The following is a 113,643-nucleotide window of genomic DNA, read 5'->3' as shown; positions in this document are numbered from 1 at the left end:
GTGCAGGAAATATCGTCTTTAGTAATTTACCTGTAATTTTTGCAGTGGGAGTAGCTATTGGATTAGCAAGATCAGATAAAGGGACAGCTGCTTTAGCTGCTTTGATCGGTTACTTGGTTATGCATTCAAGTATTAATGCGATATTGACTATTAATGGAAAATTAGCTGTGGATAACCTTGCTGCAGTTGGTCAAGGAAGTACATTAGGTATTCAAACACTTGAAACAGGAGTCTTTGGAGGGATCATAGTTGGGATTTTAGCCAGTTATTTACACAATCGCTTTAATAAAATTGAATTGCCAACCTATCTTGGATTCTTTGGTGGTTCACGTTTTGTTCCAATCATCACGTCTTTTTCAGCCATTATTTTAGGAGCTATTATGTATTTTGTATGGCCAGTATTCCAAGGTCTTATTACTAACGTAGGCGATGTAGTTAATGCTACTGGCTACTTAGGAACATTCTTATACGGATTTATCTTACGTATGCTGGGACCAGTTGGATTGCACCACATTTTCTATCTTCCTTTTTGGCAAACGGCTGTTGGAGGAACATTGGAAGTCGGTGGAGAACTTGTTCAAGGAACACAAAATATTTTCTTTGCTCAATTAGCTGATCCAGCAACACAAGAGTTCTTCGGTGGAACAGCACGTTTCATGTCAGGACGTTTCATTACAATGATGTTTGGTTTAGTTGGAGCTGCATTTGCAATCTATAAAACAGCAAAACCGGAAAATAAAAAAGTTGTTGGCGGGTTGATGTTGTCCGCAGCCTTAACATCCTTCTTAACAGGGATTACAGAACCGCTAGAATTTTCATTCTTATTCATAGCACCGGCATTATATGTAGTACATGCTGTTTTTGATGGACTTGCATTTATGTTAGCACATATCTTTGAGATAACAATTGGCCAAACCTTCTCTGGTGGATTTATAGACTTTATTCTATTCGGGGTTTTGCAAGGAAATGAACGCACAAATTGGATAATGGTATTAGTAATAGGAGTAGTCTGGTTCTTCTTGTATTACTTCACATTCATGTTCCTAATTACAAAATTCAACTTCCAAACGCCAGGTAGAACGGATAAAATAGAAGTTGCTGGGAACAAAGCAAAAGTAGAAGGCCGTGCACTAGATGTTGTTAATGGTCTAGGCGGAGCAGACAATTTAGTGGATGTTGACAATTGTGCTACTAGACTACGTGTCACCGTTAAAGACGAGACTTTAGTCAATGAAGAACTATTAAAAGAAACGGGCAGTCAAGGACTAATCAAAAGAGGAAATGGAATCCAAGTTGTTTATGGACCGCAAGTGTCTGTTATTAAAAATGAGATTGAAGAATTGTTAGGAGACGAATAAAAATGAATATGTTGGATAAAATAAAATCAGAATTAGTTGTTTCATGTCAAGCTTTAGACAATGAACCATTACACAGTTCATATATTATGGGAAGAATGGCTGTTGCCGCTGAAGAGGGTGGAGCAAAAGGGATTCGGTCAAATTCTAAAGAAGATATCATTGAAATCAAAAAAAATACAGACTTGCCGGTTATTGGAATCGTTAAAAGAGACTATGAAGATTCAGCAGTCTTTATTACGGCAACGATGAAAGAAATTGATGAGTTGGCTAAGTCTAAATGTGATATGATTGCTCTAGATGCTACTGACCGCATTAGACCAAATGGGGAAACCTTGGAGTCATTTGTTCAAGCGATTCGTTCTAAATATCCTTCCATCTTACTAATGGCTGATGCATCAACTGTAGAAGAAGTAATTGAAGCAGAGAAAATTGGTTTTGACTGTGTTTCTACTACTTTAATGGGATACACAAAAAAATCTGAAGGCCAAAATATTGCAGACAACGATTTTGAACGTTTGAAAATCATTTTAGAGACTGTCAACGTTCCTGTTATTGTTGAAGGTCACATCGATACACCTGAGAAAGCGAAAAGGTGTAAAGAACTTGGAGTGCATTCAATTGTAGTGGGAAGTGCTATTACTCGGCCTCAATTAATCACTGCTGAGTTTGTTGGGAAAATGAAAGAAGTAAATTAACAAGTGAAAATAAAAAGCTAGTAAAGAGTGGTTTTAGGCCACTTTTTACTAGCTTTTTTGTTTTTTTATTTCACTTTAATTCAAATCTATCGCAGTTAAAGTTTTTCTTCTGTTCTCTTTATAAGACTTATTTTCTAATAAAACGTAGCACAATACGTCTAAAATAAAGTGGATTGGCAATTGACTATTGATAAATTGTTCATCTGGAATAGATGTTCTACCAGAAGCGAATAGTACTTGATCGGCAATTTTTGTTAAAGGTGTGTGATTTTGATTGGTAATGACAAAAACAGTCGCGTCCTCTTTTTTTGCTATCGTACAGGCATCAATGACAGCTTGCGTTTGCCCATAATTAGAAATAGCGATCATTAAATCGTATTTTTTTAATAACACGGCATCCATTAACATCATATGCGGATCGGTTACTACGTCAACAATCAATCCCATTCTGACTAAACGATATTTCAATTCCATAGCACTTAATCCAGAATTGCCAACGCCGCAAATTAAAATTTTATTGGAAAGATGAATAGCTTCCACAAAATCATTGATCTGTTTTGTTTCAATTAATTGAGATGCTGAATGAATCAATTGTGTATAGTAGCTAGCAATTTTGACGGGTACTTGCAAAGGGGTAGGATTGCCGCTTAGTTCTTGAGTTACAAATGTTTTAAATTCATTGAAATTCCGATAACTTAATTTCGCACAAAAACGTGAAATAGTAGCATTTGAAGTCTCAGTTAAACGTGAAAGATCTTTAATGTTCCATGATTCAATGTCTTTTTTATGTTCAAGTATAAATGCAGCTACCTGCTTTTCTTTTTTTGATAAGAGGGAATAATTTTGGTTAATTCGATTAGAAAGATCAAGATTGTTTGTCATAAATAAGATAACCTACCTCTATGTACTTTTTTATAAGAATACCATTTATAACCAACGTTTACAAAAACAAATTAATAAACAGAGTAAATCAAAACTCTTTAATGTGATTTTATATTATAGGTTATATGTTGAAATCTTGTGAGCTGATTATTCTTTAATAGAGTATTCAAATGCTATACTAAAGTCGGATTAAGAAAACGAATACAAATAATCTTAGAAGGGAACGGTGTTATTTTGAAAAAGTATGATGCGATTATTATTGGATTTGGCCAAGGTGCTCGTACCTTAGCAACTAAGTTGACAGCGAATGAATGGAAAGTAGCTTTGATTGAAAAAAATGAGATGATGTATGGCGGATCTTGTGTAAATATTGGTTGTATCCCTACCAAAATTTTAGAACACGATGCTCGTGAAGAAAAAGGCTATGCAGAAGCATTAAAACGTAAAAACGACGTTACTAAAAGAAATCGAAACACTGAGTTTACTAGCATGCAGAATAACGAATGGGTCGATTTATATACCGGAATGGGTTCATTCAAATCCAATCATGTGATAACAGTTGATCTAGGCAAAAAATTGGAAGAACTTGAAGCGGAATATATCTTTATTGATACTGGATCAGACAGTTACTATCCACCTATTGAAGGGTTAATAGACACAAAAAATGTCTACAACAGCACTGAACTTCAATCATTGCCCAAAATACCTAAGACATTGGGCATTATTGGAGCAGGAAATATTGGGTTAGAATTTGCTTCGATTTATGCTATGTTTGGATCGAAAGTGACTCTTTTTGAGACAGGTGATCAGTTTATGCCAAAAGAAGAACCCGAGGTAGCACAAACCGTTCAAAAAGTTCTGGAAGATAAAAAAATAACAATCCAGCTGAATGCAAGAATAAATAAAGTTTCAAACGAAAAAGAACTAGTTAAACTTGAAACTGAAGACCATAAGGAATTTTTATTCGATGCAGTTTTGGTCGCTACCGGACGCAAACCCAATACTAAAAACTTGAATTTAGAGAGTACGGGTATTGTGGTGGATGAAACAGGCGGAGTCGAAGTAAACGACTTTTTAGAAACCGCAGTTGAACATGTCTTTGCCTTAGGAGATGTTAGAGGAGGCTATCAATTTACGTATATTACAATTAATGATGCGAAATTAATTGCTGATTATGTATTGGGTAAAAGGAATCGCAGGCGTTCAGAGCGCCAACATGTACCTTATTCGATTTTTATTGAGCCAGCATTTGCTCGCGTGGGTTTAACCGAATCAGAAGCAAAAGAGCAAGGATATCAAGTGATAACGAATACGGCTCTAGTCAGTGGAACGACCCGCTCAGATGTTATTAACGATACAAGAGGTTTGTACAAAGCAGTCGTCAACAAAGAGACAAATGAAATCTTAGGCGTGACTCTTTTTGGGGACCAAGCACATGAATTGGTCAATCAAGTTAAGATGGCAATGGATAATCAAATTCCATATACGTATCTGAGAGACCAAGTTATCACTCATCCTGTTATGTCAGAAATATTTAATACTTTATTTGATTTGTGAGGCTAAAAAGACTTCTCTCCATTTTACTCAGTGGAGAGAAGTCTTTTTACGTATAATAACAACTACGAATTTTTTTTATCATTAGAAGTTGACTGGTAATTGATCGTGTAATTTGGAAAGTTCTAGTTTGCGGATATCTCGCGGTAAAAAGCAGCGGATGTCCTCTTCATTATAACCAACTAACAACCTCTTATCATCCACAAGGATAGGGCGACGCATAATTCCGGGATGTTGCTGAATCAGTTTCAATACTTTTCCTAAAGGCATATCGTCTATATCCACATTTAGTTCTCTAAAAGCTTGTGAGCGTTGTGAGATGAGTTCAATTGTTCCGTTTTCCGTCAGTTGCAAAATTGATTTCAATTCTTGGTCGGTTATTTTTTCAGTAAACACGTTCTTTTCAGTGAATGGAATGTCATGTTCTACTAACCAGGAACGGGCTTTGCGACAAGAAGTACAACTAGCAGATGAATATAACGTAATCATGTGAAACCCTCCTTCTCAAGTTCTATGAATAGTAGTATAATATACCAGTAAACGCAAACGGTTTCAATAAAAATCTTAAAAGAAAAAGCCTTAAAAAGCAATCATTATGCCTTAGTAGGAAAAAAATAACAGACACTTATTTTTTTATCAAAGCAAATGTTAGTCTATGAAAGAGTAAGGTAAAATGTTAAATTTAACTTACGAGGTAAACTAAAAAAAAAGAACAACAACAATTTTATTTGCTGCCTATCATGAAAGAATGGGGGATATAAGATGGAAAAAGAATTAAAAAAAACACCTTTATTCAACTATTATAAAGAAAAAAATGTTAAATTAATGGATTTTGGAGGTTGGGCTTTACCTGTTCAATTTTCAGGTATAGCAGATGAGCATAAGAGTGTCCGTACATATGCTGGATTATTTGATGTTTCCCACATGGGAGAGATTCTTGTAAAAGGAAAAGATGCCGGAGTATTTTTAAATTATTTATTGACGAATGATGTGTCGAAAATAAAAATTGGTCAAGCGCAATACAACGCTATCGTGAATGAACATGGCGGTACAATTGATGACTTGATTATCTTTAAACTAGATGAAGAAGGGTATTTAGTTACACCTAATGCATCAAATAGTGACAAAGTCTTTCAGTGGATGGAGAAACATCTGACCGGAGACGTTGTGTTAGAAAATAGATCAGAAGATATTGGATTGCTAGCTCTCCAAGGCCCAAATGCCGAAAGAATCTTACAAAAACTAGCAAATGATGATTTGAGTAAACTCAAACCGTTTCACTTTTTCCAGCATGTTGAATTAAACGACTTGTCACCTGTCCTAATTTCTCGTACAGGGTACACTGGAGAAGATGGTTTTGAAGTGTATTTGGAAGCCAAAGAAACCGAAAAATTATGGCATTTGCTGCTTGAAGTAGGATTAGAAGAGGGCTTGCAGCCTTGTGGATTAGGTGCTCGCGATACATTGCGTTTAGAAGCGAGTCTTTCATTGTATGGAAATGAACTTTCAGACACTATTTCACCTCTTCAAGGAGGCATTGGATTTGCCGTTAAAACTAAAAAAGAAGCTGATTTTATCGGAAAAGCTGCTTTAACAGCTCAATTGAAAAGTGGAGTAGATAAAAAAATAAAAGGTCTCGAGTTGATTGGAAAAGGAATCGCGCGACATGGATACAAGGTTCTTGATGAAGCTGGTTCTGAAATTGGTGTGATCACTTCAGGAACAAAATCTCCAACACTAGGCAGCAGTATTGCATTAGCCCTTTTGTCAACCAACGGAAACGAAGTAGACACAAAAGTAAAAATTGAAGTACGCAATAAGCTAATAGACGCCGTAATTGTAGAAACGCCATTCTATAAAAGAGAAAAATAACTACCAAAATAATAATGAAGAATGAGGAGTGCTTTATGATGACAGAGGAAAGATTATATAGTAAAGACCATGAATGGATTTTGCCATTAGGAGAAAATACAGTACGTGTAGGAATTACAGCTTACGCTGTAGAACAGCTTGGAGACATCGTATATGTAGAAGTTCCAGAAATAGATGCAGAGGTTTCTGTTGGTAGTGAAATGGGAACTGTTGAATCTATTAAATCAGCTTCAGAAATTTTTTCGCCAGTTACTGGATTGATTATAGCTGTTAATGAAGAATTAGAAGACGGACCTGAATTAGTCAATGATTCTCCATATGAAGAAGGTTGGTTTGCAGAGATTCAATTAGAAAATCCGATTGAATTAAAAGGCTTGTTAAGTGAAACAACTTATCAAGCCTACGTTGCTGAATTGGCAGCTGAAGAGGAGGCATAAGCGATTGAACGAATATAGATACCTTCCGGATACTGTACAAGACCAAAAAGAGATGTTAGATGTTTTAGAAATGACATCAGTTGATGAATTGTTTTCGGATATTCCAACAGAAATTAGATTGACAGAAGATTTACCAATTCCACAAGCTGTTCATGAGTCAGCTTTAAGAAAGAAAATGAGACGATTAGCAGACAAAAATGCTACTGCTCATGATTATACGCTTTTTTTAGGAGCTGGAACTTATGATCATTACATTCCAAGCGTAGTGGATCATGTTATTTCTCGTTCAGAATTTTACACAGCGTACACGCCCTATCAAGCAGAAGCTAGCCAAGGAGAATTGCAGGCTTTGTTTGAGTTCCAAACGATGGTATGTGAATTAACGGGTATGGATGCAGCGAATTCTTCTTTATATGATGGGTTTACTGCACTTGGAGAAGCAGCTACATTAGCTGTTGGAGCAACAAAACGTTCTAAAATTCTTATCTCTAAAGGTGCTCATCCTCAAGGGAGACAAGTTCTTCAAACGGTTGCTAATGGGCATGACTATCAAGTAGCAGAGATTGATCTATTGAATGACAGTACAAATTTAGCCTTATTGGAAGGACAACTAGATAATGAAACTGCAGCTGTTGTCATCCAATACCCCAATTTTTTTGGTTCAGTTGAGGATCTAGCAGCAATTAAAGAACTAGTTACAGCACATAAAGCCTTATTAATCGTGATGGCCAATCCTTTAGCTTTAGCTTTACTAGAATCGCCGGGCAAATTAGGAGCGGACATTGTAGTTGGCGACATGCAGCCGATGGGATTAGCTATGAATTTTGGTGGACCGCATTGTGGTTACTTTGCAGTCAAGAAAAAATATATTCGTAAAATTCCAGGACGTATTATAGGTCAAACAACCGATACAGAAGGCAAACGGGGATTTGTTTTAACTCTCCAAGCAAGAGAACAGCACATTCGCCGTGAGAAAGCGACTTCTTATATGAGTTCCAACCAAGCGTTGAATGCATTAGCGTCAGCTGTTTTTATGTCTGCTTTAGGAAAAGAAGGCATAAAAAAGATGGCAAAGTTGAATATTGAAAAAGCAGATTATATGACGAAACAAATGGAAAATAAAGGCTTCTTATTGAAAAATGAAGCGCCAATTTTCAATGAATTTGTCGTGCAGCTGAATGCTCCAATTAAAGAAATTAATCAACTGCTGCTTAAAAAAGGCTTTATTGGCGGATACGATTTGGAATTTGATTATGGCATGAAGAACGCAATGTTAATCGCGGTTACTGAACAACGAACAAAAGAAGAAATAGATCAATTTATTGAAGCATTGGAGGGAATGGCTAAATGACGGAATACAATGATTTGATTTTTGAAGTAAGTCAATCCGGACGTTCAGCTTTTAGTCTTCCTGAAAGTGATGTTCCCTTAATCGATCTAACGACTAAGTTTCCACAACACTTGATTCGTGAAGAAGCGGCTGAATTGCCAGAAGTATCAGAACCGCAATTGATGCGCCATTACACATCGTTATCGACTAAAAATTTTGGTGTAGATAACGGCTTCTACCCATTAGGCTCGTGCACGATGAAATACAATCCAAAAATCAACGAAGATGTTGCTCGTTATGACGGATTCGCAGCGATTCATCCGTTTCAACCGCTTGAAACGGTCCAAGGAGCTCTTGAATTATTGTATGAATTACAAGAAGATCTACAAGTGATTGCAGGAATGGATGCCATCACCTTACAGCCAGCTGCCGGTGCTCAAGGAGAATGGACTGGATTGATGATGATAAAAGCTTATCACACTAAAAATGGCGATAGAGCTGCTAGAACGAAGATATTGGTTCCTGATTCTGCTCACGGAACTAATCCTGCGAGTGCTCATGCTGCTGGATTTGATGTAGTTGAAATACCGTCTAATCCGAACGGAACAGTGGATCTAGTTGAATTGAAAAAACAAGTTGGGAAGGATACTGCTGGATTAATGTTGACTAATCCAAATACATTAGGTATTTTTGAGAAAGATATTATCGAAATGGCTGAGATTATTCATGAAGCAGGTGGCTTAGTTTATTACGATGGTGCAAACTTGAATGCTATTTTAGGTCAAACAACTCCCGGAATGATGGGTTTTGATATTGTTCATTTAAATTTACACAAATCATTCAGCACGCCACATGGTGGCGGAGGACCAGGATCTGGTCCAGTTGGAGTCAAGGAGTTTTTGATTCCGTATTTACCGATTCCACGGATTGAAAAACAAGAAAATCATTATGTTTTGAATGCAGCTTATCCTGATTCTATCGGCCGTGTAAAAGGATATTATGGAAACTTTGGGGTCAATGTTCGTGCATATACATATATACGAACAATGGGGCCTAAAGGATTACGCCAAGTATCTGAAAGCGCCGTACTGCATGCGAATTACTTACGTAAGCGACTAGAACCGTATTATGATACACCTTATACCCAATACAGCAAACATGAATTTGTTTTATCCGGTTCAAGACAGAAAAAACAAGGTGTTCCAACACTGAACATTGCAAAGAGAATCTTAGATTTTGGTTATTATGCACCAACGGTTTATTTCCCGTTAATCGTTGATGAAGCCTTGATGATTGAACCAACAGAAACGGAAACAAAAGAGACATTAGATGCATTTGCAGATGCTTTAATCCAAATAGCAAATGAAGTAGAAGAGACACCAGATATGGTCTTAAATGCACCATATACGACCTCTGTAAAACGCTTAGATGAAGTGAAAGCTGCTAGACAATTAATCGTTAAATTCACACCATAAATAGTAAAAGAGTAAAGCCCGCTCTCGAAACAGGAGAGTGGGCTTTACTCTTTTTTTAGATCTTCTTTACATCACTTTAGTTGGGTTTAAACGACCTTGTGGATCAAAAACTTGCTTGATTTTACGCATATAGGCTAGGTAATTCGGGTCTGTCATTTTAGCAAGGTACGGTTTTTTTATCAGTCCAATACCATGTTCTGCAGATGGAAGCCCGCCTAGTTCTTTGATTTTTGCATACATTTTAGTCAACACATCATCACGTTTTGATTCCCATTCTTGTTGATCTGTGATTGTTCCACGAGCAACACACGTATGAAGATTGCCATCACCTGCGTGTCCAAAACTAATCATACTCAATCCACTTTCTGCTTCCAATTGTTTGGTGTATTGGTAAAGTGTAGAAAGTTGATTGATTGGAACTGTTTCATCCATCGTTACTTGCTCAGTATAATTTACTACAGCGGTTAACAAAGAATCACGTAAAGCCCAAGCTGTTTTCTCTAGTTCAGGAGTATCTAAAACAACTAATTCTAAAGCGTTATGAGGCTGAATACTTTTTTTAAGCAATTGAACACGGTTGTGGATAACATCCATATTATCGCCGTCTAATGTGATTAAAAGATAAGATTCACCTTTTTGACTAGGGAAGAGTACCCCTTTTTCTTTTTCGCTTAAATGAATCGTTTCTCTTTCAAAAAATTCAAGGGCTGTAGGGTCAACGCCATTTTGCAGAATCGTTAAAACAGCATCCGTTGATTCTTTAAGAGTTGGAAAAGCAACGATTAGAGATAAGCTAGCTTTAGGCAACGGAATAACTTTTAATTTGATTTGAGTTGTAATACCCAAAGTTCCTTCAGAACCAATAAATAAATCTTTCAAGTCATAACCAGAACTATTTTTTATATTAACGCTGCCTAAGGTTAATTCTTCACCTGTTGCTAAGACAACCTCTAATTGGCGAACATAATCTCTTGTTACACCATACTTAACAGCACGCATGCCGCCAGCATTTGTAGCAATATTCCCACCGATAGAAGAATTCTTTGAGCCAGGATCTGGTGGGTAAAAGAATCCTTTACTTTCAACATACTCTTGAATTTCATGAAGCAATACACCAGGCTCAACAGTCAATGTTAAAGTCTCTAAATCTAAGTCAATGATTTGATTCATAAGGTGTAAATCGATAATCAGTTCATTTTGAACGGGAGCAGTTGCACCAGATAATCCAGTACCAGCTCCACGAGCAATAATAGCTAGATTCTCTTGAATAGCAAATTTTACTAACGCAATCACTTCAGCTTTTGTCTTAGGTAAAGCAACACCGTAAACACTTTTTGCATGACCGACATATTCATCAAATAAGTATTTTTCAGGAACATCTTTCCCTTCAAAAATACGAGTTGAATCGGCAATAATCTCTTTTAATGACATGAAAATTCTCCTTCTTGGGTATAAAATAGATGCTTTTTTTGTTTCTTTCGTTCTTAAGTGTAGCACTTACACCTAAGAGAATGCAATTAAATTATACAGCAGAATAGCTTAAAAAGGTTGATAAATCAATGTTTTTAAAATTGGTATAGGTCAATTTTGAACGATTTTAGTGAATGATTTTGAATCATCTGTATCATGCAATTATAAAAGAATGTCTGCTAACGCAGTAAGATGTTGAATCTCGTAAGTTGGGTTCTGAATAAAGCTTTTTGTGCTCTTTGGATTAAACCAACATGTATCAATTCCCACATTAAATCCTCCTTGAATATCTGAAGACAAAGAATCGCCAATAATAAGCGTTTTATCCATCACTTGTTTTGGAATATTTTCAAAAACGTGAGTAAAGAATTCTTTCATAGGTTTCTGGTATCCTATGGTTTCAGAAATATAGACACCTTTAAAATAAGGAGTTAAACCCGCATTTTTCAGACGAATGGATTGTGTTCGTGCAACCCCGTTTGTCACAATGTAAAGATCGTAATGATTTGCTAATTGCTTGATGAGTTGTTCTGCTCCGTCAATTAAGACAGCACTTTGTTCAAGATAATGACGGTATAGGTTGTCTAAATGAACCCCGTCTACCGTTAAGCCAAGCTGTTGAAATAAGATGGAAAATCGTGAATGTAACAGTTGTTCTTTCTCAATTTCGCCTTTTTCAAATGAAGACCATAATTGATGATTCATCTTTTTATAAAAATGATTCAACTCATCGGTTAACACCAAATCATATTTTTCAAATAAAGACCTGAGAGCATAATCCTCAGCTGCTGTAAAATCTAGTAATGTATCATCGATATCAAATAAAAGTGTTTGGTATTGTTTCAAATTGTTGCCTCCTTGGATTAGTTATTCTCTAATTCACCTAAGAAAGTATACCATTTACCTTGTTCAATGGTAAAAAAAACAGCATAATAGAATAAACTAAATTTAAAGGATGGGACAATATGAAAGAAAAGCAGGTTATCTTGAATGGAAATAGTTATGATCTTTTAAAATACCTCGAAAAAAATTTGACTGCTGAAAATTATGAACAATCTACTACTTATGAGTTTGATTTTGATTATGGAAAAGGGTACTTAACCGTTTTTGAGAAATACTTTTACCGAAATGAAAGTGTAGCAACCTTGACTCTCCATATCCATCCTTTAGAAAATGAGCAAGTTGAATTGATAGCAATCATTTCAGGCAGCTCGGTCGGAATACTCAATATTGATTTTGGAGTAAGTAAAGCTATCTTGAAAACGTTGGATCAATTAATAGAAAACTTTAAATAAACGTTTAAAATAAAAAAAGATCTTTTCTTAAAGAAACGGTCTTTTTTTGTTCACCAAATGCTTAGTAAAATATAAGTTAAAAAGAGAACAATCGTTTTCGTTTCAACCTGTATTTGTAGCACACGATTTTTGGTATACTACAACTAGTACTTCAGTCAAGTAGAATAAAAGAAAGGTTTGATGGAATGAGAAAATTTTTCTCATATAGTTTGATAGTGATCCTATTGATTTTTTTTGGCTATGGACTGGGAAATTCGACTATTCTAGAAGGTACAAAAATTGGAAACACTCTTTCTCAAATGGCGGATAAACTAACCAATGAACAGAGTGTAGTTATCGAAGGAAATCCAGTTACTAGTGAACAAGAACAAGCAACGAGCACGAATTCAGTAAATACAAGTACGAATGACCTAACGAAAACGGATGAAATTGATGTTGGAATCGTAGAGAATAGGGTCTTGGAGTTACTAAATGAATTGAGAAAAGAAGTAGGCGTTTCACCAGTAACTTCTAATGATCAATTGAAAAAAGCAGCGAATATACGAGCGATTGAAACGGAAGAATCTTTTTCGCATACGCGTCCTGACGGTAGAGCCACCTTTACGGTTTTAGAAGAAGCGGGCGTTGAGTATACCTATCAGCTAGCAGGAGAAAACTTGGCAATGGGAACCAATTATTTAGATGAAACAGAAATGGCTGAATGGTTGTTCAAAGGATTAAAAGAGAGCCCTGGCCATTATGAGAATATGGTAAATATGGGTTTTAAACAGGTCGGTATTGGTGTCCATTATGATGGAGAAAATCTTTATATTGTACAACTATTCGGAACACCGTTATGACTTTTAACCTAGCGATAGTCTGAAATGATTAGTTGAATCGGCAAAAAGGGATTAGGTCAACCGACTTAATCTTTTTTTGTTTTGACACAACATGTTGTGGTTGAAAAATATAATGAACTGATATATAGTGGTTTAAGAAAGTGGTAAAGGAGAATGAATATGCAACTTTATACAAAGACAGGCGATAAAGGCGATACAGGATTAATTGGTGGAGCAAGGGTAAAGAAAGATTCGAATCGAGTTAACGCTTATGGAACAATTGATGAATTAAACTCTCTAATGGGGTATATCATAAGTCAATTAACTGAAAATGACAGAGTGTTAAAAAGAGAACTCATCGAAATTCAGCACAATCTATTTGATTGCGGAACGGACTTAGCAGATATCCATGGAAAGCTAAAGTGTAAAGTAACAGAAGAAACGGTACAAAATTTAGAAGCAATTATTGATGAATATGCTGATAAAGCTCCTTTAATTGAATCCTTTGTATTGCCAGGAGGTCACCCAATAGCTAGTTTATTACATATGGCTCGAACAGTTGCCAGAAGAACGGAAAGACAGATTGTCACGCTTGGATCTGAAGAAGCGATAAATCAACAGGTAGCTATTTATTTGAACCGATTGTCTGATTATCTATATGCCATCGCGAGAGCAGTTAATTGTACTTATAATGTAAAAGAGATTTTATATGAAAGAGGAGGAAAAGTTTTTCATCCGGAGTTGAAAAAAGAGGATTTAAAATAAAAAAATATAACAAATCATAAAATAGTTGATTGTTGGAGGAATAAATAAAAATGAAAATTTTAAAAGTAGGATTTATAGTACTAACGGCTCTAAGTTTGGCAGCATGTGGAGATAGGTCTGCAAAAGAAACTGCGTCTTCAGAACAAAGCAGTTTAGTTGAAAATCAAACAAAAGAAATGCTAACTGTTGGTAGTTCATTAGAACAAGATGGAAAAGAAGTCGATGGCACAAGTAAAAAAATGGAAGTAGAAGAAGGCACTAGTGTACTAGAAGTTCTAAAAGACCAGTATGAAGTAGTGGAAGAAGGTGGCTTTATTGTCTCTATTGATGGAATGAAACAAGACGAAGAGGCAGGAAAATATTGGATGTATGAGGTGAACGATAAACAGCCAACTGTAGGTGCAGCTGAATACTTAGTAAAAGATGGAGATCAAGTGAAGTGGTTTTTAAATGCTTTACACTAAAATGAATGGAAAAAAATCACTTCAAAGACTCACTTTACTTGCTTTTATGACGGCACTTTGTCAAGTAAGTCGGCAGTTGTTGCAGTTTTTACCAAATGTCCAACCTGTGACAGTTATATTAATTATTTTAACGTTAACGTTAGGAGTAACTGATGCGTTGATTGTAGCCGTATTGTCAATTATTCTATCAAATATAACACTTGGAATGGGAGTCTGGACGATTGCTCAAATCGTTTCGTTTGGTGGGATTGTTTTATTTACTGGATGGATTATTAAACCTTTTTTTAACAATATTCCTTTTGGATTCATGCTTATATACGCTGGTTTCACAGGATATTTATATGGTTTTTTGATTTCTTTAGTGCAAGCTCCGTTTTTTGGCATTCAAAATTTTTGGGTTTATTATGCATCAGGGCTCCCTTTTGACACGTTACATGCAGTCGGAAATGGCGGTTTTTATCTGATATTAGCACCCATTTTGTTTCCTTTACTAAAAAAATTTCTTGGTAGATATTATACTAGCTAAAAAGGGCTCTTCGTCAAATAGTATGGATGCTTCAAAAAATTCTTATGGAATAGAGCGATTTGCTTGTAAGAGCCCTGGTACCGTCTTAAGCCTAAAGTCTTAAGATCTTTCAAGCCTCAAACACAGCCTAATCGCTAAAGCTGAGTCATTCGCATTGAATAATTCACAGGGCTACAAGCCATCCTATTCCTCCAGAATGTTAAGCATGAACTAAATTAATCTATCCACACTAAAAAGTATAAAGCCCTAAAAAGAAGACAGATCATTCATTTTCCAAATGAATGATCTGTCTTCTTTTTAGTTGATAATTAATTTTATAAATAAGATGCTGGGTTAACACGGCTTCCGTTTTTGTACATTTCAAAGTGTAAATGGACACCAGTAGAAGAACCAGTCGTACCCATGGTACCAATTTGTTGACCTTGAGAGACTTGTTGACCTGGAGAAACAAGTAAACTTCCTGCAACCATGTGAGCGTAAAGGGTTTGCATCCCATTGCCATGATCAATCTTCACGTAATAACCCCAACCTGAGTCATATCCGGCAAAGACAACAGTACCACTTTTAGAAGCAACGATTGCTCCACCACCACCAAAGTCAGTTCCACCATGTAGTTTATACACACCCGTGATAGGGTGAATGCGATAACCGTATGCTGAGGTCATATAACCGCCACTAGGACGAATAAAACCTGAATCAGATGAAGGTGAAGGTGTAGGTTTTGGTTTTTGTGTCACAATTGGTTTTTTTGAAGAACTAGAGTTACTTGAAGGACTTGAGTTACTAGGACTAGTAGTAGTGCTTGACGAATTATTCGATTTATTCGTGTTTGTTGATTTCTCAGGAGCTGAGTTGGCCACAGTTGTTTTTTGTTCCGCAACTTTTTGAGCAGCAGCTTCTTGTTCAGCTTTTTCTTGAGTTTCTACAGCAGCTAATCTGGCTTCTTCCTCAGCTGCAGCTTTTGCAGCTGCTACTTCAGCAGCTTTTTGAATAGCTAATTGTCTCGCTTGTTCCTCTTCGATAATGCGTTGACGTTCTTTTTGCATTTCTTCAGATAAAGTACTGGTTTGAGTAGCGATGACTTGTTGTTCATTAACAAATGTATTTTTTTCTTCTTCGGTCATATCATATTGAATAGCAACTTGGACGATTTTATCATCCATTTCAGCTTTTTGAGCGACTAAATTATTTTTTGATAATTCAATAGCGTTTTTTGTATCTTCAACAGCAATTTTTTCAGCTTCAGCTTTTACTTCATTAGTTTCTAAAGATGCTTGATCTATTGCTTGTTCAGTAACAATATCTTTGTTGGCAGTAACCAATTGGTTAACAATACCTATGCGGCCTACTAAATCTGTAAAACTTTCAGCAGTTATAAGAAGGCCTATTAAATTAGAAGCACTAGCATCAGTCTGTACAGAACGAGCTTGGTTTTCAAGCTTATCTGTCCGTTGAGCAATTAATTTTTTTAAAGCTTCGATTTCTTTTTTTAATTGTTCGACTTTTGCTTTAGACTCTTCTAATTTTTGTTCTTGATCATGTAATTTTAAGACTGTTTCGTCAATCTGACTTTGCAGGATAGTAATATCTGATTCTAAATTGCTTTTTTCTGTTTCTAAATTAGTTAAGGCTTCATCTTGTTCAGTGATTTTATTATTAAGCTCAGATGATTGTGATTCAAGTGCATTTTTTTGTTGTTCCATTTCTTCCAATGTATCGGCTTGAGCGATAGTTGGCAGAAAGGGACTAGCAAATAACATCGTAGCCATAATTCCTGTTAATACTCTTTTTTTCAATAGTCTACCTCCATAAGATTCTCATACTTGTTTCATACTTAAAAATTATAGCATAAATAAAGTGCAAATATGATGTTAGTTGTGTGACAAAAAGCTAGAATAGTATTACATAACAATGGTTAAATGAAATAAATAAAAATGACATTTAATGCAACCGTTTTATTTGAAGTGTGATAGTGATAAACTAAAAATAAATAAGTAGTTTTAAAATTAAGGAGGGAAGAATAATGCTTTATCTAGGCATTGATATAGGAGGAACAGAAACAAATTATGGATTAATAGATGACCAAGGTGAATTAGGGGATATTAAAACAATCAAAACACCTATGGAATCGTTAACACAATTTTTAGATATGATGGGCGATATTTATGATGAGTATGCTAATCAAATTGATGGAATGGCTATTAGTATGCCTGGAATTATTCAATCCAAAACTGGTTATGCAGTTCATGGTGGATCGTTAAAGTATATCAAGAAAATGAATATGGTAGAAATGTTGGAGACGAGATGCCAAACGACTATTCATGTTGAAAATGATGGGAAAGCTGCAACACTTGGAGAATTATGGAAAGGAAACTTAAAAGGTATTCAACATGCTATTATGCTTAATCTAGGGACGGGCATTGGCGGCGGAATCGTTGTAAATGGAGAAGTACTGAAAGGTCACCATTATTCAGCAGGAGAATTTTCTTTTATTAAAACGAATAGTGCTAGAACTAAAGATGCTGATTATATGTTTGGATTTCAAAATGGCATTAAGAAATTGTTTCAAAATATAGCCGTTCAATGTGAACTGCCTATAGAGTCTATAAACGGATATAAGATGTATGAATTAATTGAAGCTGGAAATAAAAAAGCGGCGAACTGTTTAAATGAATATTGCTATACACTAGCAATTCAATTATTCAATCTACAAACCATTTTAGATCCAGAAAGGATTATCATCAGTGGAGGCATAAGTGGAAATCCATTACTGATTCAATTAATTAAAGAGAATCTGTCAAAAGTATATGAAGAAGAGTTGGGAGAAGGGCTTTTTATAGTTCCAACTATTATGGGTAGTAAGTTTGGAAATAATGGAAATATTATTGGAGCATTGTATAATTACAAGTTAAATGAAGAATAAAAAAACTAAAGTCTATCAATTGATGTCATTAAAAGTAACATCAATTGATAGGTTTTTTTAGTTTTTTTTGCTAATTCAAGTAAATCACTTGTTTGACTCTTTTTTTAATGTTAGATTTTATAACATATTAAAAAAGGGGGTAACAATATGTTTTCATCTGTGGACACGTTATGGGTAATAGTAGGAACAGTTTTGGTATTTTTTATGCAAGCAGGTTTTGCAATGGTTGAGACAGGGTTTACTAGAGCAAAAAATGCAGGGAATATTATCATGAAAAATTTATTGGACTTTGTATTAGGCTCTTTAATGTACTGGATCATTGGCTTTGGTGTAATGTTTGGTCCAAGTATAGCAGGTTTAATTGGAACACCTGACCTATTTGTACAAGGAAATTATGATACGACAATACCGGGATATGTATTCTTGATGTTTCAAACTGTTTTTGCTGCAACTGCCGCAACAATTGTTTCTGGAGCAATGGCTGAAAGAACGAAATTCAGTGCCTATCTCGTATACACGTTAGTTATTTCTACAGTTGTTTACCCTATTTCAGGACATTGGATTTGGGGTGGAGGATGGTTATCCCAATTAGGATTTGTTGATTTTGCGGGATCAACAGCTGTTCATATGGTAGGAGGAATAACGGCTTTGATTGGTGCGAAAATGGTTGGAGCAAGAATCGGGAAATATGATGAAGCTGGAAAAGCAAAAGCTATTCCAGGACATAGTTTAACTTTAGGGGCTCTAGGCGTATTTATTCTTTGGTTCGCTTGGTTTGGTTTTAATGGAGCATCAACGGTTTCGGCAACTGGAGATGAGTCATTAACGCTGATTGGAACAATTCTTTTGAATACAAATTTATCAGCTGTAACAGCTACTTTAGTTGCTATGATGATAACGTGGATAAAGTATGGTAAACCAGATATTTCCATGACACTTAATGGGTCATTAGCTGGTTTGGTAGGAATTACTGCAGGTTGTGCAACGGTTTCGCCATTTGGTGCAGTAGCTATTGGAGCAATTTCGGCTAGTGCTTTAGTCTATGGAATCGAATTTATTGAAAAGAAAGCTAAAATTGATGATCCAGTTGGAGCATTTGGAGTGCATGGAGTTTCTGGAGCCTTAGGAACTATTTTGGTTGGTTTTTTTGCAACTGATGGAGGTCTGTTTTATGGTGGTGGTTTTAATCTTATAGGTATTCAGTTATTAGGGGTAGGTTCAGTAGCTCTTTGGGTAGTGTCAACGATGATCATTACATTTAAACTTGTCGATAAAACAATTGGATTGCGCGTAACACCAGAAGAAGAGATTGCAGGTATGGATATATCAGAACATGGTTTAGAATCGAGTTATGGAGATTTTGTTACGGTTCCATTTGGGCAAAAACCAGTGTTTCAAGGGTTTAATTTTGAAAAACTAGAAACTAATTTAGCTTTTGTTGGTATAGGGGGCGTCTCTATTGAAGAAAAGGATGCCCATCAAGCTATTGGAGTTCAACCGCAAGCTTTTAAAACAGGTAATATAGATCCAAATAAAACGGACGAAAATGCTAAATTAATGAAAGTAGACATTATAGCGAATGAAGCTAAATTCGACAATTTGAAAAAAGCTTTAAATGATATTGGAATCACAGGAATGACAGTAACGAACGTGCAAGGGTATGGCATTCAAAAAGGACAAACAGCTTATTATAGAGGAGTGGAGATGGAAGCCAACTTATTGCCTAAAATACGATTAGAAATAGTGGTAAGTAAGACACCCATTTCTTTAGTGATTGAAACAGCTAGACAAGCATTGTATACCGGGACGGTTGGCGATGGCAAAATTTTTGTTTATCCTGTTGAAAACGTTATTCGAGTAAGTTCTGGAGTACAAGGATCAAAAGCACTAGAATATGATGAAGAAGAAGCGAAAGTATAGTCTTGAGCAAAAAGAAAAACCATCAAGAAAGTTCCTATCGGACTTTCTTGATGGTTTTTTTGGCTCTATACTTTTTAGTGTTGATAGATGAATTTAGTTCACGCTTAACACTTCTGGAGGAATAGGATTGCTTGTAGCCCTGTAAAGCATTCAATGCGAATTACACCGCTTTAACGCTTTAGCGATTAAGCGATGTTTGAGGCTTGAAAGATCTTAAGACTTTAGGCTTAAGATCTTTCAAGCAAATCCGTCTATTCCGAAAGAATTTTTAGAAGCATCCTCACTATTTGACGAAGAGCCGTTTTTTTATATTATCTTAAACTACGAGGTTTATCTAAAATCTCTTTGTAAATCATCCCTCTGACAAGATCTTTTTGAAATTGATTTTTTTTAGTTCGAGATGGATGAGTAACTTTATTTGTAGAAGTTACTTTTTCAATTGGAACTAAAGTGGTTAAATCATTTTTTTCAAACTGTGTATGATTGGCATTTCTCTTCAACTCTTTTTCGTGAAAAAGAGTTGATTTTGAAGTGGAAGAGGAATGAACGGGTTCTGGTCGTCTTTTGGTATTTTTTTGCAAGTTTGCTGCTCTTCTTTGCGCTGCATCTTGTTGCATACGACTAGATAATTGATTTGAACGGGTCTGCTGATTTCTTTTTTTGGAAGAGTCAACAGGTGTGTTCTTTTGTGATCTTAGTCTGGCAGGGTCGTGAGCGATAAAAGCATCTTTTAAAGAAATAGAGTCTTTGTGAGTTAAATCTGCTCGTTGAGAAATTTGTCTTTGTTTGCCTTTTGAAGGAGCAGATGAATTTCCAATTAAGGACATGAAAATACGAAATATGGTTGTTATGAAAGAAAAGAATGCAGTCCCTATTAGAAATAAAATAACAAGGGTCAATAAACTATTCATTATTCATCACTTTCTCTCTCTGTAGAACCTGTAATAGAGTTTCTCATTTTAGTATCAGCATTAACGTTTTTCATATTGTAATAATCCATTACCCCTAAATTACCAGATCTTAATGCTTCGGCTAATGCTAAAGGTACTTCGGCTTCAGCTTCAACCACGCGAGCGCGCATTTTTTGAACTTCAGCGATCATTTCTTGTTCTTGAGCAATCGCCATTGAACGTCTTTCTTCGGCTTTAGCTTGAGCGATATTTTTATCTGCTTGGGCTTGTTCCATTTGTAAGCTGGCACCAATGTTCCGTCCAACATCAATATCCGCAATATCAATTGAAAGAATTTCAAAAGCTGTACCAGAATCTAATCCTTTTCTTAAAACTGTTTTTGAAATCGAGTCTGGATTTTCTAAAACATCTGTATGTCTAGCGGCACTACCAACGGTTGTTACAATACCTTCGCCAACACGAGCGATGATTGTTTCTTCACCAGCACCACCGACAAGTCGTTCAATATTTGCACGAACCGTTACTTTTGCACGTGCTTTAACTTCAATACCATTCATTGCCATGGCAGCAATTTGAGGTGTTTCAATAACTTTAGGATTAACACTGACTTGTACGGCTTCAAAAACATTTCTTCCTGCTAAGTCGATTGCAGCAGCTTGTTTAAATACTAAATCAATATTTGCACGTTGTGCGGCAATTAAAGCATCGATAACTTGGTTGATATCTCCACCAGCTAAATAATGGGCTTCTAATTCGTTGATATCGATATCTAAACCAGCTTTAGTCGCTTTGATTAGTGGACGGATAATATCTTGTGGAGCTACTCGTCTTAAACGCATTCCTACAAGAGTTCCTATGTTGACTTTGACACCTGAAAAATAGGCTGTGACCCATAATCCAACGGGTACGAAACGGAAAAATAAGCTGATAACGATAATTACGATAATGGCTATAAATAGAAAACCTATCCAATTTGTTGTGGTTTCTGTAGCTGTTGTCATGTTTAATCCACTCTCCTAACACTAATTTTATATCCTTCTACTTTTGTAACTACAACTGAAACATCAGCATCAATGTGCTCACCTGTGCTTACGACATCTAATTCTGTGCCATCAAACTGAACTTTCCCAGATGGTCTAAGAGGCGTAGTTGTTGTTCCCGTTTTTCCTAAATAAACGGATGCATCATTATTACTCGAAAAACCACTTTTTTTGTCCAAATTATTTTTAAGGACGAGTTTTTCTATATGAGCTAAGGAATAACCTCTTCTAATAAGCATGATGACTAAGAATGAAGCGGCTACTACTGCAATGCTTAAATCGCGTAGCGCTAGTCCCAAATCATCGTTAGTTAAATAAACACCGCCAACAATTAAAAGAAAACCAATGATACCTGCTACACCAAAATCTGGTACAAAAACTTCAAAGATTAGTAGACAAATGCCTAAAATGAAAATAACAATAGGGACCCAATTTTCTAAACTGTTTAAATAGAAGTAACCACCAAAGCTTGCTAGTGCTAAAAGTCCACCTAACGTCGATTGAGGCGTTAATGCCGCTATTACTAAACCAATAAAGCCAACAGTTAATAAGAGTATTTCCAATATATTCACCTCCTTTAAGAGACGTTCCGCTAGTCTTTTTTAGTCGTTAAAACTAAGGAGAACTAATCTTAGTTAGTTTCATTTTACCATTAGTAACAGTGTTACGCACTTTTAACAAAGCATTTGCTAGGATTTCTTTCTATTTGAACAGAAAGATTGGCAAACAATTAAACAAAAAAGGTTTTGCTAAGAAAATAGTTTAGACGAATACATTGAACTATTAAATATAAACAATTCAGTATTTATTCTGAAGCCAATTAAAAACTAAATAACTCTAAATTTAGGATCAAAGTAGAGGAAATAAAAATTTCAATTGTGTATTAGTAAGCGATTTCCTCAAATAATGGTATACTACAAACATAAGATTGAATGGAATACTTTAAAAGAATTATAAGATTAGGTCGATTATTAAATCGTTTCGTTGTAAAATGAAAGAAAGATGATAAAACGATGAAAAGTTTCATATTTTAGAATGCTTAGTTGGGAGTGAATCAAGTGACGAATAGATCGGTAAATGATGAAATTAAAGCTAATCTTGAAAAAGAGTTGTATTTGTTTAACACGGGTGAGCATTTTAATAGTTATCTAACTATGGGATGTAAGCGGGAAAATTTTGAAGGGAAAGTTGGTTTTCGTTTTACTGTATGGGCTCCTAATGCAAAAAGTGTTGGTTTAGTAGGAGATTTTTCAGATTGGCATGAAGGCCTCGAAATGGAAAGAATAGCCAGTACAGGCAGTTGGACAGTATTTAGTGAGCAAGCTATCGAAGGGCAATGTTATAAATACCGTATAGAACAATCTGATGGTACGGTAAAATTAAAAATTGATCCCTATGCGCTTGAATTTGAAGTAAGACCTAAAGATGCTTCAGTTGTAAAAGATTTGCCGAAAAAGAAATGGAAAGATGGTCTTTGGACGGCCAGTAAAAAACGCTTTTCTGTTTATGAACGTCCTCTAAATATCTACGAAGTACACCTCAGCTCTTGGAAACATCATGATGACGATAGCTGGTATACCATCCCTGAATTACAAAATGAACTAATTCCTTATGTAAAGAAGATGGGTTATACGCATATTGAATTTATGCCTTTGATGGAACACCCCTTAGATGCATCTTGGGGGTACCAATTGACTGGGTACTATGCATTATCGTCAAAATTTGGCAAGATGGAAGAGTTTCAAGATTTTGTAGAAGCGGCTCATCTGGCAAATATCGGCGTGTTAATGGATTGGGTTCCAGGTCATTTTAATCGCAATGATTACGGTATGGTTTATTTTGATGGGACACCACAATTTGAATATGCTGATAAGAATAAAGCTGAAAATAACCGATGGGGCACAATGAACTTTGACTTAGGCAAAGATCAGGTTCAAAGCTTTTTAATTTCTAACGCTCTTTACTGGATCGAACAATTCCATTTAGATGGACTAAGAGTTGATGCCGTGTCAAGTATGTTGTACTTGGATTATGATATTGGTGAGTGGGTACCTAATGAAGATGGAAGCAATCATAATAGAGCAGGCGTTGAGTTTATAAAAAAATTAAACAAAAAAGTATTTGAACGGCATCCTGAAACACTGATGATTGCTGAAGAAAGTACAGCGTGGTCAAACGTTACAAAGCCTGTTCATATGGGAGGTTTAGGGTTTAATTACAAATGGAATATGGGGTGGATGAACGATACCTTAAAGTTCTTTGAAATGGACCCGGCATTACGGAAACATCATTTTAACTTAATCACCTTTTCTTTCATGTACACATTCAATGAAAATTTTATTTTACCATTTTCTCATGATGAAGTTGTTCACGGAAAAAAATCTTTAATGCATAAAATGCCAGGCGATCGATACAATCAATTTGCTAGCTTACGCACTTTAGAGGCATTTATGATGGTTCATCCAGGTAAAAAATTAAACTTTATGGGAAATGATTTTGGTCAGTTTCTAGAATGGCGAATTCATGAAGGATTAGAATGGCAAAATTTGACCGATGAGATGAATGCCAAACATTTACATTTTATGGAAACTTTAAATGCTATTTATAAAAAAGAACGGGCTTTGTGGGAAATTGATCATCAAGCAGCCGGTATTGAAATTTTAAATGCGGATAACGCGGATGAAACCGTCTTAACTTTTATTCGTAAAGGGAAAAAGCCACGTGATTTTGTAGTTGTGATTTGCAATTTTGTGCCTGTTGAACGTAAAAACTATCGGGTGGGTGTGCCATTTGAAGGCGTTTATGAAGAGTGTTTAAATACTGAAATGAGTGAGTATGGTGGAGTTTGGACAAGAAATCAGGGACCTTTGAGAACGGTAAAAGAAACGACTAATCAAAAAGACCATACGATTGAACTAATTGTACCGGCAATGAGTGTAGTAATCTTACGACCTAAAAGAGTTTTCGGAGTACCAAAAAGCTAAAAGATAAAAAGGAGGGTAGAGGAAGAATGGCAAGATGATTCTTCCGTTAGAACAATGAAAAAAACTGAGACATTAGCTATGATTTTAGCAGGAGGACAAGGAACAAGGCTTGGAAAGTTAACCAAAGATATTGCTAAACCAGCTGTACCTTTTGGTGGAAAGTATCGGATCATTGATTTCGCATTAAGTAATTGTGCTAATTCTGGAATCAAAAATGTTGGTGTAGTTACCCAATACCAGCCGCTTGAATTGAATACTCACGTAGGAAATGGTGAAAGCTGGGGGCTAAATACACATGATGGTGGGGCAACGATTTTACAACCTTATTCAAGTGTAGATGGTGAAAAATGGTTTAAAGGAACGGCTCACGCTATTTATCAAAATATTGATTTCATTGACCGCTATAATCCTGAATATCTACTAGTTCTTTCCGGAGATCATATTTACAAAATGGACTATCAAGATATGATTGAATTTCATAAAGAAAAGGATGCAGCTTTAACAGTAGGTGTTATTCCAGTTCCTATTGAAGAAGCTCCCCGTTTTGGTATCATGAACACCGATCAGACAAATCGAATTATTGAATTTGAAGAAAAACCAGCAGAACCTAAAAGTAACTTAGCCTCAATGGGAATCTACATTTTTGATTGGCCAATGTTGAAAAGATATCTTGTTGACAATCATGCGAAAAATAGAACGATGGAAGATTTTGGGAAAGATGTTATCCCTGCTTATTTAAGAAACAGCGAGAATATTTTTGCTTACGCTTTTAAAGACTATTGGAAAGATGTAGGAACGATTGAAAGTCTTTGGGAAGCGAATATGGAATTTTTAGATCCAAATCATGCATTGAATATAAGAGATACATCCTGGAGGGTTTACACTCAAAATCCTTCTGCGCCGCCACAATTTTTGACGAAATCGTCAAATGTTTCAGATTCAATGATTGCTGATGGGTGTTATATTGCTGGAGAAGTTAAACATTCAATTTTATCTCATAATGTCAAAGTGGGTAAAAATTCAACAATTAAAGACAGTCTGATCATGGCAAATGTAACGATTGGAGAAAATGTAACGATCAATTGTGCCATTATTGGAGAAAATGCAAAAGTTCATGATGGAGCTCAAATTAATGGAGATGAAAAAAATATTACGGTTATTGGATATGCAGAAGAGGTAGGAGGGTTAAAAGATGAAGATTAAAGAACAGCTGTGTGCAGTTTTAAATTTAGATGAATCAGAAAGACAATTGATGCCTTTAACGAAAAAAAGAGCAGTTGCGGCATTGCCGTTTGGATCACGTTACCGATTAATTGATTTTCCGCTTTCTAGTTTATACAGTGCAGAAGTTTCTTCTGTTGCCATATTTGTCCGAGGCAGCGCTAGATCATTAATGGATCACGTTCGAAGTGGTTACCCTTGGGGGATGGACTCTACCGTTGGTGGGGGTTTATTCGTTCACTCAGGAGCAGAAATCAAAGAGGCCTTAGAAAAATTAGAACCAGGCGAAATTAGCAGTTATTACCAAGACCAAATTGATTTTGTGCAACATTCTAAAAAAGGTTATGTAGTGGTTATGGGCAGTAAAATGTTGTGCAACGTAGATGTGAAAGGTGTTTTAAGAAGCCATCTTGAAAATGAAGCAGATATCACCATTGTTTATAAAAATGTTTCAAAAGGATTTTGTTTACCGGATTCGATTGATAATTGTTTATCATTTGCGGCAGAAGGAGATAGTAAAGTAACTGCTCTGACTCCAGCACGTGAACTATCAAAAGATGAAACAAAAATGGCTATTGGAATGGGAATTGCGATTATGAGCAAGGACAAATTTGTTGAATTAACGACTGAGGCAGCGAATAATCGTATAAAAGGCGATATCAATGTCTTAATTAGACACAGTTTGAAAAAAAATAAAGTACATGGTTATGAATATACGGGTTACTTGAAAAATATTGAAAATGTTTCAAGTTATTATGATGCAAATATGGACTTGTTAGATGAGGATAATTACAATGCATTATTTTATCGTAGTCAACCGGTCATTACAAAAGTGAAAAATGGAGCACCAACTTATTATTCTAAAGAAGCGAAAGTTAGTAATTCTCAGTTTGCCAGTGACTGTGTGATTGACGGAACAGTGGAAGATTCACTTATTTTCCGTAAAGTTACCCTTGAAAAAACAGCAATTGTCAGACACTCTTTAATTATGCAAGGCTGTAAAATTGCTGAAGGAGCAGAATTAAATTACGTCATTTTAGATAAGGGTGTAAAGATTGGTCCAGGAGTAAAATTAACCGGAACCAAAGAAAACCCATTAGTTATTGAAAAAGATAGTAAAATGACTGTTGAAAAAGGGAGCTGAAAAGATGAAAGTACTATTTGCGGCGGCGGAATGTGCTCCTTTCTTTAAGACTGGTGGATTAGGAGATGTCGCCGGAGCTTTGCCAAAAGAATTAAAAAAACAAGGTATAGATGTGCGAGTGGTATTGCCCTTGTACAGTACGATGCCTCAAAAATATAAATATCAGCTAGAAGATGTCGTTCAATTTGAAGTGAAAGTTGGCTGGAGAAGCCAATATTGCGGCATTAAAAAGTTGGAAAAGGACAAAGTAGTGTACTACTTTGTTGATAATCTTTACTATTTTGATCGTCCAAGTATTTATGGTTTTGATGATGATGGTGAACGGTTTGCCTTTTTTGCGCAAGCAATCTGTGAAATGCTGGAAAAAATAGCCTTTATTCCGGATGTATTGCATGTAAATGATTGGCATACTGCTATTATTCCAGTCTTACTAAAAGATAAGTACCATTGGATTGAGAACTATCAATCGATAAAAACGATTTTAACGATTCATAATCTCCAGTTCCAAGGGGTATACGATCAACTCGCGTTATCTGATTTATATGGTATTGGATACAATACGTTTCATGAGCATGGTTTGAAGTACTATGACCAGATTAATTGCTTAAAAGGTGGCATATTTTATGCGGACCAGGTCACAACAGTAAGTCCGACTTATGCACAAGAAATTCAGACACCTGAGTTTGGAGAAAATTTAGATGGTGTATTACGGCACAATAATTATAAATTGAGCGGCATTTTAAACGGAATCGATTATGATGTCTTCAATCCTGAAACGGACGATTTGATTCCAGCTCATTTTTCTGCAAAAGAATTAGCTGGAAAAACGGCCAATAAATTGGCATTGCAAGAACGTGTCGGTTTACCAGTAGATAAGAAGGTTGCGTTAATGTCTATGGTCAGTAGATTGACCACTCAAAAAGGCTGTGACTTGTTACGTGATAAAATAGATGAATTGATGCAACGAAATATCCAAGTTCTGATATTAGGTACAGGAGAAAAAGAATATGAAGACAGTTTTAGTTATTTCACTTGGAAATATCCAGAGAAATTTAAAGTCATCATTGATTTTGATGTATCCTTAGCCCAGTTGATTTATGCGGGAAGTGATTTATTTATTATGCCATCAGCATTTGAACCATGTGGATTATCACAATTGAATTCGCTTCGATATGGCACCTTGCCAATTGTTCATGAAACGGGTGGATTAAAAGATACGGTAGAACCTTTCAACCCAGTTACTGGTGAAGGAACTGGATTTAGCTTTTATGATTTTCGTTCAGAAGTGATGGTTGAGACCATTGATCGTGCATTGACTCTTTATTATGATGAACCAAAAGCGTGGTCATCATTGGTAAAACAAGCTATGGCAAAAGATTTTAGTTGGGAAAAGTCTACTAAAGAATATATAGACGTTTACACAGCGCTACTTAAGGCATAATGATGAACTTCAACAGGAGTATAAAAATAGGCAACTATTCTTATTTTAACTGTTGAAGTTTCTTTTTTTAAGAACGCTTGTGGCAAATTAAATGGAATCTATTAGTTGGAATTTTCAAAATGATTTTGAAACAGCCACACCATTTGTTGAACAACAACTATAAAAGAATACGGGGAGAAAACTATGACGTTAACAACGACTGCATTTAAAAAACAATTTAAACAAGTATTCGAAGGATTGTATGCTTCCAATGTGAAGGATTCTTCATCTATTCAACAATACACAGCATTAGGGAACTTCGTAAAAGTCTATTCTTCTGAAAATTGGAATCAAACAAGTCAACGGTATCTTGAAGATAAAGTCAAACAAGTTTTTTACTTTTCGATGGAATTTTTGCCTGGACGTATGCTGAAAAGCAATCTATTGAATCTAGGTATTTTAGATACAGTACGCGATGGAATAGCAGAAATGGGATTAGATTTTGATGCTATTGTAAAATCAGAAGTAGATCCAGCTCTAGGCAATGGTGGACTAGGAAGATTAGCTTCTTGTTTCATGGATTCTATCGCTTCTCTAGGCATCCCAGGCAATGGAAATGGTATTCGTTACCGCTATGGCTTGTTTCAACAAAAATTTGTTGATGGTTACCAAGTAGAATTGCCTGAAAATTGGTTACGTAACGGAAATGTTTGGGAAGTTAGAAAAGAGAATAAAGCTGTTATGATCCGTTTTGGTGGAGAAGTCTATATGAAAGAGGATGGGGAGAATAAGCTACGACCGATTTATTCTAATACTCAAAATATTTTAGCGGTCCCTTACGACACAGGAATGATTGGTTATGAAAATGATGTCGTCAATAAACTACGGTTATGGTCGGCAGAAATACCACCTGAGGAAGAAATAAATTTCAAAACAAGTGCTGAACGAGAAGTCGTGAATCAAATTACAGAAGTACTTTATCCAGATGATTCCAACTATGAAGGACAGCTTCTTCGATTGCGTCAAGAATACTTCTTTACATCTGCTGGGATTCAAAGCATCATTCGCTTTTTCAAAAAACAACAGCTGCCATGGAGTGATTTTCCAAATAAAATAGCGATTCATGTTAATGATACACATCCGGCTTTATGTGTTCCAGAATTGATGCGTATTTTGTTAGACGAAGAAGGTCTGAGTTGGGAAAGAGCCTGGGATATTACGAAGAAATCAATTAGTTACACCAACCATACTGTTATGCAAGAAGCTATGGAAAAATGGCCTGTTCAAATGGTCCAAGAATTGATTCCACGCATCTACCAAATCATTGAAGCCATCAATCAACACCATATTGATAAAAAAATACCTTTATATGGGGAAGAATTGACTTATCGAACTACCATTATTTCAGATGGCAATATCAAAATGGCGAACCTAGCGATTATCGGTAGCCACAGTGTAAATGGTGTTGCACAGTTGCATACAAATATTTTGAAAGAACAAACATTGCGAGATTTTTATGAAATGTATCCATCTAAATTTAATAACAAAACAAACGGTATCACACAACGAAGATGGTTGCATTTAGCCAATGAAAAATTGACACAGTTAATTGATGAGAAAATAGGCAAAGAATGGAAAACCAGCCCAGCAGAACTCAGACAGTTTAAAGCTTACGCGAAAGATGACGAAACGTTAAAGCAGTTAGCAGCTATTAAACTGGCTAACAAAAAACACTTTGCAGCTTATGCAAAAGAAAAATACGACATTGAACTTGACCCTACTGCTTTATTTGATGTACAAATCAAAAGATTACATGCTTATAAACGTCAATTGTTAAATGCCCTTCATATTTTGGATCGTTATTTGAAAATCAAAGAAAATCCAACAGTGGAATTGCAACCAAGAGTCTTTATATTTGGAGCAAAAGCCGCACCAAGTTACATCTATGCTAAACAAATTATAAAATTTATCAACGCGTTAGCTCAATTGGTAAATAATGATCCAGATGTAGGAAATAAAATAAAAATCATTTTTGTTGAAAATTACGGTGTTTCATTGGCAGAATTGATTATCCCAGCTGCCGATATTAGTGAACAAATTTCATTAGCCGGTAAAGAAGCCTCTGGAACAAGTAATATGAAATTGATGCTGAATGGTGCTTTAACTATGGCGACTTTGGACGGTGCAAATATTGAAATCAAGGATCTAGTAGGAGAAGATAATATATTCTTGTTTGGTTTGACAAATGATGAAGTGAATCAAATGAATCGAGAAGGGTATTATTCTTCTAAAAAAGTCTTAGAGAATAACCCGCGTTTAAATCGTGTATTGGAGTGTCTAATAAATGGTACCATTCCGGATATTGAAGAAGAGGGCAGAGTGATTTACGACTCATTAATTCGATACAATGATGAATATTATGTCTTGCAAGATTTTGAAAGCTTTGTTGCAGCGCAAGAAAGAGCAGATGAATTATACCAAAACAAACAGTTGTGGAATCAGAAAGCATTAATCAACATTGCAAGTTCTGGGCCATTTTCAGCCGACTTCACGATTATGCGTTATGCGGATGAAATATGGAATGTTAAAGGACTATCCACAAAAAATAAACCCTTTTTAAAAGGAAATCAGCCAATATAACGACTAAGAAACGTTAACTACAGTAGAACTGAGGAAATTAAATGACGGAAACAATTTATTACAATTCTTGGTTAACAGAACACAAAAAACCATTTGGGGCTGTACGGGTTAATGAAAAAGTAACTTTTACTATTACGTGTGAATGGCCAGTCGTTGAATCAGTGTACTTAATCGTACAAAAAGATTTTGGAGATACGTTTGAAATAGAAATGCATTCCAAAGGAGATTCTCACTACCAAGTAACGATTTCATTAACAGAAGGACAAGGATTGTATTATTATTTTTTTAAACTGACACTTCATAAAGAAAAGCAAACAAAGACACTTTATTACGGAAATAATCAACAATCAAAAGGCGGAGCAGGTCACATCTATGAAGCTGAAAATCAAGTTAAACCGTATCAATTAACCAGCTATCTTTATGATGATGCTTCGCCTAATTGGTACCGTGAGGGAGTTGCTTACCATATTTTTGTTGACCGTTTTTACAATGGCAATGAAGATGGAAAAGTAATGAATCCCAAAAAAAATTCTTTTTTGTATGCTAATCAAGATGATTTGCCAATGTACATTAAGAACGAAAAAGGGGAAGTTGTTCGCTGGGAATTCTATGGTGGGAATTTAAAGGGTATTATCCAAAAATTGCCTTATTTAAAAACACTTGGTATAACCATTTTGTATCTCAGTCCGATATTTGAAGCGCGCAGCAACCATAAATATGATACAGGCGATTTCATGAAAATCGATCCCATGTTTGGCGATGAAAAAATAATGAAAGAACTCATTAAAGAAGCCAGACAAGCGGGTATGCATATTGTTTTAGATGGCGTATTTAACCATTCTGGTGCGGACAGCCGCTATTTTAATTTATTTGGAACGTATAATGAGGTAGGAGCCTATCAGTCTAAGAAAAGCGTCTATTCTGATTGGTACACCTTTAAAAATTTTCCGGAAGATTATGAATCTTGGTGGGGTGTGAAAGATTTACCCAAGTTAAATACGGAAAATCCAGAGGTCCAGTCTTTCATTTATAAAGAAAAAAATAGTGTCATACGCAAGTGGTCAAAGCTAGGTTTAGGTGGATGGCGCCTTGATGTAGCGGATGAATTATCGGATGATGTACTGAAAGGGATACGATCAGCATTACAAGAAACTATCCAAGACACTGTACTTATTGGAGAAGTATGGGAAGATGCTTCGAATAAAATTGCTTATGAAAAAAGGCGACATTATATTGAAGGAGGTATGTTGCATGGAGCGATGAATTATCCTTTTCGAGAGATTATTCTAGGATTGCTCAGAAAATCCATCAAGCCGCAAGAAGCTGCTGAAAAGTGGATGAATTTAAAAGAAAATTATCCATCTGAAGCGTTCAAAAGTAATTTTAATAATATCGGAACACATGATACTGAACGAATTTTAACGGCATTAAACCAGAATGTAGCAAAATTAAAACAAGCACTGCTCTTATTGTTTGTCTTACCTGGAGTTCCGAGTCTTTATTATGGAGATGAAGTAGGTCTTGAAGGAAAAGCAGATCCAGATAATCGCAGAATGTATCCATGGGGAAAAGAAAATAAAGAGATTCAATTCGTTGTAAAGAAAATGATTGCTTTAAGAAAGAATGGAAATAGTCTGAAAGATGGCGATTTTTATGTTTTTTCACAAGATGAATTAGTGGGGATCATCAGATGGATAAGTATGGAAGAATTTGTAGTCGTTCTTTTAAACACATCCAATAAAAAAAATCGCTTAGAAATTTCAGCTATTTTAGAACAGTATGATTTTGATATTGTTTCTTTTTTAAACAAGCATCAAATAAATCATATTCAAGTAGAAGGCAATGGCATTGTTCTGTTAAAAAAAGAACAGAATCAAGAAATGACTATTCTTACAATTTAAAAAATAAAAACGAACCTTCTATTAGTCATCTTGACTAATAGAAGGTTCGTTTTTGTGAATCATACGAGCTGAAACGAGTGTTTTAACGGCTTGATTAAAATACAATATAAGTCATGACATTTGATTCTACAGATGGTATAATGAAATGTTGGGGCGTGTAAAGAAAGAAACTTTCTTTTTTGCTATGCAAGCTTTATAAAGCTTGCAAGCCCATGTCTCCAGATTACTTGTGTTTGAAAAACACATCGAAAAGGAGCAGAAATAATGAATTATTTTAAATTGAAAGAGAAACAAACAAGTATCAAACAAGAGATGTTAGCAGGATTTACGTCCTTTTTTGCATTATCTTATATAATTATCGTAAATCCTTTAATACTAGCTGATGCAGGTATTCCAGCCGAGTTAAGTGTCTTTAGTACAATACTCGTTTCAGCTATTGGAAGTATTGTTATGGGATTATGGGGAAATGCTCCGCTGGTCTTAACACCAGGTATGGGAATCAATGCATTCTTTACGTATACAATTGTTGGAGCAATGGGGCTATCATGGCAGCAAGCATTAGCCGTTATTGTCGTATCTGGATTATTGTTTATTGTTGTCGGATATACTTCAATTAGTAAACTGTTAGCAGATGCTATTCCTGATTCATTAAAGCACGGAATCACAGCTGGTATAGGCTTGTTTTTAGTTGTACTAGGATTAAAAAATGGCGGTATTCTTGTTGATGGAGGAGCAGACTCATTTGCAGTCTTAGGCGATCTATCGGATCCAATTGTATTATTGGCCGTTATTGGAATCTTTTTATCTGGCGTATTGTACTTAAGAAATGTACCTGGAAACTTCTTTATTGGAATTGTTGTGATCACACTTATTTCGCTAGTGACTGGTATTCATAAAGCAGGTGTTTCTTCATTCTCATTGGGAAACATCACAGAGTTCCCAGCACTTTTAGGAGCGCTAGATTTCTCAGCTGTCTTTACTTTACCTTCTTTAATAGCCATTTTCTCTATGACAATGATCTTGATCTTTGAATCGATTGGGTTATTTGAAGGAATGTTAGAAGATAAAACGCGTTATACCAGTGCATTCAAAGTCAGCGGAGTCATGACTCTTGTATCTGGCTTACTCGGAACAAGTCCAACTATTCCAGCAGCAGAAAGTGCTTCAGGAATTAAAGCTGGAGGGAAAACAGGTTTAACAGCTATTTTTGCTGGAGGATTGTTTTTACTTTCATTAGTCTTTACTCCGCTGTTGTCTTATATTCCAAACGCAGCATTGTCACCCGTAATTGTTATTACAGGTGCCATCATGATGGGGAATTTGAGGTATATGCCATTTGATGATTTTAGTGAATGGTTCCCGGCATTTTTGATTGTGGTTATGATTCCTTTAACGTCAAGTATTGCTGATGGATTAGCATTTGGTTTCGTAGCTTATCCAATTTTCAAATTAGCACAAGGTGATTTATTTAAAGTGAAAAAAGCTATGCACGTTGTATCATTTTTATTCTTGCTTACAATGATCGCTATTGCATTAATCTAATTACTAGTTGAAAAAAATAAAAACCCTCAGAAATTAGGCGCTAATTTCTGAGGGTTTTTTGGTTGTTTAATTAATAATTACATTCCAAACAGTAGAACACTATTCGTGAAACGCATCAAATTAAAATATTTATATCAGTCATTCAATTATTTTTTTGCGTCTATTTCTGCTAATACTTGTTCAAATACTTCAATAGGTTGTGCTCCACTGATGCCATATTGTTCATCAATAACAAAGAAAGGAACACCTTGAACACCAATTTCAGCTGCTTTGGCTTGGTCCAAACGTACGGCATCTAAATAAGCTTCTGAAGATAAAACGTCTTTAACTTTTGTTTCATCTAATCCAATCGAAGTGGCTAAATGAACTAAAAAGTCATCATCATTTAACCATTTCCCTTCAATGAAATAAGCTTTTTTTGCTAGTTCCATAAATTCATTTCCTTTACCATGTTCTTTAGCATATTGAAACAAACGATGTGGTTTCAGAGTATTTCCATGCTGAATCGTTTCGTAATGGTAATCTAGATCGACGTTATTAGCCATTTGAGTAACTTGTTGAATCATAGAATGAGCTTGTTCAACACTCATTCCTTTGTGATCAGCGAAATAATCTTCCATATTTCCTTCAACTTTTTCAGGTGCTGTGGGATCTAGTTCATAACTATGAAATTCAATTTCTACATCGGTGCGCTCTTTTATAGCTGCTTCTAAATGACGTTTTCCAATGTAACAAAAAGGGCAAACAAAATCTGACCATACTTCTATTTTCATCCTGTATCACTCCTAATAGTTGCTTACTAATGATAAGCATAAAGGTAAAAGTATTCAGTTGTCAATAAAAGTTAATCTTTTTGAAAAAAAGCTTTGTAAAAAAGCTTGCAAATAAGAACAAGAATGTGTATATTTATTATCAAGTTCTAATTTTATTAGAGAGAGATTAAAAATGGATAAGAAAACAGGGGGATTTAACTATGGAAAAGAAAAAGTGGTGGCAATCAGGTGCATTAGTGTTAACAGCTGGTTTATTAGTAGCTTGTGGAAATGACGCAGAAAGCGAAAAAGGCAGTTCAAGCTCAAGTGAAGGTAATTTAGCAGAAGAGCAAGTATTAAATTTAGTTGAAATTGCTGAATTACCGACTGGGGATACAGCACTAGCTACAGATACAGTAAGTTTTACTGTTTTTAATAACATCAATGAAGGCTTGTATCGTCTTGATAAAGACAGCCAACCCATTCCTGCTTTAGCTGAAGATGAAGCAACAGTTAGCGAAGACGGCTTAGAATATACTTTTAAATTGCGTGAAGACACAACTTGGTCAAATGGTGACCCTGTAACAGCTAAAGATTTTGTTTACGCTTGGAAACGTGTTGTTAATCCTGAAACAGCTGCTTCTTATTCTTACTTATTTGAAGGAATTAAAAATGCATCAAGTATCATTTCAGGTGAGGCTGATCCTGAAACATTAGGCGTAGAAGCAGTAGGCGATTATGAATTGAAAGTGACAATGGAAACGCCAGTACCTTATTTCATTTCATTAATGGCATTCCCTACATTCTTCCCTCAAAATCAAGCATTTGTAGAAGAACAAGGTGATAATTATGGAACTTCAGCAGAAACAATGGTCTTTAATGGACCGTTCACATTCACTAAATGGGATGGAACGAATCTAAACTGGACATACGAAAAGAATGAAGATTATTGGGATGCTGAAAATGTTGCTTTAGAAGAGATTAATGTTGAGGTTATTAAAGAAACGTCAACAGCGTTAAATTTATATGATTCTGGTCAAATTGATCGTGTTAATTTAACAGGTGAATTTGCTAAACAATACCAAGATAATGCAGACTACACAGTTGAAACAGAAGCAAGAACGTCTTATCTTCAATTGAATCAAGAACGAGATGGCAAAGAAACACTCTTAGCAAATGAAAACTTACGTAAAGCTATTGCAACTTCTTATGACCATGATTTATTGGTTAATGAAATCTTAGCTAATGGTTCTCAAAAAGTAGGAGGACTTGTGCCTGCTGAATTAGCAGCAAATCCAACGACTGGAGAAGATTTCCGTGCAGAGTCTGGCGACTATCTAACGTTTGATAAAGATGCAGCTAATAAATACTGGGAAGCCGCCAAATCTGAACTAGGTACAGATACGGTAACATTAGAATTACTTGGTGATGATGATGAATCAAACAAAAAAATCGGTGCTTACATGAAAGACCAAATTGAAACAAACTTACCTGGTGTAGAAATCACACTGAAAAATGTTCCATTCAAAGCTCGTTTAGAATTACAAACAAAACAAGATTATGATTTAGCTTTAGGTGGATGGGGAGCAGACTTTGCTGATCCAGTTAACTTTATTGATTTAATGACATCAGAAAGTCCATATAACCGTTCAAGCTACAGCAATGCAGAATTTGATAAATTAGTTGCCTTATCTAAAGGTGAAAATGCAACAGATGTTGATGCACGTTGGACAAACTTGCTTGATGCAGAAAAAATCTTATTAGATGAAGCTGGCGTAGCTCCTCTTTTCCAAAGAGCAGCAGCAACATTGCAAAAAGAATATGTTAAAGATATCTATAACTACCAAGTTGGAGCTAAATACAGCTACAAAGATGCTTATATTGAATCTCACTAAAAAGTGCCTTATTTATAAACAAGACTAAATAGAAAGAGCTCTGAACGAGAAGTATCACTCTTCGTTTAGAGCTCTTTTTATCTTAGACGCTTCTGTTCAGGCTTTAGTTGCTTTATTAACAATTTTGTTCGTTTGTAAATCAAAAAGAATATTGCAAACAAATAACACAGCTAAAACAGAAATACTCACAGCGGTATTATTATTAAGATAAAAATGAACAAATAGCGAATAAATCACGATTTTAGCGATTAATTGCAAACTAAAAATTTGTTTTAATTTTTTTATTAAAGGAATGGTCGGTTTAGCTTTGATATTTTTTATGATTCTTCGATCATTTACAAGGAAGATACGAACGAATTGACTTTCAAAATCATAAGCGCCAAAATGACGTAAGGCTAATAAATTTCCCATTACGTAAAAGACAATTAGTCCGATTAAAAGGTATTGAAACAAGAGCATTACTCCTTTCTGAGCAGTAGAAAATAAGTTGATTATTTATTATACCATAACGTCTGCAGAACTTTTTTTCACTAGTGCAGTTCAAGAAAACGAAAAAAGTAAAACCTATCCATGAGGTTAGTATCATGGATAGATTTTACTCTGTTAAAACAAATAAATAATTTTTCTCATCGGCATCGTCATAAAAAGATAATGTATCATTTGCTTGACGCTTAGCAATCAATTCATACCCAAAATGATCCGTGAAGACAAGTTGTTGTGAGGAGATAGAAGTAATGCTACCTAAAATAGGTTGGTCATTGATAACAAAATTTCCTTCTTTTGTTATTTTTAAAAGACGCTGTTTTTCGTCTAGTTCTTGATTACTCCAAGTCCCGATGAAAGGAGCAAGAGGATCTTTCATAGAGATTGATTTAGATAAGCCGTTCTTTTTCTTTGAAACAGAATTTCCCAGCAATCCTGCAACAACAGAAAAACCTAAGAAAAGATTGATGTATTTATTCATTTTCATAATTTTTTTCTCCCATAATAAGTAATAAAATAAGTGCATCTATAAAATAAAACGTTGAATGTCAACTACTTTATTATATGCTTATTTTTGGGAATTAAATAGGGACTAAAGTATTATTTTGATGTCAAATTGATGTTAAATAGATTACTAAATGATAAAAAGACAAAATGAAATAATATTTCTGCTTTTTTGATTAAATAGATAGAAAGACTTGATTCTCAACGAAAAACAGTCCAAAATGTAGGAATATACTTCTTTCACTTGTCCAGTGATGAATGAAAGTAAATAAAAAATAATAAAGGATGTTACTTTGATGAACGTGATTAAATTTGGTGGAAGCTCATTAGCTTCAGGAAGTCAGTTGAAAAAAGTAGTACAAATTGTAAAAGCGGATGCTGCAAGAAAAATTGTTGTCGTATCAGCTCCTGGTAAGCGTTCAACAGAAGATGAAAAGGTAACCGACTTATTGATTGGATTTGGTATGAAAGCTCTTGTAGGGCATGATTTTAGCGCAGTATTGGGTAAGATTATTGCGCGTTATCAAGATATTGCAGAAGAATTAGGTTTGGGAACGAAAATCATTGATGAAATCAAAAACAATTTAGAAGATTTGGTTAAGGGCAATAAAAATGAACCCGATTATTATTTAGATGCATTTAAAGCAAGTGGCGAAAATAATAATGCCAAGTTAGTTGCAGCTTTTTTTAATCAAGAAGGCATTCCAGCTCGTTATATGGATCCTCAAGAAGCTGGATTAATCGTAACGAATGAACCAGGAAATGCACAAGTTTTACCTGAGAGTTATGACAGGTTATACAAAGTGCGTGCGAGTGAAGAAGTCATTGTCTTTCCAGGGTTTTTCGGATACACACAAGATGGAAAAGTGTGTACTTTCTCAAGAGGCGGTTCAGATATTACGGGTTCGATTTTGGCAAATGGAATCCAAGCGGAGCTATATGAAAACTTTACAGATGTAGATGCCATATTTGCTGCTAATCCTCATGTAGTTGAAAGTCCTATTGGTATTAAGGAACTAACTTACCGTGAAATGCGCGAACTTTCGTATGGTGGTTTTTCTGTTTTACATGATGAAGCTTTGCAACCCGCGTTCAAATTAGGGATTCCAGTTCAAATTAAAAATACAAATAACCCATCTGCTCCGGGAACGCGTATTATGAAAGAAAGACAAATGACTGAGCAAGGCGTGATTGGAATTGCTAGTTCTAGCGGTTTTAGCAGTATTTATATTGATAAATATTTGATGAACCGTGAAATTGGTTTTGGACGTAAAGTACTAGAAATATTGGAATCAAGAGGCATCAGTTATGAACATATGCCTTCAGGAATCGATAATTTAACCATTATCTTGCATACGGATCAAATGACTGCAGAAAAAGAACAATCACTGTTGGTTCAACTTAAAGAAGATTTGGATGCAGATAGTGTGAAAATCGAACACAACATTGCATTAATTATGATCGTAGGCGAAGGTATGCGTGATAAGATGTATACAATGTCTAAAGCAGCGACAGCTTTTTCTGAAAATAACATCAATATTGATATGATCAACCAAGGTGCTTCTGAAGTGAGTGTTATGTTTGGTATTCAAGCAAAACACGAAGATCTGGCAATAAAAGCCTTATATGAAGCATTCTTTGTAAAATAAAAAAATACAACAAAAGGCTCTTCGTCAAATAGTGAGGATGCTTCTAAAAATTCTTTCGGAATAGACGGATTTGCTTGTAAGAGCCCTGGTACCGTCTTAAGCCTAAAGTCTTAAGATCTTTCAAGCCTCAAACATCGCTTTAACGCTTTAGCGATTAAGCGATGTAATTCGCATTGAATACTTTACAGGGCTACAAGCAATCCTATTCCTCCAGAAGTGTTAAGCATGAACTAAATTCATCTATCCACACTAAAAAGTATAGAGTCCAACAAAAAAGATTAGGACAATTTGTCCTAATCTTTTTTGTTGATTTTAATGGTTCTATATAAGCAAATCGGTCTATTAAACTAGAAATTCTTTTGAGGTATACACACTGTTTGATGAAGAACAATTTTAACCAAAGAAAATGAAATAACCAATCACAAGAATACCTAAAATGATTCGGTACCATCCAAAAGCTTTGAAGTCATTATTCTTAATGTAACCCATTAAGAATTTGATTGCGATAACCGAAACAACGAATGCTACTATCATACCGGTTAAAAGAATAGCTACTTCCATTCCCGTAAAGGCAAAACCAAACTTAAATAGTTTAAGGAAACTTGCTCCAAACATAATTGGAATGGATAGGAAGAAAGAATACTCTGTAGCAACAAAACGAGAAGTTCCGATTAAAATAGCTCCTAAAATTGTTGCGCCAGAACGAGATGTACCAGGAATCAGTGAAAGAACTTGGAACATACCAATTAAAAAGGCCGTTTTATAGGTCAAATCCTGAAAAGAATTGATTGAACTTTCTTTTCCTTTATTGCGGTTTTCAATGATAATAAATAAAATCCCATAAACAATCAACATAATAGCAACTGTCCAGTAATTGTATAAATGATCATTTAACCAATCATCAAATAAGAAACCTAATACTGCTGCAGGTAAAACCCCGACAACTACTTTGTACCAGATAGACATAGTGTCTTTTTTTTCTTGAGTAGATTTCTTTGGCGAGAATGGGTTTAACTTATTAAAATAAAGTAAGACAACCGCTAATATAGCTCCCAGCTGGATTACGACAAAAAACATTTCTTTAAACGCTGCAGAAGCATCTAATTGAATAAATTCTTCTACCAAAATCATGTGACCGGTACTACTAATAGGTAACCATTCGGTGATTCCTTCGACTACCCCTAAAAATACAGCTTTTAACAATTCAATAAAAATCATGTTGTTCTCCTTTCAAATAAAAAACGTGGATTTAAAACGCACAGAATTAAGTATACCTAAATCTTACTAGTTATCCTACCCTATTTAGAAAAGATTAACTATTTTTAGAGCCGTTATACTATGGAAAAGGCGTATTAGTTTTGGTAGGTTGAATTAAAGCTGCCCTTGAATAAACTGAATAAGTAAACTGCTGAGAGCAACAAAGAACCATGTAGCTAAACCAAGCAGAACTGGTTTTTTCCCTGTCTTTAATAAGGCTTTTAAGTTAGAAGACAACCCAATTGAACCTAAGGCCATTGCAATCATAAAACGTGAAAGCCATTTGGCAGTTGCTATAAAGGCTTCAGGCAGGACACCCGTACTGCTGATTAAAGAAGCTACTAAGAACCACAAAATGAACCAGGGGAAAATTTGTTTTAAAGAAACTTTTTCAGCTAAACGTTTTTTCTTATACACTTGAATTCCAGCTATGATCAATGATATTGGAATGATTAAAGTCGCTCTGGTTAATTTTACGATAGTCGCATAATCACCAGCAGCCTCGCTGTAACTGTAACCCGCAGCGACAACTGAAGAAGTATCATTGATGGCTGTTCCAGCCCACAAGCCAAACCCAGCATCTGATAAATTCAGTAGGTGGCCTAGAAATGGGAAAAGAAAAACAGCTACAATATTAAATAAAAAAATCGTCGAAATAGATAAAGCAATTTCATCATCATCGGCTTCAATGATTGGCGATACAGCTGCAATTGCTGATCCTCCACAAATAGCTGTTCCTACACCGATTAAAGTTGTGGTATTTGTGGGAATCTTTAACCATTTTCCAATCAAAAAAGCACTCATAAAAGCAACAGCAATCGTAATAAGTGTAACACTTAGTGAAGAAAGACCAGTTGACTTAATGTCTTGAATGGATAAGCTAAAACCCAACAATACGATGGATGCTTGTAAGATTTTTTTTGAAGAAAACTTAATACCTGGCTGGAAATCAGCAGGAATAGTTAAGGTGTTGTTTAATAACAAACCTAAAATAATTGCAAATACAGCACTACCAATAATTGGGAAAAAATTCCCCAAAAGCGTTGCAATAATAGCAATAGCGATGGATAAGAATAATCCTTTACTAATTTTTTTCATCTGTTTTTTCATCCTTTCTCTATCATACTGCTCAACTATAGCACATTTTTTCAATGGTATCATTTGAGAAACAAAAAGAATGGTGCTACAGTTAGTTTAAGTAAGCGGTTTTATAAATAAGTTGGTTTGGATAAGCAAACTAAACACTTTTCACTAGATGCAGCGGGAAAATGGGATAAGGAGGATTTTATGGACTCAATTCAACTTAAACAACTGCTCAGCAAGATGACAAGAGACGAAAAAATTGGTCAAATGGTTCAATTAGCAGGAGAATTCTATAAAAAAGAGGATAGTGAAAATACGGGACCGATGCATGAAATGAATATGACTCCTGAAAAGATGGCTACTATTGGATCCGTGCTTGGTGTTTCTGGTGCAGACACGTTAATAACCATCCAAAAAGAACATTTAGCAAAAAGTCGTTTAGGCATACCGCTATTATTTATGGCAGACGTGATTCATGGCTACCGTACGATTTTTCCAGTCCCTTTAGGTATGGCTAGTACATGGGATCCTGATTTGATTGAAGAAAGTGCAACTATAGCTGCTAAAGAAGCAGCTGTTTCGGGTTTACATGTCACCTTTTCGCCTATGGTCGATTTAGTCCGTGATGCTCGTTGGGGAAGAGTCATGGAATCTACAGGAGAAGATCCTTATTTAAATCAACTATACGCGCGTGCCTTTGTTAGGGGATATCAAGGGAAAGATTTGGCAATGGACAAATTAAGAGTAGCAGCTTGTATCAAACACTTTGCTGGGTATGGCGCACCCATAGCAGGACGAGAGTACAACACGGTTGAATTGTCAAAACGGACCTTAAAAGAAATGTATCTGCCGGCTTATCAAGCAGGAATTGAGGAAGGTAGCAAATTGGTTATGACGTCTTTTAATTCTCTTGATGGTGTTCCGGCAACAGCAAATAAACCATTGATGCGTGACGTTCTTCGAAAAGAGCTTGGATTTGAAGGAGTTCTCATTTCTGATTGGGCATCCGTTGGAGAAATGATTCCCCATGGTATCGCTGAAAATTTAAAAGAAGCTGGTGGGTTAGCCATAACAGCAGGTGTAGATATCGAGATGATGACAGGTGCTTATTTGAATCATTTGAATGAATTGATTGATGAAGGCGAAATTGGCGAAGAATTAATTAACGAAGCAGTATGGCGAATTCTGACATTAAAAAACGATCTGGGGTTATTTGAAAGTCCCTATCGTGGGGCGAATAGTGCAGCGGAAAAAACAACGGTGTTTAGTCAGGAACACCGAGCAAAAGCGAGGGGAATCGCTGAAGAGTCAATCGTACTATTAAAAAATAAAGACCAGACATTGCCGTTGAATATCCATCAGAAAGTAGCTTTGATTGTGCCTGAAGGACAAGCAAAAGACGTATTAGGCGCTTGGTCTTGGAAAGGTCAGCAAAGTGAAAGTGTTTCGCTCTATGAAGGTCTTTTACAGCACATTTCAAAAGAAGCCATCGTATTGAAAACAATTGATTGTTCAATTAAAGAAACGCCAAAAGACTGGTTAACAGACTTGAATGATGTGGATGTTATTATAGCTGCATTTGGTGAGTCTTCTTATATGAGTGGAGAAGGAGCCAGCAGAAGCAACATTAAATTGCCTTCAGAACAGATTCAATTGATCAAAAATTTACGGACATTAAATAAGCCAATCATTTTAACTCTAGTTAATGGCAGGCCATTAGATCTAACAGATAGTGTTGATGAGGTAGCTAGCATTATTGAAACTTGGTTCCCAGGTACAGAAGCAGGTTCTGCTGTGGCTAATGTACTTTATGGCAAAAAAAATCCAAGTGGCAAATTAACCATGTCTTTTCCAAAAGCCGTTGGTCAAGTTCCACTATACTACAATCAAGACAATACAGGACGCCCTTTAACAGCATTTAACCAAGAAGATAAGTATTTATCAAGGTATTTAGATGTCGATAACAGTCCCCTTTTCCCATTTGGTTATGGACTAAGTTATACGCGTTTTGACTATAGTCCCATGCAAATTAGCGTAACTAAATCTGCAAAAAGCCAAGATGATGAAGTCAAATTAGCCCTAACAATAAAAAATAGTGGAGAATTAGCTGGAGCTGAAGTTGTTCAGTTGTACAGTAGAGATAAAGTAGGAAAAATAGTTCGCCCAATCAAAGAATTGAAACGGTTCAAAAAGATATTTTTAGAACCAGGTGAGTCAATGGATGTTGCCTTTAGCTTAAAAAAAGAAGACTTTAAGTACATCCACCAAGATTTAACGGTGTCTGTTGAGTCAGGTGAATTTGATTTAATGGTAGGATCTAACAGTGAAGATGTAGAAATTAAGACAGTATATTTAAATTTTGACTAATAAAATGAATAAAAATACAGAAAATGAAAAATTAACCAGGCTTTTCTGTTCTCATTAAGGGGTCGTTTATGGTATTATTAAGTGCAAACTTCTTATGGTTAAATGACTAAGAAGTAGACTATAAATTATAGAAAGTAGGAATAGAAATGGGAATGTTCGATTTTTTGAAAAAAGGAAACAAAGATGAAGGAAGTGCTGAGGTGAAATTATTTTCACCTGCAAATGGAACCGTTATTTCAATTGAAGAAGTAGCAGATCCAGTTTTTTCACAAAAAATGATGGGAGACGGATACGCAGTTATTCCAACAGATGGAAAAATTTATTCTCCAGTAACGGGAAAAGTAGTCAGCGTTTTCCCTACTAAACATGCTGTAGGAATAGAACTTCCAAATGGCGTAGAAGTTCTATTGCATATGGGACTAGATACTGTTGAATTAAATGGGGGACCTTTCACTACTGCTGTTGTTGAAGGAGACCAAGTAACACCTGAAACACTTGTTTCAACTGTGGACTTAGTTGCACTTGAAGCTGCTGGAAAAGATAACGCAATGGTTGTTGTGTTTACGAATATGGATAAAGTCGCAGATTTCTCTTTAAGTGGTAAAGGACAATCTTCAGCATCAGCAGAAATTGGGTCACTTACAGCTAAATCTTAAAAAGGATTTAGTCCTAAATACGCTAGAAAAATGAAATGAATAAGAAATACACCTTGAAGGCTAGAGTGAATTCTAGTTTTTGAGGTGTATTTATTTAGCAGAATAAATGAATTTGTAAAAAAACAGCTGTAAAGTAATCCGAAAAAGACTATGATTAGTTAAAGGAAATTGGCAACGTTAAGATACGGTAGACTTACTCAAAAATATAACTAAGATGGCTGACTAAAATTAGTGAGAGACAAGATTCGTAAAAGAGAGGACATAAGAAAATGTTGAAGATCAATCATTTTAGCAAGACCTATAAAGGTGGCGTAAAAGCAGTAGACAATATTAGTCTTAACGTGGATGAAGGAGATATTTTTGGTTTTATTGGTCACAATGGAGCAGGAAAAAGTACGACGATCAAATCAATTGTAGGTATCCTTGATTATGAAGAAGGAGACATTCTCATTGATGGTCATTCAATGAGAACAGAGCCACTCTTATGCAAGCAAGTTATTGCTTATATACCAGACAATCCGGATCTTTATGAACATATGACGGGTATCCAATATCTCAGCTTTATAGCAGATATCTTTAATGTTCCGACTACAGTACGTGAGGCAAAAGTAAAAAAATATGCAGATTTATTTGAAATTACTGAGAACTTAGGAGATTTAATTTCTTCTTATTCACATGGTATGAAACAAAAACTTGCGATTATTTCTGCTGTCATCCATGATCCTAAGCTCCTTGTATTAGATGAGCCTTTTGTGGGATTAGATCCTAAAGCTGCCGTTACACTAAAGAAAATCATGCATGAACTTTGTGCAAATGGAAGCTCCGTATTCTTCTCGACACATGTATTGGACACTGCAGAAAAAATTTGCAATAAAGTAGCGATGATCAATCATGGGAAACTTGTTTTTTCAGGAACAATGGCAGATATGTTGAAGGAGAAAGAGGGAAGTTCGTTAGAAGAGATTTTTATAGATATTTTAGATCAAAATTAAGCCAAAAAGAGGAGCGTACTGTAAGGTATGAATACTATAGATGCAAAAACAAAAGGAAAAAATAAATGTTGGCGCCTTACGAAAAATAGATTAATAGAGCAACTTGGCTTAAATGTTTTTCGTTATGAAAAGGATAAACGCAAAAGAAATAGTAAAATTGCAGTGACAGTGGCTGTTTGTCTAGTTTTAGTGGCACTCGCTGTTTATTGCGGGGGGATAGCGTATGGTTATGTTTACTTAGGTCTGACAACTTTAGTTCCTAGTATGGCTCTATTTATCAGTAGCTTAGTTACTTTATCCTTTTCACTATTTAAATCAAATGGAGAATTTTTTGGTTTTAGTGATTATGATTTAATTATGTCTTTGCCATTGACGGTAAAAACGGTTATTAACAGCCGTTTTTTAAATATGTATATTTGGAATACCTTTATTTCAATTTTAGTAATGTTGCCAATGGGAATAATTTATCTTGGAGTTGAACAACCTCATTTTAGCGTCTATTTGATGTGGATTGCCAGTATCTTTTTAGTCAGCTTAATTCCTACTGCACTAGCGGCTATTTTTGGAGCAGTTGTTGCAGCGATTTCAGCCAAATTTAGATACACAAGCGCACTAGCTACCATCCTTTCTATTGGATTAGTTGCTGCAGTTCTGCTCTTATTAATGACAGCACCAACAGCTGATTTCGGATTTGGAGAGCTCTTTGATTCTCAAACGGGCACTTTAAATGAGGCTGCTTTTTCTTCTTTAGCTCCTTTTATTTCAGAGAGATTGAACCAATTCTACCCACCAACGAAATTTTTTAAAGAAGCAATCGTAGATGGGAAAATTCTTTCTTTTCTGTTGTTTGCTGCCATTTCTATTGGGGTTTATCTCGTTTTTTTACAGTTGTTAGCTCTTAAATACAAACAGATAAATACAGCCTTGACTTCACATATGAGCAAGAGAAATTATAAAGTTACCGTGTTGCAACAAAGTGGGGTAACCGTAGCCTTGTATAAAAAAACACTCATGCGTATTCTAAAATCAACGGTAGCTGCTACAAATTTATTGATTGGATGTGTACTAGCTATTTTATTAGCTGTAAGTACATTGATTATTGGACCAGAGCAAATGCTTCAGAGCATGGATTTGATTGATTATTTGCCACTGGCAAAAAATAGCGCTGGTTACGTCATTGCAGCTATGGTTTCTATGACAAATACCGCTACTATCTCACTGGCATTAGAAGGTGAAAATATCTGGATAGTTAAATCATTGCCCATTACTCCAAAGAAATTATATGATAGTTATTTATTAACTAACTTAACGTTCACTATTCCGACATCAATCATCTGTTCAGTCTTGTTTAGTATCTCTTTGAAAGCTAACTTTAGTGAGATGCTGTTGATACTAGTCACACCGCTGTGCTTTTCATTGTTTACAGCAGTAGCTGGTATTTTCATTGGAAACAGGATGGCTTATTATGACTGGCAGGATGAAACACAACTTGTTAAGCAAAGTTTAATGAGTTTAATAGGAATGTTAGGCGGTATGATTGTGATTGCGCTATTGGGAGTAATAGCGAATGTAGGTTTTGTTCCATTAGATGCTAAATTACTTACAACTAGTATTAACGTGTTCATCTTAGCTCTTACAGTAATGGTGTACCTACATGAACGAAATCGTTCAATAAGATAATAAATGAATGAAGCCCGTTCCTAATCGTTAAAAAAGAGCCGCTCAAGAATTCTTGAGCGGCTCTTTTAGTTTTAATTTGGACGCACAATAGTGAATTCTTCATCTAATGTAGCATATTGATTACCTGCGAGTCGTGCGACAGGATTTAATTTATCCGTTAAAATATATTCTTTTTCTTGATCAAAAACGGCTTCATCAAAAAAGAAATCCGTTACTCGAATAAAAAAGAAATCTGTAACAACCTCATTTTTATCATTTTTAACCGGAATGTATTGATGCAAGACACCCTCAAAACGAATCTTCGCTTCAGCGATAGAAGGAACCTTTACACTAAGACTATCGATTAACGTTAACTGTGTTTGGTCAATTTCACTTTGATCAGGAGGCAAAGGTGCAGAAGTACGGTTCATTTCTTCAACGACAGATTGATCAACAATATGAACAACAGCTTCTTTTTGATCTAGGATATTGCGAGCAGTATCTTTGATTACGCCATCTTTTCGTAAGATAGCAACCGTCAGCAAAGGCAGTTCATTTGAGGCAGCGCTGAAAAAACTAAATGGAGCTGCATTTACTACAGAACCATCTTTTGATAAAGAAGTGACCCACGCAATTGGACGAGGGATCACACTCCCACTGACAAGTTTGTATTGTTGCTTTTTATCGAGTTGTTCTGCTTTATAGTGAAACATGAGTAGTCACATCCTAAAAATTTAGTTTAATAAGAGACACAAGTTCGTGAATTCCTTTTAATTTGTTCCTTTTAAAAATTTCCCAATTGAGCTTCAATTGCTGCTCGTTTATTTTCTGAAAATGGGGGTAGTGCAAGTGTACTTCCTAATTCTTCAATCGATTCATCTAGTGTAAATCCAGGTGTCTCTGTAGCTATTTCGATTCGCAACCCATTTGGTTCTTTTAGATATAAGCTCTTAAAATAACCTCGTTCAACATATTGTTCTATGGGTAAATTCTGCTGTACCGCTTTTTGATACAAACGTTCAAGCTCTTCAGCTGAATGAATAGTATAAGCAATGTGATCGATTGTTCCTCTCCCCATGCGTGATAAAACAGTACTATAGCTAGCGGCAACTGTTGTAAAAACACCTTGTTGAGTGTCTTGAACTTGCTTGTTTTGACTGGTTAAGGGCAATCCTAAAAACTTAGTTAAAAAAGAGACGGTTTTATCTGGGCGCTCAACTTTAAGTAAGACGTCAAAAATACTAATGATTTGGTTGTCCGGTGCAATATCAGAATGTTTCGTTGCATTTTCTAGAGAAATGACTTCATCAACTTCTATCAATGAAAGGGGAAATTGATCTAGATCTTTAAACGTTAAGGACTGTTTGTCTCGGTCCACTGTAGTCTGAATCGAAAAGCGGGCTAAACGAGATTCCCAATAAGTTAAACTGCCTTTAGGAATTTTCAACGTAACTGTTGAAAAATATGAGTTCTCATTATACGCACTGCCGACAGTCTTTAATTCAAAAAAAGTCAGCAAAGTTCCGGGGTTTCCTTGATAGTCGCCATAAAACAAATGTCGAATGGATGTATTTTCTTGATTGACGGAATTTTTAACAAAACGTAAACCAAGAATAGTGGTATAGAAAAAGTGGTTTTCTCTAGCGGACTTAGTGAACGCAGAGATATGATGGAGACCTTTGATCATTTGAGGTAGGCACCTTTCAAGCGATAAATTTTGAATGGACATGAAACGATAAATCAACTATAGCACATCATTAATTAGCTTACAATAAATAAGTTTAATTAGAGATAAGTTATATCGAAATAAATAACTAGACTAAACAGAACCTAGTAACAAGTTCTGTTTAGTCTAGTTAAATCGTTTTATTCAAAAGTAACGCAAACACATTCTGGAGCATAAACATCTTTTTGAAGCAGAGACAAGAGACCAGTTTCTGCATTCCGTTCAAATAAAGTAAGCTTATCTGAAGATTGATGACCAACTACTAAAAATTGTTCAGTAGGATCTAATGCAAAGTCACGAGGGGTATCTCCCTCAGAAGCAATCAATTGAATCCGTTCAATCGAATCGCCGTATGCATTTATAGCGTAAACCGCAATTGAGTTGTGACCACGATTTGAAGAGTATAAAAAGCGACCATCTTCAGTAACACGTACTGCTGATCCACTATTGAAAGTTGTATGCGTGTCTGGAATAGAAGAAACAGTTTGAACTGTTTTAAATGAACCTTCAGCAGCATTGTAAGCTAATACAACGATCTCACTAGTTAATTCTCCAACAAGATAAGCAAACTTACCATTTGGATGGAAAACTAAATGACGAGGACCAGTTCCTGGATCAGCTGTATACGTAGCCGCTAAATCTAGCTTGCCATCTTCTGATACTTTATACGTGTAAACTTTATCTGTTCCTAAATCACAAGCAACCACGTAATTACGATCGGGTGTAAGATTCATGTAGTGAGCGTGAGCTTTTTCTTGATTCTCATGAACACTTGAACCGTCATGTTGTTTAACATCTGTTAACGTTAAGCTGCCTTTACTATCTGTTTTATAAACAGATACAAAACCATCATGGTAACTTGTTGTGTAGACAAGCGAACGATCTGCATCATAGGCAACATAACAAGGTGGTGCAGCATTTTCTTCAATTAATTCACTTATTTTTTCAAATGTTGTGTCTGAATTTTTCTTGAAAGCAGCAATTCCACCACCTTTTTCTGTTTTGCTGACAGCATAAAGAATGTCTTTTTCACTAGATAATGCTAAATAAGTAGGGTTGCCAATTTTCGCAACTAGTTTAGCTTCTTCTAAACGTTTCGTTTCAGTGTTTAATATAATCTCATAAATTCCTTCACTATTTCCTTTAGTATACGTTCCTAAATAAATGATTTCTTTCATTGTAAAGCCTCCTCAGTATGATGTAACAGTTTTCATTTTTAAGTATAGCACTTGCTGAAGAAAGAATTAAAGGAAAAAGCCACATTTTATAAAAAAATGTGGCTTTTTCCTTTAATTTGGTGGTGGTAGGCTAGTGAAATTGAATACCTATTATTCTATTATTTAGGGCTCTTCATCAAATAGTGTGGGGGCTTCAGCTGCTTACAAACAGGATATACTTGGGCATCACTAAATTTATCTATTAAAACTAAAAAAGTATAGAGCTTCATTCAGAAGGAGCATTTTTATTTCCGTAAAGAAGAGTTGAAATAGCTTCATAAATTCGTTGATTCGCTTGTGAATCATGATAGTAAAGCAAAGCATCTGCTTTTTGTTGATTCTTACGTGTAACGTGAAATTGATTGATTCCTATTTGTTCTAACAAGTGGAGGAGACTTTCTTCAGAAGTTGTAATTTCACCAGGTAATTCATTTAAATACGTATAGTTAGAATTAAACGGTTCTTCAGAAGCGAGTGTTTTAATATCTGGCTGATAGAATAGAACAGGTTTGAAAAGAAAACTAAAATCAAAAGCAATTGGGTCTGCATCTGTTATCAAAAGTTTACTGTCTTTAATTAATTGTTGAACGTCTTCTTGACTTTGAAGGACTAGTGTACAATTTGTATCAGAGAATGCTGCTACATAATGAAGCATGGAAGAAGGAAGAGCTATTATCACTTCAAGCTGGTAGTGCTGAACAAAATCTAGAAAGATAGGGTTTTGCACTAGCGAGATAAAAGCTTGAGCCATGTGTTCAATAACATCAGATTGATAGTATAGACCTGAATCGTGATTCATTGGAAAAATGAGTACTTGTTGCTTTGTAGCTGTATTGGTTTCATCTTTTAAAAGTTCGTCAAAACGGGGTAATCCTGTAATAGAAAGTTTGGTTTCTGGAAATTTAAGTGTTTCTATTGCATAGCGCTTTTCGGTTTTAGAACTAACAAAAAATAAATCAGCTTTGAATTGCTTAGAATGGTAAGACAATGTTGTTTGGACATTTTGCAAACCTAGTACATTTTTTGGTAGAAGAATTTTTTTAGCAGCTAACTCATCTAACCACAAGGGATTGCGTGTTGGCATAATAGCATAAGGTTCTTCTGTTGTAATCAATAATTGAGCCATCAACAATGTCCAGATGTATTTTTTTGATTTATAAATCAAAAGGTGATTTTCATCTAGAGCTGCAGCTTTAGCATAATCCGGTGACAAACGGTCAATGACATAATAAATCTCTTTTTCTGGATACTGTTGTCTCAGGTAGCGGTAAAAAAGCCAACCATTATTTTTAGCTTCCATAGGCGTTTCGCCAATGATCCAAATGTCTCGTTTGCTATAAAATGGACGCAAGATGGGAGCGAAAGGAAGTAGTTCTTTCATGTATTCAAAGGTTTCTTTTTCAAAATTAGTTACCGAAAGAATGAAATTATTCGATTGACCGGTAAAGTTAGGAGCTAATAACAAGGTCTTTTTTCCATAAGAATAAGAAAAGTAGTTGTAATTTTTTTTGGCATTTGCTTCGCTAGGATTAGAAACACGAATAACAGTCGGCTCAAAAAAACCATTTAGATACAATTCAAAATACAAATCAAAATCTTCATCATTGGTATTGCTAAAAAGCAATTCGTTGGCACATTCAGCTAAATCTAAATTGATTTGGTAATCATAATAGTGAAGATGAGTGACATCCGTTGAATCGGTCAATTGATGATCGGAGTGAATGAGTTGACGATGACCAAATTTCCTACCAACCAGAATAGTATCGATTCGATTGATTTGGTTAGCCTTTGTGGTAATTGTACCAGCAAGAGTTAACGTGCTTTTTGTCAAATTGATCGAATCTATTTTTGAATCTTGAATGAACCGGACACTGCGGACAGGAATATTAATCGTAAAACAAAAACCTTGCGACGTTCTACTAAAATAAGGGTACAGATGATGGCCGTTTTCTTGCACTTCTGTTAGCCCATAGGATTCATAATGATTAAAACGGTTAAGCGACAAAGGCTCATCTTTTTCAATTTGTTGATCATCGATTAAATACCGAAGAGTAAAATAGAACTCAAAATGTTCCTTTGGATCCACTGGTACATGCTTTTTAATAAAGGAACGTATATTAACTGTGAATGAATATTCTTCATTGGTAACCGTACCCTTAAACGAATATTTTTCTCCAGTTTCTCTATGTAAAATAAAAAATTCTTTAAATTCTGTTGGAAAATCTTTTGTTAAAGTGATTGTAGTCATTAAATCATCATCGTGTTTTTTTATTATTAATGAAGGATGACGAAGTTCTTTTATTTTATTTTCAGCTTGTTCTATTTGTAAGATCTTTTTATTATTAGTAGAATTCATAAAGTCTACCTCCATTATTGGATAGTTTATCTCAATTTATCATACCAGTCTATCCAACAGGTAGCAATCAGTATGGGTATTTTTTTAATGAATGAAGCCGTTTTTCTTGTTTCAGCTAATTACTTGAAGCTGGATAGCATTTACCACCCTTTAAAAGAGAGAATATGGTAAACTAAACAAGAATAAAGGAATTTGAAATAAGAGAGGAATGGATAATATGTTAGTTGGAACAGTAACTGCAATCGGAGAAAATGCCATTAGCAAAAAGGACCCGATGATTATTTTATTTGGAGAACAAGCTACAGAAGAGATTCGTACAGTAGCCATTATTCAATCTTTTGAAAATGAAAAAGAAATAGTAAAATTAAAACCGGGTCAAACTATTTCTTTTGATGAAAAAATATATACCATTAAAACCGTGGGAAGTTTAGCGAATGAAAATTTGAATACAATTGGTCACGTGACACTTTCTTTTTCAGAAGTTCCAGAAGATGATCGGATTGAAAGTGGCATTTATTTGACGCCATATGAGTTGCCAGAATTAACGATTGGGACTAAAATTAGTTACAGCAATTAATAGCAAATTTTATAAAGCCAGAGGGGATGGACGTATGGGTGAAGAAAAAATAAAAGTAAAAACCATCGAAAAAGTAACCTGGTTTTGGAAATGGGTTTTGAACAATAAAGTAGTTTCTATTTTATTCATTTCGCTTTTGATTTTCTTGAATCTATTAATATTTTCAAAAGTTGCGCACTTGTTTTCACCAATTGGAGATTTTTTGAGTGTAATTGGAATGCCAATTATATTTGCAGGAATCTTGTATTACCTGGTTAATCCTTTGGTTGACTGGATGGAACGGAAAAAAATTCCACGTGTGTTAGGAATAGCTTGGATTTTCATTGTAATTGGTGCTTTAATTGTATGGGGTATCACTACATTGATTCCAATTATCCAAGAACAAACGATTAGTATTATTGAAAATTGGCCTATCTATTGGGATAATATTGTTTTTCAAATAGATAGTTGGCTAAGAAGCGATGTGCTATCTGAATTTCAGACACGATTGACTGATTTAAATGCGAACTTATTATCTAACGTTTCAGATCAAGCCAACAGTGTCCTAGATACAACTTTTACCAGTATTGGAAGTGTAGTTGGGGCGTTGACCAATGTTGTGATTGCAATCATCACGATGCCTTTTATTCTCTTTTACTTATTAAAAGATGGAAAAAGTCTGCCTTATCATGTGATGAAAATGATACCATCAAAAATGAGAGGTGGCACCTATCGCTTATTAACTGAAATCAATACACAAATTAGTCAATATATACGTGGACAGTTAATGGTAGCTTTTTTTGTCGGACTTATGTTTTGGATAGGATTTGCAAGCATTGGATTAGAGTATGCTGTAACATTGGGTGTATTGGCGGGCTTCTTGAATTTGATACCTTACTTAGGTTCGTTTTTAGCTACTGTACCTGCAATTGTAATTGCTTTAGTAGATTCTCCAAGTATGTTAATCAAAGTTCTAATCGTTTTTGCTATTGAGCAAACGATTGAAGGAAGAGTTATCCAACCACAAATCCTAGGGAATAATTTAGAAATTCATCCGCTAACGATTATCATTGTTTTGCTTTCTGCTGGAAAAATATTTGGTGTTCCTGGTGTTATTTTGGGTATTCCTGGATATGCAATCTTAAAAGTTATTGTTGTTCATTTTTTCAGATGGTATAAGGACTATAGTGGATTATACGAAAGTGATGATAATCCCGCTCCATCACCTCTTGTAGTTGCAAGTAAAAAAGAAAAAGATTAAAAAAAGTCTTGTACCGTTTAAAATCGGTACAAGACTTTTTTAGTCTGAAGTGTCTAAGGCAAGTTCTCTCAGCCTATAATGTTCCCATAGATTTGTACAAGCAAAGCGGATTATTCTATAAAAAGGTTCTTTTAAAACAGTCGCTGTATGGGTTGAATAATTATTTTTCACTTTATTTGCTAGTGGTTCCTAAAAATGCTAAAGCAAATTCTACATGCCACGCGGCACCTAATTTTAAAATATCTTCATCCAATTCAAAGTGATCATCATGAGGAGCGTAAGTGGTGTTTTTTTCTTCATTGTAAATTCCAATGATGCCATAAACACCAGGAGCTTCTTTTAAATAATAAGAAAAGTCTTCGGAATTCATTGCTCTTGGAAACTCTGTAACCTTATCTGAACCAAATACTTTCATTCCAGCATTGGTAGCAATTTTTGCTAGAGCAGCATCATTTTTTGTTGGAGGTGTACTCGGCTCAATCGTTACATCAACTGTGATTTCGTACATCTCTGCAAAATGCTGAGCGTGACGTTTCAAGGCTTCATGAGTAAGGTCACGGCTATCTTCATCAAAGTAGCGCATCGAAATATCCATTTTTGATTTTTTTGGAACAATATTTGCTTTAGTTCCACTGGTGAAACGACCGATATTAAAGACGACTGGATTTCGTGAATCGACGTTTTTAGCAATGATTTGTTGCAGATCAAGGGCAAATTGAGCTGCCGGTGTGAAAGAATCTTTGCCTAGTTGGGGAGTTCCACCATGGCCAGATTTGCCGGTGAAAGTGACATAAATAGTATCACATCCTGAGAATAAGTCACCAGGTCCTGAATAAAAAGAACCAGACGCAATCGTATTGTAATTGTGCATACCGAACACAGCATCGACTCCCTCCATTCCTCCATCAGCTACAATTTTTTTAGCTCCTTCAAAAGTTTCTTCTGCTTCTTGGAAGAAGATGCGTACTTCACCATCAAAAGTATCTTTAACTTCATTCAAAATTTTTGCAGCTCCCATGGCCATTGTAGTGTGAGCGTCATGACCACATGCGTGCATCACACCAGGATTAGTTGATTGGAAATCCAAATCTAAATCTTCATTAATCGGTAACGCATCAATATCTGAACGCAAAGCAACAGTTTTTCCAGCACTTTTGCCTTTTATTGTAGCAATCGTTGATGTTTTTCCTACTTTTCTGTAAGGAATGCCAAATTCTTCCAGTTTAGCAATGATTTTTTCTTGTGTTTTAAATTCATGCTCACTCAATTCGGGTTCTGAATGCAATAATCTACGGAATTCAATCAATTGTGGTTCTATTTTCGTTGTCTGTTCTAACGGTGTCTCTTTCATTTGTTCCTTCCTTCTTTCTGTTTGGAGTAGTCATCTTAATTTCAGTGTAGCTCTTTTTAGGCAATGCTACAAAAGAAAGGAACTAAATACAAAAAAACTGAAAAGAAAAACCGTTACAGGCTTTTCTTATCAGTTTCAGTTGATAAAGTCATGTTTAAAATGTTTTTCCTAAGGCAGTAGCTTTTTCTATTCCTTCAGCCATAATATCCGCTGCTTTATCAGGCGCATAATCCATACCTTCAACAAATAATTCTTGGAAATCAGTGATACCGATGTAATTTAAAATCGTTTTTAAATATTGATTGGCGGGGTCTTTTCCACCATAAACGCCACCATTTGCTTGAATATGAAGAACTTTTTTGTCTCCAGCAAGACCAACAGCTTCGCCTTTTTCGTTGTATTTAAAGGTTTTTCCACCTACAGTAATCGTATCCACCCAAGCTTTTAAGCGAGCAGGAACATTTAAGTTCCATAATGGATTTGCAATAACGATTTTATCAGCATCCAAAAATCCGTCTGTGTAGCCATTAAATAAAGTTATTTTTTGTTGTTTAGCTTCAGATAATTCATCAAAAGCAGTTCCACTGCCAAGTTCAGACCAAGCTTGTAATAAGTCGCGATCAATATCAGGAACAGCTAAGTCATATAAATTAATGTCTTCAATGTGTTCTTCAGGATGATTTGCAATATACGAGTTTACGAAAGCATCTGTAACTTGCATAGAACGAGAAATCTCGCTATCTAATGGATGGGCACGAACAATTAATAATTTTGTCATAAATAGAATCCTTCTTTCGGCTTTTTTGAGAACCTTTTCTTTAGCGTTCCTTAAATAATAGTACTAAAGTTGCACTTAAACAGCAAGATACAAATTCACTAAGACAATAGATCTCGAAAAGAAGTTGCAGATATTTGAAAAAGGGTCAGTTGTCCCATATAATTAATAGATGACTTAAAAAAAAAAGAAATTAGAGATCAGGCATTGAAAACAACTCGAGGAGGAAGCTAAATGATCAAACTAGCAAAAAAATTAAATTACTGGGCTGTTTTCGGTGCTGTTGTATTTATGATTATCCAAGTGATAGGAGATTTGTATCTCCCTACACTAACAGCGGATATTATTGATAATGGCGTGTCAACAGGGGATGTAGACTACATTATTTCTGTAGGAGTGAAAATGTTAGGCTTTTCTCTTCTTAGTATTGTAGCAGCTATTATAAATGTGTACTTCGCTGCACAACAGTCGCAAAAATTAGGAAAAACATTGCGTAGCGAGATTTATCGAAAAGTAACGTATTTTTCTAATGATGAAATTGACAAATTAGGAACATCTTCATTACTCACACGAACAACAAATGATGTTGAGCAGATTCAATTAGTCACGATGATGATGTTGAGAATGATGATCATGGCTCCAATCATGCTTATTGGGACAGGTCTATTAGCGTATAATCGTGAACCGAAATTAGCTGAGATTTTCATTTATATCATTCCTATATTAGCTATTTTTATTGGTATTATTATGTATTTCGCCGTTCCTTATTTCAAATCGCTTCAAAAGAAAACAGACCGTTTAAATCTAGTTTTTCGCGAAGGATTAACAGGTGTCCGTGTTATCCGTGCTTTTAATCGCAATGATTCTGAAACAAAACGTTTTGATGAAGCCAATAAAGACTATGCGAATACCTCAATTAAAGCACAGACCATTATGAGTTTTATGCTGCCAATTATGACGTTGATTATAAGTGCAACAAACATTTCAATCATTTGGTTTGGTGGAGAATATATTAGTGTTGGGGATATGCAAGTTGGAAATTTGGTTACTTTTATGACATATGCAATGCAAATTCTAATGAGTGTTATGATGCTAGCAATGGTGTTCGTCTTTATTCCTCGTGGGCAAGTTTCAGCAGCGCGTATCAATGAAGTGCTAGCCATGGAAAGTAAGATAAAGGACCCCGAAATCCCATTGACGGTTCAAAAAGAAAACGGTAGTTCATTATCTTTTGAACAGGTTACTTATCGTTATTCAGGAGCAGAAAAACCAGCATTGGAAGGCATTGATTTTGAAGGCAAGAAAGGTGAAGTCATTGCCATTATTGGTGGAACGGGTTCTGGTAAATCAACTATTGCGAATTTAATCACCCGCTTTTATGATATTGAATCAGGAAGTATCAAAATCAATGGCGTAGATATACGACAAATGAAACAAACCGAACTGCGCAGCTTTACAGGCTATGCGCCTCAAAAAGCATTATTATTTACCGGAACGATTCGTGAAAATATGCAATATGGAAAACCGGACGCAACAGATGAAGAAATATGGCATGCTTTAGAAATCGCTCAAGCCGCCGACTTTGTATCAAAATTACCTAAAGGTTTAGATGCAGGGGTCGAACAAGGCGGCGGGAACTTTTCTGGTGGACAAAAGCAACGCTTAAGTATCGCTAGAGCGTTAATCACGAAAGCAGATATATTGATTTTTGATGACTCTTTTTCAGCACTTGATTTTAAAACTGATGTAGCTTTGCGAAAAGCTTTGCTCCCAGAAACAAAGCATGCGGTAGTCGTCATTATTGCTCAAAGAATCAGTTCTGTTATTCAAGCCGATACCATCATTGTTTTAGAAGAAGGCAAAATGGTCGGAAAAGGGACACATGAAGAGTTGAAAAAAACCAATGAAACGTACCAAGAAATTATGGAGTCGCAAATGAAAGAGGAGGAGATGTAATGAGTAAGAACAGTACTGATTCAACAAAGCCTCTTCGTGCTATTAAACCGAAAAATTTCTGGAGAACACTAAGAAGATTGCTTAGTTACATGTCTACTCGTTTAATAGCCATTATCGCTGTGTTTGCCTTAGCTATCATTGCTATTGTATTGCAAACACAAACGCCAAAAATTTTAGGGGAAGCCACAACTGAAATTTTTAATGGGGTAGTCGAAGGAATGAAATTGCGACAAGCCGGGCAATCTGTCGCGGTCTTGCCAATCGATTTTGATTTGATTGCGCGTATCTTATTCACCGTTGCAGTCTTCTATATTCTTTCTGCCATCTTTAGATACTTCCAACAATTTACTATGACTCGTGTAGCTCAGCGGACGGTTTATGATTTACGAAAAGATTTAAAAGCTAAGATGAACCGTGTTCCAATGAATTACTATGATACGCATTCAAACGGAGATATCATGTCTCGCGCAGTAAATGATATGGACCAAATTGCTAATACTCTCCAACAAACCCTTACGCAGTTTGTCAATAGTCTGGTTACCTTTTTTGCTGTTCTGTACATGATGTTGACCATTAGTGGAACCTTAACGTTAGTGACGTTAATCACTGTTCCTATAAGTGCGCTAGTGATTGGATTGATCGCTCCAAGATCGCAAAAGTCTTTTGCGGCGCAACAAAAAAGTTTAGGAATCTTGAACAATCAAGTTGAAGAGACCTATTCAGGGCACGTGGTAGTAAAATCTTATAACCATGAAGAAACAGAAATCAAAACATTTGAAGAGAAAAATGATCAACTCTATCAAGCGTCACGAAATGCACAGTTTTTATCTGGACTCATCATGCCGTTGATGGCTTTCGTACGTAACTTAGGGTATCTAGTTGTTGCCGTTGTAGGGGGTGTTTTTGTAGCTAATGGGACAGTAACATTAGGAAATGTCCAAGCCATGTTACAATATTCCAATCAATTCAATCAGCCTATTCGTGAGATGGCCAATTTGATTAATATGATTCAAGCTACAGTTGCTTCAGCTGAACGCGTTTTTGAAGTGCTAGATGAAGAAGAAATGACAGATGAATCAGCTTCTATTCAACCAATACCAAATTCACCATACAAAGTTCAATTTGAGCATGTTCAATTTGGTTATGGTGGAAAAGATGAACCGTTATTGATGAAAGATTTCAATTTAAATGTTGAAGAAGGGCAAATGGTTGCTATTGTAGGTCCAACTGGAGCGGGCAAATCAACTCTAATTAATTTGTTAGAACGTTTTTATGACGTTAGTGGTGGCAGCATCAAGATTGATGGTGTTGATACGCGAGACTTTTCAAGAGAAGAAGTGCGCTCACGTTTTGCCATGGTTCTTCAAGATACATGGTTATTTAATGGAACAGTCCTTGATAATATCCGATACGGAAGCGCAGTATATGGTCAAGATGACGAACGTGTCTACAATTCGGCTAAAGCAGCTCACGTCGATGATTTTGTACGGAAATTACCTCATGGATATGAGACCATTCTTAATGAAGAAGCAAGCAATCTCTCAGCAGGTCAAAGACAGTTAATTACGATTGCACGGGCTTTTCTAGCTGATCCCGAGATTTTAATTTTAGATGAAGCTACGTCAAGTGTGGATACCAGAACCGAAGTATTGATTCAAAAAGCGATGAGGAAATTATTAAAAGGCAGAACTAGTTTTGTTGTGGCTCACCGTCTTTCAACGATTCGTGATGCTGATAATATTATTGTGATGGATCATGGAGATGTAATCGAAACTGGAACTCACGATGAGTTAATGGCTCAAAAGGGTTTTTACGCTGATTTATACAACAGTCAATTTGTCCAACAAGAAGTTGTCTAATCAGTGTCTGTTGTTTTTAGTGAAATCTGCTAAACTACAACTATAGACTGCAATATGAAAAGGAGATCAATATATGACACAAATTGAAAGAATAATAACTGGAAGAATTGAAGAAAATTGTTACGTGGTGTATCAAGAAGGTAAAGCGCTAATCGTAGATCCTGGAGATGAATTTGTTGCGATAAAAAAAGTATTAGATCGATTAAATGTGACACCTACAGCTATTTTATTAACGCATACACACTATGATCATATTGGTGCGTTAGAAGAAGTTAGAAAAACGTATACTATTCCAGTATACGTTAGCGATTTAGAACAAGCTTGGCTAGGTAACGCTATTTTAAATCTTTCAATTAACTCAGGACACCCCTTTACAGCTGAGCCTGCTGAATACGAATTTGAACTATTTAAGACATATGATATCGAAGGATTTCAGTTTAAAGTTGTCCCAACGCCAGGACATTCACCTGGTGGAGTCAGTTTTGTATTTGCTGATTTTGTCGTTTCTGGCGATGCATTATTCAAAGGAAGTGTTGGAAGAACCGATTTAACAGGTAGCGATCCAGCAGCTTTATTAAAAGGGATCAAAGAGCAACTGCTTACTTTGCCGGATGACATGCGAGTTTATCCAGGTCATGGAGATGAAACAACTATTGGCTATGAAAAAAGAACCAATCCCTTTTTTTAAATAAAAAGGGATTTATCAAATAAAAGCCCAAATAAAAAATGATTATTGCCAAAATGGCACTAATCGTTTTTTTGTCTTTTGTAAAAAAAAACCACTTTAGCGGGAAAGCTAAAGTGGAAAGGGTAAGGTTTCTTTTTACTTTGGAGGAGTAAAAAAGAAATATGAAAAAGTTGGTTTGTTGTTTTGGTATATTTAAAGTATAGTAGCCAATTATGAAAAAAGTGTGACGAAAAAACAAAAATTAAGTGAAAACAACTTATTTAGTGATGAATTTGGTGAAAAAATCAAAATCAGGATGCGTTCGGTTAAAAAGACTTGTAAATAAATGGGTTTCCATGTATACTTATTAAAAGTAAGTGAATTTAGCATCTTAAAAAAATAATATAATAAAAGTAAAAATGAAAAGAGGAATAACTAAATGACTTTATCAGAGAAGACCATTATTGGAAAAGTTGTATTGAATGTCGAAAATATGGCGAATATGAAAAATTTCTATACCACTGTTATTGGATTAGACGTAAAAAATGAAAATGAGCAATTGCTGCAATTGGGAGCAGTTGATGATGAGCAAGTCTTGTTAGAATTACAACCGGTTGCTCCAGCTGGAGAAAAACCAAAAGCAACTGGATTATACCATTTGGCCTTTTTATTGCCGACACGTAAAGACCTAGGCGAAATTTTGTATCATATTTTAGTATCAAAATATCCTTTGACTGGTGCAAGTGACCATGGATACAGCGAAGCTTTATATCTAGATGATCCAGAAGGCAATGGAATTGAAATTTACGTTGATAAACCAAAATCAATGTGGGATATCAGAGAAGACGGTCAAATCGCCGGAGTAACTGAACAAATGGATGCAGAAGGTGTCATTGCCGAAGCTAAGCAAGAATTTCAAGGAATGCCTAAAGGAACCTATATGGGACACGTTCATTTATTTGTAGCTGAATTAGAAGAAACCGAAAATTTCTACAAAGATGTTCTAGGATTTGATTTGAAATTCAAGTTTGGACCGCACGCTAAATTCTTCGCAGCAGGTGAGTATCATCATCAAATCGGAGCTAACGTATGGGCAGGGAAAAACATTCCACCCGCTCAAAAAGGCCTAAGAGGGTTAGATTATTTTACGATTATTGTTGCCTCAACAGATGAATTATTACAAGTAAAAGCAAATCTTGATGCAAAAAGTTATGTCTATCAACTAGATGAAGCATCAACAACTCTTTTTTTAGAAGATACGAATGGAATAGCCATTAAAGTTACCACAACTAAATAATTAGTTAGTAAGTCGCCAGCTAGTCTGTCGGCTTTTTTTATTTGTCCTAACTAAGCGACTAAACTCAATGTGGATGTAAATGAGTTGTTCCATTATAATGGATTATGAAGAAATGAATTTAGCATCAATAAAAAAATAGCAGAAAGGATAAGAGGATGTATCCCAAAACAATAAATGTTATTCAACAATTAGTAGAAGACGAAGTCATTCCTGGAGCAAGTTTTGGTTTTATCAAAAATAATGAACAAGCAACGTACCGTGAAGGATTATCTGCTATTGTTCCAAATAGAGAAGCCCTTAAAGAAAATCAGCTGTATGATATCGCCTCGTTAACTAAAGTACTTTTAACAACAACGATTATCTTGCAACTGTGGCAAGAAGAAAAATTGGATCCAGCTGATAAAGTCAGCGATTATTTGACCGATTTTCCCTCTAAAGAAGTAACGCTAAGGCATTTACTGACTCATACTTCTGGAATAGAAGGGTATATTCCCAACCGAGATGCTTTATCCGCTAGCGAGTTGAAAGAAGCTATTCTTCATTTGCCCGTAGGAAAGATTTTTGATAAAGAAGTGCGTTATACAGATACGGGATTCATTTTACTAGGCTTTATTATTGAAGCGATTGAAAAAACTACTCTAGTTAATGTTTTTGCTAACCGAATCAGTGGACCATTGAATTTAAACGATTCATCGTATCATCCTCGCGACAAAGAAATGTGTGTTCCAACTGAATGGAATTCAAAAAGAGGAATGATTAGAGGCGAAGTCCATGATCCAAAAGCGTATATACTGGGAGATCATTGTGGGAGCGCTGGATTATTCTCGACGTTAACGGATTGCTTAACCTTTAGCCAAATGATGCTGAATCAAGGAGAACTAAATGGAAAACGTATTCTTAATCAAAAAACTGTGCTATCATTATTAGGAGATTGGACGCCTACTGGCAAGTTAAACCGGTCTTTAGGATGGGATTTGAAAACTAGAGGCACAAAAAACTATTTGTTTCATACTGGATTTACAGGCACATTTATAGTATTAGATATTTTAGGAAAAGAAGCGTTTGTATTTTTATCAAATCGCGTTCATCCAACGAATACTAATAAATCTGATTACCTTAACCAGCGAGATCGTTTAGTAGAATGTTATTTAACTGAAAAAGAAGCAATGAATCACTAATTGGATTTTAGGAGGAGCAAAAATAATGAATGAACCGTTACTATTAAAACCTGTTTTACAAGAAAAAATCTGGGGTGGCAAAAAGTTACGTGAAGTATTTGGGTATGATTTGCCAAGTGATAAAACTGGAGAAGCTTGGGCAATCAGTGCGCACCCTAATGGACCAAGCTTAGTGGAAAATGGTCCTTATAAAGATATGACGCTAGCTGAAGTTTGGGATCAACATCGTGAAGTATTTGGAAATGCAAAGGGAGAAGTCTTTCCTTTGTTAACAAAAATTTTAGATGCTGCAGATGAGCTATCCGTTCAAGTTCATCCGGATGATCAATACGGTATGGAGCACGAAGGGGAATTGGGCAAAACGGAATGTTGGTATGTCATTGATGCTGACGAAGGTTCAGAAATTATCTACGGACATCATGCTCAAACAAAAGAAGAATTAGAGCAAATGATTCTTGAAGGTAAATGGGATGATTTATTGCGCCGCATTAAAGTAAAAAAAGGCGACTTTTTCTACGTACCAAGTGGAACAATTCATGCGATTGGTGGAGGAATTACGATTCTTGAAACCCAACAATCTAGTGATACAACTTATCGCGTATACGATTATGACCGTAAAGACGATCAAGGAAATTTAAGAGAATTACACGTCAAACAATCTGTCGATGTGACAACAGTTCCACACGTTGATCCGACTCCTGAAATGAAAACGGAAAAACAAGAAGATGCGACCATTACAACTTTTGTGAAAACGTCATTTTTCGATGTCTACAAATGGGAAGTAAATGGAACGACAACCTTTACTGCAACAGCTCCGTACACCCTTGTCAGCGTATTAGCAGGAAATGGTAAATTGATTGTCGAAGCAGGAGAGTATCTATTGAAAAAAGGGACGCACCTAATCTTACCAACTGATATCAAAGAATGGACAATAGAAGGCAATTTAGAAATTATTGCATCAAACAACTAAGATGTGCAACTCCTAAATGAGCAAAAAAAGAACCTGAAAAATGAACTACTCATTTTTCAGGTTCTTTTTATCTCATCAAATATCAAATAATTCTTCTGCTTCTTTAGGGAATCGTTTTTTGACTGCTTCTTTTAAAATTCGATCCGTTAATGCGGTATTACGCACTAATAAAGGACCATGGAAGTAAGAACAATACGTTTGTTTGTAATGAGCACCTTCCGTTTTATCTTCGCCATTATTGCCATAACCCGTTTCAACTATACCTAAAGGCTTAACCCCTTCACCAAGGAAAGTGCGGCCATTGTGATTCTCAAATCCTTTATAGGTTTCGCCAAACTCATCATTTTTGATGATAATATCGCCAATAAAGCGATTGTTATCTTGATTTAATGTGTAGTGGTTCAAAGCACCAATACCGTTTAGTCGATTTCCTGCAGCATCAACATAGTAATGACCTAATAATTGAAAACCACCGCAAATGCCAACTGTAACACCATCATTTTCAATGTATTCAGTGATGGCCTCTTTTTTAGCTTGAATATCTCTTGAAACAATTCGTTGCTCAAAATCTTGTCCGCCACCAAAGAAAACTAAATCGTATTTGTCAGCATCAAAAGAGTCATTTAAACTAACGATTTCGATATTAAATTGAACGCCTCTTTTTTTTGCACGGTGTTTTAACATCAATAAGTTGCCATTATCTCCGTAAGTATTTAGTAAATCACCATAAAGATGGCAAACCGTTAATTCAATCATCTTACATACCTCCTTCAATATATCCTTGATTAGCTAATTCTTTACGCAATTGTAAGACAGCAGTATAGGTAGCCAATACGTATACTTTTTTCGTTGGTGCATGTTTAAAACTGTTGATTATTTCAGGAATACTCGGAATAACTTGAAGTTCTTCTTCAGGAATACCGGCTACTTCTAAACGTGCGGTAATATCTTCTACACGTTCGCCGCCTACAGTTACTTGTTTTAAACCCATCTCGGCAACTTGTTCATAGTCTGCATCCCAAATCCAGCTGACATCTGTTCCATCCGCATAATTTGCATTTAAAATAGAAACAAGAGAGATCGGTTCTGGATCAAGTTTGATCATTTCTAATACTTGATTTAACCCAACCGGATTTTTCACCAAGTTGATGGTCACTTCTTTGTCGTCAATTTGAATCACTTCTTGACGTCCGAAAACACGTTTTGAAGCGGCAAATCCAGCACGAATTTGATCAGTAGAAACGTCCAAAATGCGCCCAACACTATAAGCTGCTAAAGCATTATAAATATTGTATTGTCCGCCGATTTTAATTTCAAATTCTTCACCTTCAATTTCAAAACGAGAAGATTCGTGATCCATATGAGTCAAGCCTGTTAAACGATACGTTAAGTCTGGACGTTTGAAATCGCAATTTGGACAATAGTATTTTCCAAGATTGCTGTAAGTTAAGAATTTATAATGCAAAATATTATTACAATTCGGGCACAATACACCATCTGTATTGTAGTGAGCTTTTAGTTCGCCGTCTGGAAGGTGATCAAAACCAAAGTAAACGCGTTTATTTACGGTTTTTTTAGAATTAAAAATCGGAGCATCTCCATTACTAACGATTAAAGCATTCGGAGCTAGAGCTGCACCATTTAGCATCATTTGGTAAGTCGTGTAAATTTCACCATACCGATCCATTTGGTCACGGAAGACGTTTGTAAAAATAATCGCTTTAGGTTTAATGTATTTTGTTACATGAATCAAGCTCGCTTCGTCTACTTCAAGAACGGCGGCTTTCTTCTCACTGTTTTTGGTGTAAGAATGATGTTCAAGAAAAGTTGAAATAATTCCTTGCAACATATTTGCTCCAGTGGGGTTCGTGATAATTTCTGGATATTTTTGTTTCAAAACTTGATAAGTTAAAGCAGTTGTCAATGTTTTACCGTTTGTACCAGTAACGATAACCACATCATAATTTCTTGATAATGTACCTAATACAGTGGGATCCAGTTTTTGTGTTAGCTGACCTGGGTAACTACTTCCACCTTTAAGGAAAGTATGAAGTCCCCATCTAGTTGTTCTTCCTACTGCAATGGCAAATGCACTACGTATACTCAATTGAGTTTCCTCCAATTACTAAAAATACTTTTATTGCTACTTTGATATTCTAGCATATATTTCTTGTGAAATTGTTAAAAATTGCCTAACTTGTTCATTTAAAAGGAATTTTAATTTCTTTTCTAACAATTTGTGTAAGATTCCTCTATTATAAAGTCAATACAGAGGCTTCACTTTTGGTTGGTTATAACGTATAATTCATAATGGATTCCTACGAGAGAAAAGAGGAAAAACAAGATGGCCCAACTATTTTTTAAATACGGAGCAATGAACAGCGGCAAAACGATTGAAATTTTAAAAGTAGCATACAATTATGAGGAACAAAACAAACCTGTGGCAATCATGACAAGTGGACTAGATGACCGAGATGAGATTGGTATTGTGTCAAGTCGCATTGGGTTAAGACGTGAAGGTATCGCTATATTTGAGGAAACAAATGTTTTTGAAACCATAAAAGCATTAGAAAATGCGCCTGCTTGTGTATTAATCGATGAATCACAATTTCTGACAAAAGAGCATGTACTTCAACTTGCTCATATTGTAGATGAACTAGATATTCCGGTTATGGCATTTGGATTGAAAAATGATTTCAAAAACGAATTGTTTGAAGGATCAGAATATTTGTTGCTGTACGCAGACAAAATCGAAGAAATGAAAACCATTTGTTGGTATTGTCATAAAAAAGCAACAATGAACATGCGTATGATCGATGGCAAACCTGTTTATTCAGGAGAACAAATTCAAATAGGGGGCAATGAAAGTTATTTCCCAGTTTGTCGTAAACATTACTTCAATCCGCTATTGAAGGGCGATTTGTAGCGTTCTTGGTGTTGTGAATGAACTACAGTAAATGACACAACGATGCAATAGGCTTAGAAGAAAAGGAGACTAACTATGTTTGATAGATTAGAAAGCGTTGAAGGACGTTATGAAGAATTAAATGAATTATTGAGTGACCCAGAGGTTGTTAGTGATACTAAACGATTGATGAAATTAACAAAAGAAGAAGCAGCTATTCGTGAAACAGTAGCAACGTATCGTCGGTATAAAGAAGTGGAACAAGATATTTCTGATACAGAAGATATGCTGGGAGAAAAACTAGATTCTGAGATGGCTGAAATGGCTAAAGAAGAATTAAATGATTTAAAGAAAGAGAAAACAGAAATTGAAGAAAAAATGAAAGTCTTAATGTTGCCTAAAGATGAAAATGATGATCGCAATATCATCATGGAAATTAGAGGAGCAGCGGGTGGAGACGAAGCACAATTATTTGCTGGTACACTATTTAATATGTATCAAAAATACGCTGATGCGCAAGGTTGGAAGACAGAAGTGTTAGATGCCAACATTACAGGTATCGGTGGATACAAAGAAATTACCTTAATGATTACTGGAGACAATGTTTATTCTAAATTGAAATATGAAAACGGCGCTCACCGCGTTCAACGTGTCCCATCAACGGAATCACAAGGTCGTATCCATACATCAACAGCAACTGTAGTGGTTATGCCGGAAGCTGAAGAAGTTGAATTAGATTTGCCTGATAAAGATATTCGGACAGATATCTATCACGCAAGTGGAGCCGGCGGACAGCACGTTAATAAAACAGCTTCTGCCGTTCGATTGACGCATTTACCTACAGGAATTGCTGTCGCGATGCAAGATGAACGTTCGCAAATTAAAAACCGTGAGAAAGCGATGAAAGTATTGCGTGCTCGAGTATACGATCATATCCAACAAGCTGCCCAAAGCGAATACGATGCTGAACGAAAATCAGCTATTGGAACAGGAGATCGTTCAGAACGAATTCGGACGTACAATTACCCACAAAGTCGTGTAACTGATCACCGGATTGGTTTGACGATTCAAAAATTAGATCAAATTCTTTCTGGTAAATTAGATGAAATTATTGATGCGTTAGTTTTGAATGAGCAAACAGCTAAAATGGAGCAATTGCAACATGAAGAGTAAGACAACGTATAGAGAAGTCCTGAAATGGGCTTCTTCTTTTTTAGAAACTTGTAAGAGAGAGCCCTTTGCTGCAGAACTTTTACTAAGAGAACGCCAAGACTGGTCTAAAACAGACGTTATGCTGCATTTAAATGAAGAGATTCCCTCTGAGGTGAAGCACCAACTATTAAAAGATGTATCTGATCATGGCTCAGGAATACCCGTACAACAGATAGTAGGGTATGGATGGTTTTACGACCGTAAGTTTAAAGTAACAAAAGATACCTTGATTCCACGACCTGAAACGGAAGAAATCGTGGACATTTTTTTAAAGGAAACTAGCACAAATCAAAAATTAACGGTTTTGGATATTGGAACGGGAACAGGAATCATTGGCATTACAATCAAAAAAGAACGCCCACTTTTTGATGTCACTGCAACTGATTTGTCTTCTAAAGCATTAAAAGTAGCTAAAGAAAATGCGGAATCATTAAGTGCAGAGGTTCGATTGTTGGAAGGCGATTTAACAGAACCAGTAAAAAAGGAAACATTCGATGTTATTATTTCGAATCCGCCTTATATTTCAACTGATGAAGTTGGTTATATGGATGAAAGTGTTCTGCATTACGAACCACACCTAGCTTTATTTGCAGAAAACAATGGGTTAGCCATTTATCAAAGATTAGCTAAAGAGACGCCAGCTATTTTGAATCCTGGCGGTGAAATCTTATTGGAAATTGGATTTAAACAAGGAAAAAGTGTTCAGGAAATATTTCAACAGGCTTTTCCCAAGGCTGAAGTGGCTATTGGAAAAGACATGAGTGGAAATGACCGATTGATTCGAGTTAAAACTATCTAAAAAATCTAATGCTAGCAACTAAATAAAATAAGTTTTTTGAAATGAACGGAGGAATGATTGTGGAAACTATTATATATCGACCTTCAGAGGTGTTAAAAGCTGCTCTCAAACTGCAACAGGGTGAATTGATTTCTTTTCCCACAGAAACCGTTTATGGATTAGGAGCAGATGCCACAAATGAAGCTGCAGTAAAAAAAGTTTATTCAGCAAAAGGTAGACCGAGTGATAATCCATTGATCGTACATGTCTCAGCAATCGAAGAAGTTGAGCAGTATGTAGTGGAAGTGTCTGAAGTAGCTAGTAAATTGATGGAAACATTTTGGCCAGGTCCATTGACATTGATTTTCAAAGTTAAGGAGCAAGCTTTTGCACCTACCGCTACAGCTGGCTTAGACAGTGTAGCAATGCGTATGCCAGATAACGCATTAACCTTACAGCTGATTCGTGAAACTGGAAAACCTCTTGTTGGACCAAGCGCCAATACTTCTGGTAAACCGAGTCCGACAACTGCAGGACATGTTTTCCATGATTTAAAAGGGAAAATAGCAGGTGTGTTGGATGATGGCGAAACAGGTGTAGGGCTAGAATCAACCGTTTTAGACGTGACAGATCCAGTTAGGCCAACAATTTTAAGACCAGGAGCGACGACAAAAGAAGCGCTAGAACAGATCATTGGAACTGTCTATGTCGATCGCCATTTGATATCAAGTGACGAAGTGCCTAAAGCTCCCGGTATGAAATACAAGCATTACAGTCCGAATGAAGCCGTAGTAATTGTTGATGGGAACCATGATGTGTGGCAAAAGGCTATTGAAACCTATCAAAAACAAGGCGAAAAAGTTGGGCTTTTGGCAGAGCAAGCAATCGTTGACCACTTTCAAAAGAATGTTAGTGCAACCTATTCTTTAGGTGAAAATAAAAATGTCAATGATGCTGCAAGATTGTTATACTCAGGATTAAGGTATTTTGAAAAAACAACTGCAACCGTGATTTTAGCCCAAGCTTATGCCGAAAAGGGTTTAGGTGAAGCTTATATGAATCGGCTTAAAAAGGCAGCTGGGAATCATTTTTTTGAGTAACAGTAAAACAGCAAGATGATAAAGTAAGTGGATGTTAAAACTATTGAAGGATGTGGCCGTTAGATGATGAACGATAAATATTTTGATAAAGAGGTATTCGATGCCATTGAAAAAGAAAGCAATCGTCAAGAGCAAAACATTGAATTAATTGCCTCAGAAAACTTTGTATCTGAAGCTGTATTAGCTGTACAAGGAAGCATTCTAACCAACAAATATGCAGAAGGTTATCCTGGGAAAAGATATTATGGTGGCTGCGAATTTATTGATGTCGTTGAAAATCTGGCTATTGAACGTGCGCAGAAACTTTTTGGAGCAGACTATGTTAATGTTCAACCCCATTCAGGTTCTAGTGCAAATATGGCTGCTCTTAACGCTATTTTGTCTCCTGGAGATACTGTATTAGGAATGGATTTAACACATGGCGGGCATCTGACGCATGGGTCACCGGTAAACTTTAGCGGTAAAACTTATGATTTTGTTTCTTATGGTGTAGAAAAAGAGACAGAACAAATCGATTATGAAGTGATTCGAGCTTTAGCTGTTGAACATAAACCAAAATTAATTATTGCTGGAGCGAGTGCTTATTCTAGAAAAATTGATTTTGCACGATTTAGAGCAATAGCAGATGAAGTTGGAGCATACTTAATGGTTGATATGGCTCATATTGCTGGATTAGTTGCGGCAGGATTACATCAAAATCCCGTTCCGTATGCAGATATCGTCACTACAACTACGCATAAAACCTTAAGAGGACCACGTGGGGGTATGATTTTAGCTAAAGAAAAATACCGTAAAGCACTAAATAGTGCTATTTTCCCTGGAATTCAAGGTGGACCATTAGAACACGTTATTGCAGCTAAAGCTGTTGCCTTTAAAGAAGCATCTGCTCCAGAGTTTAAAAGTTATGCTGCTCAAATCATAAAAAATGCTAAAGCAATGGAAACCGTTTTAAATGCGTCTAAAGGTCATGTAATCAGTGGCGGAACAGATAATCACTTATTGTTATTTGATGTAACAAACTTTGGTTTGAATGGCAAAGAAGCAGAAGTACTCTTAGACAAAGTTAGCATTACTGTTAATAAAAATACGATTCCGTTTGAAACCTTAAGCCCTTTTAAAACAAGTGGAATTCGAATTGGGACACCTGCTATTACAACACGTGGGTTTGACGAAGAAGATTCTAAAAAAGTTGCAGAACTGATTATTGAAACATTGACAGCTAATGGGGATATTGAAAAAATGACCGCTATTCAAATGAAAGTTCATCAATTGACAGCTGACCACCCTTTATACGAGTCAAAAATGTAAAAAACTTTTAAAAAACAAAGAAGTAAGTAAAATATAAAAGAAAAGGGTCAAAAAGGTAGCACTAAGCGCGAATATCCTTTACAATAGAAATGTTTGAAAAATAATAAAAAATGAGGGCTGAATATAATGTCGAAAGTTCAAGTTATGGATCATCCATTGATTCAACACAAATTAACCATTCTTCGCGATAAGAATACCGGTACGAAAGACTTTAGAGAAGCAGTTAATGAAATTGCACGCTTGATGGCATTTGAAGTTTCTAGAGATATGCCTTTACAAGATGTAGAAATTGAAACTCCTTTAGTAAAATCGATTCAAAAAGAATTAGCTGGTAAAAAAGTTGCGATTATTCCAATTCTAAGAGCTGGATTAGGTATGGTTGACGGAATGTTAGATTTAATTCCTGCAGCAAAAGTTGGACACGTAGGAATGTATCGTGACCATGAAACATTAGAACCGGTAGAGTATTTTGTTAAATTACCATCTGATATCAATGAACGTCAATTATTAGTGGTTGACCCAATGCTTGCCACAGGTGGATCAGCTATTGCAGCGATTGATTCATTGAAAAAACGTGGTGCTACAACGATTAAATTTGTCTGTCTAGTCGCAGCTCCAGAGGGTGTAGCAGCTTTAGAACAAGCACATCCTGATGTAGAAATTTATACTGCAGCCTTAGATGAACGTTTAGATGAAAATGGCTACATCATCCCAGGTTTAGGTGACGCTGGCGATCGATTATTCGGTACAATGTAATACCAATAACAGAACAATTATATTTTACTTATAAGTGATACTAAAAAAAGTTTTGAACCCGAGTACTTTCGGTTCAAAACTTTTTTTTATTTATCTTTAGTAAGAGAACTTAAATTATAAAAAAATAACGAAATTATCATTCCATTCATTTTATTTAATGGATTTAAATGAAAAGCACAAAACTAATTAAATGAAATGACAAAAATGAGTAGGTTGTATTTTGCTTTTAGAAAACAAATACATATATCAAGGTATTTAAATAGGAAAAATAGCAAAAAAAGCGGATTTAGTGAAGGAAATAACAAATAAAAAAACTGATTAATATATTAAGACATAAAATAGCACCTTAAATTTGTCATTTGGATAAATGAGAATTAGACGAGAATGAAATTTGTCTAGTCAAAAAAACGTTCAGATTTTAGAATTTGAGCGATAATATTAATAGGGAAAACCGTTGAAAACGTTTAGTAGTAGTGATTTAATGAAAAATAAAATTGTTTTTCATTTTCTTTTGTATTTTAAATCGAATGGTGGTATGATAGCAAATGCCAGTGAAAAAAGAGAATTTATTTTAGGGATTAGTCAGTATTTTTTACATTCTAAAATGAATCGAAGTACATTTTACTTAATCCATTTGAATAGGAAAGAAAGCTAGTATATGCTAAAATGAGCATGTGAAATTAGTCGAAACAACAGTTTTCGCAAGACGTGTTTTTTAATTTCGCTGTTTGCAATTATAGATTTTAATTATGGAAAGAGGTGAACGTTGTGGATCACGAAAATCCGATTGTTACATTGTTTGGTTTAGATTTTAATGTCACCAATACAATCGTAACAGTATCAGCGTGCGTGATTGTGTTCTTGATTGCGTTTATTTGTACGAGAAATTTACAAGTAAAGCCAACGGGGAAACAAAATTTTATAGAATGGGTGGTTGATTTTACTGGGAGTATCGCTTCAAGTGCGATGTCCAAGAAACAATCAGAAAAATTCAGGCTATTAGGTTTTACTATTTTAACCTTTGTATTTGTTTCAAATATGATGGGACTGCCTCTAATGCTGATAATTGATGATTACCAAATGTGGAAAAGTCCGACTGCTGATCCAGTGATTACATTAACACTAGCAGCTATGGTAATCGTTATGACACATTATTTTGGAGTGCAAGAACAAGGAGTCAAAAACTACTTCATGAATAGTTTTGTTAGACCGGTTCCTTTCTTATTTCCAATTAAAATTTTTGAAGAGTTTACAAATACGTTAACTCTAGCTTTACGTCTTTATGGAAATATTTATGCAGGAGAAATATTACTTGGATTAATAGCTTCATTAGCTCAAAGCAAAGGAATATTCACTTGGATAGTTGGAATTCCTTTGGAAATGGCATGGCAAGGATTCTCCATATTCATCGGAAGCATACAAGCTTTTGTTTTTACAACATTGACGATGGTTTATCTTTCCCATAAGGTTGAACACGAAGAGAGTACAGAGCATACAAAAGAAGCATCTTAAGTTAATCAAACTAAGAACAGTTATTGAAGAAAAAATAAAATGATATTTATATAGGAGGAAAATGAATTATGGGTTTAATAGGAGCAGCAATCGCAGTAGCAGGTGCAGCAATAGGAGCAGCACTTGGTTCAAGTAAAGTTGTAGCAAAAACAATCGAATCAATCGCACGTCAGCCAGAAATGAAAGGTCAATTACAAACATTAATGTATATCGGGGTTGGTTTAGTAGAAGCCATTCCAATCATGGCAGTTGTTATCGCCTTTATCTTAGTTTTCCAATAAAAATAATTAAAATAATGAACGTTCAAAATTAACAGGTAGAGGAACACTAATCTCTCTGCCTGTTCTTTTAAAGCAACATTAAGGTTTAGGTGAAGGAGTGTGGGAAATGGGTAGTCCAATGGTTATAGGACAAATAACAGCTGGAGATTCAATCGTTACTTTAGTCTCATTTTTACTATTAATGCTGGTACTGAAGATGGTTGCTTGGAAACCTCTAATGGCAATGATGGAAAAAAGAGAACAGTTGATTGCAGGAAATATCGATGATGCTGAAGCAAAAAAGCTAGAGGCAGAGCGGTTACTTAAAGTGCAACAACAACAACTAGAAGATACACGTAACAGATCAAGTGCTATTATTGAACAAGCCAGAGATTCAGCTGACAAATTGGAAAGAGAACAATTGGCAGCTGCTAAAGCAGAAATAGCTCGATTAAAAGAAGAAGCAAAAAAAGCAATTGAGTTAGAAAGAAAACAAGCTTTGGCAAGTGCACAAAATGATATCAGTCGTCTTTCTCTTGATATTGCAGAGAAATTGATTGGAAAAGAATTATCTAATGAAGGGCATGCTGAATTGATAGAAGAGTATATTGAAAGGTTGGCGAATAGTAATGAAGTTAAATAGAAATATGAATAATCGCCAAATTGCAGAAACTTTTTATCAAGATTCTAAAGAAAAAGGAACACTTGAAGTTGCATTTGATAATATGATGGATGTTCGTCAAGTTTTAGAAGAAGTTCCTAATTTAGGATCAATTTTAGTAGATCCTCGCTTAGAAAAATACAAACGAGATCACATTCTTTCAGACTTGATTAAACAGTTTGGGATAAATACGCAAAGCTTTTTTCATATGCTGTATGATTACAACTTAATTAGTGATATTCGAGATGTCGTAAATGAATTTGAAAAAATTTATGATTACAAAAATAGAACAGTTGTTGCTAAAGTTTTTACAGCAGTCGAATTAACGGATGAACAAAAGGAACGTTTAATAGACGTTATGAAACAAAAATTAGATGCCAAAAAAGTATTATTGCATACTATTGTGGATAAACATGTTTTAGGCGGAGTCGTTATTGAAGCTGAAAGTCAAGTTTATGATGGCAGTATTCGTTCTAACTTAGAAGCATTAGAAAAGCAATTGATTCGATAAAAGAAGTTATGAGGTGAGTTATTTATGGGCGTAAAAGCAGAAGAAATTAGTTCACTAATCAAAAAGCAAATTGCGAGTTATCAAAGTGAATTAGTGATAGATGAAGTAGGAACAGTTAGCTACGTAGGTGATGGAATAGCTCGTGCTTATGGATTAGAAAATGCGATGTCAGGAGAATTGTTGGAGTTTGCTGATGGTACTTTTGGTATGGCACAAAATTTAGAAATAAACGATGTAGGGATTATTATCCTTGGAGAATTTACTGGTATTCGTGAAGGCGACATCGTCAAACGTACCGGTCGCATCATGCAAGTGCCTGTTGGAGAAGCAATGATTGGACGTGTTGTAAATCCTCTTGGACAACCAATTGACGGTTTGGGAGAAATTGTTACAACTAAAACTCGTCCAATTGAAGCTGAAGCTCCAGGAGTAATGGATCGTCATTCAGTTAATGAACCGCTACAAACAGGTATCAAGGCAATTGATGCATTAGTACCTATTGGTCGTGGTCAACGTGAATTGGTTATTGGTGACCGTAAAACTGGGAAAACTAGTTTAGCAATTGATACGATTTTAAACCAAAAAGGGCAAGATACAATTTGTATTTATGTAGCAATTGGACAAAAAGAATCGACTGTCCGTAATCAAGTAGAAACATTGAAAAAACATGGCGCAATGGATTATACAATTGTAATGACAGCAAGTGCATCTCAACCTGCTCCATTGCTATATATAGCTCCTTATGCTGGATCTGCTATTGGGGAAGAATTTATGTACAACGGCAAACACGTTTTGATTATTTTTGATGATCTTACTAAGCAAGCCGCTGCTTACCGTGAATTGTCTCTCTTATTGCGTCGTCCGCCAGGCCGTGAAGCTTATCCGGGAGATGTCTTTTATCTGCACTCACGTTTATTAGAACGTGCAGCAAAATTGAGTGATAAACTAGGTGGTGGTTCAATGACTGCTATTCCATTTGTTGAAACTCAAGCAGGAGATATTTCTGCGTATATCCCTACAAATGTTATTTCGATTACCGATGGACAAATTTTCTTAGAAAGTGACTTGTTTTACTCAGGTATCCGACCAGCAATTGCCGCTGGACTGTCAGTTTCCCGTGTTGGTGGAGCTGCTCAAATCAAAGCAATGAAAAAAGTTGCTGGAACATTGCGTTTAGATTTAGCGAGTTTCCGTGAATTAGAAGCCTTTACTCAATTTGGGTCAGATTTAGATGCAGCTACTCAAGCTAAATTAAATCGTGGTCACAGAACAGTAGAAGTTTTGAAACAAGGATTACATCAAACTATAAATGTTGAAAAACAAGTCATTATTTTATATGCTCTAACACATGGTTTCTTAGATTCAGTACCGGTAAGCGAATTAAGTCGATTTGAAGATGAATTGTATGATTTCTTAGATAATCAACATGCTGAAATTTTAACTGAAATCGTTGAAACTAAAGATTTGCCAAGAACAGAAAAATTGGATGCTGTTATCAATGAATTCATTACTAATTTTTTCACTAATTATATTGACTCTTCAATCGATACAAACAGTGGACAAACCAATTAAAGGCGGTGAAGAAGAATGGCAGCCTCTTTAAATGAAATAACAAAAAAGATAAGTTCAACAAAAAAGACAAGTCAAATTACAAACGCTATGCAAATGGTATCAGGTGCGAAATTATCTAAAGCTGAAGATACAGCTGCTGGATTTCAAATTTATTCTCAAAAAGTAAGAGAAATTGTGACTCATTTGGCTCACAATCAACTTGCTTTGATTGAAAACAATATGATAGGTACAAATTCTCCGTCTAATATCGACTTTCATGATATGTTGGTAGAACGTCCAATCAAAAAAACTGGATATATCGTTATCAGTTCAGATAAAGGGTTAGCTGGTGGGTACAACAGTTCAGTCATTAAATCAACAGTTGATATGATTACTAGAGACCATACTTCTCCAGAGGAATACGTATTTATGGCAGTTGGTTCAACAGCTGCTGATTTCTTTAAAGCCAGAGGAATGAATGTTGCGTATGAGTTGAATGACATCAGTGACCAGCCTTCTTTTGAAGAAGTACGGACGATTGCCAGAACAGCAACAGAGATGTACAAAAATGAAGTTTTTGATGAGTTGTACGTTTGCTACAATCATCATGTAAATACCATTATGTTCCAGTATAGAGCAGAAAAAATGTTGCCACTATCAGATTTAGATGTGGCAGAAACAAAAGAGTACAAAAAAGATTATATTTATGAACCTTCTAAAGAAGAAATTTTAGATATTATATTGCCACAATATGCTGAAAGTTTAATATACGGGGCTATTTTAGATGCAAAAGCAGCTGAACATGCCGCACGTATGACAGCAATGAAAGGCGCAACCGATAATGCTAAGACTATTATTGATGATTTAACAATTCGTTATAACCGTGCTCGTCAAGCAGCTATAACAGAGGAAATTACAGAAATAATTAGTGGTGCTTCAGCGTCTAAGTAAGTGAATGGAGGAAAATGAATGAGTATTGGTCATATTGTTCAAGTTATAGGACCCGTTGTGGATGTAGAATTTCCCATAAACGATACTATGCCTGAAATCAATAATGCTCTCATTGTTGAAAAAAATAAGAGTAAAAATCAAACAGTTGTCTTAGAGACAGCACTGTTGTTAGGAAATGGCGTTATTAGAACGATTGCAATGGAATCAACAGATGGATTACAACGTGGTATGAGTGTTATTGACACTGAAAAATCTATCTCTGTCCCTGTTGGTGAAGAAACGCTAGGACGTATGTTTAATGTTTTAGGAGAAACAATTGATCAAAAAGAACCATTCCCAGAGGATGCAAAACGTCTTCCAATTCATCGCAATGCTCCTACATTTGATGAATTAAGCAGCAATACTGCAATTCTTGAAACTGGAATAAAAGTTATCGATTTATTAGCTCCTTACTTAAAAGGTGGAAAAATCGGACTATTTGGTGGAGCCGGAGTAGGCAAAACCGTTTTAATCCAAGAATTGATTCATAATATTGCTGAAGAACATGGTGGAATATCTGTTTTTACAGGTGTTGGTGAACGGACTCGTGAAGGTAATGACTTGTACTTTGAAATGCAAGAGTCTGGCGTTATCAAACGTACAGCCATGGTGTTTGGTCAAATGAATGAACCACCTGGTGCTAGAATGCGTGTCGCATTAACTGGTTTAACAATTGCTGAATACTTTAGAGATGAAGTAGGACAAGATGTATTGTTATTTATTGACAATATTTTCCGATTTACTCAAGCAGGTTCAGAAGTATCTGCATTGCTTGGACGTATGCCTTCAGCTGTTGGGTATCAACCAACTTTAGCAACAGAAATGGGACAATTACAAGAACGAATTACTTCAACTAGCAAAGGATCTATCACATCTATTCAAGCTATTTATGTACCAGCAGATGACTATACTGACCCAGCGCCAGCAACTGTTTTCGCCCATTTAGATGCAACAACTAACTTGGAACGTAAATTAACTGAACAAGGGATTTACCCGGCGGTGGATCCATTAGCCTCAACATCTAGTGCGTTATCTCCTGAAATTGTTGGAGAAGAACATTATAAAGTGGCTACTGAAGTACAACAATTATTGCAACGTTACCGAGAATTGCAAGATATCATTGCTATTTTAGGGATGGATGAATTATCTGCAGATGAGAAAATTATTGTGTCTAGAGCTAGACGTATTCAATTTTTCTTATCACAAAATTTCCATGTAGCAGAAGCCTTTACAGGTCTACCAGGTTCATATGTTCCTGTTGAAGAAACTGTCCGTGGATTTAAAGAAATTATTGATGGACGTTACGACCATTTACCTGAAGATGCTTTCCGTAACGTGGGAAGAATTGAAGAAGTTGTAACAAAAGCAAAAGCAATGGGCTACTAGGAGGTGAAAATAGATGAGTGAAATGCAAGTGAATATTGTTACACCTGCTGGAATCGTCTACAATCACCGAGCAAAAAGAGTGATTGCTAAAGCAGTGGATGGAGAAATAGGTATTTTACCAGAACATACTCCTATCATCGTTCCTCTAACGATTAATTCTGTTCGAGTACAACGTGTTTCAATTGATGAAGAAGACTGGATTGCTGTAAACGGCGGAGTGATGGAAGTTAGAGATAATGTGTGTTCCATCATTGCAGATAGTGCCGAACGAGCACGAGATATCGATATCGAACGAGCTATGCTTGCTAAACAACGAGCAGAAGAAGAATTACGAAAAACAGAAGCCATTGAAAATAAGAACCATTCGAAACGTGCAGAAATTTCTTTAAGAAAAGCTGTCAATCGAATTACCGTGTCAAAACACACAAGGTTCTAATCTGAAAGTTAGAATAAAGCAGTTCGGCTGCGTTTATTCTAACTTTTTTTGTTAAGCTAAAATTATAGAAAAAAATTTTAGCTTAACAAAAAAAGTATTAGTGGAACGAAATGAACGAGATCACGTGTAAAAATGCCTAAACCACCTCGAAATTATTTTAACGACTTATCAACACTAAAGAACTTTAGTTATATTACAATTTGAAGACAAATTAAAGGTTTACTACCTTTTTTTATGGTAAAATTAATCAAAGTTAGTAGGAAAGAGGAAATATCAAATGAATTTTTTAGGCATGCAGTCTTTAATTACAATTGTTTCTCAACTGTTTTTTATTTTGCTTTCTTTCTGGGCTTTAAAAGGAGTACGAATAGAAAAAATAATTAAAAAAAATAATATTGGACAAGCTCGTATTCTTTATTTATTTGTGTCAATAACTATAGGATATGCAGTAAGCACTTTCTTTATGGACTTAATTTTAAATTCTAAGAATCTAATCTTTTTGTTTTATTAAGAATTAACTAATTTTGTTACAAAACATCTGTTAAGTTTGTACGTTCACCTAGCTTCGTGCTATAATATTAAATGTTGTCTTGTACTATTTACCTCACACAGTTGTGATAAAGGCAATGAAAATTTTGGAGGGATATTACATGGAAAAGATTGTCGTTCGAGGTGGGAAACACCTAACCGGATCAGTTAAAGTAGAAGGGGCAAAAAATGCCGTATTGCCTATTTTAGCTGCTACAATACTAGCAAGTAAGGGACAAAGTAAATTAACCAATGTTCCGATATTGTCTGATGTATTTACTATTAATGAAGTTTTAAGCCACTTGAATTTAACTGTTGACTTTGATCAAACTAAAAAAGAAATTATCTTAGACGCTACGAAAGAATTGCATTTTGAAGCCCCTTTTGAGTATGTCAGTAAGATGCGTGCATCTATTGTTGTTATGGGACCTTTATTAGCTCGTTTAGGACATGCAAAAGTCGCTCTTCCAGGAGGTTGTGCCATTGGAACGCGTCCGATTGATTTACATTTAAAAGGATTTGAAGCAATGGGTGCGGAAGTCCATATTGAAAATGGCTACATTGAAGCATTCGCTGATCAGTTAAAAGGAGCTCATATCTACTTAGATTTTCCAAGTGTTGGAGCTACACAAAATATTATGATGGCTGCTACACTAGCTAAAGGAACAACTACAATTGAGAACGTTGCTCGCGAACCTGAAATCGTTGATTTAGCTAATTTCTTAAATCGTATGGGAGCTAAAGTTATTGGTGCTGGTACAGAAAGTATCCGTATAGAAGGTGTAAGTGAGTTAACAGGTGTAGAACATAGCATTATACCAGATCGTATTGAAGCTGGTACATTCATGATCGCAGCAGCAGTTACTCAAGGGAACATTTATATTGAAGATGCTGTTGCTGAACACAATAAGCCATTAATTTCTAAATTGAAAGAAATGGGCGTTCAGTTTGAAGATGAAGCAAATGGATTACGTGTTATTGGACCTAAAAAATTAAAAGCAACAGATGTAAAAACAATGCCACATCCTGGTTTCCCGACAGACATGCAAGCTCAGATGACGATTGCTCAAGTTTTTGCTGAAGGAACAAGTACGATGAAAGAAACCGTATTTGAGAACCGTTATATGCATATGGAAGAGTTGCGTCGTATGAATGCTGAATTTAAAGTAGAAGGCCAAACATTAGTTATTTATGGACAAACGGAATTACAAGGTGCTGAAGTTGCAGCAACAGATCTTAGAGCAGCAGCTGCTTTAATTATTGCTGGTTTAGTTTCAAAAGGGTATACAAGAGTAACACATCTCGAATATCTAGATCGTGGATACTTTGAATTCCATAAAAAACTGCAAGCATTAGGTGCAGACGTGGAACGAATTCAAGAAACAGTAGAAAGTACAATGAAAGAAAAAGAACTTGAAGGTTTATTTGTTTAATAAAATAACTAATAATGAATTATGGACTAGACCATATAAAGGCCATTACTTTAAAAGTAGTGCTTTATAAGGTCTATTTTTTTTTTACGTTCTTCTGTTCCTAAGTAAAATTTTTTTAGAAAACGTTAAATTTAGTTAAATGTCTTAATTCTGCGTTTAAGATTGAAACGAGTTATGCTATAATAGTAAATTAGATGGCTACTTTATTTAAAAGAGAGTAGTCAATGATGAACGAACAAGAGCTTGAGAGGAGAAACAAGTAATGGCTAGAGATATAGGGATAGATTTAGGTACAGCCAATGTATTGATTCATGTTAAAGGAAAAGGCATTGTTTTAAATGAGCCTTCAGTCGTTGCAATCGATACTACAACAAAACGTGTTTTAGCAGTTGGAGAAGAAGCATACTTAATGGTTGGACGTACACCCGGAAACATTCGAGCAATTCGTCCATTACAAGGAGGAGTTATTGCTGATTTTGACATAACAGAAGCAATGCTAACTCACTTTATTAATAAATTGAATGTTAAAGGCTTCTTATCAAAACCAAATATTTTGATTTGTTGTCCTACAAATATAACAACAATTGAACAAAAAGCGATTATTGAAGCAGCTGAGAAAAGCGGCGGAAAAAATGTTTATCTTGAAGAAGAACCTAAAGTAGCAGCTATTGGAGCAGGTATGGATATTTTCCAACCAAGTGGAAATATGGTCATCGATATTGGTGGAGGTACAAGTGATATTGCCGTTCTTTCAATGGGCGGGATTGTAACTAGTCGCTCTTTAAAAGTAGCTGGAGATCAATTGGATAATGAAATTACACAGTTTGTTAAAAAAACTCATAAGTTATTGATTGGTGAACGGACAGCTGAAACAATCAAAAAAGAAATTGGAACAGTTTTCCCTGGTAAACGTGACGACTCAATGGAAGTTAGAGGTCGTGATATGATTACTGGTTTACCTAGAACAATCACAATTACTTCAGATGAAGTTCAAAAAGCTACAGCTGAATCAATGATGATGATTGTTCAACAAGCTAAAGACGTTTTAGAACAAACACCTCCTGAATTATCTGCAGATATTATTGATCGAGGAATAATTTTAACTGGTGGTGGAGCATTATTAGATGGTATTGATCAATTATTTTCAGAACAATTGAGAGTACCGGTATTTGCTGCTGAACAACCTTTAGATTCAGTTGCTTTAGGAACAGGAATCTTGTTAGAAAATATGACTAAGAAAAAACGTAAATTTTAACATTAGTTAATCAAAGTGAGGTAAGCCCATGACTAAAGAAAAAATAGGACTTCAAATTGCCACATTTATATTAAAAATTCTGCTTGTGATCGTTTTAATTGCTCTGGCTTTTATTATTGGAGCTATGATTGGTTATGGGGTATTAGGCGATGGAGATCCATTTGCTGTTTTTGAAAAAGAAACATGGGTACACATCTTTAGCTACTTTACAAAACCTACTATAGTTAACTAGTTTCATCCCTTGTACAAAATAAAATACTAAACACCTTGGAATTCTATTTTTCAGGGTGTTTTTTATCAAAAACACTATTTTTTTGGGAGAGGCTATCTATGTCCATTACAGTTGTACGGCGTACCGGTTTAATAGGAACTATATTGAAAATGACAATAAAAATAAATGGAGAAAAAGTCGCAAAAATAGCAAATGGTCAGACGTTAGAAGTGTCTATTCCTAACAATGTGGTTCAATTATGTGTTACACAATCTGGAGGCAAGAGTAATACCATAGAAGTTAAAGATGGTGAACAAGTTCAGATACAGTCCAATAAATGGAGTAATCGAATTTATACTTTATACTATATTGTTTTTACCATCGGCCTATTTTCTTCGAATCTATTATATAAGTCGATTGCTTTACCAGTAATGTTTGTGTTATTAATTGTTCTATTGCTTATTGTAAATGCTTTTCAACTGACTATTATAGATGACTAAACAATCAATTAGCCGAAAATCGTTGAAAAAAAAGTTAGTTAATCAAATAGATATAGAAGTTTTCCATAGAATAAACAGCTTGAGTAATAAAGTTGTTTTAATCTAGGGAGACTTTTTTTGTTTTTAAGGAGTACGCAAAAAAAGCAAATCAATCATAATTGCAGATAGTAAAAAAGAATACACTAAAAAGGAGGGGAAAAAATGAACACCATTGGCTTAGTTGGACGTTTAGTGAGAGAAGTAGAACTGAAAGATATTGGGGAAGATAGAGTTGTAATCAATAATACGTTAGCAGTAGCAAAAAAAGTGAGAAAAGAGAAAGGACCGCAAGCTGATTTTATTCCTATCGTTGCTTGGGGACAAGTGGCCAAATTGATGCAGCTTTATTGTGAAAAAGGGCATATGGTTGGTCTTACCGGAAGGATTCAATCAAGGTCATATGTCAATAAAGAAGAAGATACTATTTTTATTGTTGAGATGCTGGTAGAAGAAGTTCATTTTTTACAGAATAAAAAAATAGAAACCGTTACAGGTTGAAAAAGAAGAATGAATGATTTGTTACAAAATTGTAATAAAACTTATTTTAAAAATAAAAGCCAGCAAAGTAAGGAAGAATAAGAACGATAATGTCTTCAATTTGTAATATTAAAGAAATGAAGTGAAAAGCAGTAGGAATTATTGAACGAATAAGATGGGTTTATAATTAGAAAATAGAAAAGACTGAAATCTCGTATTATCGGTGTTTACAATGAAAAACAGCTGAATTATGAGAGAAAAACTTCAATTGAAAAAAGTTGAATATTCAGAATGATTACATTCATCTCAGTGAAAACGGTAATAAAAAAACTGGTGTTACAGATGTGTAATTTCAAAGTAACCTATGCCTATATCGTACATGGTAAGATATTTAGCGTACTGAATAGGAGGATATAATCCAATGAAAAAAATAGTTTTATCCATCATTGCTTTATTAACTTTAGCATTGGGAACAACTGGGATTACAAATGTTTTTGCTGCTCAAAATGAGAAAAAAGAAGACACATCAGAAAAAACTGAAATCAAAAAATCAGAAGAACGCGTAACAAAGACTGGCGTAGATTCTTTAATAGAAGATAGAGAAAATAACGAATCAACTGTCCAAACGTTAACAACAAATCCTATGTTTGAGGAGAGTGTTTTAGAACCGGTTAGTTTAGTGAGTAAAGCTAACAAGACTAACGCCGAATCAAAAAATACTGTTAACTATATAATAAAAAATGGCGATACGCTTGTAAATATCGCTGAGGCTTTTAAAGTTGAAGTTAGTGACTTGGCTGAATGGAATGAGTCAGTAACACAAGGTGACTCATTGCAGATCGATGAAATTATTAAAATAGAAACAGAATTAGATCCAGAATCGATTAGCCCTAAAAAGCTTACATGGGAAAAAGAAGAAATAAAAGAAAGTGAAGCCGCTCTTTCTGAAACGAAAGTTGAAACAGAAGCAATAGAAGAAACGAGTACCAGTGCATTAAATGATTCAGCTAAAAAAATAACCGTAGTTGCTACTGCGTATAGCCGAAATCAACCTTCGTTAACAAATATAACGGCAATGGGAATCGATTTAAGCAAGAATTCTCAAGTTATTGCTGTGGATCCTACTGTTATACCTTTAGGTACTAAAGTATACGTAGAAGGATATGGAGAGGCTATTGCAGGGGATACTGGTAGTGCAATCATTGGCAATCGAGTAGACTTGCATATGGAAAGCATGGATGCGTCATTTGCTTGGGGTATTCAAGAAGTCGAATTAACGATAATAGACTAATAGCGAAAGTGACTGGGATAACTGTCTCAGTCACTTTTTTAGTATGAGCAAATCCGTCTAGTCCACAAGAAACTATTTTTGACTAAACAATGAAGTTTATAAGATGATTTTGCAAGTAGCTTTAGTTGCAGTTGAAAAAATAGTATAATTGAGTAAAGAAATTCTATAGAGGAAGAGGGCATTCCATGAATATATTAATGATTGAAGACAATCAATCTGTGTGTGAAATGATGGAGATGTTTTTCATGAAAGAAGAATGGAAAGCAACTTTTATTCAAGATGGCAAAGAAGGGTTAGATGCGTTTCTAAATGATTCTGGCAAATGGGATTTAGTTATTTTAGATTTAAATTTACCAAGTTTAGATGGCATGCAAATTTGTCGCGAAATGCGTAAGGTTTCAAAAATAATTCCAATCATTATGCTGACAGCTAAGGACTCTGAAAGTGATCAGGTTATTGGGTTAGAAATAGGAGCAGATGATTACGTTACAAAACCGTTTAGTCCTTTAACTTTAATTGCGCGTATAAAAGCTTTATATCGCCGTGCAGATCTGATTCGTGATGAAGCTGATAAACTAGCAGATAAAGCATATGAAATCGAAACGAAGTACCTTAAAATGGATAAGAGAACTCGTCAAGCGATTCTATATGATAAACCAATAGAAAGCTTAACTCCTAAAGAATTTGAATTGCTCTACACGTTAGCCAAAAGTCCAAGACAAGTTTTTTCTAGAGAACAATTATTAACAATTGTTTGGGATTATGAATATTTTGGAGATGAACGAACAGTTGATGCACATATCAAAAAATTACGTCAAAAAATAGACAAAACAGGACCACAAGTCGTTCAAACTGTTTGGGGAGTGGGATACAAGTACGATGATTCCGGAATTTCTTCATGAGAATGAACTATTTTTACCAGCAAATGCTAGCTTTTTTTGCAGTCGTAATGACAGTCTTAATCATATTAGGATTTTCTTTTTTGCAATTTGCCCGTAATACGGCCTATCAAAGTACAGAAAAACAATTATTTGGCTATGCTGAAGCCTTAATTGATGAGGATCTACAAACCGAGAAGATAGAAAATGGACAAATTATTTTGAAAAATCAAGGCGTATCAATTTTTGTATTTGATTATAAGGATGACATGATTTACCCGAGTACAACTAAGAAATACGTAAGCGGAATTTCGGATAGTGATCTGAACAAACTAAAAAATGGCGAACCTCTTACGTTATCACAAAGAAGTACGGACTTTTTTGGTAATCAAGTTGATACTGCCATAGTCTATCAACCTTTTTTCACACAAAGTACCGGTGATTTCTCTGGGTTTATTGCTGTAAGTGCGCCTATTAGTACAATTGAAGCTAGTTTAAAGGATATCCGAAACAATTTATTTAGTGCATTTATTTTTTCGATTATTGGAGCAACAATTGCGAGTTATCTTTTTGCTAAATTTCAAGTAAGCCGGATTAATCGTATTAGGAGCGCCACGCATAAAGTCGCCAGAGGAGATTTTAATGTCCAATTAGAAAACCGGGAAATGGATGAATTTGATGATCTAGCAGCTGATTTTAATAGTATGGTCGATTCTTTGAAAAAATCGCAAGAAGAGATTGAACGTCAAGAGAATCGTCGGAGACAGTTTATGGCTGATGCTGCTCATGAAATGCGCACACCTTTAACAACAATCAACGGATTATTAGAAGGTATCGAACACGATATGATTCCAGAAAATCAAAAACAACGGAGCATTCAATTGATGCAAAATGAAACACGTCGCTTGATTCGATTAGTAAACGAGAATTTAGATTATGAAAAAATTCGTTCCAATCAAATTATTTTACAAAAGCAAACTTTCAATGCCTATGAAGTGTTGGAAATGATTGTAGAACAATTAGAAGTAAAAGCAAATGAGTCAGGTAATGAATTGATATTAGATTGCCCAACAGACTTATTAGTGTTTGCCGATTATGATCGCTTTTCTCAAATAATTGTCAACATTATCCAAAATGCGATTCAATTCACCGATAATGGTAAAATTAGTATTACAGGATATTCTGATGAAAATGAAAGCATCATAAAAATCAAAGATTCTGGGATTGGCATGTCCGCTGAAGAAGTAGAAAGTATATGGGAACGTTATTATAAAGCGGACGTTTCAAGAAAAAACACCAAATATGGAGAATCGGGTTTAGGTTTAGCAATCGTTCAACAATTGGTAACACTACACGGCGCAAGCGTTACAGTTGAAAGCTTACCAGGAGAAGGGACGACGTTTACTTTATCTTTCCCATTTGAATAAATAAAAAGTATCAGAATGCTGAAGAGGCATTCTGATACTTTTTTGAGTTTCTAATTTCTGGTATAATTAGTTGATTTAAGTTGATTAACTAATTTTTTTTGTGGAGTAAGCTACAGAATCCATTCTAAGCAAGTTTTCAATAGGCAAGAGTCTTACATCAGAAGTAAGAATGATAAAAGAACAACTAGTTGTTCTTGCAAATTCACGGAATAAAAACAGCCAATCTTGCTTATTAGAAGCTGATTCATGGCTGAGCCAATGGTCTACTAAAATAACTTTCCGATTGCACAATACAGTTAACTTTAATTGCAATTGAATTGAAAGTGTCACTGGCAATGCGCTAAAAGGTTGGTTGGCCAAATAATCAGGTATTTTCAGTTCCTCTAAAACTTCACTTACGACTAAATTAAGTTTTCTTTTGGTTTGATTAGGTGCTAAAGATAAAATAACTAGCATATTCTCTCTAATCGACAGATAGTCAATAAAAGTAGTGTCTTCAGCAAGCAAGTGTGGAAAATAACCTAATTGCCCATTTAGACGACTTATTAATGAAAGCTGTTCAAATGGATTAGCTAAAAAAGTATAGATTGTTTTAGGTTTAATCAAAAAAAAGTCATTATTGTTGTTTTTTTTATAAAAATTGTTAAACATCATGTATCCTCCTTAGTAATGACAGATAGATTAAGAAAGTTTACTTTTTCTTAGTGATAAAACAATATAATTTGGAATTCCGATGATCATGGCACTATATAAGTTAAGCATGATTAGGATTAAACAGCCAATTAGTGTATTAGTTTGCGAAAATTTGTTGTTTATAAATTCGCCTTTTAAAAATGGATTAACATTGAAGCGTGTAAAATTTTTGCTTTCAAAATCCGATGAAATGGTTCCTTCTTGAGAAGATTGGATCGAGGAATAATCTTCTAATTTTGATTGTAAAGAAGTAGCTTCAATTTGTGTAATCTGATTCATTATAGGGATTTTAAACAAACTATAACAGGCAAAAATAAGCAATAAAACACAATTTATCAAAAGTAATTGTTCCATTATTAGCTGAGCCGTTAATTTATAAACGCGTTCTCCCAACAAAAGATAGGATTGGTATTCCTTTTTTCTAGCTTGACTCAACCATAACTGAATCATTAGTACGATAAGAGTACCTACAAGAATGATTGAAAAAAAAATGTATCTGTAGTTCACGATATAATGAGTTGTAATCGATTCTAAGATTTTAAATTGTCGACTGTTGAATGAGACCTGTTGTGAGTCTAAAGAGGCTATAATTTTAGTTAACTGGACATAAGAATCAGAAAATTGCTTTATCAATAAAGCAAAGATAAAGGCAAAGATAAAATAAACTAGGTAAAAGCCAATCATAAGAATTGAAAAATAAGGATGACTCTGCAAGTGACGGTAAGCACGTTTAGCAATTGGCACTAAGAACTCTCCTTTCAACATGGTAGTTGATTATTTCTTTATTGTAATGATTAAATATGAAAAAACTGTGAAGCAATTGATAAGAGGATATGTTAGTTTAACGAATCAATAAAAAAAGGTTGAGACAAGTGCGTCTCAACCTTTTCGGTTTTCTCTATATAAATTTGTTTAGTTGGTGTTCTTTATTCTGTGACTTCAACATCTGGTGTTTCTGTTTCAGCGGGTAGGGATTCATCGACTGTTCTAGGCTTATCCGTTAACTCTGGAGCATCTGTTTTATATAAATCAATAGTTGATTTGTTACCGTTTTGACTGTAGATGCTTGTAGCTTTAGTTCCTAAGCTTTCATTGATAGCTTTCATACGCTGTAATTGATTACGGTAATCATAATCAGCAGGATCTGTAGTAACAAGACCTTCTGGAGTATAAAAACGCAATAAATCACTTGTTAAAATACTGTCAGATAAACTTAATTGTGTAGTCACATCTTCTCTTAGTTGTTCAACTTCTGCAAGTACCTCTTCAGAAGGATCTTCAATTAGAACACCTGTCTCGGTGTCATAAATACTTGAACCATCGACAGTATATTTAGGACTAACAAAATTCCCATCACGGAAAGCAACGGTCTGATCATGGTTTGGAGACAATAAGTCGGTTCCAAGTAGAATATTATCTTTTGTCTCAACACCTAATAAGTGTAATAGAGTAGGAAGGCTGTCTACTTGACCACCATATTGTGTATTGATTTTTCCGTTACCTGATCCAGGGATATGAATCATATAAGGAACTCTTTGGAGCATCGCATTATCATAACTTGACCAAGTTTCAGGGTCTTTACCTAATAACGGAGCAAGTGTTTCGTTTCTTGAATTAGAGATACCGTAGTGGTCACCGTAAAGAACAATGACTGAATTATCATACAATCCAGATTCTTTTAAATAAGTAAAGAATTCTTCGATTGCTTGATCCAAGTAATGAGCAGTTACAAAGTAGTTATCAATAGTATTATCTCCAGTTGTTGCAGCAGGAAATTCTACATTTGCTTCATCTAATGGATAAGGGAAATGATTTGATACAGTAATAAATTTAGAATAAAACGGTTGTGGCAATTGTTCTAAATATTGGACAGATTCTTTAAAGAATATTTTGTCTTTCATTCCATATTCTAAGGTGTTTTCATCAGTGAAAGAATAGGATTCATCATCGAAGAAATAATCAATGCCCATTGACTTATATGTGTTATCTCTATTCCAGAAAGAACCAACATTGCCATGAAACATGGCACTCGTATAACCTTTTTCAGCACCTAAAATTTGTGAAGCAGATTGGAAAGTATTGCTTTCTCCAACTTGTGTAAAGGCTCCACCTTGTGGTAAACCAAATAGTGAATTTTCAAGTAGCATTTCTGAATCTGAAGTTTTTCCTTGTCCCACTTGGTGGAAGAAGTTACTAAAACTTTGGGTATCGTTATTGTGGTAAATACTATTAATAAATGGTGTAACTTCAAGAGATTCACCAGTTTCAGTTTCTAGTTTATAATCAATTAAAAATTGTTGGAAACTTTCTAAATGTAAAAAAATAACATTACGATCTTCGGCGATGCCAAACATTTCAGCATCAGCTTCAGCAAAATGGTCATTAACATAAGTTAAGACGCCTTCAATATCAGACTCATCTGCATTAGCTTTAACTTGATTCGCTTGAGCGGTTTGGTAACCATCATAAGCGGTAAAAAAGTTTAAACCAAGATATTTAACAATATAATTACGGTCAAAAGTACGTGCTAGTAATTGAGGACGGTCACTTTCAGCTAACGCCAGGTTACCAGCAAGAAGTGTGAAACCGACAATCGTAGCTGCAAAAGCATAACGCTTTTTGAAAGGACGTGTATCCAATGTTATTTTCTTAGTAGCTAGTAAAACAATCAAGAGTAGAATATCGATCAGAAAAAGAAAATCAGTTGCATGTAATAATGCAAACGTACTTGCACCTAATCCACCTGAAACATTGCCAGCTCCTAAGATAGTACTGACTGATAGGAAATCTGAAAACTCTCTATAATAGAGAACATTCGAAAAGAACAAAATCGACATTAAAGTGTAGACAACTATCAAAGCAATATATGCTTTTTTTGAGCTCTTGAAGTAAAGAGCGATTGAAAATAATAGGATAGTTGTAGCAATTGGATTAATCAATAAAATAAATTGCTGCATGATTCCTTCTACACCAAGAGAGAACTCTGCTTGATACCCTATATATGTTTTAATCCAAAAAATGATTACAGCTAGAGAGAAAAATCCTAGCCTAGTTTGTAATAGTTTTTTTATGTTATTCACTGTTAAATCCTCCTTAAATAATGACCACAGTTTGTATAGTTTAATTGGAGAGATTTCAAGTAAGTTGAAAGTCTACCTTAATTCTACATCATTCTATATTTTACAATTAATTTACAACATAGTCAATTTTGCTCACTTAATTCGGGGGGATGATTTTCAGTCTAATATCTATGTATACCAAGGATAGTTGAGGAAAAAGTAAATTTTAAGTAAAATTTAGATACTTCGCACAAACAATTTTTTAAGAATGGGGTATAATAAAATGCAGTGATAAATGAGGAGGATTATTTAATGGTATTTTTGCAACCCCTCTTTGAATGGATTGAATCAATGTTTGGTGAAACAATCAATCATTTCCCTTTAATAGAATTAATTTTTTACAGTATTGACCAAACACTTTTCTATTTTATCTTTTGGTTCATAGGGCGTAGTATCATCCTTTATGTAAAAAAAAGGAAAAACAAACCAATAAAATGGCGAAGAGAAATAATTTTTAATGTTTTTATTTTCTATGTCCTTCTCTTGATTCATTTAACAGTCTTTCGTGAGGAGAATTCGATTGATAACGTATCAATCGTTTTACGTCCTTTAAGTGAAATTAATTGGATCCCATTCGTAGAGACCGCTAAATTGACTCAAGGAACCTCGTTGTTTGATTATTATTATAATCTATATGGTAATATTCTGTGGTTTGTTCCAATGGGATTTGGGGCAGCTTATTTAATGAAGAAAAAACACTCTTTTTTACGCGCATTATTTATTGGAATCGCCGTTTCATTTTCAATTGAAGCCATGCAATTTCTTTTCTACACAGGTATTTCAGATATTGATGACTTGATTTTTAATACACTTGGAACGATAATCGGGATTGGTTTATTTGAAATCAGTCAATGGGTATACAAAAAATGGCAAATAAGAAAAACACTTTAAAAAAGTGAAGTTATTTGAATTTTTTCAAATAATCGTATTTGCACTCTATTTGAAAGGCACATGCTATAGACTCATATCAGATGGATTGCAAATGATTCCAGACAAACAGATCAAGATGTTCCTAAAGCTGCAACTGAAGAGAAAATCAGAATAGAACAGTCACAAGTAAAAAAAGTTCTTTAGTCGTCTATTAAAAAATGAATAGCCGATTACAAGTATATTTGAAGTGAAGTTGTGTATTGCAGATCAAAATAAAAAAATAACCTTAATTTAATAAGGTTATTTTTTTATTTTATGTATTCTTTCTTTTACTATTATTTACATAAGACAACGTTTATATGTAAATAATAGTAAAAAGTTTAACATCGTTAATTAGAAACAGAATCAATAACTTGAGAGTAAGAACAAACCTTATTTCGGCCACTATTTTTCGCTAAGTAAAGAGCTTGATCCGCATGGTCATAAATGTTGTCGAATTTTATTGTCGTATCATTGTAGGTTGTAATACCAATAGAAATGGTAATATGAATAGATTTGAATCCGTTCTGTAGGATAAAAAAAGAGTTCTCTACTATTTTTCTTAATGCATTTGCTTTTTCATATGCTTCTTTATGGTTACAGTCATTGAGTAAAACGGAGAACTCTTCTCCACCATTTCTAGAAATAATATCATTAGAATTTTGACTCATTTTTAAAATTTCTGCTAATTTTTTCAAAACTAAGTCGCCCTCTAAGTGACCATACTGATCATTTACTTGTTTAAAATGATCAATATCCAAAATCATAATCGAAAAATTTTCATTCGATTTTTCTAATTTATTTTTTGCTTTATTAAACTCAAATTCAAAACTACGAACATTATTTAGACCAGTCAATGGATCCGTACGAGAATGATATCTATTTTCTTTGAATATAATCTCAGTTTCAGTCAAGTAATCCATCATATAAACAGAGATGAGTCCCCCTAAAATACAGCTAATCCAGTAGGTTGATATTAAAAGTAAATTAAGTTCTTTGAGGTCTATAAGAATAACAGTCAATACTGTATAAACAGTATTGCTCAAAATGAGCATAACTGTAATGGAAACCCAACGATTTTTAATTTTTTTAAAACAATAATAAAAAATCATCCATGATGCAAGAATGAAAATAATATTACTAACTGAATATGCGTTTATACCTATCATAAATCTTGCAAAAATAATTAGAACAGCTGAACTAAGGACAGATAACCAATTTCCATAAAGAATAACTAACATGAATGGAACAATCCGAAGATCAATCATAGAATTTGTGCTAGCTTTAATACTAAAGTGCATTAAAATAGCAGCTAGAAGTCCGCTTAATACACCAATTACAATAGAGGTACTTACAGTTTTCATTTCGAAAGATTTTCTTTTAGCGAGTTCTTTATACAAAAACAGTGCAGTAATCAACACACATAAATTCAGAAAAAAACCATCATAAAATGATAACATCTTAATTTTCTCCTTTCTCTTCCTTTAATTTTTGTTTAGCTAAGACTACATATTCAGTTAAAAAATAGTTCCACTATTTAATTAATCAGATTCTTTTTAAATTTTTACATTTACCTTGTTAATAACAAATTTCGGAGTAGTCATGTACTTTTAGAATAGCTGATATAGTGTTTGTTTCGTATTTTTATTTTCTGTAGTTATTAAAAATTTAAGAACCCACGTCCTTTATACTAGTTTAAACAAAATGAAGTGCATTAGATAGACTAATAGTAGAAAATTTTCTAATATAATTAAATTTTTACACATTATTTTAAGTAATTTTATTTGTTGGTTAAAATATAATTAATTTCCTGAATATGTAAAAAACTTTGGACATTCTTTTGTTGTATGCTAAAATAATAATGTCAAACAGATTTGACATTATTATTTAGGAGGAATTTAATTGAACACACTTATTTTTCTATCATTTTTAATCTTTTTACTTATTAATGCAATTCTTATCATTCTTACCCTTATATCTTTACCAAAACTAGGTGATGAAAGAAAAAACTTTATAAAAATGAAAGCACAGTCGTATACATTCACAGTCGTAATCGGTATAATACTCATTCAAATTATAAAAAATACTTACCAAATCATTTGGAGAAATGGAGTTTTTGAAGGAATCAATCCATTGTCCCAGCTTACTACTATCTCTATTATTTATTTAATTTCATTATTGTTTTTCAAGAAGAAGTATGGTGCTTAAATGGAAAATCATATAAAAGAATTAAGAAAAATAGCACAATTATCCCAAGAAGAACTAGCTAAAATTTGCAAAGTATCTAGACAAACCATTAACGCTATTGAGAATGATAAGTATGATCCAACTTTACAATTAGCCTTTAATATAGCCTCAGTATTAGGAACAACGATTGACAATCTATTTATCAATAATGAAATAGTCAAAAAGTAGAAGGAACTGTTTTTATCATATATCTTAATAAGAAAGAGAGAGGAAAAATGCTTTCTTTTTCCATTAAAAATAATCAGGAAAATAAAAAGAAACGCGTACATTCAAAATTCTTAATATATGATTCTATCTAATCTCATGTATTAAAATACGCCAAAATTCAAAGAGGAGTAAGTATGTTTTATTTAATGTTAGCTATTATATGTAGTGCGTCTATTGCTCTTATGTTTAAATATACAGAAAATTCAAATGCAAATAGATATGTAATAACAAGTGCCAACTACTTTATCGCGGTTGTTATTAGTTTAGTTATGATTTTTTCTAACAAGCTATTTACTGGTATGACTCGTGAAATACCTTTTGCAAAAGATATTTCACTTCTATCCAGTAATAATGACTATATTTTAACTCCTTATTCCAGTATTTTATGGGGATTAATGGTTGGAGGAATATTCGGGTGCTTCTTTTTTCTTTCATTTGTATACTATCAAAAAAGTATAAAGGAAAATGGTGTAGGAATTTCAGGTACGTTTGCTAAACTCGGGATATTGATTCCAATGATTTTTTCAATCGTTATATGGAAAGAATTTCCTTCTACCACTCAATGGGTGGGAATTGCACTGTCTTTAGTTTCTATATTAATTGTTAATCTATCACAAAAGTCTCTTGAAAAATTTGATATTAAACCTACCATTATATGTTTATTTTTCTTTGGGGGTATGGCGGAGTTTTCAAGTAAAATCTATCAAAAGTATGCCTTAAATGATTATAAAGATGTCTTTCTTTTTGCATTATTCTTCGTGGCGCTCTTATTAAGTATTTTCTATACGGTTAGAAAAAAAGGAGCAATAACGAAAAAGGATATCCTAACTGGTTTTGCAGTAGGGATACCCAACTTATTTTCTTCTTATTTTTTAATCCTTTCATTAACTACTTTGAAAACTTCTGTAGTATTTCCAATTTATAGTGCCGGAAGTATCGTATTAATTAACATAGCTGGATTTTTTATCTTTAAAGAAAATATCACTAAAAAAAATCAGATAGCAATTATTTTAACTGTAGTAGCCCTTGTACTTATTAATGTATAATTTGATCAATAAAAAGAGCCACTTTAGATAAGAAAAAATTAAAAAAAGCTCAAAGTTTATTAGATAGTTTAATTTCTTTGGTATGACTATTAGCTCTACTATTGCAATACTAATTAGTATTATTTTCCATAAAACCCTACTTCAAACATTAAACAGTTAAAAGCAGATATTTATCAGATGAAAATGAAATTTAATACCATCATTAAGTAATGATTTCAGGGGGATTTAGGCGTTGAGTGAAATGAGAACTGTCTTACTTATTTATTGAATGGTAGAATTCTCTTATACAGATCTATTTGTTAGGTTATTGTGAAATCAGACTATAAAATAAGAAAGAAGGTTTTGTTCTGTTAAAAAAAATTACATATGTTTTATCAGCATTTGTTATTATCAGTGCATTATATGGACTCACTACAGGTACTAGCTCTGGATCACTCTCCATTATGTTATTCTTTTTAAGTTTATTGTCATTAGTTAGAGGAATAGAATCATTTCAAAAAAACAACCAATTAAGTGGCTGGATTAATATAGCAGTCTTTTTATTTCTTCTATTTGTAACTTTTCAAACATCTTTAGTATATTAGTGAAAAGCTTTTATCTTTTGAAATTTATTTCATGAATTATAGTTGGAAATTACACTAGTAATGAAATGATTATGTAGTAATGGATTTTTTTATGATTTCAATAATAAGGATAGATAACTCATGTTAAAACGTGTAACCGTTATTTTTATTTCTTCAAGCTTTTTATTTGTCTTATCAGAAATAGGGATTTATATAATTGGAAATATGATCAAGATTAAGAGAGAAGAACGTTTTTCAATACATACTCAATTAATGAGTGTAATAAAAAACAAACCAAAACAAATAATTTTTTATTTATTATGAACTAATCTACTATTTTTATAAAGTCCTCTATTAAGAGCTAACCCAAAATAGACTGTTACAAATTAGTGATTTCGGTGATCTTCCCGTGTCATTTATAAGTATCTAGCAATTCGATATTATAAAATGATTGTCTTAGGAGAATATAAATGATTAATTTCAAAAAAATATTGTACTAGCCCTAGCCTTATCTACTTTGCTATCAATTGGATGGAACCAAACAGCTAAAAAAGAAGAGGATAACTATTATTTTTACGCATTGAATTATATTGAAGGTGGTTCTTGTAAAACAAGTATTTACTTCTTTGTTTTTCCCATTTTTAAGTAAAGTTCCTTGCCTACGAATCAAGAACCTAATATGCGGATTTAAATATTTTTATAAATAATTACAAAATGAAAAGGTTTGAAAGGAGTTTAATATGTTTAATTTATTCGATTACGGTTGGCTTAATGTGGGTAGTTTAATTCTTGGATTAATTGCCTGGATTATTCCTACTGTTAATATTATGCGGCGCAATAAAAGAGGGAATAATCATTCAATCCCGACATTGTTAAGTATGAGTTCTTGTGCAGTTGCTTTGTGGTTTCAATTATCCTATAACATCTATTTAATTGAAATTAATGATTATTCAGCTCTTTTGGATACGGTAAGCACTTTAAAATGGGTCGCAGCAATCCATGTTTTTGTAACGATTAGTTTGAATGTCATTAGCATAGTTTTGAATAGAAGGGTCTTATCAAGATCATTCCGTTAGTTTGATAAATATAGTTTGCACAAATTGGAGAAGTGAAATGGTAAAAATATTCGGAAAAGAATGGGAGATAACTGCTCTTTTATATGGAATTACTTTTGTATGCAGTATTATCATTATAGTTTTGAATATCTTGTCTTTCATTTTATCAAAGAATAGTATTTTTAACTTAAATATGTTGACAGGAATTCTGTTATTCATTTCTTCTTGGCTAAATTTCAAAAAAAGAAAAAAGAATGACAAAGACTAGAAGCAATCCTTTTTATGTGTTAGAATAATCCATATTTTGTAGTGTATCCATTGCTCTTAAGTTTAAATAGATATGTAATAAATCTATTTTATATGAAATAGTTCTGTATGGTACAAAAGCAGTTAGTGAAGAATCCATCATTATTTATCCAAAGCTGTGTTTTTCTTATTTCTCTCACAGCTTATTTAACTCGTACTTATGGTATAATAAATAAAATAATGCAAAAAAAGGGGTATATATACTAGTGGAAAAATATAAATTAAAAAGACGAGCAACACAAATGGTTCGAGATGGATATCCGGTACTCTTAAAAGAAGATTTTGTTAAAGAACCGATTGAATCTGAAGGAACAGTAGTTGAACTTTTAGATGATAATAAAAAATTTGTTGCACGAGCTTATCTGGCTAAACAAAACAAAGGTGACGGGTGGATTTTAACGTTAAATGAAAACGAAAAAATCGATCAAAGTTTCTTTGAGCACTTATTTAAACAAGCTGCCGCAGAACGAGTTAGTTTAAAAGAAAATGAACAAACAACTGCTTATCGTTTCTTCAATGGTGAAGGTGATGGACTAGGCGGATTGACTATTGATATGTATGCGGACTATTATGTCTTCTCATGGTACAGTATAGGAATCTACAAACACCAACAAACGATTTTAAAAGCTTTTTTATCAGCTGTTCCAAATGTTAAAGGTGTTTATGAAAAAATTAGATATCAAAGCAAAACGAAACCAGAAACAGATCACATCTATGGCGAAGAAGCACCAGAACCGTTATTAATTAAAGAAAATGGGATAACTTATGCTACTTATTTAAATGATGGATTAATGACTGGGATTTTCTTAGATCAACGCAATGTTCGCAATAGTATTCTTGAAAATTATTCAATGGATAAAACTGTATTAAATACGTTTAGCTATACTGGAGCTTTTTCAGTTGCTGCAGCAATAGGTGGAGCGAGCCATACAACGAGTGTAGACTTAGCTAATCGCAGTCTAGAAAAAACAAAAGAACAATTTGAAGTGAACAATTTAGATCCTGAATTGCAAACAATACGTGTGATGGATGTCTTCGATTACTTTAGATATGCGATTCGCAAACAATTATCATTTGATACAGTTATTGTTGATCCACCAAGTTTTGCTCGTTCGAAAAAAAGAACATTCAGCGTGGCTAAAGATTATACAGCACTTTTAGAAGACATCATCGACATTACAAATGAAGATGGCGTAATCATTGCTTCAACTAATGCTGCAAATATTTCAACTGAAAGATTCGAGCAATTCATCGAAAACGCATTCGACAATAAAGGTATGTCTTATCAAATTTTAGAAAAACATACCCTTTCTGAAGATTTTAAAATTAATCCTCATTATCCACAAAGTGACTATCTAAAAGTCTATGTAATTCGTAAAGGTTAGTAGTTTTATACTTTTAGTTTAGATAGATGTATCTAATTAATTGCTTAAGACGATACTAGGGCTTTCACAAGGAAATTCAGCTATTCCGCAAGAAATTTTTTGAATTAGCCATACTATTTGACAAAAAAAATAGGTGAACAAGCTGAATTAAACTACTTTGAAAAGAAAGTAGGATACAAATGAAAAAAAATAAACTACAAAAGACCAATGCTATTAGATTATTGGAAAGCAATAATATTTCTTATCAAACGTATGAATTCCCTTGGAGTGAAGATCATTTAGGTGCTGAAGCAGTCTTTGACCACTTAACAGTACCCAAAGATTGGATTTACAAAACACTGGTAATCACTGGCGACAAGACAGGTGTGATAGTAGCGTGCATTCCGGGGACCAGCGAACTTGATTTGAAATCGTTAGCTAAAGCGAGCGGAAATAAAAAAGTTGAATTGCTGCCTTTGACAGACTTAGAAAAAACGACAGGTTACATTCGAGGTGGTTGCTCTCCAATCGGAATGAAAAAAGTTTTTCCAACTTTCATTTCGATCAAAGCTGAGAAAATGGATAAAATGATTGTTTCAGCAGGAAAAAGAGGCATGCAAATCGAAGTAAATCCAATTGATTTACAAAAGCTGATCAAAGCTGAATTTGTTGCTATTGAAGCAAATTAAAAGTAGAAAAAAAGCGTTAAACCATTTTTTAAAATGGTTTAACGCTTTTTTTTTTTTTACATTTTTGAAGCATTCGCAATAGGTATTGATCAACTTATTTTAAGAAAAACTAGCAAATAAATTACTATTAATCTTTAATCGACAAAAAATAATCACGGATGTCTTTCCAGTTATTCGCACGAATATAGCGTTCTTCAGTATCATTTAATGAATTAACAAAAAGGATCCCAGTTCCAGAAAAACGGTCTAATTGACGAATAGAATCATCAATCAAATAATCTGTGTGAACGATGCTTTTATCCCCACAAAAAATATAATGCTGAGGATCAATAAAATCAAAATGTTCTTGTAACCACTCATATTTAGCAGTAAAAGTCTTAGGCACATCCATAGCCGCTGTGGCGATGTATAAATCATATTTTTCTGCTAGCTCACGTAAGACAGACTGGCTGTCTTTCATGACTGGGATATTTCTGAAAAAAGTATAATTATTAATCAAAGGATAGAGCTCTTTTATGGTCGTTACTAAATCGAAATTTGGATTCTCAGCTAGGTAATCTTCAATCGTTTCAAAAGACAGATTGTACTCCTTTTTGAATAATTCAACAAAACTAATTTCCATATCTGCAATTACTTGATCCATATCAATCGCAATTTTCTTTTTCACTGCAACCATCCTTTCGCATTTCAAAATGAACTAATTTGCTAAAGCTACTTCAGCTGCATGCATACCGGCAATGCGACCAGTAATAAAAGCACCCGTGATATTGTAGCCACCTGTGTAGCCATTGTAATCTAAAATTTCACCAGTAAAGAAAAGACCGTTAGTGAACTTACTTTCCATAGTTTTCGGATTAACTTCCTTGGTATTGATGCCTCCACCTGTAACAAAAGCTTTTTCAATTGGCAAAGTACCATTAGCTGTAAAACGAAAATCTTTAATAAATTCAATAAATTGAGTGATTTTTTCTGGAGGGACTTGTTTTAATGGAGCATTTTCATCTAAACCTGCTCTAACCAGTGCAAATAGCAAATAGCGTTCAGGAACAAGGCCTTTCAAAGCATTTTTAGTGCTTTTATCTCCATCGTTTTTAATCAATTGTTGCAACTGTTGAGTCAACTCACCTTTGGATACATTTGGGAGAGCATCTAAACTCATCACAACTTCTTCTGATTTATCCCGTTTCATAGTCTGGTGAACAAACATAGAACAACGCAGCACTGCTGGACCAGAAATACCAAAGTGAGTGAAAATCATATCCATTTGATGAGTGATGACTTGTTTACCTTTTTTATTTAAAACACTTAAAGCGATGTCCCTTAAAGAAAGTCCTTGTAAGGTTTTATCTTGGATAAAACCTTCATCAGATAGAATAGGTGCTTCTGTTGGATAGAGAGGGTTAATCGTATGTCCAGCTTTTTTAGCCCATTTGTAGCCATCACCTGTTGAACCCGTTCTAGGCATAGCACGGCCACCTGTTGAAACAATCACACAACTTGCGTGGATGCTTCGTCCATCTTCTAGCAGTACTCCAGTTGCTTTTCCTTCATTAAATAATAAAGTATCAACCGGAGCATCTGTATAAATAGCAATTTTTAAACGATCCATAATCCCAATCAATGCTTCTAAAATCGTTCTAGACTTATCTGTTATTGGAAACATTCTGCCATGATCTTCTTCTTTCAGTACCACACCATTCGATCTAAAGAAGTCCATAATATCGTAGTTATCATATTGATGAAAAGCACTATATAAAAAACGACCGTTTCCAGGAATGTGTGCGATAATTTCTTCTTTATCACGGTTGTTGGTGACATTACATCTACCGCCGCCAGTTACGAGTAATTTACGACCAAGTGTTGTGTTTTTTTCAATTACGGCTACTTTTGCACCATGTTCTGCTGCAGAGATAGCAGCCATCATACCGCTAGTTCCTCCGCCAACTACTAATACATCATACTTTGTCATTTCTTTCATTGACCTCATTTCTACTAATCGCGTACATTCAAATTTTCTTCTCTTACTTTATCATATTCTAGCAGTTTCTTCCATAAACCTGTAAACTGTTTTGCAGATTCAAGAACTTTTCTTGTTAAGAATGCACTTGAACTGTTATGATGTACAAAGTGATGAAATAAATTGAAGAGGAAGATGGAAAAAATGGAAATTTTAATCGCACTGATTCCTGCTATAGCATGGGGCAGTATTGGATTAGTGAGTAATAAATTAGGCGGAAATTCGTACCAACAAACGGTAGGAATGTCAGCTGGAGCAGTTCTTTTTGCAATAGGGGCATATTTTGTTTATCAACCAATAATCGATATGAAAATTGTATTAGTTGGTTTATTATCAGGAGCATTGTGGTCAATAGGTCAAATGCAACAGTTCCAAAGTATGAAATTTATCGGAGTGTCAAACACTTTGCCAATCTCAACAGGATTACAATTAATCGTTAACACACTTGCAGGCGTACTTTTGTTTAGAGAATGGACAAGTACAAGAGATATTATTCTAGGGATTATTGCTATTATCATTTTAATTTTTGGTGTAACTTTCACAACGGTAACGGATAATAAAGAAGTGACTGACAATTCTAACGGACAAAAGAAATCAGGAGCTAAAGCACTGATTTTATCTACCATTGGATACGGATTGTATACAATCACCATAAATGCAGCTGGAGTAGATGCAATGGCTGTTATTTTACCTCAAGCTGTAGGAATGCTAATTGGGTCGTTGCTCTTTTCAGTTAAGCAAGACATCAAGAGCCACTATACGCTACGTAATTTGGTGACCGGACTAGTCTGGGCAACTGGGAATATCTTTATGTTGATTTCAATGGAAAAAGTAGGATTAGCCATCAGCTTCTCTCTATCACAAACCGGTATCATTATTTCTACATTAGGTAGCATTTGGTTCTTAGGAGAAACGAAAACCAAACGAGAATTCCGTTATATTTTATGGGGTTGTATTTTAGTCATTGTCGGTGGCGTTTTATTAGGTTATGTTAAATCATAGATAAATTTTATGAGCGGATGGGAATGTTAGCAGATGAATTATTTTAGAAAGAAACCATTGGAGACAATTGAAAAGCCAACTAATTTAAAAAGAGAGTTAAAAACGATGGATCTCATTTTACTAGGTTTAGGCGCAATTGTTGGAACAGGAATTTTTGTAATCACAGGAACAGCTGCTGCATTGACAGCTGGACCGGCTTTGATTATTTCGTTTATTATCGCAGCTTTTTCGTGTGTATTATCGGCCTTATGTTACGCGGAATTCGCTTCTCGAATTCCAGTGGCAGGTGGAGCATATTCTTATGGCTACACAGTTTTTGGTGAAATCATTGGTTGGCTAGTCGGTTGGTTAATGATATGTGAGTATTTACTAGCAAATGCTTCAGTAGCATCAGGCTGGTCAGGTTACATGAATGGTTTTCTAGATGGAATTGGCCTTGGATTGCCCATTGCATTGCGTTCTTCTTATAATGCTGAAACTGGATCTTATATTGACGTGATTGCTGTACTGATTACATTTGTCGTTACGTACATTGTGGTCCAAGGGGCTAAAAAAGCGTTGCGTTTAAATAATATTATGGTGTTTATAAAATTTGGTTTGATTGCGTTATTTATTGTCGTAGGCGTATTTTATGTTAAACCAGAAAACTGGACACCTTTTGCTCCTTTTGGCGTAAAAGGAATCGCATCAGGAGCGGCAGTCGTTTTCTTTGCTTTCCTAGGATTTGACGCTGTCAGTACGGCAGCAGAAGAAACCAAGAATCCACGTAGAGATATCCCAAGAGGAATCATCGGTTCACTTGGAGTTGCTACTGTTTTGTACATCGCAGTGACGTTAGTGTTAACGGGAATTGTTCCTTATGCACAATTAGATGTTAAAGATCCTGTTGCTTTTGCAATACGTTTTATTGGGCAAGATTTTATTGCCGGTATTATTTCTGTAGGAGCAATAGTAACGCTTTTAACTGTTCTCATCTCAATGACTTATGGATTAGGGCGTTTGATTTATGCCATTGGAAGAGATGGACTACTTCCAAAGAAATTGAGTAAAGTAGATACTAAAACAAAAGGTCCTAAATTTGCAACACAAATAGCTGGCACAGTCTCAGCTGTACTGGCTGGAATAGTGCCACTTGGCAAATTAGCAGAGTTAACGAATATTGTGACATTAATGATATTTGTGATTTTAGCTATAGGAATTATTAAACTACGCAAAGACTTCGGCGAACCAAAAGATGGAGAATTTAAAGTTCCGTTTGTTCCTATTTTCCCAATCGTTTCCATTGTCGTGTGCATTTACTTGATGATCCAACTGTCGTTATCGGTTTGGATTTCATTCGTTATCTGGTTAATTTTAGGTGTGATTTTCTATCTTACGTATGGGTATAACCATAGTGAATTGAATAAATAGGAAGTCTTTTTGTGACAGTTATAATAGTTGTAAAACAACGTAAGAAAAAAAGTCGGGGAGTGTTTTCCTCGGCTTTTTTCTCGCAATTTAGTTTTTATTAGTGTAAAATCTTATGAATTGAGTGTGGACTAAAGGTTTTATTTAACTTACTTTATGGTACACTTACTTAGAATTATTTTAAGAAATGAAGGTGCAAAAATGTCTTTTGTAGAGATAAAAAATGAATTTAAACGATACAAAATGGGTGAAACAGTCATTGCCGCAAATGATGGTATTTCATTTGAAATTGAAAAAGGTGAATTTGCAGTAATTGTCGGACCAAGTGGTGCGGGGAAATCAACCGTTCTAAATATCCTAGGTGGAATGGATACGGCAGATGAAGGACAGATACTCGTTGATGGAACAGATATTGCCCAATTTAATACAAAACAACTCACTCAATACCGTCGTGATGATGTTGGATTTGTTTTTCAATTTTATAATTTAGTCCCTAATTTAACAGCTATTGAAAATGTCGAATTGGCTTCGGAAATTTCTAGCAAAGCGTTAGATGCTCAAAAGGTTCTTGAAGATGTCGGCTTAGGCAAACGCTTAGACAATTTCCCAGCACAGTTATCTGGTGGGGAACAACAGCGGGTAGCCATTGCAAGAGCTTTAGCTAAACAGCCGAAACTTCTTTTATGTGATGAGCCAACCGGTGCTTTAGATTATGAAACTGGAAAACAAGTTTTAAAACTATTGCAGGATACTTGTAAAAATACGGGTACGACCGTTATCGTTATCACACATAATAAAGCAATCGCTCCAATGGCAGATCGCATGATTGAAATAAACAATGCAAAAGTACGTAATGTGACACTGAATGACCACCCTATGTCCGTAGAAGATATCGAATGGTAGAGGGGGAATAAAAGTGAAAAAGAAAGCACTATGGAAAGACATCTTTAAAGAGATGGGGAAATCAAAAACACGATTTCTATCTATTTTTATCATCATCACATTAGGAGTTGCCTTTTTCGCTGGAATTAAAGCGACTGGTCCTGATATGATTGATACCGCAAATCAGTATTATAACAAAACGAACCTGATGGATACAAAAGTGGTGTCTACATACGGACTAAATGACGATGATAAAAAAGCCTTAGAAAGCATCGAAGGCGCAGATGTAACCATGAGTTACAGTCAAGATGTTATTTTAGGAAATAGCAGTTTGGTTGCCAAATTAGTAAGCTACTCTTTGACTGAAGAAACCACACAAAATGATTACGTTGTGAAATCGGGACGTTTGCCAGAAAAAACTGGTGAAATTGCTTTAGATAATAAGAGCAGTATGACTAGTGCTTACAAAATTGGTGATACAGTCACGCTTTCTTCAGAAGAAGAAGAAACCAATTTAGAAGATTCGTTTGCTACAACAACTTTTAAAGTGGTTGGTTTTGTGAACAGTCCGCAGTATATTGAAAATTCTGCAAGAGGAACCAGTACAGTGGGAAAAGGAACCGTTGATGGATTTGCGGTTATCCCCAAAGAAGATTTTACGTTAGAGTTCTATACAGAAGCGTATCTGTCTTTTAAACAGAATGATTCACTTGTTTCTTATTCGCCAGAGTATGAGGACAATGTTGAAAATCAGATGGAACAAATCGAAAAAGTAGTTGAACAAAGACCAGAAGAACGCTTAGCCGAAATTCGTTCAGAAGCGCAAGCGAAAATTGATGACGGGCAAGCTGAAATCGATGATGCCAAGCAACAATTAGCAGATGGACAAAAAAAATTAGACGATGCTAAAGCTACATTGGATCAAGGACGTACTGATTATGCTGAAGGCAAAGCGACTTTAGAAACGCAAACAGCTAACGCCCAAGCCACAATCGATCAAAAACGCCAAGAATTAGATGCTGGAAAAGCCGAATTAGCTACAAAGGAAGCAGATTTAAAAGCAGCCCAAACGCAGCTTATTGATGCCCGCAATAATTTTGAAGCACAAAAAGTAACTGCAGAACAATCTTTAGCTAATGGAGAATCTTTTGTTGAAAATGCGAGAGCTATTTTAGCGGTTCCGATTGAAAGTGTACCCGTTGAAAGTCAAACGAGCATCACTCAAGCAGCTGCAGCTGTTGATTCTTCACTGGGAGAAGCCTTTACGGGTTACTTTGCCGGAGTTGTTCCAAACAGCACGGTTTCAGCAGCGCTAAACGAAATATCTGCTAATTTTGAAGAAACACGAGCGAAAATGGCTGCAACAGATGCTGAACTAACAACTAATGAAACAAAAATGGCTCAAGGTTTAGCAGATATCCAAGCGGCAAAAACAACGCTTGCTAATGGAGAATCCCAATTAGTTGAGGGTCAAGAGCAATTAAATCAAGAAAAAGCAAACGGCGAAGCTGAACTAGCTGCTGCGCTTGAAAAAATAACATCTGGACAAGCTGATTATGAAACAGCATTGGCCGAGTTTGAAACAAAATCAGCTGATGCTGAAAAAGAAATTGCAGATGGTGAAGCCGAACTTGTTGAAGCAAAGAAAGACTTAGAAGCGTTAGAACTGCCTGAGTATTACGTACTAGATCGTTCAACGAATCCTGGTTATAGCGAATTTAGCGATAATGCAGACCGCATATCAGCAATTGCACAAGTCTTTCCCGTATTCTTTTTCTTGATTGCTGCATTAGTTTGTTTGACCACTATGACACGCATGGTAGAAGAAGAACGCTTGCAAATTGGAACATTAAAGGCATTAGGATATTCTAATTGGGATATTTCTAAAAAATTCTTAGTATACGCTTCAGTAGCCAGTTTATTAGGCACCATTATTGGTTTAATTGTTGGGTATCAAGTGTTCCCTAATGTTATCTTTAACGCGTATGGGTCAATGTATAATTTACCGTCCGTTCGTGTTACGTATTACCTTAGTTACGCTGTTATTTCTCTAATTGTGGCTTTGTTATGTACCGTTATGTCAGCTTACCTTGCGACACGAGTGGCTTTAAAAAGTACACCAGCTACGTTGATGCGTCCAAAAGCACCCAAGATTGGGAAACGTATTTTATTAGAACGTATTCCGTTTATTTGGAATAATTTTGGCTTCATTCAAAAAGTAACTGCACGGAATCTTTTCCGTTACAAACAACGTATGCTGATGACGGTTCTAGGTGTTGCAGGATGTACAGCTTTGATTTTAACTGGATTCGGTATATCAGATTCTATTTCAGATGTGGCTGATTTGCAATATGGAAAAATCATGAAATATGATGCCATCGTTGCTCTAAATACAGATGCAAGCGATGCTGAAAAATCAGACTATGATGAGGTAGTAGCCAATCAACCAGTTATTGATGAATCTTTGAAAGTTAGTCAAGAAAGTTATACAGTCGATGTTGAAGGAGTTAACACACAAACTGTAACTGTGTTTGCACCTGCAACAACAGAAAAATTTGAAAATTATGTTCTCTTAAACGACCGCACTTCTGGTCAAACGTATTCTTTGCCTGAAGAAGGAGTAATCATCAGTGAGAAATTAGCCGATTTAATTGACGTGGAAAAAGGAGATACTTTGACTTTGACTGATACTGATAATAAAGAAGCTGAAGTTGTTATAAAAGAAATCGTTGAAAATTATACTGGTCATTATGTGTATATGAACAAAGACTATTATGAAACTACGTTTGGAAAATCACCAGAATACACAACTGAAATGTTGAACTATGGTGAAGGCAAAGTAGATGAAGAATCATTAGGAGCTACATTGACAGAACAGCCAAGTGTCTTATTGGTCAATTTTAGTAGTGACGTCAGTAAAGCATTTGAAGAAACGATGGGAAGTTTAGGAATTGTAACATTGGTACTAATCGTTTCAGCTGGATTATTAGCTTTTGTGGTGCTATATAACTTAACCAATATCAATGTTTCTGAACGCGAAAGAGAATTGTCTACTATTAAAGTATTAGGCTTTTTCGATAAAGAAGTGACCATGTATATTTATCGTGAAAATATTATTCTTACTTTAATGGGAATCGTTGTTGGATCGCTATTAGGAGTCTTGCTACACAGCTTCGTATTAGATACAGCCGAAATCGATCTCCTCATGTTCAGCCCAACTATTCAACCATTGAGCTATCTTTACTCAGCAATCATAACTCTTGTCTTCTCAGGAATAGTTATGATCGCTATGCATTTCAAACTCAAAAATGTAGACATGATCGAAGCTTTAAAATCAGTAGATTAATATAGGATGCGAAGTTCGACGTCAAGGCTTGACAGAAAAATAAAGAATCTCGCAGAGGATGTTCCATCCTTGTAGAGATTCTGTTTTTTCCGAGAGCCTGTCGAACGCAGCTCAACTAAAAGGATGCGGATCACAGCTAAAAGGATACGAAGTGTCTCGTTTATCTCCGTAGAAAAAAAAATAAAGCAATCTGTTTCTTTATTTCTTAAGAACAGATTGCTTTATTTTTTTCTCTATAAAAAGGCCGAGAAAATTGAATTAGAGCCCTTCTATACGACATTTGCAGAGAAAAGCACAAAGAAAATAAGAGGAATCCAAAATTGAAATGGCCGCCTCTTATTTTTTGGGAAAAGTAGTTTAAACCATTAAGGTTGCAACGTATCAGTTGGTTTCGGTCCACCAGGAATGAGACGGTTAACTGCGATAGCAATAAACGTTCCGATAAAGGTATCCAAAACTCGAGCCAAAGCATAAAGCACAGTCTCGTTAGTTGGGATGCTAAAATAAATAATTAAAAAAGCTGCGCTAGCTCCGATAATTCCAGAATTGTAATTAATTCGGTCACAAAATACAATAATCAGAATGATGCCAAGAGGAACGCCAAACAATTCAATTAAAAAATCCAAGCCGATGAGTTGTTGGAGCAAAATGAGAATAGCAGCAAAAATAGCTCCAATGGAATTGCCGAAGATTCTGGTTTTCCCAAATTCTAAACTGGTCTGCCAATCTTCACGCAAACCAAAGACAGCTGCTAAAGCGGCAATCATAGGGGGTTCCCTATCAAGCAGATGGAATAAAAGAATACATAATCCTACTGCTATACCTGTTTTTAATGTACGCATGCCTATGCGATAATTGCCAATTTTCATCTATATCCATCACTTTCTGTGTGTAATTGTTTAGTTTTTAGATTCAATGTGTCTAGTATTAATAATAGGGATAAGTAAATAAAATGCAAAGAAAAATTTTTAGTTTTGATAGAAGTAAGGTACTATTGATTTAAGGATTATACCAAAGGAGTGTAAACATGACGGTCTCTTTACGAGCAATAAAAATAGCCTTTGCGACAACTATTGCAATTTTAATCGCTCAGGCATTTCAATTAGAATATAGTGTTTCAGCAGGAGTTGTGGCTATATTAAGTGTATTAGACACAAAAAAATCATCGGTTACGATAGCGATTCAACGTGTGGGATCAACGGTGTTAGCCTTAGGGATAGCAACGATTCTCTTTCAATTGCTTGGATTTAATACAATTGTTTTTGGTTTATATCTTCTCGTTTATATTCCTCTAGCATATAAACTCAATGTAGAAGTAGGAATAGCTCCATGTTCCGTACTGGTTTCTCATTTGTTACTAGAACAAAGTACCTCTATTACTTGGCTCACAAATGAACTTTTATTGATGGTGATTGGTGTGGGAATTGCTATCTTATTTAATTGGTACATGCCTTCAAAAGAAAAGCAATTAGTAAAACTAAGAGGTGAAATTGAAGAAAAAATGAGACATGTTTTAATGAACTTTTCTTTGGTATTAAAAAATGGGAGTTCAAATGAAAAAGGCGAGCTTTTGATAAAAGAACTTTCAAAAGACTTAAAAACAGCAGAAAAAGTGGCTTATATGGAATCCAATAATCAATTATTAAGTCAATACGATGATTATATCATTCAGTATATCGACATGCGGCAACAGCAAGCTAAAATACTGGCAGAAATGTCGATGGATATCAGCGTATGTTCTTTACCAACCAAGCAAAATGAAATATTGGCTCAGTTGTTCCAACGGACGGCTGATCAACTTCATGAAAGCAATCCCGTATTAGATTTAACCGAAGATATTGAATCGCTGTTAACGGATTTTAGAATGAGTGATTTGCCTAAAACACGAGCTGAATTTGAAAATCGGGCAGCTTTATTTGTGCTTTTAAATGATTTTACGAGGTTTATTCAAATAAAAAAAGATTTTTATGAGCAACAAAAAGGTGAATGAAAGTGCTGAATAGGCAAAAAAGGGTGGAGAACTATTCCATCCTTTTTTGTTTTTATAAACGATGAGAGAATGTTTTTTTAAATAACTTCAGATTACCATTGATTAAATATTCAGAATATTCTATACTAATTATTAATAAATCATTTTGTTATCTAATTTTAATGATTGGATAGGCGGAATTGTTTTTTATTAACTAACGCAATAGCGTAAATTGGGGGAAAAGAAAATGAAAAAAAGATTGGTAATGGGAGTTGCAGCTCTTTCGCTATTGGCTACAGCATGTGGTGCTGGAAGTGGCAGCAATGCAGACGAAATCAAAATAGGTTCAATGTTTGAAAAAACAGGTGAGGTTTCAGCGTACGGTACTGCGGAAGCAAATGCAGTAAAGTTAGCTGTTAAAGAAATTAATGACAATGGTGGCATTTTAGATAAAAAAATTGATTTAGTTGAATACGATACAAAATCAGATAATACTGAAGCAGCTAGTATTGCAACAAAACTAGCTACGCAAGATGAAGTATCTATTATTGTAGGACCCGCAACGACTGGAGCGGTAAAAGCTTCCACGCCAGCTGTTACAAGAGCAGGTGTAAGTTTAGTCACTCCTTCTGGAACAGATGACAGTTTGACAATTGATGAAAATGGCAAAGTTCAACCAAATATTTTCCGGACATCATTCCAAGATTCATTTCAAGGGATTGCTTTAGCCGAATTTGCTACAAATGAATTAGGAGCTAAAAAAGCCTTAGTCATTGGCGATAGCTCAAGTGATTACGCATTGGGTTTAACCAAGGCGTTTGAAGGAAAATTTGATGGAGAAATCGTTGCAGAAGAAAATTTTACTGCTGATGACACTGATTTCAGTGCAATCTTAACACGTATAAAAGATCTTGATTTTGATTTCATATTCTTACCTGGCTACTACAATCAAGCAGGATTGATTATCAAACAAGCTCGTGAAATGGGAATCACGCAACCGATATTAGGTGCAGATGGTTTTGGGAACGAAGCATTACTTGAATTGGCAGGGGTTGACAATGTTGATGATGTTTATTATTCAGCTCACTACTCACCAAACAGTGAAGATGCTCAAGTGAAAGAATTTATTGCTGCATATAAAGCTGAATATGATGTAGACCCAGATATGTTTGCTGCTCTTGCATATGATACCGTTTATCTTGTAGCTCAAGCAATTGAAGCAGCTGACGATACAACACCAAAAGCACTGACAAAAGCTCTTGAAGACATTACTGAATTTGATGGCGTGACGGGTACATTCTCATTTGATGAAAATCACAATCCTGTCAAATCAACTTTAGTTATTGAATTACAAGATGGTGTAGAAGTAGGAAATACTGAAGTTACACCTTAATGACCTGTTAAACTAAAAAGGTGCAAAGCAAGTTCTTGCTTAGCACCTTTTAGTATTTAAAAATGAAAAGAGGTGCCATTTTATGGAAGCATTTTTACAACAACTGATTAACGGACTTTCTTTAGGAAGTATTTACGCCTTGATAGCATTAGGTTACACCATGGTTTATGGCATTATCAAATTGATTAATTTTGCTCATGGAGATATCTATATGGTAGGTGCATTTGTTGGTTATACAGCAATCAATACTTTGCAGCTCAGTTTTTTTCCGGCGTTGATTCTGTCCATGGTTTTTTGTGCCATTTTGGGAGTAGCAATTGAACGAATCGCCTATAAACCTTTGCGTAATGCAACACGTGTGGCTGCTTTGATTACAGCAATCGGTATGTCCTATTTACTGCAAAATGGCATGATTTACTTAGTTGGTTCAGAAACCAGAGCTTTTCCACAAGTGATTAAGAATAAAGTATATGAATTTGCCGGATTACAAGTCAGTCAGACACAGATCATGATTTTTGCTACAACTATCATTTTAATGTTAGCTCTGCAACTCATTGTTCAAAAAACAAAAATGGGCAAAGCGATGCGAGCAGTCAGTACAGATGCAGATGCAGCTCGTTTAATGGGAATCAATGTCGATAATGTCATTTCATTTACGTTTGCACTTGGTTCTTCATTAGCAGGAGCAGCCGGCGTTTTAGTAGGATTGTATTACAATTCAATCGAACCAATGATGGGTTATGCTCCAGGATTAAAAGCCTTTATTGCCGCTGTACTAGGTGGGATTGGAATTATACCAGGGGCTATGTTCGGGGGATTTGCTATTGGAATCATTGAAACACTAGTCAGTGGATATGGCGGTTCATTAATCAAAGATGCAGTGGTTTACTTGATTCTAATTATTATCCTTATCTTCAAACCATCCGGATTGCTTGGCAAAAATGTAAAAGAGAAAGTGTAGGTGATAAGAA

Annotated in this window: 102 protein-coding genes (1 of these 102 cut by a window edge); 74 read left to right on the top strand and 28 right to left on the bottom strand. The window is 35.0% G+C overall.

The genetic code is table 11. The features are described from left to right. Nucleotides 1-1,358: maltose/glucose-specific PTS transporter subunit IIC (locus CAT7_RS00765; protein ID WP_007720858.1), on the top strand; the 1,358-nt coding region annotated here is incomplete at its 5' end. 2 nt (nt 1,359-1,360) lie between these two features. After that, on the top strand, nt 1,361-2,053 hold the full coding sequence (locus CAT7_RS00760) for an N-acetylmannosamine-6-phosphate 2-epimerase (protein WP_007720857.1): 693 nt from the start codon (nt 1,361-1,363) through the stop codon (nt 2,051-2,053). A 75-nt stretch (nt 2,054-2,128) separates the two neighbouring features. Here CAT7_RS00760 and CAT7_RS00755 read toward each other — a convergent pair whose 3' ends face one another. Next, nucleotides 2,129-2,935, bottom strand: coding sequence for a MurR/RpiR family transcriptional regulator (locus tag CAT7_RS00755; protein ID WP_007720856.1), 807 nt, complete (start codon nt 2,933-2,935; stop codon nt 2,129-2,131). 234 nt (nt 2,936-3,169) lie between these two features. Between CAT7_RS00755 and CAT7_RS00750 the strand changes: the two genes are divergently transcribed. Continuing rightward, a complete protein-coding gene (locus tag CAT7_RS00750) occupies nt 3,170-4,492 on the top strand; it encodes an FAD-dependent oxidoreductase (RefSeq protein WP_007720855.1) in 1,323 nt (440 codons plus the stop codon). A gap of 81 nt (nt 4,493-4,573) precedes the next feature. Here the strand turns inward: CAT7_RS00750 and spx are convergent, their stop codons facing one another. Next, nucleotides 4,574-4,978, bottom strand: coding sequence for a transcriptional regulator Spx (gene spx / locus CAT7_RS00745; RefSeq protein ID WP_007720854.1), 405 nt, complete (start codon nt 4,976-4,978; stop codon nt 4,574-4,576). A gap of 273 nt (nt 4,979-5,251) precedes the next feature. Between spx and gcvT the strand changes: the two genes are divergently transcribed. From gcvT to gcvPB, 4 genes are read left to right on the top strand one after another with little or no spacing between them, the layout of a single operon-like run. Then, nucleotides 5,252-6,361 carry a glycine cleavage system aminomethyltransferase GcvT gene (gcvT, locus tag CAT7_RS00740; RefSeq protein WP_007720853.1) on the top strand — a complete coding sequence of 370 codons (1,110 nt, stop codon included), beginning with the start codon at nt 5,252-5,254 and terminating at the stop codon, nt 6,359-6,361. Nucleotides 6,362-6,399: 38 nt separating this feature from the next. Beyond that, complete coding sequence (gene gcvH, locus CAT7_RS00735) at nt 6,400-6,798, top strand: glycine cleavage system protein GcvH (protein WP_007720852.1); 399 nt, start codon at nt 6,400-6,402, stop codon at nt 6,796-6,798. 4 nt (nt 6,799-6,802) lie between these two features. Further along, nucleotides 6,803-8,149, top strand: coding sequence for an aminomethyl-transferring glycine dehydrogenase subunit GcvPA (gcvPA, locus tag CAT7_RS00730; RefSeq protein WP_007720851.1), 1,347 nt, complete (start codon nt 6,803-6,805; stop codon nt 8,147-8,149). After that, nucleotides 8,146-9,603, top strand: coding sequence for an aminomethyl-transferring glycine dehydrogenase subunit GcvPB (gene gcvPB / locus CAT7_RS00725; RefSeq protein WP_007720850.1), 1,458 nt, complete (start codon nt 8,146-8,148; stop codon nt 9,601-9,603). The genes gcvPA and gcvPB overlap by 4 nt, the downstream gene beginning before the upstream one ends. A 66-nt stretch (nt 9,604-9,669) precedes the next feature. Here the strand turns inward: gcvPB and CAT7_RS00720 are convergent, their stop codons facing one another. Further along, nucleotides 9,670-11,034: an FAD-binding oxidoreductase gene (locus CAT7_RS00720; protein ID WP_007720849.1), complete on the bottom strand. Its 1,365-nt coding sequence runs from the start codon at nt 11,032-11,034 to the stop codon at nt 9,670-9,672. Nucleotides 11,035-11,235: 201 nt separating this feature from the next. Then, on the bottom strand, nt 11,236-11,919 hold the full coding sequence (locus tag CAT7_RS00715; protein ID WP_007720846.1) for a YjjG family noncanonical pyrimidine nucleotidase: 684 nt from the start codon (nt 11,917-11,919) through the stop codon (nt 11,236-11,238). A 119-nt stretch (nt 11,920-12,038) separates the two neighbouring features. Here CAT7_RS00715 and CAT7_RS00710 point away from each other — a divergent pair, with 119 nt between their 5' ends. From CAT7_RS00710 to CAT7_RS00690, 5 genes are all read left to right on the top strand, one after another. Continuing rightward, nucleotides 12,039-12,368, top strand: a complete 330-nt coding sequence (locus CAT7_RS00710; protein WP_007720844.1) for a DUF6054 family protein — start codon at nt 12,039-12,041, stop codon at nt 12,366-12,368. 185 nt (nt 12,369-12,553) lie between these two features. Then, nucleotides 12,554-13,207, top strand: coding sequence for a CAP domain-containing protein (locus CAT7_RS00705; protein WP_007720843.1), 654 nt, complete (start codon nt 12,554-12,556; stop codon nt 13,205-13,207). A gap of 159 nt (nt 13,208-13,366) precedes the next feature. Continuing rightward, the gene (locus tag CAT7_RS00700; protein WP_007720841.1) at nt 13,367-13,951 is read left to right on the top strand and encodes a cob(I)yrinic acid a,c-diamide adenosyltransferase; all 585 of its coding nucleotides are present in this window, start codon (nt 13,367-13,369) and stop codon (nt 13,949-13,951) included. A 50-nt stretch (nt 13,952-14,001) separates the two neighbouring features. Beyond that, the gene (locus tag CAT7_RS00695; RefSeq protein ID WP_007720840.1) at nt 14,002-14,415 is read left to right on the top strand and encodes a DUF4430 domain-containing protein; all 414 of its coding nucleotides are present in this window, start codon (nt 14,002-14,004) and stop codon (nt 14,413-14,415) included. Further along, nucleotides 14,402-14,941: a hypothetical protein gene (locus tag CAT7_RS00690; RefSeq protein ID WP_007720839.1), complete on the top strand. Its 540-nt coding sequence runs from the start codon at nt 14,402-14,404 to the stop codon at nt 14,939-14,941. Before CAT7_RS00695 ends, CAT7_RS00690 begins: the two co-directional genes overlap by 14 nt. A gap of 314 nt (nt 14,942-15,255) precedes the next feature. Here the strand turns inward: CAT7_RS00690 and CAT7_RS00685 are convergent, their stop codons facing one another. Further along, nucleotides 15,256-16,737: a M23 family metallopeptidase gene (locus CAT7_RS00685; protein WP_007720837.1), complete on the bottom strand. Its 1,482-nt coding sequence runs from the start codon at nt 16,735-16,737 to the stop codon at nt 15,256-15,258. 227 nt (nt 16,738-16,964) lie between these two features. Here CAT7_RS00685 and CAT7_RS00680 point away from each other — a divergent pair, with 227 nt between their 5' ends. Together CAT7_RS00680 and CAT7_RS12585 are read left to right on the top strand one after the other, a co-directional pair. Then, nucleotides 16,965-17,864: an ROK family protein gene (locus tag CAT7_RS00680; protein WP_007720835.1), complete on the top strand. Its 900-nt coding sequence runs from the start codon at nt 16,965-16,967 to the stop codon at nt 17,862-17,864. A 147-nt stretch (nt 17,865-18,011) separates the two neighbouring features. Next, nucleotides 18,012-19,784, top strand: a complete 1,773-nt coding sequence (locus tag CAT7_RS12585; RefSeq protein ID WP_007720833.1) for an ammonium transporter — start codon at nt 18,012-18,014, stop codon at nt 19,782-19,784. A 311-nt stretch (nt 19,785-20,095) separates the two neighbouring features. Here the strand turns inward: CAT7_RS12585 and CAT7_RS00670 are convergent, their stop codons facing one another. From CAT7_RS00670 to CAT7_RS00660, 3 genes are read right to left on the bottom strand one after another with little or no spacing between them, the layout of a single operon-like run. After that, nucleotides 20,096-20,695, bottom strand: a complete 600-nt coding sequence (locus CAT7_RS00670) for a hypothetical protein (RefSeq protein ID WP_007720831.1) — start codon at nt 20,693-20,695, stop codon at nt 20,096-20,098. Beyond that, complete coding sequence (floA, locus tag CAT7_RS00665) at nt 20,695-21,696, bottom strand: flotillin-like protein FloA (RefSeq protein ID WP_007720829.1); 1,002 nt, start codon at nt 21,694-21,696, stop codon at nt 20,695-20,697. Before floA ends, CAT7_RS00670 begins: the two co-directional genes overlap by 1 nt. Nucleotides 21,697-21,698: 2 nt before the next feature. Next, on the bottom strand, nt 21,699-22,307 hold the full coding sequence (locus CAT7_RS00660; RefSeq protein ID WP_407921359.1) for an NfeD family protein: 609 nt from the start codon (nt 22,305-22,307) through the stop codon (nt 21,699-21,701). A gap of 486 nt (nt 22,308-22,793) precedes the next feature. Here CAT7_RS00660 and glgB point away from each other — a divergent pair, with 486 nt between their 5' ends. From glgB to CAT7_RS00625, 7 genes are all read left to right on the top strand, one after another. After that, nucleotides 22,794-24,719 (top strand): 1,4-alpha-glucan branching protein GlgB, encoded by a 1,926-nt coding sequence (glgB, locus tag CAT7_RS00655; protein WP_007720826.1) that lies wholly within the window; start codon nt 22,794-22,796, stop codon nt 24,717-24,719. Nucleotides 24,720-24,773: 54 nt separating this feature from the next. Further along, nucleotides 24,774-25,922: a glucose-1-phosphate adenylyltransferase gene (locus CAT7_RS00650; protein WP_007720824.1), complete on the top strand. Its 1,149-nt coding sequence runs from the start codon at nt 24,774-24,776 to the stop codon at nt 25,920-25,922. Beyond that, nucleotides 25,912-27,084, top strand: a complete 1,173-nt coding sequence (glgD, locus tag CAT7_RS00645) for a glucose-1-phosphate adenylyltransferase subunit GlgD (RefSeq protein WP_007720822.1) — start codon at nt 25,912-25,914, stop codon at nt 27,082-27,084. The genes CAT7_RS00650 and glgD overlap by 11 nt, the downstream gene beginning before the upstream one ends. 4 nt (nt 27,085-27,088) lie before the next feature. Next, entirely contained in the window at nt 27,089-28,525 is a 1,437-nt protein-coding gene (gene glgA, locus CAT7_RS00640) for a glycogen synthase GlgA (RefSeq protein ID WP_007720819.1), read from the top strand. Between the two features lie 183 nt (nt 28,526-28,708). Continuing rightward, nucleotides 28,709-31,144, top strand: a complete 2,436-nt coding sequence (locus CAT7_RS00635; protein ID WP_007720817.1) for a glycogen/starch/alpha-glucan phosphorylase — start codon at nt 28,709-28,711, stop codon at nt 31,142-31,144. Nucleotides 31,145-31,185: 41 nt separating this feature from the next. Continuing rightward, entirely contained in the window at nt 31,186-33,045 is a 1,860-nt protein-coding gene (locus CAT7_RS00630) for a glycoside hydrolase family 13 protein (protein ID WP_007720815.1), read from the top strand. Between the two features lie 264 nt (nt 33,046-33,309). Further along, nucleotides 33,310-34,587, top strand: coding sequence for an NCS2 family permease (locus CAT7_RS00625; RefSeq protein ID WP_007720808.1), 1,278 nt, complete (start codon nt 33,310-33,312; stop codon nt 34,585-34,587). 146 nt (nt 34,588-34,733) lie between these two features. Here CAT7_RS00625 and CAT7_RS00620 read toward each other — a convergent pair whose 3' ends face one another. After that, nucleotides 34,734-35,360 carry a DsbA family oxidoreductase gene (locus CAT7_RS00620; RefSeq protein ID WP_007720804.1) on the bottom strand — a complete coding sequence of 209 codons (627 nt, stop codon included), beginning with the start codon at nt 35,358-35,360 and terminating at the stop codon, nt 34,734-34,736. A gap of 200 nt (nt 35,361-35,560) precedes the next feature. Between CAT7_RS00620 and CAT7_RS00615 the strand changes: the two genes are divergently transcribed. After that, complete coding sequence (locus CAT7_RS00615) at nt 35,561-37,234, top strand: peptide ABC transporter substrate-binding protein (protein ID WP_007720802.1); 1,674 nt, start codon at nt 35,561-35,563, stop codon at nt 37,232-37,234. A 96-nt stretch (nt 37,235-37,330) separates the two neighbouring features. Here CAT7_RS00615 and CAT7_RS00610 read toward each other — a convergent pair whose 3' ends face one another. Next, nucleotides 37,331-37,693 carry a hypothetical protein gene (locus tag CAT7_RS00610; RefSeq protein WP_231549414.1) on the bottom strand — a complete coding sequence of 121 codons (363 nt, stop codon included), beginning with the start codon at nt 37,691-37,693 and terminating at the stop codon, nt 37,331-37,333. Between the two features lie 136 nt (nt 37,694-37,829). Next, nucleotides 37,830-38,204, bottom strand: coding sequence for a DUF4828 domain-containing protein (locus tag CAT7_RS00605; protein WP_007720796.1), 375 nt, complete (start codon nt 38,202-38,204; stop codon nt 37,830-37,832). A gap of 313 nt (nt 38,205-38,517) precedes the next feature. Between CAT7_RS00605 and CAT7_RS00600 the strand changes: the two genes are divergently transcribed. Then, entirely contained in the window at nt 38,518-39,870 is a 1,353-nt protein-coding gene (locus CAT7_RS00600) for an aspartate kinase (protein ID WP_007720794.1), read from the top strand. A gap of 393 nt (nt 39,871-40,263) precedes the next feature. Here the strand turns inward: CAT7_RS00600 and CAT7_RS00595 are convergent, their stop codons facing one another. Next, complete coding sequence (locus CAT7_RS00595) at nt 40,264-41,088, bottom strand: undecaprenyl-diphosphate phosphatase (protein ID WP_007720792.1); 825 nt, start codon at nt 41,086-41,088, stop codon at nt 40,264-40,266. A 153-nt stretch (nt 41,089-41,241) separates the two neighbouring features. Further along, a complete protein-coding gene (locus CAT7_RS00590) occupies nt 41,242-42,225 on the bottom strand; it encodes a YeiH family protein (protein WP_007720790.1) in 984 nt (327 codons plus the stop codon). 189 nt (nt 42,226-42,414) lie between these two features. Here CAT7_RS00590 and CAT7_RS00585 point away from each other — a divergent pair, with 189 nt between their 5' ends. The 4 genes from CAT7_RS00585 (at nt 42,415) to CAT7_RS00570 (ending at nt 47,905) form a co-directional block, all read left to right on the top strand. Further along, the gene (locus CAT7_RS00585) at nt 42,415-44,577 is read left to right on the top strand and encodes a glycoside hydrolase family 3 N-terminal domain-containing protein (RefSeq protein ID WP_007720788.1); all 2,163 of its coding nucleotides are present in this window, start codon (nt 42,415-42,417) and stop codon (nt 44,575-44,577) included. A gap of 152 nt (nt 44,578-44,729) precedes the next feature. Beyond that, nucleotides 44,730-45,233: a PTS sugar transporter subunit IIA gene (locus CAT7_RS00580; RefSeq protein ID WP_029277378.1), complete on the top strand. Its 504-nt coding sequence runs from the start codon at nt 44,730-44,732 to the stop codon at nt 45,231-45,233. Nucleotides 45,234-45,502: 269 nt separating this feature from the next. Further along, a complete protein-coding gene (locus CAT7_RS00575) occupies nt 45,503-46,225 on the top strand; it encodes an ABC transporter ATP-binding protein (RefSeq protein WP_007720775.1) in 723 nt (240 codons plus the stop codon). Between the two features lie 27 nt (nt 46,226-46,252). Beyond that, a complete protein-coding gene (locus CAT7_RS00570; protein ID WP_007720774.1) occupies nt 46,253-47,905 on the top strand; it encodes a hypothetical protein in 1,653 nt (550 codons plus the stop codon). Between the two features lie 71 nt (nt 47,906-47,976). Here CAT7_RS00570 and CAT7_RS00565 read toward each other — a convergent pair whose 3' ends face one another. From CAT7_RS00565 to CAT7_RS00550, 4 genes are all read right to left on the bottom strand, one after another. Beyond that, nucleotides 47,977-48,597: a flavin reductase family protein gene (locus CAT7_RS00565; protein ID WP_007720773.1), complete on the bottom strand. Its 621-nt coding sequence runs from the start codon at nt 48,595-48,597 to the stop codon at nt 47,977-47,979. A gap of 71 nt (nt 48,598-48,668) precedes the next feature. Next, a complete protein-coding gene (locus CAT7_RS00560) occupies nt 48,669-49,571 on the bottom strand; it encodes a VOC family protein (RefSeq protein ID WP_007720772.1) in 903 nt (300 codons plus the stop codon). 179 nt (nt 49,572-49,750) lie between these two features. Continuing rightward, nucleotides 49,751-50,788 (bottom strand): lactonase family protein, encoded by a 1,038-nt coding sequence (locus CAT7_RS00555; protein WP_007720771.1) that lies wholly within the window; start codon nt 50,786-50,788, stop codon nt 49,751-49,753. 265 nt (nt 50,789-51,053) lie between these two features. Continuing rightward, complete coding sequence (locus tag CAT7_RS00550; protein WP_007720769.1) at nt 51,054-53,183, bottom strand: CDP-glycerol--glycerophosphate glycerophosphotransferase; 2,130 nt, start codon at nt 53,181-53,183, stop codon at nt 51,054-51,056. Nucleotides 53,184-53,391: 208 nt separating this feature from the next. Between CAT7_RS00550 and CAT7_RS00545 the strand changes: the two genes are divergently transcribed. Further along, on the top strand, nt 53,392-53,760 hold the full coding sequence (locus tag CAT7_RS00545; protein WP_232208095.1) for a PTS glucitol/sorbitol transporter subunit IIA: 369 nt from the start codon (nt 53,392-53,394) through the stop codon (nt 53,758-53,760). Between the two features lie 34 nt (nt 53,761-53,794). Beyond that, nucleotides 53,795-55,000 carry an AI-2E family transporter gene (locus CAT7_RS00540; RefSeq protein WP_035019303.1) on the top strand — a complete coding sequence of 402 codons (1,206 nt, stop codon included), beginning with the start codon at nt 53,795-53,797 and terminating at the stop codon, nt 54,998-55,000. A 172-nt stretch (nt 55,001-55,172) separates the two neighbouring features. Here CAT7_RS00540 and CAT7_RS00535 read toward each other — a convergent pair whose 3' ends face one another. Together CAT7_RS00535 and CAT7_RS00530 are read right to left on the bottom strand one after the other, a co-directional pair. Further along, entirely contained in the window at nt 55,173-56,351 is a 1,179-nt protein-coding gene (locus tag CAT7_RS00535) for a M20 family metallopeptidase (RefSeq protein WP_007720762.1), read from the bottom strand. A gap of 154 nt (nt 56,352-56,505) precedes the next feature. Then, nucleotides 56,506-57,129, bottom strand: coding sequence for an NAD(P)H-dependent oxidoreductase (locus CAT7_RS00530; protein ID WP_007720759.1), 624 nt, complete (start codon nt 57,127-57,129; stop codon nt 56,506-56,508). Nucleotides 57,130-57,360: 231 nt separating this feature from the next. On the opposite strand from CAT7_RS00530, the gene CAT7_RS00525 reads away from it, so the two are divergent. From CAT7_RS00525 to manA, 6 genes are all read left to right on the top strand, one after another. Beyond that, complete coding sequence (locus tag CAT7_RS00525) at nt 57,361-59,082, top strand: ABC transporter ATP-binding protein (protein ID WP_007720756.1); 1,722 nt, start codon at nt 57,361-57,363, stop codon at nt 59,080-59,082. Then, on the top strand, nt 59,082-60,941 hold the full coding sequence (locus CAT7_RS00520; protein WP_007720753.1) for an ABC transporter ATP-binding protein: 1,860 nt from the start codon (nt 59,082-59,084) through the stop codon (nt 60,939-60,941). The genes CAT7_RS00525 and CAT7_RS00520 overlap by 1 nt, the downstream gene beginning before the upstream one ends. A gap of 73 nt (nt 60,942-61,014) precedes the next feature. Next, on the top strand, nt 61,015-61,629 hold the full coding sequence (locus CAT7_RS00515) for an MBL fold metallo-hydrolase (RefSeq protein ID WP_007720750.1): 615 nt from the start codon (nt 61,015-61,017) through the stop codon (nt 61,627-61,629). Nucleotides 61,630-62,047: 418 nt separating this feature from the next. Further along, nucleotides 62,048-62,905: a VOC family protein gene (locus tag CAT7_RS00510; protein ID WP_007720747.1), complete on the top strand. Its 858-nt coding sequence runs from the start codon at nt 62,048-62,050 to the stop codon at nt 62,903-62,905. Between the two features lie 155 nt (nt 62,906-63,060). Then, nucleotides 63,061-64,083, top strand: a complete 1,023-nt coding sequence (locus tag CAT7_RS00505) for a serine hydrolase domain-containing protein (protein ID WP_007720744.1) — start codon at nt 63,061-63,063, stop codon at nt 64,081-64,083. A 25-nt stretch (nt 64,084-64,108) separates the two neighbouring features. Then, a complete protein-coding gene (gene manA, locus CAT7_RS00500) occupies nt 64,109-65,053 on the top strand; it encodes a mannose-6-phosphate isomerase, class I (protein ID WP_007720741.1) in 945 nt (314 codons plus the stop codon). 75 nt (nt 65,054-65,128) lie between these two features. Here the strand turns inward: manA and CAT7_RS00495 are convergent, their stop codons facing one another. Beyond that, on the bottom strand, nt 65,129-65,809 hold the full coding sequence (locus CAT7_RS00495) for a type 1 glutamine amidotransferase (RefSeq protein ID WP_007720738.1): 681 nt from the start codon (nt 65,807-65,809) through the stop codon (nt 65,129-65,131). Nucleotide 65,810: 1 nt separating this feature from the next. Beyond that, complete coding sequence (locus CAT7_RS00490) at nt 65,811-67,160, bottom strand: Mur ligase family protein (protein WP_007720736.1); 1,350 nt, start codon at nt 67,158-67,160, stop codon at nt 65,811-65,813. Between the two features lie 237 nt (nt 67,161-67,397). On the opposite strand from CAT7_RS00490, the gene CAT7_RS00485 reads away from it, so the two are divergent. The 23 genes from CAT7_RS00485 (at nt 67,398) to CAT7_RS00375 (ending at nt 88,458) form a co-directional block, all read left to right on the top strand. Beyond that, nucleotides 67,398-67,979 carry a thymidine kinase gene (locus CAT7_RS00485; RefSeq protein WP_007720733.1) on the top strand — a complete coding sequence of 194 codons (582 nt, stop codon included), beginning with the start codon at nt 67,398-67,400 and terminating at the stop codon, nt 67,977-67,979. Nucleotides 67,980-68,054: 75 nt separating this feature from the next. Beyond that, complete coding sequence (prfA, locus tag CAT7_RS00480; protein WP_007720731.1) at nt 68,055-69,131, top strand: peptide chain release factor 1; 1,077 nt, start codon at nt 68,055-68,057, stop codon at nt 69,129-69,131. Next, nucleotides 69,121-69,969 (top strand): peptide chain release factor N(5)-glutamine methyltransferase, encoded by an 849-nt coding sequence (prmC, locus tag CAT7_RS00475; protein WP_007720729.1) that lies wholly within the window; start codon nt 69,121-69,123, stop codon nt 69,967-69,969. Before prfA ends, prmC begins: the two co-directional genes overlap by 11 nt. Before the next feature lie 59 nt (nt 69,970-70,028). Next, nucleotides 70,029-71,048, top strand: a complete 1,020-nt coding sequence (locus CAT7_RS00470; RefSeq protein ID WP_407390776.1) for an L-threonylcarbamoyladenylate synthase — start codon at nt 70,029-70,031, stop codon at nt 71,046-71,048. A 63-nt stretch (nt 71,049-71,111) separates the two neighbouring features. Beyond that, nucleotides 71,112-72,356, top strand: a complete 1,245-nt coding sequence (gene glyA / locus CAT7_RS00465; RefSeq protein ID WP_007720723.1) for a serine hydroxymethyltransferase — start codon at nt 71,112-71,114, stop codon at nt 72,354-72,356. A 126-nt stretch (nt 72,357-72,482) separates the two neighbouring features. Continuing rightward, nucleotides 72,483-73,112: a uracil phosphoribosyltransferase gene (gene upp / locus CAT7_RS00460; protein ID WP_007720720.1), complete on the top strand. Its 630-nt coding sequence runs from the start codon at nt 72,483-72,485 to the stop codon at nt 73,110-73,112. A 768-nt stretch (nt 73,113-73,880) separates the two neighbouring features. Further along, complete coding sequence (gene atpB, locus CAT7_RS00455; protein ID WP_007720715.1) at nt 73,881-74,624, top strand: F0F1 ATP synthase subunit A; 744 nt, start codon at nt 73,881-73,883, stop codon at nt 74,622-74,624. A 68-nt stretch (nt 74,625-74,692) separates the two neighbouring features. Continuing rightward, entirely contained in the window at nt 74,693-74,905 is a 213-nt protein-coding gene (atpE, locus tag CAT7_RS00450) for a F0F1 ATP synthase subunit C (RefSeq protein ID WP_007720713.1), read from the top strand. A 106-nt stretch (nt 74,906-75,011) separates the two neighbouring features. Next, nucleotides 75,012-75,527 (top strand): F0F1 ATP synthase subunit B, encoded by a 516-nt coding sequence (atpF, locus tag CAT7_RS00445; protein ID WP_007720709.1) that lies wholly within the window; start codon nt 75,012-75,014, stop codon nt 75,525-75,527. Continuing rightward, on the top strand, nt 75,514-76,056 hold the full coding sequence (gene atpH, locus CAT7_RS00440; RefSeq protein ID WP_007720706.1) for an ATP synthase F1 subunit delta: 543 nt from the start codon (nt 75,514-75,516) through the stop codon (nt 76,054-76,056). The genes atpF and atpH overlap by 14 nt, the downstream gene beginning before the upstream one ends. A 24-nt stretch (nt 76,057-76,080) precedes the next feature. Further along, nucleotides 76,081-77,628, top strand: a complete 1,548-nt coding sequence (gene atpA / locus CAT7_RS00435) for a F0F1 ATP synthase subunit alpha (RefSeq protein ID WP_007720705.1) — start codon at nt 76,081-76,083, stop codon at nt 77,626-77,628. Nucleotides 77,629-77,643: 15 nt separating this feature from the next. Then, nucleotides 77,644-78,558: a F0F1 ATP synthase subunit gamma gene (locus CAT7_RS00430; protein WP_007720703.1), complete on the top strand. Its 915-nt coding sequence runs from the start codon at nt 77,644-77,646 to the stop codon at nt 78,556-78,558. An 18-nt stretch (nt 78,559-78,576) separates the two neighbouring features. Further along, nucleotides 78,577-79,983, top strand: a complete 1,407-nt coding sequence (atpD, locus tag CAT7_RS00425; RefSeq protein WP_007720700.1) for a F0F1 ATP synthase subunit beta — start codon at nt 78,577-78,579, stop codon at nt 79,981-79,983. 13 nt (nt 79,984-79,996) lie between these two features. Next, nucleotides 79,997-80,419, top strand: coding sequence for a F0F1 ATP synthase subunit epsilon (locus CAT7_RS00420; RefSeq protein WP_007720699.1), 423 nt, complete (start codon nt 79,997-79,999; stop codon nt 80,417-80,419). Between the two features lie 277 nt (nt 80,420-80,696). Beyond that, nucleotides 80,697-80,930 (top strand): DUF1146 family protein, encoded by a 234-nt coding sequence (locus CAT7_RS00415; RefSeq protein WP_007720697.1) that lies wholly within the window; start codon nt 80,697-80,699, stop codon nt 80,928-80,930. A 139-nt stretch (nt 80,931-81,069) separates the two neighbouring features. Continuing rightward, nucleotides 81,070-82,380, top strand: coding sequence for a UDP-N-acetylglucosamine 1-carboxyvinyltransferase (gene murA / locus CAT7_RS00410; RefSeq protein WP_007720693.1), 1,311 nt, complete (start codon nt 81,070-81,072; stop codon nt 82,378-82,380). A 262-nt stretch (nt 82,381-82,642) separates the two neighbouring features. Then, on the top strand, nt 82,643-83,635 hold the full coding sequence (gene mreB, locus CAT7_RS00405) for a rod shape-determining protein MreB (protein ID WP_007720690.1): 993 nt from the start codon (nt 82,643-82,645) through the stop codon (nt 83,633-83,635). Nucleotides 83,636-83,663: 28 nt separating this feature from the next. Next, nucleotides 83,664-83,867, top strand: a complete 204-nt coding sequence (locus CAT7_RS00400) for a DNA-directed RNA polymerase subunit beta (protein WP_007720687.1) — start codon at nt 83,664-83,666, stop codon at nt 83,865-83,867. Between the two features lie 98 nt (nt 83,868-83,965). Then, entirely contained in the window at nt 83,966-84,346 is a 381-nt protein-coding gene (locus tag CAT7_RS00395) for a hypothetical protein (RefSeq protein WP_007720685.1), read from the top strand. Between the two features lie 201 nt (nt 84,347-84,547). Beyond that, nucleotides 84,548-84,883, top strand: coding sequence for a single-stranded DNA-binding protein (locus tag CAT7_RS00390; RefSeq protein WP_007720683.1), 336 nt, complete (start codon nt 84,548-84,550; stop codon nt 84,881-84,883). Nucleotides 84,884-85,283: 400 nt separating this feature from the next. Next, complete coding sequence (locus CAT7_RS00385; protein WP_007720676.1) at nt 85,284-86,153, top strand: 3D domain-containing protein; 870 nt, start codon at nt 85,284-85,286, stop codon at nt 86,151-86,153. 185 nt (nt 86,154-86,338) lie between these two features. Then, nucleotides 86,339-87,055, top strand: a complete 717-nt coding sequence (locus tag CAT7_RS00380) for a response regulator transcription factor (RefSeq protein WP_007720675.1) — start codon at nt 86,339-86,341, stop codon at nt 87,053-87,055. Beyond that, a complete protein-coding gene (locus CAT7_RS00375) occupies nt 87,052-88,458 on the top strand; it encodes a sensor histidine kinase (protein WP_007720673.1) in 1,407 nt (468 codons plus the stop codon). The genes CAT7_RS00380 and CAT7_RS00375 overlap by 4 nt, the downstream gene beginning before the upstream one ends. 84 nt (nt 88,459-88,542) lie before the next feature. Here the strand turns inward: CAT7_RS00375 and CAT7_RS00370 are convergent, their stop codons facing one another. The 3 genes from CAT7_RS00370 to CAT7_RS00360 form a co-directional block, all read right to left on the bottom strand. Next, nucleotides 88,543-89,109 (bottom strand): hypothetical protein, encoded by a 567-nt coding sequence (locus CAT7_RS00370; protein ID WP_007720671.1) that lies wholly within the window; start codon nt 89,107-89,109, stop codon nt 88,543-88,545. Nucleotides 89,110-89,139: 30 nt separating this feature from the next. After that, nucleotides 89,140-89,895 carry a hypothetical protein gene (locus CAT7_RS00365; protein WP_007720669.1) on the bottom strand — a complete coding sequence of 252 codons (756 nt, stop codon included), beginning with the start codon at nt 89,893-89,895 and terminating at the stop codon, nt 89,140-89,142. 182 nt (nt 89,896-90,077) lie between these two features. Then, nucleotides 90,078-92,231, bottom strand: coding sequence for an LTA synthase family protein (locus tag CAT7_RS00360; protein WP_007720668.1), 2,154 nt, complete (start codon nt 92,229-92,231; stop codon nt 90,078-90,080). A 291-nt stretch (nt 92,232-92,522) separates the two neighbouring features. Between CAT7_RS00360 and CAT7_RS00355 the strand changes: the two genes are divergently transcribed. Beyond that, nucleotides 92,523-93,161: a VanZ family protein gene (locus tag CAT7_RS00355; RefSeq protein WP_007720666.1), complete on the top strand. Its 639-nt coding sequence runs from the start codon at nt 92,523-92,525 to the stop codon at nt 93,159-93,161. A gap of 368 nt (nt 93,162-93,529) precedes the next feature. Here CAT7_RS00355 and CAT7_RS00350 read toward each other — a convergent pair whose 3' ends face one another. Then, entirely contained in the window at nt 93,530-94,639 is a 1,110-nt protein-coding gene (locus CAT7_RS00350; protein ID WP_007720664.1) for a diguanylate cyclase, read from the bottom strand. Nucleotides 94,640-95,081: 442 nt separating this feature from the next. Between CAT7_RS00350 and CAT7_RS00345 the strand changes: the two genes are divergently transcribed. The 7 genes from CAT7_RS00345 (at nt 95,082) to ybaK (ending at nt 100,656) form a co-directional block, all read left to right on the top strand. Further along, entirely contained in the window at nt 95,082-95,387 is a 306-nt protein-coding gene (locus CAT7_RS00345) for a hypothetical protein (protein ID WP_007720662.1), read from the top strand. Next, the gene (locus tag CAT7_RS00340) at nt 95,388-95,594 is read left to right on the top strand and encodes a helix-turn-helix transcriptional regulator (RefSeq protein WP_007720661.1); all 207 of its coding nucleotides are present in this window, start codon (nt 95,388-95,390) and stop codon (nt 95,592-95,594) included. Nucleotides 95,595-95,767: 173 nt separating this feature from the next. Then, entirely contained in the window at nt 95,768-96,679 is a 912-nt protein-coding gene (locus CAT7_RS00335) for an EamA family transporter (protein WP_007720659.1), read from the top strand. A gap of 443 nt (nt 96,680-97,122) precedes the next feature. Then, nucleotides 97,123-97,263, top strand: a complete 141-nt coding sequence (locus CAT7_RS12655; protein ID WP_081835490.1) for a DUF3953 domain-containing protein — start codon at nt 97,123-97,125, stop codon at nt 97,261-97,263. A 719-nt stretch (nt 97,264-97,982) separates the two neighbouring features. Beyond that, nucleotides 97,983-98,318, top strand: a complete 336-nt coding sequence (locus CAT7_RS00325) for a hypothetical protein (RefSeq protein ID WP_007720655.1) — start codon at nt 97,983-97,985, stop codon at nt 98,316-98,318. Nucleotides 98,319-98,809: 491 nt separating this feature from the next. Beyond that, nucleotides 98,810-99,988 (top strand): class I SAM-dependent rRNA methyltransferase, encoded by a 1,179-nt coding sequence (locus CAT7_RS00315; RefSeq protein WP_007720651.1) that lies wholly within the window; start codon nt 98,810-98,812, stop codon nt 99,986-99,988. A 179-nt stretch (nt 99,989-100,167) separates the two neighbouring features. After that, nucleotides 100,168-100,656, top strand: coding sequence for a Cys-tRNA(Pro) deacylase (gene ybaK / locus CAT7_RS00310; RefSeq protein WP_007720649.1), 489 nt, complete (start codon nt 100,168-100,170; stop codon nt 100,654-100,656). 127 nt (nt 100,657-100,783) lie between these two features. Here ybaK and CAT7_RS00305 read toward each other — a convergent pair whose 3' ends face one another. Both CAT7_RS00305 and CAT7_RS00300 read right to left on the bottom strand, forming a co-directional pair. Next, entirely contained in the window at nt 100,784-101,332 is a 549-nt protein-coding gene (locus CAT7_RS00305) for a 5' nucleotidase, NT5C type (protein ID WP_007720648.1), read from the bottom strand. A 21-nt stretch (nt 101,333-101,353) separates the two neighbouring features. After that, the gene (locus tag CAT7_RS00300) at nt 101,354-102,625 is read right to left on the bottom strand and encodes an NAD(P)/FAD-dependent oxidoreductase (RefSeq protein ID WP_029276746.1); all 1,272 of its coding nucleotides are present in this window, start codon (nt 102,623-102,625) and stop codon (nt 101,354-101,356) included. 192 nt (nt 102,626-102,817) lie between these two features. Between CAT7_RS00300 and CAT7_RS00295 the strand changes: the two genes are divergently transcribed. The 4 genes from CAT7_RS00295 (at nt 102,818) to CAT7_RS00280 (ending at nt 109,310) form a co-directional block, all read left to right on the top strand. Next, nucleotides 102,818-103,675, top strand: a complete 858-nt coding sequence (locus tag CAT7_RS00295; protein ID WP_007720646.1) for a GRP family sugar transporter — start codon at nt 102,818-102,820, stop codon at nt 103,673-103,675. A gap of 33 nt (nt 103,676-103,708) precedes the next feature. Next, nucleotides 103,709-105,085, top strand: a complete 1,377-nt coding sequence (locus CAT7_RS00290) for an amino acid permease (protein WP_007720645.1) — start codon at nt 103,709-103,711, stop codon at nt 105,083-105,085. A gap of 198 nt (nt 105,086-105,283) precedes the next feature. Beyond that, nucleotides 105,284-105,985, top strand: a complete 702-nt coding sequence (locus tag CAT7_RS00285; RefSeq protein ID WP_007720644.1) for an ABC transporter ATP-binding protein — start codon at nt 105,284-105,286, stop codon at nt 105,983-105,985. A 13-nt stretch (nt 105,986-105,998) separates the two neighbouring features. Continuing rightward, the gene (locus CAT7_RS00280) at nt 105,999-109,310 is read left to right on the top strand and encodes an FtsX-like permease family protein (RefSeq protein WP_007720643.1); all 3,312 of its coding nucleotides are present in this window, start codon (nt 105,999-106,001) and stop codon (nt 109,308-109,310) included. Nucleotides 109,311-109,675: 365 nt separating this feature from the next. Here the strand turns inward: CAT7_RS00280 and CAT7_RS00275 are convergent, their stop codons facing one another. Continuing rightward, a complete protein-coding gene (locus CAT7_RS00275; protein WP_007720642.1) occupies nt 109,676-110,179 on the bottom strand; it encodes an FUSC family protein in 504 nt (167 codons plus the stop codon). Nucleotides 110,180-110,337: 158 nt separating this feature from the next. Here CAT7_RS00275 and CAT7_RS00270 point away from each other — a divergent pair, with 158 nt between their 5' ends. The 4 genes from CAT7_RS00270 to CAT7_RS00255 form a co-directional block, all read left to right on the top strand. Continuing rightward, nucleotides 110,338-111,300, top strand: a complete 963-nt coding sequence (locus tag CAT7_RS00270) for an aromatic acid exporter family protein (RefSeq protein ID WP_007720641.1) — start codon at nt 110,338-110,340, stop codon at nt 111,298-111,300. Between the two features lie 226 nt (nt 111,301-111,526). Then, a complete protein-coding gene (locus CAT7_RS00265) occupies nt 111,527-112,672 on the top strand; it encodes an ABC transporter substrate-binding protein (RefSeq protein ID WP_007720640.1) in 1,146 nt (381 codons plus the stop codon). 82 nt (nt 112,673-112,754) lie between these two features. Further along, nucleotides 112,755-113,633, top strand: a complete 879-nt coding sequence (locus CAT7_RS00260) for a branched-chain amino acid ABC transporter permease (protein ID WP_007720639.1) — start codon at nt 112,755-112,757, stop codon at nt 113,631-113,633. 9 nt (nt 113,634-113,642) lie between these two features. Further along, nucleotide 113,643 carries a 1-nt sliver of a branched-chain amino acid ABC transporter permease gene (locus tag CAT7_RS00255; protein ID WP_007720638.1) on the top strand. The gene runs 974 nt beyond the window's last position, so only 1 of the gene's 975 nt is visible here; only part of the start codon is in view: it crosses the right edge, with 1 base visible at nt 113,643; the stop codon falls past the right edge of the window.

The organism is Carnobacterium sp. AT7, from assembly GCF_000171855.1.
GTDB lineage: Bacteria > Bacillota > Bacilli > Lactobacillales > Carnobacteriaceae > Carnobacterium_B > Carnobacterium_B jeotgali.
This window is presented reverse-complemented; position numbering and strand designations above follow the sequence as displayed.

Bases quoted from the DNA above. Each gene is read 5' to 3' on its own strand.
- CAT7_RS00650 (WP_007720824.1), top strand. From the start codon at position 24,774: ATGAAAAAAACTGAGACATTAGCTATGATTTTAGCAGGAGGACAAGGA.
- CAT7_RS00355 (WP_007720666.1), top strand. From the start codon at position 92,523: ATGGTATTTTTGCAACCCCTCTTTGAATGGATTGAATCAATGTTTGGT.
- manA (WP_007720741.1), top strand. From the start codon at position 64,109: ATGAATGAACCGTTACTATTAAAACCTGTTTTACAAGAAAAAATCTGG.
- CAT7_RS00340 (WP_007720661.1), top strand. From the start codon at position 95,388: ATGGAAAATCATATAAAAGAATTAAGAAAAATAGCACAATTATCCCAA.
- atpD (WP_007720700.1), top strand. From the start codon at position 78,577: ATGAGTATTGGTCATATTGTTCAAGTTATAGGACCCGTTGTGGATGTA.
- ybaK (WP_007720649.1), top strand. From the start codon at position 100,168: ATGAAAAAAAATAAACTACAAAAGACCAATGCTATTAGATTATTGGAA.
- atpF (WP_007720709.1), top strand. From the start codon at position 75,012: ATGGGTAGTCCAATGGTTATAGGACAAATAACAGCTGGAGATTCAATC.
- spx (WP_007720854.1), bottom strand. From the start codon at position 4,978: ATGATTACGTTATATTCATCTGCTAGTTGTACTTCTTGTCGCAAAGCC.
- CAT7_RS00325 (WP_007720655.1), top strand. From the start codon at position 97,983: ATGTTTAATTTATTCGATTACGGTTGGCTTAATGTGGGTAGTTTAATT.
- murA (WP_007720693.1), top strand. From the start codon at position 81,070: ATGGAAAAGATTGTCGTTCGAGGTGGGAAACACCTAACCGGATCAGTT.
- CAT7_RS00595 (WP_007720792.1), bottom strand. From the start codon at position 41,088: ATGATTTTTATTGAATTGTTAAAAGCTGTATTTTTAGGGGTAGTCGAA.
- CAT7_RS00590 (WP_007720790.1), bottom strand. From the start codon at position 42,225: ATGAAAAAAATTAGTAAAGGATTATTCTTATCCATCGCTATTGCTATT.
- CAT7_RS00625 (WP_007720808.1), top strand. From the start codon at position 33,310: ATGAATTATTTTAAATTGAAAGAGAAACAAACAAGTATCAAACAAGAG.
- CAT7_RS00530 (WP_007720759.1), bottom strand. From the start codon at position 57,129: ATGACAAAATTATTAATTGTTCGTGCCCATCCATTAGATAGCGAGATT.
- CAT7_RS00560 (WP_007720772.1), bottom strand. From the start codon at position 49,571: ATGATCAAAGGTCTCCATCATATCTCTGCGTTCACTAAGTCCGCTAGA.
- CAT7_RS00695 (WP_007720840.1), top strand. From the start codon at position 14,002: ATGAAAATTTTAAAAGTAGGATTTATAGTACTAACGGCTCTAAGTTTG.
- CAT7_RS00335 (WP_007720659.1), top strand. From the start codon at position 95,768: ATGTTTTATTTAATGTTAGCTATTATATGTAGTGCGTCTATTGCTCTT.
- prfA (WP_007720731.1), top strand. From the start codon at position 68,055: ATGTTTGATAGATTAGAAAGCGTTGAAGGACGTTATGAAGAATTAAAT.
- CAT7_RS00670 (WP_007720831.1), bottom strand. From the start codon at position 20,695: ATGAATAGTTTATTGACCCTTGTTATTTTATTTCTAATAGGGACTGCA.
- CAT7_RS00395 (WP_007720685.1), top strand. From the start codon at position 83,966: ATGTCCATTACAGTTGTACGGCGTACCGGTTTAATAGGAACTATATTG.
- CAT7_RS00545 (WP_232208095.1), top strand. From the start codon at position 53,392: ATGGATAATATGTTAGTTGGAACAGTAACTGCAATCGGAGAAAATGCC.
- floA (WP_007720829.1), bottom strand. From the start codon at position 21,696: ATGACAACAGCTACAGAAACCACAACAAATTGGATAGGTTTTCTATTT.
- CAT7_RS00755 (WP_007720856.1), bottom strand. From the start codon at position 2,935: ATGACAAACAATCTTGATCTTTCTAATCGAATTAACCAAAATTATTCC.
- CAT7_RS00375 (WP_007720673.1), top strand. From the start codon at position 87,052: ATGAGAATGAACTATTTTTACCAGCAAATGCTAGCTTTTTTTGCAGTC.
- CAT7_RS00370 (WP_007720671.1), bottom strand. From the start codon at position 89,109: ATGTTTAACAATTTTTATAAAAAAAACAACAATAATGACTTTTTTTTG.
- CAT7_RS12655 (WP_081835490.1), top strand. From the start codon at position 97,123: ATGTTATTCTTTTTAAGTTTATTGTCATTAGTTAGAGGAATAGAATCA.
- CAT7_RS00700 (WP_007720841.1), top strand. From the start codon at position 13,367: ATGCAACTTTATACAAAGACAGGCGATAAAGGCGATACAGGATTAATT.
- CAT7_RS00290 (WP_007720645.1), top strand. From the start codon at position 103,709: ATGAATTATTTTAGAAAGAAACCATTGGAGACAATTGAAAAGCCAACT.
- gcvH (WP_007720852.1), top strand. From the start codon at position 6,400: ATGACAGAGGAAAGATTATATAGTAAAGACCATGAATGGATTTTGCCA.
- atpH (WP_007720706.1), top strand. From the start codon at position 75,514: ATGAAGTTAAATAGAAATATGAATAATCGCCAAATTGCAGAAACTTTT.
- CAT7_RS00600 (WP_007720794.1), top strand. From the start codon at position 38,518: ATGAACGTGATTAAATTTGGTGGAAGCTCATTAGCTTCAGGAAGTCAG.
- CAT7_RS00690 (WP_007720839.1), top strand. From the start codon at position 14,402: ATGCTTTACACTAAAATGAATGGAAAAAAATCACTTCAAAGACTCACT.
- CAT7_RS00275 (WP_007720642.1), bottom strand. From the start codon at position 110,179: ATGAAAATTGGCAATTATCGCATAGGCATGCGTACATTAAAAACAGGT.
- CAT7_RS00420 (WP_007720699.1), top strand. From the start codon at position 79,997: ATGAGTGAAATGCAAGTGAATATTGTTACACCTGCTGGAATCGTCTAC.
- CAT7_RS00580 (WP_029277378.1), top strand. From the start codon at position 44,730: ATGTTCGATTTTTTGAAAAAAGGAAACAAAGATGAAGGAAGTGCTGAG.
- CAT7_RS00520 (WP_007720753.1), top strand. From the start codon at position 59,082: ATGAGTAAGAACAGTACTGATTCAACAAAGCCTCTTCGTGCTATTAAA.
- CAT7_RS00400 (WP_007720687.1), top strand. From the start codon at position 83,664: ATGACTAAAGAAAAAATAGGACTTCAAATTGCCACATTTATATTAAAA.
- CAT7_RS00760 (WP_007720857.1), top strand. From the start codon at position 1,361: ATGAATATGTTGGATAAAATAAAATCAGAATTAGTTGTTTCATGTCAA.
- CAT7_RS00620 (WP_007720804.1), bottom strand. From the start codon at position 35,360: ATGAAAATAGAAGTATGGTCAGATTTTGTTTGCCCTTTTTGTTACATT.
- CAT7_RS00285 (WP_007720644.1), top strand. From the start codon at position 105,284: ATGTCTTTTGTAGAGATAAAAAATGAATTTAAACGATACAAAATGGGT.
- CAT7_RS00710 (WP_007720844.1), top strand. From the start codon at position 12,039: ATGAAAGAAAAGCAGGTTATCTTGAATGGAAATAGTTATGATCTTTTA.
- CAT7_RS00615 (WP_007720802.1), top strand. From the start codon at position 35,561: ATGGAAAAGAAAAAGTGGTGGCAATCAGGTGCATTAGTGTTAACAGCT.
- CAT7_RS00605 (WP_007720796.1), bottom strand. From the start codon at position 38,204: ATGAAAATGAATAAATACATCAATCTTTTCTTAGGTTTTTCTGTTGTT.
- gcvPB (WP_007720850.1), top strand. From the start codon at position 8,146: ATGACGGAATACAATGATTTGATTTTTGAAGTAAGTCAATCCGGACGT.
- CAT7_RS00390 (WP_007720683.1), top strand. From the start codon at position 84,548: ATGAACACCATTGGCTTAGTTGGACGTTTAGTGAGAGAAGTAGAACTG.
- CAT7_RS00565 (WP_007720773.1), bottom strand. From the start codon at position 48,597: ATGTTTCACTATAAAGCAGAACAACTCGATAAAAAGCAACAATACAAA.
- glgD (WP_007720822.1), top strand. From the start codon at position 25,912: ATGAAGATTAAAGAACAGCTGTGTGCAGTTTTAAATTTAGATGAATCA.
- CAT7_RS00575 (WP_007720775.1), top strand. From the start codon at position 45,503: ATGTTGAAGATCAATCATTTTAGCAAGACCTATAAAGGTGGCGTAAAA.
- CAT7_RS00720 (WP_007720849.1), bottom strand. From the start codon at position 11,034: ATGTCATTAAAAGAGATTATTGCCGATTCAACTCGTATTTTTGAAGGG.
- CAT7_RS00680 (WP_007720835.1), top strand. From the start codon at position 16,965: ATGCTTTATCTAGGCATTGATATAGGAGGAACAGAAACAAATTATGGA.
- upp (WP_007720720.1), top strand. From the start codon at position 72,483: ATGTCGAAAGTTCAAGTTATGGATCATCCATTGATTCAACACAAATTA.
- mreB (WP_007720690.1), top strand. From the start codon at position 82,643: ATGGCTAGAGATATAGGGATAGATTTAGGTACAGCCAATGTATTGATT.
- CAT7_RS00270 (WP_007720641.1), top strand. From the start codon at position 110,338: ATGACGGTCTCTTTACGAGCAATAAAAATAGCCTTTGCGACAACTATT.
- CAT7_RS00305 (WP_007720648.1), bottom strand. From the start codon at position 101,332: ATGGTTGCAGTGAAAAAGAAAATTGCGATTGATATGGATCAAGTAATT.
- CAT7_RS00540 (WP_035019303.1), top strand. From the start codon at position 53,795: ATGGGTGAAGAAAAAATAAAAGTAAAAACCATCGAAAAAGTAACCTGG.
- CAT7_RS00525 (WP_007720756.1), top strand. From the start codon at position 57,361: ATGATCAAACTAGCAAAAAAATTAAATTACTGGGCTGTTTTCGGTGCT.
- CAT7_RS00415 (WP_007720697.1), top strand. From the start codon at position 80,697: ATGAATTTTTTAGGCATGCAGTCTTTAATTACAATTGTTTCTCAACTG.
- CAT7_RS00510 (WP_007720747.1), top strand. From the start codon at position 62,048: ATGACTTTATCAGAGAAGACCATTATTGGAAAAGTTGTATTGAATGTC.
- CAT7_RS00705 (WP_007720843.1), top strand. From the start codon at position 12,554: ATGAGAAAATTTTTCTCATATAGTTTGATAGTGATCCTATTGATTTTT.
- CAT7_RS00380 (WP_007720675.1), top strand. From the start codon at position 86,339: ATGAATATATTAATGATTGAAGACAATCAATCTGTGTGTGAAATGATG.
- CAT7_RS00495 (WP_007720738.1), bottom strand. From the start codon at position 65,809: ATGATTGAATTAACGGTTTGCCATCTTTATGGTGATTTACTAAATACT.
- CAT7_RS00300 (WP_029276746.1), bottom strand. From the start codon at position 102,625: ATGACAAAGTATGATGTATTAGTAGTTGGCGGAGGAACTAGCGGTATG.
- CAT7_RS00430 (WP_007720703.1), top strand. From the start codon at position 77,644: ATGGCAGCCTCTTTAAATGAAATAACAAAAAAGATAAGTTCAACAAAA.
- CAT7_RS00535 (WP_007720762.1), bottom strand. From the start codon at position 56,351: ATGAAAGAGACACCGTTAGAACAGACAACGAAAATAGAACCACAATTG.
- glyA (WP_007720723.1), top strand. From the start codon at position 71,112: ATGATGAACGATAAATATTTTGATAAAGAGGTATTCGATGCCATTGAA.
- CAT7_RS00555 (WP_007720771.1), bottom strand. From the start codon at position 50,788: ATGAAAGAAATCATTTATTTAGGAACGTATACTAAAGGAAATAGTGAA.
- CAT7_RS00630 (WP_007720815.1), top strand. From the start codon at position 31,186: ATGACGGAAACAATTTATTACAATTCTTGGTTAACAGAACACAAAAAA.
- CAT7_RS12585 (WP_007720833.1), top strand. From the start codon at position 18,012: ATGTTTTCATCTGTGGACACGTTATGGGTAATAGTAGGAACAGTTTTG.
- CAT7_RS00550 (WP_007720769.1), bottom strand. From the start codon at position 53,183: ATGAATTCTACTAATAATAAAAAGATCTTACAAATAGAACAAGCTGAA.
- CAT7_RS00585 (WP_007720788.1), top strand. From the start codon at position 42,415: ATGGACTCAATTCAACTTAAACAACTGCTCAGCAAGATGACAAGAGAC.
- CAT7_RS00570 (WP_007720774.1), top strand. From the start codon at position 46,253: ATGAATACTATAGATGCAAAAACAAAAGGAAAAAATAAATGTTGGCGC.
- CAT7_RS00515 (WP_007720750.1), top strand. From the start codon at position 61,015: ATGACACAAATTGAAAGAATAATAACTGGAAGAATTGAAGAAAATTGT.
- CAT7_RS00505 (WP_007720744.1), top strand. From the start codon at position 63,061: ATGTATCCCAAAACAATAAATGTTATTCAACAATTAGTAGAAGACGAA.
- CAT7_RS00265 (WP_007720640.1), top strand. From the start codon at position 111,527: ATGAAAAAAAGATTGGTAATGGGAGTTGCAGCTCTTTCGCTATTGGCT.
- atpA (WP_007720705.1), top strand. From the start codon at position 76,081: ATGGGCGTAAAAGCAGAAGAAATTAGTTCACTAATCAAAAAGCAAATT.
- CAT7_RS00295 (WP_007720646.1), top strand. From the start codon at position 102,818: ATGGAAATTTTAATCGCACTGATTCCTGCTATAGCATGGGGCAGTATT.
- CAT7_RS00385 (WP_007720676.1), top strand. From the start codon at position 85,284: ATGAAAAAAATAGTTTTATCCATCATTGCTTTATTAACTTTAGCATTG.
- CAT7_RS00485 (WP_007720733.1), top strand. From the start codon at position 67,398: ATGGCCCAACTATTTTTTAAATACGGAGCAATGAACAGCGGCAAAACG.
- CAT7_RS00260 (WP_007720639.1), top strand. From the start codon at position 112,755: ATGGAAGCATTTTTACAACAACTGATTAACGGACTTTCTTTAGGAAGT.
- prmC (WP_007720729.1), top strand. From the start codon at position 69,121: ATGAAGAGTAAGACAACGTATAGAGAAGTCCTGAAATGGGCTTCTTCT.
- glgA (WP_007720819.1), top strand. From the start codon at position 27,089: ATGAAAGTACTATTTGCGGCGGCGGAATGTGCTCCTTTCTTTAAGACT.
- CAT7_RS00610 (WP_231549414.1), bottom strand. From the start codon at position 37,693: ATGCTCTTGTTTCAATACCTTTTAATCGGACTAATTGTCTTTTACGTA.
- atpE (WP_007720713.1), top strand. From the start codon at position 74,693: ATGGGTTTAATAGGAGCAGCAATCGCAGTAGCAGGTGCAGCAATAGGA.
- CAT7_RS00635 (WP_007720817.1), top strand. From the start codon at position 28,709: ATGACGTTAACAACGACTGCATTTAAAAAACAATTTAAACAAGTATTC.
- CAT7_RS00350 (WP_007720664.1), bottom strand. From the start codon at position 94,639: ATGTTATCATTTTATGATGGTTTTTTTCTGAATTTATGTGTGTTGATT.
- gcvT (WP_007720853.1), top strand. From the start codon at position 5,252: ATGGAAAAAGAATTAAAAAAAACACCTTTATTCAACTATTATAAAGAA.